Below are 115,343 nucleotides of genomic sequence, written 5' to 3' on the forward strand. Positions count from 1 at the left end.
CACGCGATCGTCGCCCGGCGCTCGGGCGACGCGGCGCTCGCCCACCGGTCGGCGGAACTCGCGCCGAGGGTCTACGAACTCTCCGAGTTCCTGGTGGACGTACTGGGCGTCACCGACGTGGGCGCCACGTTCCCGGGCACGGTGACGTACCACCCGACCTGCCATGCGCTGCGAATGCTCGGGACGGCCGACCGCCCCGTACAACTGCTGCGGGAAGTAAGGGGACTTCGCCTGGTGGAGCTTTTGGAGGCCACCGAATGCTGTGGTTTCGGGGGCACGTTCGCGATGAAGAACGCCGCGACCTCCGTCGCGATCGGCGAGGACAAGGTACGCAACGTCCTGGCGACGGGCGCTCAGGTGCTGGTGGCCGGCGACCGTTCCTGCCTGACCCATATCGGAGGGCTGCTGTCCCGGGCGCGGGCCGGGGTGCGCGTGATGCACCTGGCCGACGTGCTGGCCCGCACCGAGGCCGACCTGGAGGCCGCGTCATGACCGGCACGTTCCTGGGGATGCCGCCCTTCCCGGAGGCCGCGCGGCGCGCCCTCGAAGACGGCACGCTGCGCGCGAACCTCGACCACGCCACGTCGACCATCCGCGCCAAGCGGGACGCCGTGGTGGCGGAGGTCGAGGACTGGGAGGAACTGCGGCTGGCCGGCGCCGCGATCAAGGACGACGTCCTGCTGCGGCTCGACGAGCATCTGCTCACGCTGGAGACCTCCCTCCGAGCGGCGGGAGCGGTCGTGCACTGGGCGCGCGACGCCGACGAGGCCTGCCGCGTCGTCGCCGAGGTGGCGAAAGCCCACGGCGCCCACGAGGTGGTCAAGGTCAAGTCGATGGCGACCCAGGAGATCGGTCTCAACGAGGCACTCGCGGCCGAGGGGATCGACGCCTGGGAGACCGATCTGGCCGAACTGATCGTGCAGCTGGGCGACGATCTGCCGTCGCACATCCTGGTGCCCGCGATCCACCGGAACCGCTCCGAGGTCCGTGACCTGTTCCGTTCGGCCATGGGGGAGAGCGGCGTACCGGCTCCCGACGACCTCACCGACGATCCGGCACGACTGGCCGAGGCGGCCCGGCTGCATCTGCGCGAGAAGTTCCTGCGGGCCAAGGTGGCCGTCTCCGGTGCGAACTTCGCCGTCGCCGACACGGGCACGCTGGTCGTGGTCGAGTCCGAGGGCAACGGCCGGATGTGCCTCACCCTGCCCGAAGTGCTGGTCTCCGTCGTCGGCGTGGAGAAAGTCGTGCCGTCGTGGCAGGACCTGGAGGTCTTCTTCCAGTTGCTGCCGCGTTCGTCGACAGGGGAGCGGATGAACCCCTATACGTCGACATGGACCGGGATCCACACCGGTGACGGCCCGCAAGAGGTGCATGTGGTGCTCCTCGACAACGGCCGCACTAGGGCACTGGCCGACGAGGTCGGCAGGCAGGCGCTGCGTTGTATCCGCTGCTCGGCCTGCCTGAACGTCTGCCCGGTCTACGAACGCACCGGCGGGCACGCCTACGGCTCGGTCTACCCGGGCCCGATCGGCGCGATCCTCAATCCACTCCTGGTCGGCCCCGGCGCCGACCGGCAGGTCGACTCGCTGCCGTATGCGTCCACACTGTGCGGCGCCTGCTACGAGGCGTGCCCGGTGCGCATCGACATCCCGTCCGTTCTGGTCGACCTGCGGGCCCAGGTCGTCGACGCGCACCGGGGCGGCCTGCCCGGACCGGAGGCCGTGGCCATGAAGGCGGCGAGCCGCGTGCTCGCCTCGGGGCGGCTGCTGGCCCTGGCGGAGCGTCTGACGACGCCCGTGCTGCGGATCGCCCGGTACGTCGGTGCCTCCGCGTGGACCCGGGGCCGTGAACTGCCGGCGGCTCCGGCCGAGACGTTCCGTACCTGGTGGCGACGGAAGGAAGGCACGTCATGAGAGCACGCGAGATGAGTGCGCGCGAGGAGATTCTCGCCGGCGTACGCAGTGCCCTCTCGGGGGTGCCCGCACCGCCTCCCGTACCGCGCGGATACCGCCGCGTTCCGACGGGCACCGACCTTGTGGATCTCTTCGTCGAACGGGTGGAGGAGTACCGGGCCCGTACCGTCCGCTGCACCTCGGACGGCGTCGAGCGGGAACTCGTCCGCGTTCTGCCTCCCGGCGCCCGGGTCGTCGTCCCGGACGGATTCCCGTGGCAGGTGCCGGGGGCCGTCCCGGGCCGGGCACTCGACCCGCGGGCGCTCGACTCGCTCGACGCGGTGGTGACGACGGCGACGGTCGCCGTGGCCGAGACGGGGACGCTGGTTCTGACGCACGGCCCGGGACAGGGGCGCCGCGCGTTGTCCCTGATCCCCGATCTGCACGTGTGCGTCGTGCGCGGGCAGCAACTCGTCGCCGATGTACCGGCCGCCTTCGCCCTGCTTGACCCGGCCGACCCGACGACCTGGATCAGTGGTCCCTCCGCGACCAGCGACATCGAGCTGGAGCGGGTGGAGGGTGTGCACGGCCCGCGCGGACTGCACGTCCTGGTCGTGACGGACGCCTGACAGCAGTTGTCGACGGGCACCGAATCAGGACGTGGCCGAAAGCGGCTTGGCGATGTCCTCTAGGCCGCGCTGTTCGGCGGGCACCGCGAGGAAGGCGGCGACCAGGCCCGCCAGGGTCATCAGACCGGCGCCGAGCTGGAAGGCGAGCACCGTGTCCGCGACGTGGCCCGATTCGGTGAGCTCGGCGAAGACCAGCGGGCCCGTGATGCCGCCCGCGGCGGTGCCGATCGCGTAGAAGAAGGCGATCGCCATGGCCCTGGTCTCCATCGGGAAGATCTCGGAGACGGTCAGATACGCGCTGGAGGCTCCTGCCGAGGCGAAGAACAGGACCACGCACCAGCAGGCGGTCAGGCCCTGGGCGTCGAGGGAACCGAGGTCGAAGAGCCAGGCGGTGCCGAACAGCAGCAGGCCGGAGAGCACATAGGTACCGGAGATCATGATGCGGCGGCCGATGGTGTCGAAGAGTTTGCCCAGGACCAGCGGGCCGACGAAGTTTCCGGCCGCGATGATGGCGAAGTAGTAGCCGGTGCTGCCGGTGGGGACGTCGTAGAACGTGGTGAGGATGGCGCCGAAGCCGAAGGTGATCGCGTTGTAGAGGAAGGCCTGACCGATGAAGAGGGACAGGCACAGGACCGCTCGCCGGGGATAGCTGCGGAAGACCGTCCTGGCGATGATGACGAAGCCGATGCTCTTGCGCTGGTGGATGGTGATCGGCGCACCGGGCTCGGGAAGCGGACGGCCGTGCTCGCGTTCGGCCTCGGTCTCCACCGAGGCGACCAGTTCCTCCGCCTCCTCGCCCCGGCCGTGGAGGAACTGCCAGCGGGGGCTCTCCGGTACGTTGCGGCGTACCAGCAGGATGACCAGGCCGAGGACGACACCCATGGCGAAGGTGAGCCGCCAGCCGAGGTCCTTGGGGAAGATCGCCGTGTTCAGGGCGACTACGGACAGCAGGGAGCCGCCGACCGCGCCGAGCCAGTAGCTGCCGTTGATGATCAGGTCGACGCGGCCGCGGAACTTGGCCGGGATCAGTTCGTCGATCGCCGAGTTGATGGCCGCGTACTCACCGCCGATGCCGAAGCCGGTCAGAAACCGGAACAGAAAGAACCACCAGGCCTCGAAGGACAGGGCGGTGAGGGCGGTCGCGGCCAGATAGACCGCGAGCGTGATCATGAACAGCTTCTTGCGTCCGTACCGGTCGGTGAGCCAGGCGAAGAAGAGCGCGCCGGTACAGGCACCGGCGACGTAGAGGGCCGCGGCGAGGCCGGTGATCTGGGCCGAGGTGATGTCGAGCCCGCTGCCCTCCTCGGACAGCCGCCCCGCGATGTTGCCGACCGTGGTCACTTCCAGGCCGTCCAGGATCCATACGGTGCCCAGGCCCACGACGATCATCCAGTGCCAGTGCGACCAGGGCAGCCGGTCGAGGCGGGCCGGGACGGCGGTGGTGAAGGTGTCGTCCGGGGCGGGCTCGGCGCCGGACCGGCCGGACGAGCCGGAACCCGGTCCCGGCCCGGGACCGGGCGGTGGTGGGGTGGGCATCGGCTTCCCTCCCTGCGGTGCGGGGCCCGCGCGGTATAGGCACTCCCGCGCGCCGGACTGTGGTGGCTGGTGTCGCGTGCTGTCCTCAGCCTGCCGTCGGGAGGGGCGGCGAGCCCGCCGGAGAGCGATGGGTTGTGGCATCCGGGGCATGGGGGATGGGCGCCTCTTCGGGTGTCCGTCCGCTCGGTCCGCTGCCGGATCGAGCGCCGCCGGGCGGTGACTGCTCGGGCGGGCAGGACGGTTGTCGGCATGGTTGCGCTACGTAGAGGACCAGTGCTCATCATGTGATGGTCCTGTGTCAGGATGTGCGCATGATTCAGGGGTGGGGGCCTCGGGCGGAAGGTCCGGTGGCGAGAGTTGTTGGGTGCTCACATCGCGGCAGTGCGTGGCGAGTTGGGCGCGCGGCGAGCATGGGCGCGTGTGTGTTCGTGAGCGTCGCGCTCCTTGCGGGGTGCGGTGGCGGGGAGGCGGACGGGGGAGGTGCCTCCGGGCGTGACAAGGGGGCCGGGCCATCCGGCTCAACGGCCGTTGAGCCCGCCAAGAAGCGGAGGCAGGCGCTGTACGACGTGCGGACGGCGGTCGGCCTGATCGCCGAGGGCGTTCGCGTCGTACCGAAACCGGAGTGGAAGACCCCCTGCGAAGTGGAGGTCGTCGGATATGTGACAGAGGCTCCCGGACGTTCCGACTTCCAGCGGGTCGTCGACCGGTTGACCGAACTGGGGTGGCGATCCGGCAAGGTGGAGGCGATGGAGGAGCCCGGCCCGCAGAATCCCGCATACGTCAGCTTCGTGCGCAGCGGGAAGTGGAGTCTCATCGTGGGAAGCTCGCGCATCCCTCAGCAGCTCAAGGACAAGGTCCCTGGGTACGAGGGGTTCATCCGCATCTCCGGGAGCGCCGCGAGCTGTGATCTGTACACGCCGCCTGCTCGCCCGACTGGTAAGCCCCCTGAAAGGCCGAACCTCGACGGGTTGATGAGCGGCTGAGTGGTACGGGACGGCGGTCGCGCCGCGGGGTGTGGTGCACGGGCGCCACGCCCCGCGGCACTCTTCTTTCGCCGTCGAGTTTCGCCGTCGGCTCCGTGACCCGCGGGCACATCAACCGGCAGCCGCAGAAGACGTGCGGCGTCGCTCTTCTCCAAGCTCACAGCCGTCGCCACAATGTCTGCGGGCGCCGCGGAATTCTTCGTGCGCGACCCCTTGCGCGCCAACTTTCGACGTGTAACCTACGAGTCGTAGCTAACAGAGTGTGATGTTGAGGCCTTCGATATCTCTTACGAGTCGATGTCGGGGGCGGCGCGGAAACACGGTCGGTGCTCGTCACCTACGGGCTCGCCGGTTCCGCCGCTCGGCATCGGTTGGCCGTGCACTTCGGAGGCGTCAGGACGAGATGCCGATGAGGGCCGCCTCGGCAGTCAGGTGCCGTCTGCGGGGCGAGACGGCACGGACTGCCAAGTGTCGTACCGCGGCCCGGAGTTGTGAGAGCGGGCGTCGGCGACATTGTTCGTTTTCGGTCGTCGTGGTTCATGAATCCGGTCCCGCCGCGGGGACGTCGCACAGCCGCAGGGACGTCGCACAGAAGCGTGACCCGAGCCGAGCACGGTCCGCGACCGGTCGGTCCGGGGCAGGCGCTCTTCATTGACCTCGTACCGCCCGGTGCGGGACTCGAGACGGGACGAGCCATGATGATCTCGCCTGGGACACCCGGGTCGCCTGCTTCCGAGGCGCGCGCGGGCCGTGTGGGCAAGCGGGTGCGGATGCCGCGCCCGGAGCGCCAGCGGCAACTGCTCGACGTCGCGGAGGACTTGTTCACCACACGAGGCTTCGCGGGGACGTCCATCGAGGACATCGCACGGGCCGCGGGGGTGACGCGTCCCGTCGTGTACGACCTGCTCGGCGACAAGGACGCCGTGCTGCTTGCCTGTGTCGCCCGAGCCCGGCGGGACTTCGAGGATCGCTTCACTCAAGCGGTCACCGCGGTCTCCGACGGCGAGGTCGAGGACATCCTGCGCGCCGGTGGCGAGGTGTTCTTCACGATGCTGGAAGCCGACCAGCGGCGGTGGGCCGTGCTGTTCAGCAGTACGACCGCCACCTCCGGCTTCCTGGCCGAGCAGCTCACCGACCTGCGCGTCGCGACCGTACGCAAGATCGCGGAGCTGGCCCACGAGTTCCTGCCGGACGCGAACGAGGAGCAGGTGCACGCCTTGGCGCACACCATCTCCGGCGTGGGCGAGCAGCTGGGGCGATGGTGGCTGCGCGAACCGCACATCCCACGGGAACGGATCGTCGACTACTACCTGCAGTTCATCGCCGCCGGGGTGACCACGGTCGCCCCCGAGCAGTCGGGCGCCCGCAGTACTCCCTGAGGTGCCAAGACAGGCTCCCCAACGGGCCGAGCCGGGCGCCCACTTCATCACTCCGGGCACTATCCGCCGTCCGCCGTCGACCGCACAGTGGTGGGCGCCGGGCCAGGCGGCCCGCCAAACCCTGCGACTCGCCACCCCCCGACCACCACTCACCGACCCACCAATCCGACTCCCTGCGGAGGTCCCCATGAGCCTGGACAGCAGGCAACAGTCCCTGATCGAACGGCGTCCGCCCTCCGTCGCCCATCACTTCCTGAGCCGGATCGCGGAGACTCCCGACAGTGAGGCGTACCGGTTCCCCGTAGCCGTCGGAGACCAGGGCGCGGAGGAATGGCACACGCTCACCTGGGGGCAGACCGCACAGCGGGTGAAGGAGGTCGCGGCGGGGCTGATGACACTCGGCATCCAGGCGGAGGACCGGGTCGCCATCGCCTCGTCCACCCGGATCGACTGGGTCGTCGCCGACCTGGGGAACATGTGCGCGGGCGCCGCGACCACCACGGTCTACCCCAGCACCAACGCCGAGGAGACGGCGTTCATCCTGGCCGACTCGGGCAGCCGCGCGCTGTTCGCCGAGGACGCCGAACAACTGGCCAAGGTGCTGGCCCGCAAGGACGAGCTGCCGGAACTGTTCGCGGTCATCGTGTTCGACGCACCCGCCGAACTGTCCGATGCCGAGGGCCTGACCGTACTGACGATGGCGGAGCTGCGGGAGCGTGGCACCGCGTACCTGGCCGACCACCCGAAGGCCATCGAGGAGGCCGTCGAGGCGCTGGACAGGCACCAGCTCGCCACTCTGATCTACACCTCGGGCACCACGGGCCGCCCCAAGGGCGTGCGCCTCGTGCACGACTGCTGGGCGTACGAGGGCATCGCCCAGGAGCTGAGCGGGATGCTGCGCGCCGAGGACGTGCAGTTCATGTGGCTGCCGATGTCCCATGTCTTCGGCAAGACGATGCTCTGCGGGCAGATCGTCACCGGCCACTCGATGGCCGTGGACGGCCGGGTGGACCGCCTCGTCGAGAACCTGCCCATCGTCCGCCCGACCCTGATGGCGGCGGTGCCCCGCATCTTCGAGAAGGTCTACAACGGGATCGCGAGCAAGGCCCGTGCCAAGGGTGGCGTCAGCTACAAGATCTTCCGGTGGGCCGCCGGGGTCGCCCGCGAGTACGCGCGCACCACCCAGGCGAACGAGATCGCCACCGGCCGCCCCACGGCACCGCTCGGGCTCCGGCTGCAGCACGCCCTGGCCGACAAACTGGTCTTCGCCAAGGTGCGTGCGGCGTTCGGCGGCCGGATGCGCGGCGCGGTCTCCGGCAGCGCCGCGCTCGCCCCGGAGATCGGCTACTTCTTCGTCGGCGCGGGCCTGCCGGTCCTTGAGGGCTACGGCCTGACCGAGACGGCCGCCGGTTCGACGGTCAACCGCGAAGGTGCCGTACGAGTCGGCACCGTCGGCACCCCGCTGCCCGGAACGGAGGCGCGGATCGCCGAGGATGGCGAGATCCTGCTGCGCGGCCCCGGGGTCATGAGCGGCTACCACAACCTGCCCGAGCAGACCGCCGAAGTCCTCACCAGCGACGGCTGGTTCCACACCGGTGACATCGGTGAGCTGGACTCCGACGGATTCCTGCGGATCACCGACCGCAAGAAGGACATGTTCAAGACCTCGGGCGGCAAGTACGTCGCGCCCAGCGAGATCGAGGGCAAGTTCAAGGCGATCTGCCCGTTCGTCAGCAACATCCTGGTGATCGGCGCCCAACGCAACTACTGCACGGCGCTCATCGGCCTGGACACCACCGTGCTGATGCCCTGGGCCGCCGAGAACGGCATGGCGGACAAGTCCTACGCCGAGGTGGTCGCCGCCCCCGCGACCGTCGACCTCATCGACGGCTTCGTACGGAAGCTGAACGAGGAACTGCAACGCTGGCAGACGATCAAGAAGTTCACGCTGCTCCCGCGTGACCTCGACCTGGAGCACGGCGAGATCACCCCGAGCCTGAAGATCAAGCGCCCGGTCGTCGAGCGCGGCTACGCCGGCGCCATCGCCGAGATGTACGCGGGCGCCAACGAGGCCTGATTCCGGCGCTCCTGAACACCCGTCACACCCGTGACACCCATTGCCCCGGCCGCCACCAGGCCGGGGCAATGGCGTGAGTACGGAGTTCGCCGTACGGACGCGCACGCGTGCGGACGCCCACGAATACGGATGGCCACGACTACAGGCGTACGGTCAGCTCCACGGTCACCTCGTCCCCCGTCGAGAGGCGCTGCGGCTTGCGTACGGCGTTCTTGAGCGGCAGCAGATAGCCGCCGTCCTTCGGGAAGAGCGAGGTGGCGAAGGAGACCTCGCCGATCCGTGCCTCGACGGGAACGACGCCCCAGCCGTAGGTCGCCATCGACGCCACCTCCTGGATGTCGGCGGACTGCTCTTCGGGCACGGGAACGAAGTAGTACGGGGACGGCCCGCGCCATTCGATCACCTGTCCGGCGAAGACGATGTCCATTGAGTCAGTCCGTTCCTTGGAGCGGGTTGGTGCGCTGCTCCGGGTTGGGCGGCCGCACGATTCCGTGGGCGCGTGCGCTCGTCAGCCAGTGCGGGAACTCGTGCAGCAACCGGTCGTAGAGTTCGCCGTCGCCGAGGGCACGCGGGTCCTTCCCGGCGGGAAAGAAGCCGCTGTTGTCCACGGGACGCTTCGCCGGTACGGCCAGGTCGTCGAGCCTGTGCAGAAAGGCGAACTCGGTGTCGTCCGGGTCGCCGAAGCCGATGAACTGCCAGAACAGCGGCAGGTGAGCGGCCTTGCACAGGAAGCGTGCGGCGGCGGCCTTGCTGGTCGGCCCGCCGTCGGTCTGGAAGACGACGAGCGCCGGGGTGCCGCTGTCCCGGTCGAGGTAGTGGTCCAGGACGGCGTCCATGGCCCAGTGATAGTTGGTACGCCCCATGTGCCCCAAGGAGTCGTGGAGTTCGTTGATCCGGCCCGCGTAGGAATCGAGGTCGAGCTCGGTGCCACCGTCGACATCGGTGGAGAAGAACGTCACCGGCACCCGGGCGTCGTCGTCCAGATGCGCGGACAGCGACAGGACCTGTTCCGCCAGGTGCTGCACGGTGCCGTCCCGGTAGTAGGGACGCATCGACCCGGAGCGGTCGAGGACGAGGTAGACCGCGGCGCGCTCGTTCACCAACTCGTACTTGCGCAGGCTGACCGCCGCGCTCTTGTACAGGCTGACCAGGCCGGGCGCGCGTCGGCCAATCCCGGCCGCCGACAAGGCCGACGTGACGGACCCGGACCCGGACGCGGACCCGGACGCGGACACGGAGGGGGACGTGGACGCTATCGATGTCACGGCACTTCCTCAATGAACTCCATGTGCCGATCGTGACAGACGGATCTGACATCGAGGTCGCGGGCCAGTGCCGCGGCGACCCGTCCCCGCACCGGTGAACGCGCGTAAACGGGGGCGCCCCTGTGAGGCCCGAGGCCGTTCACTTAAACTCTTGTGCCGTTTCGATCATGAGTGAGAAGGAGTGCGGCCGTGAAGGCGCAAAGCAGTGCGAGGTTCACCGACGACAACGCCCCGATCTACGCCGAGTTGATCAGGGATCTCGGCGACGTGCCCGAGGACGTACGGCGTACCGCCGAGCAGGTTCTCCGGAAGGCGGACAGGGCGGTTGACTTCTCGCGGGCGGTGGCGGCCTGACCGCGAGCCCCTCCGGGGTGGTTGGGGTGGGGAGGGGTTCCGGTCGCTCGTCGTCAGGTCCGACGGCACCCGTGTCGTCACCGGTGGGATAACGGGCTGCCCGGCGGGCGCGCACCGGCTAGCATCCACCGGGACATCGCGTGTCGGTCACCGGCTGGGTGAGGCATGGAGGTGTCGGGAGATGCCCATGGAGGCATTCCTTGTCGGTCGAGTTGAACCACACGATCATTCACGCCCGGGACAACCGGGAATCCGCCGAGTTCTTCACGGACTTGCTGGGCCTTGAGATCACCACCGAGTGGGGCCCGTTCATCGCTGTCGAACTGAGCAACGGCGTCACACTGGACTTCGCCACGATCCCCGCGGACAAGATCACACCGCAGCACTACGCCTTCCTGATCTCCGAGGAGGAGTTCGACGCGGCGTACGCACGCATCACCGCACGCGGCATCGAGCACTACGCCGATCCGCACCGGCGCCGGCCCGGCGTGATCAACCACAACGACGGTGGCCGCGGCGTGTACTTCATGGACCCCGCGGGCCACGCCATGGAACTCATCACCGTGCCCTACGGCGGCTGGAAGGCGTAGAGCGCACGCGGGTCACACGTCTCTCGGGGGCCGCGCTCGTACGGGCGCGGCCCCCGGTACGTCGACCGCTTCGGAAGGCAGCGGTTCGGGCGGGAGCCGGGACGCGCGGGGATTCCGGTTCAGGTACGGCCGGGGGTCTGGTCGGCGTCCCGTGGGGTTCGCTGCATGGGGATCAGGGCCTCCGCGTAACGGGACCTGCCCTGCAGGGTGTGGCCGCGTAGCAGCGTCAGCGTGTCGCTGTCGATCCGCGCGGGCGCCCTACCACCCGGCTGCTCCTCGGTCACGGACAACTGCCTTGTTTCCAAGGGACTTTGAGAATCCTTCACACTGGCCACATGCAGATCTTGTAGGTGTCGGCGCGCATGGTCAATACCGGTCCGGGTAGCGGCGAGGACCCGCACGGGACGAGGTCCTTCATTCCCGGCGGACCCGTACGGAACCCGCCTTCCGGGACGAGGAGGCACCCAACGGCACGCGGTGCCCGTGGCATTCCGCTCGTGGTGGGTGCGGGGGCCGCGCCGTCGGCCGGTCGCCGTGCGCGCCTGCGCTGCGGCCTCACATCCGCGCCACATTCGCTTTTGCGGCGGAAAGCGTGACCCTGGAGTGAGGGCACCATCGGGAGCCCTTGTCGCTTCGGCGCGCAGTAGCGGTTCGCGGCGCGCATACCGCCCGTAGCGAGGGGCATGCGCGGAGCACCGGCACGGGGCTCCTCTCCGTGCGCTGTGCACGGTGGGTACGCGGGCGTGCGCGTATGCGAGCGGCCCGCGGAGACGGTACGAGTACGGAGCAGGGTCCGCGGGGGCCAGTACGGGGAAGGAAGGACGCCGCAGGATGGACAAGGACAGGGACAAGGGCGGAGCGACCACGGACAAGCCGGTTCCGCACGATCCGCAGGACCAGCAGGCCGACGCCGACACCGATATTCCGGACCCCTGGGAGGGCGACACCGCTGCCGCGGCCCGGGGCGAGCGGGGCGACGACGTACGGGACGCGGGCGAGGCGGGCACCGGACGCCCCGACGACGTCCCGGACACGGACGAGGCGGGCACCGGACGCCGCGGTGAGAGCCGGCAGACGTCCGCCGCCCACCCAGCACCGCAGGAGTCCTCGGGCTGAGCGTCCGCCTCCCGGCCGGGAGCCGTCCCGTGGAGCGCGCGGGGCAGCGGGCGGTCGGCACGGCCGGGCCCGGCCTCTGATCCGGTACAGCCCCGCTTCTTGGTCAGCATGCTCGTGAGAAGACCCATGGGCCCCGCACCTCCGGATGCCGGGTCGCGGGAAGGCTCAGACAAAGCTGTACGGCGGCAGGGGACCGGTGAGCGTGAACGCGTACGCGTCCCCGTGCCGGTCCGCCTCCGTCTGTACCGCCTCGACGAACTCCTCGCCGGCGTTCCTAGGCACGAGGAAGGCCACATTGAGGAAGTCGCCGGCGGTGGCCTCGGAGGGGAAGACGCGGGTCGCGGCGGGGGCGAGGGCGGTCAGCACCTCGATGGCCTCCGCGCTGTGGCGGGCCTCCACCTCCCGCGAGACCAGTTCGCCCAGGGCGACGCGGTCCTCGTGGGTGCCCGAGCCGTCGCGCGTGTGGTCGTTGAGCTGCCGGATCCGGTCGGACCGCGTCATGATCTCCCGCAGCAGATCGTCCTCGTCGCGGGCGGTCTTCAGGTTGTACTCGACCTGGCCGTCGAGGTCGGTGAGGCGCTCGCGGTAGTGCTGTTCCTCCCGGCCGAGTGCTTCGATGACCTGGTTGTCGTCGGAGGCGAGCAGGCCGAACCGCATCGGCAGTGTCGCCCCGTCGGCCATCAGTGCTTCGATCACCGTCTGATGGGCGAGCACGTCCCGGCGTTTGGCGCGCAGCCCGGTGGGCGCGTCGCTGACCACCGCGGTCAACTGCTCGGTCCGTACGGTGCGCAGCGGCAGGGGTGGATCACCGATTCCGGCCAGTCCCGCGAGCCGACGTAGTGGGTGGTCGGCGCGGGTCACGGCGTACACATAGGTCGACATCGTCACTCACTCCTCGCTGCGTTGCGTTGCGCTGGGCGGACTGGCGGCCGGCGGTCGCTTTCCGGGCCGGGCGCTCGCGCGGCGCCTCCCTGGTGGTTTCCCGTTCTTTTGTGCTCCTCGCGTTCTTCGTTCTTGCTCTGCAGCGAATCGGTGAATTCCTCGACCGCTCCGCGCAGCGCTCCAATTTGCTTTCCCTTCGCACGGCTCGCGGTCATGTCGCCGACGAGACCGGTGAGTTCGCGGAACGGCTCGAATTGCCGGTCGTATTGATTTGCTGAACGAGCGTCACGCTGAAACTCCTTCCGCTGACGGGCACGCCGGGGCCACGGCCCTTCGCGGGGTGCCACCGGCGGGCTCCGGGACTCAGCGGCGGTCGATCCGCCCGTTCGCGTAGCGTCGTACGCGCTCGTAGGCGAGCATTCGGCCCTGCGGATCGAGGGCGACGCGATAGGACGCCAGCACGCTCATCGGGTCCGGAACGCGTTCGAGTTCGACGATTTCCACCTCGGCCGACCAACCGTCGTCGGTCGCTTTGACCACGGACACGGAACCGGGCTCGCATCGGAGCAGTTCCGCGAGCTGATCGGCCGCGTACCGCATGGCGGTGGAAAGACCGATACGGTCTTCGCCGACATTGTCGCGTTCGTCTTCAGTGGTACTCATGATCCTGCCTGTCGCCCTTACCGGTCTCTTCGAGAATGTCGCTCCCGCACGTTGGGTGCTTCCTTTTCGCGTGCCCGTGCGATCCGCACATATGCGTTACTCCCGCTCATCAATTCCCCGGGGTGCTCGGGAGGAGGTCGTGGGGGATGACGGTCGGCCGGGTGATGTGGTGGAGGCTTCCCCGCCTTCCCGCCCCGCCGTCCTCGCTACGACTTCTGGCCCTGCTCGAAGTACGCCACCAACTCCGGGTCCAGCGGCGGTACTTCGCGCGGGCTGCCCCCGGCGCGCAGGGACTCCGTCGCGCGGACGCCCGCCGCCACCGCCATCCGGGCCGCGACGGGGGAGGTGTCGGTGAGTCCACCGTGGCGGGCGAAGCGGACGAACTCCTCGATCAGCAGGGGGTCCGCGCCGCCGTGGCCGCCCTCGTCCTCGGTGGCGGCCACGGCGTACTCGGCATCCGCGTCGAAACGGTGGCCGCTGCGCCGGGAGTTCCACACCTTGACCACCGCGCCGGGGCCGTCGCCGAAGTTCTCCAGGCGGCCGCGGTCGCCGATGACCGTGTAGTTGCGCCAGTAGTCGGGTGTGAAGTGGCACTGCTGGTAGGCGGCCAGTACACCGTTGTCCAGACGCATGTTGACCAGTGAGACGTCCTCGACGTCGATGACCGGGTTGAGTCCGCGCTGGGTGTGCGGGGGCCAGTGGCCGTCCCTGGTGTACCAGTCCTCGTGCTTGGGCTCGCCCTCCCGTCGGCGGTGCGGGATGTCGCCGTACACCATGAGGTCGCCCAGCGCCTGCACCCGGAAGGTCCAGCCGCCGGTGAGCCAGTGCAGGACGTCGATGTCGTGGGCGGCCTTCTGCAGCAGGAGTCCCGTGGTGCGGGCGCGTTCGGCGTGCCAGTCCTTGAAGTACCAGTCGCCGCCGTAGCCGACGAAGTGCCGTACCCAGACGGTCTTCACGGTGCCGATCTCGCCGCGCGTGATGATGTCCCGCATCAGCCGGATCACCGGCATATGGCGCATGTTGTGGCCGACGTACAGGCGCGTTCCTGTCTCCCGTGCGGTGTGCAGGAGTGCGTCGCAGGCCTCGACGGTGACCTCAAGCGGCTTCTCCACGAGCACCGGCTTGCCCGCGCGCAGGGCCTGGCAGCCGAGTTCGGCGTGGGTGTCGTCCGGGGTGAGCAGGAGCACCGCCTCGACCGCCGGGTCCACGAGAACCTCGCGGTGGTCCGCAACGGTGCGCACCCCGTCGATGTCCCGTGTGGCGCGGGCCCGCATCTCGGGGTCGGGGTCGGCGAGCACGGCGACACGGGAGCCGGAGCCGGGCCGGTGCGCGGTGCGGGCGAGGGAGCCGCGCAGGCCGTAGCCCAGTACACCGAGGGCGAGGTCGGGGGTGGAAGGCACGGTGATGTCGGTCCTTGTCCGGTCGGTGTGCGAGGTCAGCGGCGTTCTGCCGGACCCGGTGGGTCTGCTCGCGAAGGCGGTGCGTCATGCCTCACCGGGCGATCCAGTCCGGGTGGCCGGGCATCGGCGGATTGACCGGGCCGAAGAGCCAGTCGCGCAGGAAGCGGTCGATCGAGGTGTCACCGGTGGCGCGGACGGTGTGCCGGATGAAGTCCTCGCTGGTGACGTTGGAGTCCTTGTGGCGGCGCGGCCACTCGCCCATCAGCCGGTCGAAGCGTGCGGTGCCGACGCGGCGGCGCAGCGCGTACAGGACCAGCGCGCCGCCGTCGTAGATATTGGTGCCGCCGAGCGCCTTCGGCAGGCCGGGCGGGCCGTCCTTGGCGCGGACGGCGTCGAGTTCGCCGTAGACCTCGCGCATCTTCTCTGCGAGTACCGACCAGCCGCGTTCCTCGCTGTAGAGCCCGGCGTAGTAGACGGCGGGGCCCTCGTTGAGCCAGGCCTGCTGCCAGTCCAGCGGGGTGACCGAGTCGCCGAACCACTGGTGGGTCAGCTCGTGCACCATGGTCGACTCCCAGGACGGGTTGCCGTTCGGGTCCGGCTCGAACCAGTTGGTGCCCATCAGGGTCAGGGTCTGGTTCTCCAGCGCGTCGCCGTAACCGTCGTAGAGGTGCAGTCCGTAGACGGAGAACGGGTAGCGCCCGAACCGCGCCTCGGTCCACGCGAGATGGTCCGCGGTCCGGGCCACGATGGGCGCGTACGTGTCCTCCGCGCCCTGGGGGACCAGGTGCCGCAGCGGCGCCCGTGTGGCTGCTGCCGTACAGATACGTGCCCTTGACCACCGCGATGCCGCACAGCTCCGGCGCCATCGGCTCGCGGAGCGCGAAGTGCCAGACCGCCGAGCCGTCGGGGCGCCGGTCGCGTCGTACCAACTCGCCGTTGGCGGCGGCGACATAGCCCTTCGGTGCGGACAGGCGGAAGGTCCAGGTCGCCTTGTCGGACGGGGTGTCGTTGCAGGGGAAGAAGGTGTCGGCGCGGGAGGACTGGGCGGCGCAGGCGAAGCCGCCGTCCGAGCCGAACTTCCAGCCCGAAACGCTGGACCGCGGGTCCTTGCCGTTGCCGTGGAAGCGGACCTCGACACGGAAGGCGTGGCCCTCGTGCAGCGGCCGGTGCGGGGTCACGGTCAGTTCCTGCCCGGACGCCCCCGCCGACAGCGCCCACCGGGCCTCGCGTCCGTCCACCCGCACCCCGTCGATGGTGTGGCCGTCGGTGTCCAGATTGAACGCGGACAGATCGTGTACGGCGAGGGCGGAGAGCGTCACCGTGCCGGTGTAGTCGTAGGTGACCGGGGTGAAGTCGAAGGCGAGGTCGTAGTGGCTCACGCGGTAACCGCCGTTGCCGAGCGTCGGGTACAGCGGGTCGCCGACGCCGGGTGCGCCGGGGCGGGGATCGAAGCCGGGGGCGGGGGCGGCGAGTGCCCGCCCCGGGACGGCCAGCGCCAGCGCCGAGGCCGCGCCGAGGGCCAGCGCGCCCCGTCTGCCGGGCCGTGGGTGCGGGCGATGTGTGGCGCCGGAACCGGAACCGGTACGGAAATCGGGACCGGCGAGCGAACCGGTGCCCCACTCGGGACCGGCACCGGAATGGGAACGGGAACTGGACATCGTCACTTCTTCCTCCCTTGTCGCGTGCTCTGCTGAGCCGCTTCCTCGAATTCCCTGCGCGCCTTCTCACCGCCCGCGCCGAGGTAGTCGCGGCGCAGGTCGTCGAACCAGGACAGGGGTTTGCGGCCGGAGACCAGGTCCTTGATCCCGTCGCTCTCCAGCGTGAGGAGGCTCCCGGTTCCCTTGGAGTCCCAGGTCGGTGAGGAGTAGCGCAGGGTGGGGTCGGCGTCGATCATCGGCACCAGCCGGCGGTAGGCGTCGTGGACGTGCCGTACGCCCCGCGCCGAGTTGCTGCTGAACAGTGCGGGCACCGCGGAGCCGAAGAACTTCCAGGGCACCGCGGTGTCGGCGCCGCCCTTCTTGGTGAGGACGGGGTTGCCGCGCGCGTCCCGGTGGAAGTCGACACCCTCCACGCCGTAGTTGATGAGCGTGTACTCGACGGTGCCGAACGGCGAGGCCATGAAGTCGGCGAAGGCCAGGAGTTCGCGCACCCGCTCCTCGGAGGCCCTGGTGATGTGGACGTTCTGGAGGGCCACGTTGTCGAGCCAGGCGACGGCACGCTGTCCGACGGGGCGCATGGGCCGCGGGTCGAACCGCTTGTCGATGGCGGCCATCGCCTCGATGTAGCCGGTGCCCGGTGTCAGATAGGCCGGGATCCCGTCGTAGACGTAGGCGGCCTTGCCGTTCTTGAACATGTCCGTGTACTTGGCCTTCTGCGCACCGGACATCCCGATGGTGCCGGGGTAGTAGCAGCCCGCCTTGTACAGGCCGCGGGCGACCGCGATCGCCTCGCGGAACTCCTCGGTCTCCAGCCGGTGTACGAACCCGCCGCCCCCGGTCAGCCGCCAGTCCTTCGGGGCCCCGGCGCTCGCGGCGATCAGCGTGGTCGCCCCGGCCATGATCGCGTACTGGTCCTCGCGCGGCCGGGTCAGCTCCTTGCACAGCTCGACGAAGCGGTCCAGGTCGGCGATCTCGTCCAGATCGCCGACCCCGGCCGCGGCGAACAGGTCGTGCCGGTAGAAGCCCGCGCCGCCGGTGCCCATCCGCGAGATCGGGATGCCGTACAGGCCCTCGCCGAAGATCGCGCCCTGCCAGGCGGCGCGTGGGATCGCGGCCAGATTGGGGTACGCGGCGACGCGGTCCCCGGCGAGATGGGGAGCCAGGTCGGCGCAAGTGGCCGCGAAGAAGCCCGCCTTGTTGTCGACGCCGCCGGTCTCCGGGTACTGGAAGATGTCCGGCAGGTTCCCGCCCGCGACGGTGGTCGAGAACTTCGTCGCGTGATCGTCACTGGGTACGGCGATGACGTCCACCTCGGTACCGAGCAGCCGCTCGATGGCCTGCCAGGCCGCGTTGTCGCCGCGGCCGGGCGGTGGCGGCAGGAAGGTCTCGGCGGTCGCCTTGATCCTGTCGGCACCGGCCAGCGGGGTGCCCCGGGTGGCCCGTCGGGGCACGGCGGGATAGCGGAAGTAGCCGTCCGGCACACCGGCGGCGCTGCCGGGCAGGTCGGGGGTCAGCCCGCCGATCCTGCGCACGGTGGTCCTGGGCAGCAGGGCCGGGTCCTTGGCCCGGGGCACGGCGCGGACACCTCCGTCGCCGCAGGCCGAGAGCAGCGGAGCGGCGGCGGTCGCGGCGAGCGCGCCCGTGGTCAGGCGCAGGAGCGCTCTGCGGTCGAACTGGGTGGAGGACATACGGGGCTCCCGGGACGGGACGGGCAGGACGGGCAGGACTGGCAGCGCGGCCGGGCGGTGGACGCTGCCGGGCGAAGCGGCGGTCAGCCCTTGACGGCTCCGGTGAGCACTCCCTTGGTGAAGTAGCGCTGCAGGAAGGGGTACACGCACAGGATCGGGACGACCGCGATGACCAGAACGGCCATCTGCACCGCCTGCTGGGGCGCCACCGCCTCGCCGGTCGTCGCGCCGCTGAGGCTCTGGCCCTGGAGGACGTAGGTGCGCAGCACCATCGGCAGCGGCCACTTGGTCGAAGTGTCCAGATAGAGAAGGGCGTTGAAGAAGGCGTTCCAGTACGTCACCGCGTAGAAGAGGCTGATCACGGCGAGGACGGACTTCGACAGCGGCAGCACGATCCGGGTGAGGATGCGCAGATCCCCGGCGCCGTCCACACGTGCGGCGTCGTAGAGCTCCTCGGGCAGGTTCATGAAGAAGGCGCGCAGCACCACCAGGTTGAACGCGCTGACCAGGGTGGGCAGAACGAGCGCGGCGTAGGTGTCGTACATCCCGAGCCCCTTCACGAGAAGGAAGTTGGGGATGATGCCCGCGTTGAAGAGCATCGTGAACAGCGCCGTCATCAGCAGGAAGCGTGAGCCGGTGACCTCACGGCGGGAGAGGCCGTAGGCCATCCCGATGGTCACCAGGAGGCTGGCCAGGGTGCCGACCACCGTGATGCCGAGGCTGACGAACAGGGCGCGGGTGACCACGCCGCCGTCCAGGACGGTGCGGTACGCGTCGAGGCTCGGATGCTCGGGCCACAGGACCAGGCCCTTGCTCTTGATGATGTCGGTCTGCGAGGCGAAGCTCGTACCGATCACCCCGAGCAGCGGATAGACGACGGCGGCCACCACCAGCACGAGCACCACGCCCTTGGCCAACTGCCCAGCCCTGGAAGGCTTTTCCATCCAGGGCGGGCGGCCCTCCGGCTGTGTGCGGTGGCGCGCCCGTCCGCGTGTGGCGCCGTTCGTCGTCGTGCCGTCGGTCGTGGGATCAGCGGTCAGCACCGCGATACACCCCCTCGTGGCCCAGTCGGTGGGCGAACTTGTTGGCTCCCAGGACCAGGACCGTGCCGACGGCGGCCTTCACCAGGCCGACGGCCGCGGCGACTCCCCAGTCGTTGTCGCGGATGCCGTGGTAGTAGACGTAGGTGTCGAGGACTTCACCGGCGTCCGGGCCGACCGCGTCGCGCTGGAGCAGGATCTGCTCGAAGCCGACGGACAGGATCGTGCCGAGCTGAAGGATGAGCAGCAGCACGATCACCGGGGCGATGCCGGGCAGGGTGACGTGCCACAGCCGGCGCCGGCGGCCGGCGCCGTCCATCGCCGCCGACTCGTACAGGCCGCGGTCGATGCCGAGCAACGCGGCCAGGATGATGATCGTGCCCCAACCGGCGTCCTTCCAGACGAGTTGGAGGGTCAGCAGCCAGGGGAAGGCGTCCGGGTCCGACATCATGTCGTAGCGCGGCAGGCCCGCCGAGCCGAGCAGATCCGGCAGCACACCGGCGCCGCCGAGGATCTGCTGGAAGACCGAGACGATGATGACCCAGCCGATGAAGTGCGGCAGGTACACGACGCTCTGGACGAAGCGCCGCAGCCGGTCGCTGACGATGCTGTGCAGCAGCAGTGCGAGGGCGATCGGCACCGGGAAGAAGAAGACGAGCTGGACGAGCGCGATCTCCAGGGTGTTCCCGGTCGCGGTCCAGAACGCGGGCTGGGTGAAGGCGGTCGTGAAGTTGTCGAAGCCCGACCAGGCGCTGTGCATGAAACCCAGGTAGGGCTCGTAGTCCTGGAAGGCGATGACGTAGCCGAGCAGCGGCACCCAGTGGAAGACCACGAAGTACAGGAAACCGGGCAGCGTAAGGAGCAGCATGACCCGGTCGCGCTTGAGGCGGGCCGCCAGGGACCGGTGACGGGGCGTCGTACTCGGCGGTCGGGGTGGGCGCGCCGCCGGTTCGCCACGGGGGCGCGGCGAAACGTCTGTCGCGGTATCGGCCATGAGTGTTCCTGTTCGACGTGACGTGACGCCGGGTGCCCTCCCGGGAGGGGGACGGGGACGGCCAGCGGCGGTGAACCGGACTCGTTCTGAGGCGGCAACGTAGTAAGCGTTTACATAAACCGTCAATGAGTTGGCGGGAAACTTCTTCTTCGGGGTGGGGTGTGTGCCGTGGAGGAGAGGTGGTTTCCTCGGCTGTTCTCGCCTTCGTGTGCTGCTACTTGTGGCCCACGCTGTGCGCGGCGACGGCTTGACGGGCGACGTCGGCTCTCTCTACGGTGACCGCAACATTCGCTGTACACGCTTACATTCGGAGGTCAGGGTGTCCGTCACGGACGAGCCCCCGGCGCGCACGCCGCGACGGCCACGCACCCTCGTCGCCATGTCCCCCGAGGCGCTCGACGTTGTCCTCACGCCCGCGCTGCGCGAGCGGCTCGGGCGGACGGCGCGCCTTCAACTCCCTTACGCGGCAGACGGGTTCGGCTCTCCGGAGGTCCGGGCCGCACTTGCCTCGGCCGAGGTGCTGTTCACCGGCTGGGGTTGCCCGGCCGTCGACGAGAGTGTCCTCGCGGGCGCGCCCGCGCTGCGGGCGGTCATCCACTCGGCGGGCACCGTGAAGACCTTCCTCGGTCCCGAAGTCCTCGAGCGCGGCATCGCGATCTCCTCCGCGGCCGACGCGAACGCGGTGCCGGTCGCCGAGTACACCCTCGCCGCCGTCATCATGGGCGCCAAACGCGTCGTCCCACTGTCCCGGCTGTTCCGGGACCGCCGCACCCACCGCACCGCCGCCGACCTCACCCGCCAGCACTGGCTCGGCACCAACGGGCTGACCGTCGGCGTGGTCGGCGCCTCGCGCATCGGCCGCCGGGTGATCGACCTGCTGCACCGCACCCTCGACGTGGAGATCCTGCTCCACGACCCGTACGTCGGTGCCGAGGAGGCGGCCACGCTCGGCACACGCCCCTGCGACCTGGACACCCTGGTCGCCGACAGCGACGTGGTGACCCTCCACGCGCCCGCGACACCCGCGACCCGGCACCTCCTCGACGCCCGCCGTATCCGCCTGATGCGGCCGGGCACCCTGGTCGTGAACACCGCCCGCGGCGCGCTGATCGACCTCGCGGCGCTCACCCCCGAGCTGGCGAGCGGGCGCCTGGACGCCGTACTCGATGTCACCGACCCCGAACCGCTGCCGCCCGAGCACCCGTTGTGGGAGCTGCCGAACGTGATGCTCAGCCCGCATCTGGCCGGTGCCCAGGGCAACGAGGCGGCCCGGCTCGGCTCCCTCGCGCTGGCCGAACTCGACCGTTACGCGCGCGGTGAACCGCTGCGGCATCCGGTGCGGCCCTCCGAGTGGGAGCACACCGCGTGAGCGGCGGCGGGCAGGCCGTAAGCTCGGCGCACAACGCAGGAGGAGAGGCGGCGACATTGCGCAGGGCGAGGGCTTCGGACGGGGCGCGACGGCGGGCCACCGTGACGGACGTGGCCCGCGTCGCCGGGGTCTCGACGGCGACGGTGTCCCGGGTGATGAACGGATCCTCCCCGGTCGCGGCCGCCACCAGGGAACGCGTCCAGGCGGCGATGGCCGAACTCGGCTTCGTCGTCAACGCCCATGCCCGGGCCCTCGCCGGAGTGTCGAACCGTACCGTCGGCATCGTCGTCAACGACGTCGTCTCGCCCTTCTACGCCTACATCGCGCACGGTGTGGAACGCGAGGCCGCCCGCGGCGACCGGCTCTGCCTGGTCTGCTGCACCCAGGGCGATCCCCAGCGCGAACTGGCCTTCATCGATCTGCTGCACGAACGCCGCGCGGACGCCGTGATCCTCGTCGGCGGCAGCACCGACGACCGCGACTACCGGGACGAACTCCGGCGCCGCGCCCAGCGGTTGAGCCTCGACGGCACCCGGCTCGTGCTGTGCGGGCGGCCCGGCGTCGGCGACGACGCCCCCACCGTGGGCGTCGAGTACGACAACGAGGGCGGCTCCTTCGCGATCACCGACCACCTCCTGACCCAGGGCCACGAGCGGATCCTCTACCTCGGCGGACCGCCCGGCCTGTCCACCACCGTCGACCGGCTGGCGGGCCACCGCCGGGCGTTGACCCTGCGAGGTGTCGCGGCCGACCCCGAACTGGTCCAATTGGGCGCCTTCAGCCGGGCCTTCGGCTACCGCCGGATGACCGAACTCCTGCGGGAGCGGCTCCGGTTCACCGCCGTCTTCGCGGGCAACGACATCGTCGCGGCCGGTGCCGCCGAGGCGCTGGAGGAGGCGGGCGTACGCGTCCCCGACGAGGTCTCCCTGGTCGGCTTCGACGACGTTCCGGTGGCCCAGGAGATGCGTCCGCGTCTGACGACCGTGCACGTACCCCTGGAGGAGATGGGCCGCCAGTCGGTACGGATGGCCGTGGGCGACGCCGACGACGAGGACTGGCGCGCCGCACCCTCCGGCCTGGTGCGCCTGGGCACCCACATCGTCGTACGCGACTCCGTGGCACCGCCCGCCGCGCGCTGACCCCGCGCCCGCACGAGGCCACCGGGACACCGATCGCCCGGCCCCGCACATCGACCGCCCGCGTCTCCCTCCCAAGGAGCAGCCGTCATGTCCGTACCGCCCCACCTCCTCCTCCCGCCCCCGGACCGTGTCCTGTCCTCCCGCACCGGCTGGACCCGGGCGCATTGGGAGGCGCTGGCCGACCGGATGCTGGCGGGCGTCGCGCCGTACGCCACGCCGGGCGGCGCGCAGTACCGCCTGCCCGGGCGGCACAGTTGGTCCGGCGTACAGGTGGACGGCCTGGAGGGCTTCGCGCGGACGTTCCTGCTCGCGGCATGCCGTATCGCCGGTGCGGGTGAGTCGGCGGACGCGGCCCTCGTGGAACGCTACGCGCGGGGGCTTGCGGCCGGTACCGATGCCCGCAGCGGCGAGTCCTGGCCCCAACTCACGGACTGTTCCCAGCAGATGGTGGAGGCGGCGTCCCTCGCGGTGGCCCTGCACGAGACCCGCCCGTGGATCTGGGACCGGCTCGACTCCGCCGTCCAGGAGCGCGTCGCCGACTGGCTGTCCGGATTCCTCGGCGCCCGCACCTGGGACAACAACTGGCGCCTGTTCCAGGTGGTCTGCGAGCAGTTCCTCGCCTCGGTCGGCGCCCCGCACCGCGCCGAGGACATCGAGGGCGGCCTCGACCGGATCGAGGACTGGTACCGCGGCGACGGCTGGTACACCGACGGCGACGGCCGCAACTTCGACTACTACATCGGCTGGGCGCTGCACCTCTACCCCTTGCTGTGGGCGCGCATCGCGGGGGAGGGCAACGACGGCGGCCGCGCCGCGACGTACCGGGAGCGCCTGCGGCTCTTCCTCACCGACTACCCGCGCTTCTTCGGCGCGGACGGCGCCCCCGTGCACCAGGGCCGCTCCCTCACCTACCGGGTCGCCGCCCTGGCCCCCGTCTGGATGGGCGCCCTCGCCGACTGCACCCCGCTCGCCCCCGGCCTGACCCGCCGTCTCGCCTCGGGCACCGCACGCCACTTCGCCGAGCGCGGCGTCCCCGACACACGCGGACTGCTCACCCTCGGCTGGTACGAGGAGTTCCTGCCCACCACCCAGCCGTACTCCGGCCCCGCCTCGCCGTACTGGGCCAGCAAAGGCTTCCTCGGCCTGCTCCTGCCGGACACCCACCCCGTGTGGACCGAGCACGAACTCCCGTTGCCCATCGAGGAGTTGGACGAGGATGGCGAATCGCGTGGGCGCGCCAGGTGGCCGCGACAGTGCACCACGCTCACCGCCCCCGGCTGGCTGCTGCACGCGACTCGCCACGACGGCATCGTCCGGCTGCTCAACCACGGCAGCGACCACAACCCGCCGCAGCCGGACGGTGCGGACCCCGCCGACGGAACCGAGGACCCGCACTACACCAAGCTCGCCTACTCCTCGGCGACCGCCCCCGACAGCGCCCCGCACGCCCATGCCCGGGGCATCGACAACCACCTGGCGCTGCTCGCCGCGGACGGCACCCCCACCCGGCGCCGCCGCATCCACCCCCTGCGCTGCGCGGACGGCGTGGCCGCCTCCTGGTACGCGGCGCGACTGCCCGGCGAGGCGGAGGGCGACGGCGAGAACGGCGACCGCGCCGGGGCGACCTGCCGTATCGAGACGACGAGCGTGCCGCACGGGCCCTGGGAGATCCGCGTCCACCGTGTCGAGGCGCCCCAGGGGTACGAAGTACGCGAAGGCGGCTGGTCCGTGGCCGCTACCGAGACCCCCGTCGGCACCACCGGCCCCGGCTGGGCGACCGTCCGCACGGCCGACGGCCTGACCAGCACCCTGGTCGCCCTCCACGGCTGGGGCTCGCACCCCGACGCCCGGATCGCCCGGGACGTGGCGGCCAACGCGTTCGGCCCCCATTCGGCAGTGCCCTGCCTGCACAGGGACGCCCACCCCGGCGGCACCGCCGTCTACGTGAGCCTGGTGGCGCTGGGCCGGGAGCCGGTGCATCCGGGGGCGTTGGCGGAGGCGGTGCGGGTGTCGGTCACCGAAGTCGGGGCGGTCGGGCTGGAGTTCTTGGACGGGAGGGTCGTGACGGTCTGAGGAAGGCGGGCCGGGAGAGGGCAGGAAGAGGGCGGGACGGAGGAGGGTCCGCCTGGAGAAGGCCGGTCTACGGTGGGCAGCCCCGCGCGGCCGCGACAGCAATGTCCGTACGAGATCAATGCTCGTACGAGATCAATGCTCGTACGAGGAAAGCCGGTTGGGCGTCCTCACTCGAAGTCGTAGACCGTTGTGGCGATGTCGCGGGCGCACAAGGTCTTGTCGATGATCGGCTCGATGCGGCTCCATTTGCCACCGGCCAGGCCGCAGCCGATACGGGGCATGTGGACCGAGGCGTCGGTGGCGAGGGCGTGTGCGGCGACGGCGTCCAGGCACCGTTCGACGGCGTCGTAGCGGATGGGCGGGCCACTGCTGCCGGTCTTCATCCCGTGTTGCGCGACCATGTTCGCGATCTCGATGTCCGCCTGGACCGGGACGAGTTGAACCGCTCCGAGCGCGAAGTCGTTGGCCGCGCGCTCGCGGTGCCAGCGACGGTACTCGCGCTCGGGTTCGGGCCACCTACGGGAGATCGCCAGCACGAATCCCTTGCCCCAGCCGCCGAGGTCGTTGCAGACATGGGCGATGATCTTGCGGCCCTTGGCCTGCGGGCTGGTCGCGTCGCCCGCGATGATCGTCAACGGTTTCATGGCGTCATGGTGGCCCGGACCGTGAAACGAGTCCAGCGCATTCGGGATTATCGGTGAGCAGGGGGTGAGGCCGCCGCCGGTCAAGTGAGGGCTGGTGAGAAGACGCGCCGTGAGTCGCCCGGAGGGACCAACTCGCGGGAGCCACAAGCCAGTTCGTCGACCGTCCGAAGAACTGTCAGCGCCGTGACTATTCATGGGCGGGGAACGCCCATATGGTGTGCGACCTTCGAGCTCTGGGGGGTCTCGTGAAAGTACCGATGAGCGAGCGGCTGGGAGGCTGACCATGGCACGACGACTTCTCGTCGCGGCGCTCGCCGTCGCGATCACCCTCATTCCCTCGGCCGCGGCACAGACGCACATTCCCTCGGCTTCGGCACGCGCGCACGTTCCCCCGGCTGTGGCACACACGCAGTCCTGGCAACACGTTCCGGTCCCGGCGGAGGTGCGCCCGCAAGCCGGGCTGAACGAGGCCGTGGCGCTCGGGCCGGACCAGGCGTGGGCGGTGGGTGCCGAGGCCGTCGGCCGCGAGGCGCCGGGCTTCCCGATGGTGCTGCGCTGGGACGGAACCGCGTGGCAGCGCCAGAGCCTGACCGGGATCGGCTGGCAGGGCGAGTTGCTGTCCATCGGCGCGACCTCACCCACCGAGGTCTGGGCGGTCGGTCGCGACACGGCGGGCGGTTCCCACCTGCTCCGCTTCGACGGCACCGCCTGGACCGAGGACCTGCCGCCGAGCGATGTCGTACTGACCAAGGTCGTCACCGGCGGCGGCGAGACCTGGCTGATCGGTTCGCGGGGCGGCGCGCAGGCACTGCTGCGCCGCGACGGGAACAACTGGCGGGACGTGCCGGTGCCGCCGGGATCGGTGTACGGCCTGCACGTCCTGGCGGCCGACGACGTCTGGGCGGCGGGCGAGACCGGTAGCGGGGCGGCGGTGTCGCACTGGGACGGGCAGGCGTGGCAGCAGACGATCGTGGACGGGGCCCCGAGGTCGGCCGTGGGCAGCGTGGTGGCGGTCTCACCGACGGAGGTGTGGGCCGGTGGCACGGCCGGGTTCATCGGCGGCCCGCCCGGCCGCCCGATCCCGCCGCTCCTTGTCCGCTGGGACGGACAGACCTGGAGCAGGGTGAGCATGCCCACCGACTTCGGCGGCATCAACTCACTGACGCCCGGCCCGTCCGGCGGTCTCGGCTGGGTCTCGGTGACCCGCTCGCTGAAGTGGGACACCTCGGGCGGTACGTCCAAGCTCGTCCCCGGGCCGGACTTCCTCGCCTGGAACGGTCAGTCGTTCACCGAGCACAGTGAACCGGCGGTGCCCGGGGAGGGTGACTCCTCGCTGCTGCGGCTGGCGCCGGTGCCGGGCACCGAATCGGTGTGGTCGGTCGGCCGCGCCACCGTTCCCGACGGCACCTTCGCCCCGCGCATCCTGCGATTCGGCTGAGAGGACGGGAGGGCGGGAAGACGGGAGGACGAACGGTGACGCATGGGTTCCGTCTCAGCGGCGGACGGCGCCCAGCGTCCCGCGCGAAGCCTCGGCCGACGCCCCAACTCACGTAGTACGTACCGCACTTGGTGAGCTCGCAGCCGCGCGGGCCGGGATGTCCATCCCGTCACCGACCGGCAGCGACGTCCCCCGCGGCCAACGGCACCTCGCCTCGCACCACGAAGCCCCCCTCCGGCGTGGGACCGGCGCTCAGGTGGCCGCCAAGGAGGGCGGCGCGTTCGCGCAGGCCGAGGATGCCGTGGCCGCCTCCGGGCAGGTCGGGGCGGAGGGCGCCGGTGGCGGGGGCGTCGTTGTGGACCGTCATGCGGAGGGTGTCGGTGCCGACGTCGACGGTCACCGTGGAGGGCGCGCCCGGGGCGTGTTTGCGGGCGTTGGTGAGGGCTTCCTGGACGATGCGGTAGGCGGTGCGTTCGGCGGCCTCGGGGAGGCCGCGGCCGTTCGCGCCGGTGACCGTGAGGCGGGTGTCGGTGCCGGACTGGGCGACGAGTTCGGGCAGGTCGGCAAGGCGTGGCTGGGGTGCCAGGGCGGTCGGTCCGGCACCGGCCGCCCGCAGCACCACGATCATGCCGCGGAGTTCCTCCAGCGTCCCGGTGGCCAGGGTGCGCAGGGTGCCCGCGGTCTCCTTGACCCGCGGGTCGCGGGTGGTGACTTCGAGCGCCCCGGCCTGGACGGCCATCAGGCTCGCGCGGTGCGAGATCACGTCGTGCATCTCCCGGGCCAGCCGGGCGTGTTCGCGGGCCAGGACGGTACGGGCGTGGAGTTCGCGCTCGTGGTCGCGCAGGGTGGCGAGCTCGGCGACGCGTTCCGACAGGTCCTGCCGGGTCTGGGCGAGCAGGCCGACCACGGCCGGTCCGACGCCCAGCAGCAGCGAGTAGAGCAGCCATTGGGTGACGGTGCCCGGCGGCGTCTCGGCGAACTTGCTGAGCGGCCAGGGCACGAAGCTGCCCGCCACGACCAGGGCGACGGCGAGCTTGACCTGCCAGTCGAAGCGACGGTGGCGGGCCAGCGTGCCCAGCGCCACGATCGCGGCGAGCAGCGCGACTCCCGCGAACAGGCCGGGCAGTGTCAGGGCCAGGACCGGACGCGGGTACCGGCGGCGCAGCAGAAGCCCCGCGGCCGCGAGGAAGGAGAGCACGGTCTGCCACGGCTGCATCGAGGGCACCGAGAACGCGACATCGAGCGCGGCCAGGGCCGTGACGGCGAGGTCGCAGGGCCAGCCCCGCAGTCGGCGCGCGATCCGGCCGGTGCGCGACCAGTGCCGTACGGTCCCGTCGGCGGCAGTGCCGCTCATCCGGCGCCCTCGCGACGGTCGGCGGGCGGACACGGCACTTCGACGGGCGCGAGGAGCCCGGCCCGTTCGGCGATCACCGCGGCCTGCACCCGGTTGGCCACGCCGAGCTTGGTCAGGACGGCGCTGACGTCGTCCTTCGCGGTGGCGACGGAGAAGAACATACGGGCCGCGATCTCCACGTTGGACCGCCCGTGCCCGATGTGGGTGAGCACCTCGCGCTCGCGGCCGGTCAGCCGTCGTACCGCGTGCGCCGAGGGCGTCGGCTCCTCGGCGCCTGCGGGTCCGCCGTCGCGCAGCCGCCGCACCACCGAGGACGAGAGGCATCCGGCGCCGGTCGCGAGCGCCCGTACGGAACGGATCAGCCGGTCCGGGTCGGTGTCCTTGAGCAGGAAGCCGCCCGCGCCCAGGGCGAGCGCCTCGCCGAGGTACTCGTCGGTGTCGAAGGTGGTGAGCATGGCGACCTCGGGCGGCTCCGGCAGGCGGCGGATGCGGCGCAGCAGGGTCAGCCCGTCGACGTCGGGCATCCGGATGTCGAGGAGCACCACGTCCGGCCGGTGGTCCCGTACCGCCGCCAGAGCCCGGCCGCCCTCGCAGGAGGCGACCACGTCGATGTCCCCGGCGCTGCCCAGGATCATGGTGAGCCCCGACCGGATGAGGCCCTCGTCGTCGACGACGAGCACCCGCAGCGGCGGCGCGGATTGCGTGGTCGGGCGCACGGTGAGGTTCCTTCCGGCGCGGGGAGGCCTGAGCGGTACCGCGGGGATGAGCGCCGGGCACCGCGAGGGTGACCGAGGGACGCCGCGGTGATGACGGTTGGCGACCACATTGCGGGAGACCGGCCCTCTCGGGCCACACCCGGCAGTGGATCTGTCTGAGATCTCACATGTGCCCCGACCGGTGAACCTCCTGCCCTTTCTTTCCGTCCGACCCGCCCGTGACCTGCCGCTTCGGGCCGCCTCCAGCCTCTCTCGGCTCTCTCGGCCAGCCGTCCTCTAGTGGTTCGCATCCCGCCTGTCCACCCGCCGGTCGGCTGCTTTCCCCGCCGGTCGGGGGTGGCCGGGCAGCCCGCCGGGTGGACCTCGCCCCGCGAAGTCGGATTTGCCGGTGGAGATCTGTTGATTCCACGCCGCGGCCCGCAGGCTTCCCCTCACGAATTGCTCGCGATGTGCCACCCCCCACCGTGGCGCCAGGACTCAGGGAGCCTCCACGTGACCCGACGCAAGACCGCCCTCGCCACGGCGACAGCACTCGCCGCCGCCTCAGTCGTCGCGGGAGCCATAGCCGTGCCCTCCGCCATGGCCGAGCCGGCCGACGGCACCGCCGCCCGCCAGAGCGACACGGCCACCAAGGGTGTCCGTGGCGCGGCGGCGCGGGCGGCCAAGGAGGGCGTCAACTGGCAGGAGTGCCCGGCCGATTGGGGTCTGAAGGCGCCGGTGCAGTGCGGCTGGGTCACCGTCCCGGTCGACTACGCGGACCCGCGGGGCGACACCATCAAGCTGGCCGTCTCCCGGCTGCGCAGCAGCGGCGGCAAGGGCGAGCACCAGGGCTCCCTGCTCTACAACCCGGGCGGCCCCGGCGGCTCGGGTCTCGACTTCCCGCTCGGCGCCACCGACAAGGACGGCGTGTGGGCCAAGACCTCCCGCGCCTACGACTTCGTCGGCTTCGACCCGCGCGGCGTCGGCCACTCCGCCCCGATCTCCTGCGTCGACCCCAAGGAGTACGCCAAGTCGCCCAAGCCCGACCCGGTACCGGACGACGAGGCCGACAAGCAGGCCCAGCGCAAGCTGGCGCAGGAGTACGCCGAGGGCTGCGAGGAGCGCGGCGGCGCCCTGCTCCCGCACATGACCACCAAGAACACCGCACGCGACCTGGACGTCATCCGGGCGGCACTCGGCGAGAAGAAGCTCAACTACCTGGGGGTCTCCTACGGGACGTACCTGGGCGCGGTCTACGCCCACCTCTTCCCCGGTCACGTACGCCGGATGATCCTGGACAGCGTCGTCAACCCGGCCCCCGAGAAGATCTGGTACCAGGCCAACCTCGACCAGGACGTGGCCTTCGAGGGCCGCTGGAACGACTGGAAGAACTGGGTCGCCGAGCACAACGACGCCTACGGACTGGGCGACAGCGCCGACGACGTGCAGGCCGCCTGGGACGAACTGCGCACCACCGCCAAGGAGAAGCCGCTCGGCGGCAAGGTGGGCCCGGCCGAACTCCTCAGCTTCTTCCAGAAGGCCGCCTACGCGGACGCTGTCTGGCCCAAGGTGGCCGCGGCCCTCTCCGCGTACGCCCTGGGCGACGAGCAGCCGCTGGTGAAGGCCGCGGCCCCGGACATGTCCGATGCCGCGAAGCTCGCCTCGGACGAGAACGGCAACGCCGTCTACACCGCCGTGGAGTGCAACGACACCCAGTGGCCCGGCGACTGGCAGCAGTGGGACAAGGACTCCGAACGGCTGCACGCCGAGCACCCGTTCATGACCTGGTCCAACACCTGGATGAACCTGCCCTGCGCCAACTGGCCGCTCCAGCACGACAACAAGCCGCTCGACATCAAGCCCGGCAAGAAGCTCCCGGCCACCCTGATCCTGCAGGCCGAGCGCGACGCGGCCACCCCGTACGAGGGCGCCGTCGAACTCCACAAGCGTCTCAAGGGCTCCCGTCTGATCACCGAGAAGGACGCGGGCTCGCACGGCACCTCCGGCGGCACCAACTCCTGCATCAACGACCGGGTCGACGCCTACCTCCTCAAGGGCGAGACCGGCGCCGAGGACACCGTGTGCGAGCCGCACGAGCTGCCGGAGCCGGAGCAGGCGAAGTGACCGAAGCGCTCCGGCGACGGAAGTAGCGGGGCCGACGGCGCGGTGTCGCCGCCGCCGTGAGCGGTGCGGTGGCGGAGTCCGGGCCCGGGCCGAGCAGAGGGGCGTTCCTACGGGGGGACGCCCCTCTTGCTCAGCCGCCCCAGCTCGCCGTTGCCCGCGGACCGAAAGGACTCCTTCGAGCGGCAGGCCCCGCTCTTCGCCCGCCGCGCCCCGCTACGGTCACGGCGCGGGCGGCGTCCGCCGCTCCGTCAGCGAACCGCCCAACTCCCGTGCCCTGCGCACGAATGCCTCGTACAGGTCCTGCGCCGCCTGGGGTACGGACTCGGCCCTGCGGCGCTGCAACATCAGCAGCACCCGGGTCGTGTCGTTCTCGATCGGGCGGTACGTGAGGGTGCCGTGCCGTTCCAGCGGGTCGCCCACCACGCTGAAGTCGGGCAGGACCGTCGCTCCCAGGCCCTCGGCCACCATGAGCTTGCCCATCTCGGCGCCGTCGGTGGAGTACGAGAACGACGGGGTGCGGCCGTCGAGGAGCCGGTGCACATAGCGGTGCATGACGTATCCGGCGCGCATCGCGATCAGCGGCTGGGTGAGCAGGTCGGACACCGACACCGTCGGCCCGGCGGCGAGCGGGCTGTCGGGGCGCACGCACACCACCGGACGGCCGTGCAGCAACCGGGTCGACTCGAAGCCCGTGGGAGTGTCGTCCCCGTCCAGGTGGTTCACCAGGCCGAGGTCGAAGCCGCCCTCGGACAGGGCCCGCAGAATGTCCGTCTGCTGGGCGCCGACCACCTCGACCTGGGTGACCGGATGGCTGGTTCGGAACCGTCGTACCACCGGGACGAGAAGAGGTACCGTCGCCGCGTTCACCGTGCCGACGCGCACCATACGGCTGATCCGGTGCTGTTCGCCCGCCGCGGCCCGCAGCCGGTCCACCGCCTCCAGGACACGCACGATGTGCGGCAGGAGTTCGCGGCCCTCCGCGCTCATCGTGGCGCCGGAGCGCTTTCGCTCCAGGAGATCGACGCCCAGTTCGCGTTCCAGGTTGCGCACCGTCTCGCTCAACGCGGGCTGCGAAAGGCGCATTTCCTCGGCGGCGCGGCGCAGTGAACCGAGTCGTGTCACCGCGGCTATGTATTCCAGTTGTTCTGTCCGCACGACAGCACAATGCGCTTGATTCCGAAGGGCGTTCAAGGGTTTCCCTGTTACGCGTTCGTGAAAATCAATGATCCGTGATGTGAGACCGGTCGGGTTTTCCTTGACGTCTTTCGCCGACGACTGCGACCATCGAGAACATGCAGAAGCGACTGGACCTCACCCGGCGACGCCACGTCGACCTGGCACGTGTCTCCAGCGCCTCCTGTCGCACCGCGGCCTGACCCTCCCGGTCCTGCCCCCTCCCGGGCCCTGACCTTCCCGGTCCGCCGCGTTCCTCCGCTCTACGGCAGCCCTTTGCCGCAGAGCAGGTATCCCGTCGCCCGCGCAGTCCCCGGCATCGGACAGCGCCGCGCATTCCACCGTTTCCCCGGTCCTTTCGACGCGGGGCGTTCTCGCAATCCCCGAACCATTCGCCGCAGGAGTTCCACATGCCCGCAGCACCCCTGAAATTCGCCTACTGGGTCCCCAACGTTAGCGGGGGACTCGTCACCAGCACCATCGAGCAACGCACCGACTGGGGCTACGAATACAACCGCGAACTCGCTGTCCTCGCCGAGAACAACGGCTTCGAGTACGCGCTCAGCCAGGTCCGCTACATGGCCAGTTACGGTGCCGAGTACCAGCACGAGTCGACCAGCTTCAGCCTCGCCCTGCTGCTCGCCACCCAGCGGCTGAAGGTCATCGCCGCCGTCCATCCGGGCCTGTGGCACCCCGGCGCAGGACTCCACCTTCGAAGACCTCGTGCAGTACAACGACGGCTTCCGCACCGGCCTGATCGGCACTCCGGAGCAGATCGCCATGGGGGCACCGCCCAGGCATTCAGCGCTGGGGGAGCATCGTCGCCAACAAGAAGCTCGGCGTCGACCTGCTCCTCCTCGGCTTCCTGCACTACCACGAAGAGGTCGAGTACTTCGGGCGGCGCGTACTGCCGCTCGTACGCGAACTGGAGGCGCAACTCCCGGAAACGGGCCCGGAGGCAGACGTCGACGCCGACGCCGACGCGGAGAGGGGCGCGGCCTCGGGCGTGAGCGCGGCTTCCACGTCCGCCCACGTCTGAACCGGCTCGTTCCGTCCGCGCGACTCCTTCCGGGCGACTCCTTCCGCGCCGAGCACCGGCGGTTCGCCACCCAACCGCCGGCGCCGAGCCCCCGCCCCCGAACCACCCGACCCCACCCGGTACTTGAGACCGTCCCCGCCCCCGCGGCGGCTCCCGCGCGGAGCCGCCCTCCTCCCGAAAGAGGACCGCATGGCCACCGTCCTGTCCGTCTCCGGCAGTCCCTCCGCCTCCTCGCGTACCAACCGGCTGCTCCGGCATCTCGACCGGCGCCTGACCGCACAGGGCCACGAGGTCGTCCCGCTCGACGTCCGCACCATCCCGGCCGAGGCGCTGCTCGGCGCGGACTTCGGGCATCCGGCGATCGTCGAGGCGACCGAGCTCGTCGCCCGCGCCGACGGTGTCGTCGTCGGCACCCCCGTCTACAAGGCGTCGTACTCCGGAGTCCTCAAGGCGCTTCTCGACCTGCTGCCGCAGTACGCCCTCGCCGGAAAGACCGTGCTGCCGCTGGCCACCGGCGGCACCGTCGCCCACGTCCTCGCGATCGACTACGCCCTGCGCCCGGTGCTCGGCTCGATGGGCGCGGACCATGTGGTGCCGGGCTGGTTCACGCTCGACAAGGACATCACCGTGCACGAGGACGGGTCGCTGACCCTCGCGCCGGCCGCCGGTGAGGCCCTCGGGCAGGTCGTCGACCGGTTCTCGGCCGCCCTCGGGTACCGGCCCGTCCTGGCCGCGGCGGGCTGACCGTGACCGCCCATGTCATCGCCGACGAGGCCGAGGCCCTGACCGTGGCCGCCGCCCTCGCAGCGGAGTTCCGTGCCGAAGCGGGCCGACGGGACGCCGAACGCAGGCTGCCGCTCCGGGAGTTGGACCGGCTCTCCGCCTCCGGACTGCTCGCCGTCACCGTTCCCGCCGAGCACGGGGGAGCGGACGTGAGCGCCCTGACCCTGGCGGAGATCTTCCGGCTGCTCGCCTCGGCCGACAGCAGCATCGCCCAGATCCCCCAGAGCCACTTCGTCTACGTCAATGTGATCCGGCGCCAAGGCACCCCGGAGCAACGGAAGTTCTTCTTCGCCGAGCTGCTCGCGGGCCGCCGATTCGGCAACGCCCAGTCCGAGGCGGGCACCCGGCACGTCCAGGACATCCGCACCCGGCTGACGGCACGGCCGGACGGCTCGTACGTACTGGACGGGGTCAAGCACTACTCCACTGGTACCCTGTTCGCCGACTGGATCCCGGTGCTGGCCCGCACCGAGGACGAAGCGCTGCACGTCGCGTATGTGCCGCGCGACGCCCCCGGCGTCACCGTCGTCGACGACTGGGACGGCCTCGGCCAGCGGACGACCGCGAGCGGCACCGTCCGGCTGGACGCCGTCTCCGTACCGGCCGACCGTGTCCTGCCCCATCATCTCACCTTCGAAGGACCCCAACTCCACGGTGCGGTGGCCGAGTTGCTCCATGCCGCCATCGACGCCGGCATCGCAGGAGCGGCACTCGCCGAGGCGGCGGAGTTCGTCCGGACGAAGAGTCGTCCCTGGTTCGAGAGCGGCGTCGAAACGGCCGCCGAGGACCCCTTGTTGATCCAGCGGTTCGGTGAACTGGCCCTGGACACAAGGGCGTCGGAGGCGCTGCTGCGCGAGGCCGCCCGTGCGGTGGACGCGGCACAGGCTCACCTCACCGACGACTCGGCGGCCGAGGCATCGATCGCGGTGGCCGCCGCGAAGGTGGGGGCGGCCAGGGCCGCGGTGGAGGTGGCGAGCGCGCTCTTCGAAGTGTCCGGCACCCGTTCGGCGCGCAACGCCCTGAATCTGCACCGGTATTGGCGCGACGCCCGTACGCACACCCTGCACGACCCGGCCCGCTGGAAGATCCAGCACATCGGCCGGTACGTACTCAACGGCACCCGGCCGCCCCGCCACGGCCTGCTCTGAACCGAACAACCCCCGGACACTCCCGAACGGAGACCCTCGTGTCCCTCACCTTCCACTGGTTCCTGCCCACCAACGGCGACAGTCGGCACGTCGTCGGAGGCGGCCACGGCACGCACGTCACCGCCTCGGGACGGGACCGGCCGCCGACGGTCGCCTATCTGAGCCAGATCGCCCGCGCCGCCGAGGACCTCGGCTTCGTCGGGGCGCTCACTCCCACCGGTGCCTGGTGCGAGGACGCCTGGCTGACCACGGCCATGGTCAGCCAGCACACCGAGCGCCTGAAGTTCCTGGTCGCCTTCCGGCCCGGCTTCGTCTCGCCGACGCTCGCCGCGCAGATGGCCGACACCTTCCAGCGGCAGACCGGGGGACGGCTGCTCCTCAACGTCGTGACCGGCGGCGAGAGCCACGAGCAGCGCGCCTACGGCGACTTCCTGGACAAGGAAGCGCGCTACCGGCGCACCGGCGAATTCCTGAAGATCGTACGGGGGTTGTGGTCGGGCGGGACGGTCGATCTGGCCGGGGAGCACCTCCATGTGGAGGACGCCAGGCTGGCCCGGTTGCCCGACCCGGTGCCCGAGGTGTACTTCGGCGGCTCGTCGCCGATCGCGGGCGAGATCGCCGCGAAGCACGTCGACGTGTATCTCACCTGGGGCGAGCCGCCCGCCCAGGTGGCCGAGAAGATCGAGTGGATCCGTACCCTCGCCGAGAAGGAGGGCCGCACCGTCCGCTTCGGCGTACGGCTGCACGTCATCACCCGCGACACCGCGGCACAGGCCTGGGCGGAGGCGGACCGGCTGCTCGCGGGCTTCGACCCCGCGACCGTGAAGTCCGTACAGGAAGGCCTCGCCCGCAGCGAGTCCGAGGGCCAGCGGCGGATGCTGGCCCTGCACGGCGGCAGCCGGGACGGCCTGGAGATCCACCCCCACCTCTGGGCCGGGATCGGGCTGGTCCGCGGCGGCGCCGGGACCGCGCTGGTCGGCAGCCACAAGGAGGTCGCCGGTCTGATCAAGGAGTACGCGGCCGTCGGCATCGAGGAGTTCGTCCTCTCCGGCTATCCGCACCTGGAGGAGGCGTACTGGTTCGGCGAGGGCGTGCTGCCGAGGCTCGCCGCCGAGGGTCTGTGGCAGCACCCGTCCGGATCGCGGGCGGCCTCGGCGGCCCGGGTGCCCTTCGCGGGATGAACGGGCCCGCCGGTTCGGGGCTACGGTGACTCCGCTCCCCGAACCCCGCCCGGGCCACGCCCACACCCGTGTTCGCGGCCTCGGCGGGCCGAGCGGTCCCGACGGACCCGCTCAGCCGTCGAGCAGGCGCCAGGAGGTGAGGGCCAGCCGGGCCCTCATCAGCCCGGCGGGCTCGGTGAGTTCCATGCCCAGGGCCCTACCGATGTGGTCGAGGCGGCGGGCGACGCTGCTGTGGTGCAGATGCAGCAGTTCGGCGGCCCTGCGCAGCGAGCCCGTGACGCAATAGGCGTCCAGGGTGTCGAGATCGTCGGCTCCGGCGGCCAGGCGCCCGATGGCGGCCAGGTCCCTGTTCTCGCGGACGAGGTCCTCGGGCACCTCCGCGAGCAGCGCCAGCGCGCCCAAGTCGCCGTATCCGACGACCGGTTCGCGTGGGCTGGTGAAGCGCAAGGCGGTACGGGCCTCCCGCCAGGACAACTCGGGGCTGTGGCTGCTGCCGATCCCGGCGCGTACGTCCGCGGGGAACCGGGTCCGGTCCACGGTGGTGGCCAGGATGACCCCCACCTCGGCGAGGGGCGCCGCCTTCACCGGGCGGGCGGGGCAGATCAGGCTGCCCACCCGGTCGAGCGGAAGCGGCGAACGTACCGCGACGACATGGACCGGCAGGCCGACGGCGAAGCCCAACAGCCGCAGGGCGCGGGCCCGGGCCGCCTCGTCGCTCTCGGAGCTGACCGCCAGTTCGACGAGGGCGGGGTCCGCCATGGTGGTACGGGCGGGGCCGTACCGTTCGACGACTCCCGCCACCGCGAGGGCCAGCCGGTCCAGCAGCACCTCGTCGAGCGGACTGGGTCGGCCGGGCCGTTCCAGCCAGACGGTGCCGATCTCCTCCTCGTCCAGAGTGATCGGCACGGTGCTGGACGCGTCCCCGGGCGGCGCGGCCGCCTCGGTGCCGTCGGGACGCAGCCGCAGGACCCGCCCGGTGCTGTGCAGCCGGATCCCCGCCACGCACTCGGCCAGGCCCGCGGAGGCGCGGGCGAGCGCGGGCAGATCCACCCGTCGCCGCATCAGGGTGTCGTAGAACATCACGACGCGGATCGCGCCTTCGACTTGGGAATCCAGTCGGGAGAGTCGTTCGGCCAGGGCCTCCATGAGGGGAGGATAGGCGCCGCCCGGCGGACGCGGCGGGCGGGATACCCGACGGGCGTCGGATGATCCGCGCGGCCGCGGCACCGAGGATGGTCGCCATGGACCCCGAACTCGAAGCATTCGTCCCGCTGTTCCCTCGCGCCGACCTCACCGACCCCATCACCCAGCGCGACAACTTCGCCCAACTGGCCGCCTCCGTACCGTCACCCGACACCACCGGCCTGGACATCGAGGACCGTACGGTGCCCGCCGATCCCGAGGTGGCGGTAAGGATCTACCGTCCGCGCGAGTCGCCCGAACCGCGGGGTGCCCTCATATGGCTGCACGGCGGCGGATGGGTCATGGGCAACCTGGAGACCGAGCATCCGTGGGCGGCCCGGATCGCGACCGGCTCCGGCGCGGTGGTGATCTCGGTGAACTACCGCCTGGCGCCCGAGAATCCGTTCCCCGCGGCGCTGGACGACGCCTACGCCGTACTGAACTGGACCGCCGAGTACGCGGCCGAACTCGGGATCGACCCGGACCGGATCGCGGTCGGGGGCCACAGCGCGGGCGGCGGTCTCGCGGCCGGGGTGGCACTGCGGGCACGAGACGAGCAGGGCCCGGCGATCTGCTTCCAACTGCTCAACCAGCCGGGGCTCGACGACCGTCAACAGACGTGGTCGGTACGGAACTTCACGGACACGCCCTGGATGAACAGCGACAAGGTGGCCGCTGCGTGGCGGCACTACCTGGGCCCGGCCACCGCCACGCAGTACGCCGCCCCGGCCCGGGCCACCGATCTGTCCGGCCTGCCGCCCGCCTACATAGCCGCCGCGGAGTTCTGTCCGAACCGCGACGAGAACATCGCCTACGCGCAGCGCCTCCTCGAGGCGGGCGTTTCGGTGGAACTCCATCAGTGGGCCGGTACGTTTCACGGCTCGCAGGCGATCCTGACCGCTGAGGTGTCCCAGCGGCAGCACGCGGAGATCTACGCGGTGCTGCGCCGCGCCCTCGCCTAGTGCTCTCCGAATACCAGCGCGATGCCCAACGGCCGTTCACCCGCCGTCAGTCGACGACTCCCACCGGAGTCGAGGTCGACGACGGTGATGCCGTTCCAGTAGCCGTCGCGGGTGAAGCCTCCGGTCACATACGCGGTCGCGCCGTCCGGGCTGACGGCGACATCCTCATGCGGTCCCGTGAGGGGGATGACCTTCTCCTCGCCGCCCGGGGCGCGGACGGTCAGCGACGGCGACTCGTCCTCGGCCGGGTCGATGGGGCCCGTGCCCACCGCCAGCAGCGTGCCGTCCCCGGTGATCGTCACACCGTGCTGGTGTGTGTTGGCGGTCATCTCCTCGGTGTGGGACTCGCCTGTCAGCGGGTCCAGGACGACCAGCCGCTCCCCTTCGAAGGGCAGCAGCAGTTTCCCGTCCGCCGGGCGTACCGCGGCGTAGTGCGGCTTGAGCCAGGAGCCGAGGCCGCCTCGGGTGCCGTACGGGGCCACCTCGATGCGGCGGGTGTCCAGGGAATCGGTGGCCACGACCGTGACATCGAAGGAGTCGTGGCCGGTGGCGTACACCTCGCCGCCGTCCTCGGAGACATCCACGTCGAACGGGCGGCGGCCGACCTCGGCGGTGCCCGCGACCTTCAGCGTGCCGGTGTCGACGACTTCCAACGCGCCGTTTTTGCCCGGGTGGTTGACACCGACGTACGCCCGGCGGCCGTCGGGCCCGAGGGCGATGCCCATGCCGCCGCCCCGGTACTCGCCGTGCGTCGGCTCACCGATGCCCTCCGACTCGTACGGGACGACTGCGATGCGCTTGCGCGCGGACGTGTCGACGACGGCGACACCCTCGGCCGTGGCGACCCAGGCCCGGCCGTCCCGGCCGACGACGAGACCGTAGGGGGCGGTGCCGACCTTCACGGAGTCGAAGGCGCCCCGGTCGGGGGCGACGAACGTGACCGTGTCGGCGCCGAAGTCGGCCACCAGGAGGGTCCCTTCGGGCGACCTGCCCTCGGGGGTGGGGACGGGGGCGGTGGCCGACCTGGCCGGGGCGGGTGAGGCGTTGCCGTCCGCGCCGTCGGCCCGGGTGACGCAGCCTCCGGCGACGAGCGCCGCGGCTGCCACGAGCGTCGCCCGCGTCACCCGGCTCCGAGTCGGCCTCACCGCACGGCCCTCAGCAGGCCCGCGATCTCCGAAAAGCCGCGCCGCTCGGCGTGTTCCAGGGCGGTGACCCCGTCGCCGTCGGGGAGGTCCACGGTGGCTCCGGCCGTCAGGAGCAGTTCGACGATCTCCTGGTGGGGGAGGCCGCCGTCGCCGAGGATCACCGCCTCCAGGAGGGCCGTCCAGCCGAGGCGGTTGACATGGTCGACGTCCATGTCGGTTTCGCGGAGCACCGCCCGTACGTAGTCCACGTGGCCCCGCTCGGCCGCCGGGATCAGCGATACGCCTCCGAAGCGGTTGGTCACTGTCATGTCGGGGCTCGCGGGCAACAAGGCGCGCAGCATGGCGACACTGCCCGTGACGCCGGTGACCAGCCAGGCGCTGTCGCCGCGGTCGTCCTGGGCGTTCGGATCGGCACCGGCGGCGACGAGGAGTCCGGCCGCCGCGACATGGTCTCCGAGCGAGGTGAGCAGCAGCGGCGTGCGGCGGTGCGCGTCCCGCGCCTCCACCCCGCCACCGGCGTCGAGCGCGGCACGCACGGCTGGGGCGTCACCGGCGGCCGCGGCCTCCAGCAGGGCGGCATCGACAGTGTTCACGGCAGGTCACTCCTCGGGATCGGCGGCTATGGCCTGGACCAGCGGCACCCGGTACGGGAGAGGGGGAACGCGAATGCCGCCGGGACGTGGGGCCGGGAACGCCTCTCGGCGGCTCCCGGCGGGTGGTCACTTGGTCAGCGAGGCGACGCCCGCCTGCGCGAACTTCTCGTCCAGGTCGCCGGAGGGCGCACCCGCGACACCGATTCCGGCGATCGGCGCGCCCTCGGACGCGACCGGAGCGCCGCCGCCGAGGAAGAGCGTGCCCGGAATGTCCTTCAGTGTCGGGGCGTCGTCGAGGCGCTTGGTCAGCTCGGAGGTCGGGGCGTTCCAGGAGACGGCGGTGAACGCCTTCTCCTCGGCGGCCTCGTACGACTGCGGTCCCGCGCCGTCGCCGCGCAGGGTGACGATCGTATTGCCGTCGCGGTCGACCACGGCCACCGAGACGCGCTGGTTCTCCTTCGCCGCCGCGTTCATGGCGGCCCGGGCGGCGTCGGTGGCGGCGTCGATGGTCAGGCGGGTGCGCTCGGTGGTGTTCTCGTCCGCCGGCTTGGCGGGCGCGGCAGCGGCCGGAGCCGACTCGGGGCCGGCCGCGCTCGCGGACCAGGCGCCGACGCCACCGATCGCGAGGGCGGCGGCGAGGGTGCCGCCGGTGAGGACGCGGGCGCGCTTCGACAGCTTCTGCTGCATGGGTCAGCTCCATGGGATCGGGGCGTGGCAGGGGTGCCGGAGCGGGCGGATCACCCGTGGGTCGGTGGCTGGGCCGTCGCCGTCCCGCTCCGAGATCCATCCTGGCGGGACGAACCCGCCGCACCCCTCGTCGTACCGGACGGTCCCGGCGGCCCGGACGGGCGACGCCGGGGTCGTCCGATCGGACGACCCCATGGGCCGACCGAACCGGGAGAGTGGAACCCTGCATGGGGGCAACCGCCCGGACCCCCGCGAGGGGCGCGCGGCGACCCGCAGGGCGGCCGACAGGCCCGGGCCAATCGGGAGCGAAGGCGGTACGCGGTGGACGCGAGAGGGCAGCTGCCGACCGGCGACCCGGACGCCGGCAGGCTGGCGTACGTCGTCCACGCGACGTTCGTCGTGCTGCTCGCCGCCGCCACCGTGCGCTTCGTACAGCGGCACGGCAGCAACGCCAACCTGCCCGCGGTGATCGTCCTCGCCTTGCTCCTCGCCGTGCTGTACGTGGCCATCTCCCGGCTGCGACCCCTCACGGCCCCGCAGCTTCCGGTGTCCTGGCCGCCCGCCGGTCACCTGGCGGTCCTGGTCCCGCTGGTCGCGGTGTGGGCGGCGCTGGTGAGCCAGGCGCCGAGCTTCGCCTGGGTCGCGGTCCCGCTCATCTACGTCACGCTGCACACCCTGCCCCTGTCGGCCGCGTTCGCCCTGATCGCCGTCCTCACCCTCTTCGCGATCACCGCACAGCTCACCCTGGCCGGCCGCTTCGACCTGGACCTCGTGGTCGGCCCGGCCGCCGTCGTCGCCTTCGCCACGGCGGTCTTCGCCCGGCTCCAGCGGCTGGCCGTACGTCAGCGGTCACTGATCGACGACCTGATCCGCACCCGCCGGGAGCTCGCCGCCACCGAGCGACGGGCGGGCGTCCTCACCGAGCGGCAGCGCCTGTCCATGGAGATCCACGACACCCTCGCGCAGGGCCTGTCGAGCCAGCGGATGCTCCTGCAGGCCGCGACGCGCGTCTGGGACGCCGACCCGGTCAAGGCCCACGGCCACATCCGGACTGCCGCGACGATCGCCGATCACAACCTCGCCGAGGCCCGCCGCTTCGTCCACGACCTGGCCCCCGCCGACCTGGCCGAGGGCAGCGGCCTGCCCGAGGCTCTGCGCACCCTCGCCTCCCGGGAGAGCGACGCCGCGCTCACCGTCCGGGTCCACATCGACGACCACACCGGCGTCCCGCTGCCCGACCGGGTGCAGTCCGCCCTGCTGCGCATCGCCCAGGGCGCCCTGGCGAACGTACGTGAGCACGCGCAGGCGACGACCGCGACCCTCACCCTCACCACGCTGGAGGACGAGGCGGTCCTGGACGTCGCCGACGACGGCCGAGGCTTCGACCGGGCGGCCCGTCCCTCCACAGCCGTCCGCGGACACGGCATCCCGGCGATCAACGCCCGGCTCCGCCAGCTCGGCGGCACCCTCACCATCGACTCGGCGCCCGGCGAAGGCACCGTCCTGACCGCCGCGATCCCCCTGGAGCAGCCACAGTGAACGCCCCACCGGTACGAGTCCTGCTCTGCGACGACCACGTGATCGTGCGGGCCGGTCTGCTGGCCCTGCTGGACAGCGCTCCGGACGTCGACGTCGTCGCGGAGGCCGGCACCGGCGAGGAGGCGCTCGCGCTCGCCGCCAGGCACCACCCCGACGTGGTCCTGATGGACCTGCAACTCGGCCAGGGCATCGACGGTGTCGAGACCACGCGCCGCCTCGCCGCCGTCCCCGGCGAGGGTCCCCGTGTTCTCGTTCTCACCACGTACGACACCGACGCCGACGTCACCCGTGCCATCGAGGCGGGCGCCACCGGCTACCTCCTGAAGGCCGAACGCCCCGAGGAACTGTTCGCCGCCATTCACGCCGCCGCCGAGGGCCGCACCACCCTTTCCGCTCCGGTCGCGAGCCGCGTGATGGCCAACCTGCGCCGCCCCCGCCCCACCCTGACCGACCGCGAACTCGACATCCTCGCCCAGCTCGCCCAGGGCCTGAACAACCGCGACATCGCCAAGGCTCTCTTCATCGGCGAGACCACCGTCAAGACCCACCTGCGCCGTATCTACGAAAAACTCGGCGTCGACACCCGCACCGGCGCGGTGGCGGTGGCGAAGGAGCAACGGCTGCTGCCATGACTGTCCGGAAGCCGCAGGAGAGGGTTCGGGACCGGGAGCGGAGCGGGGACGAGGACCGGGACACCGCAGGGTCGCGGGGCCGGTCCGTCGCCGAACTGACAGTCGACTACAGGTCGTTCGCGACGATCGCCTCGATGTTCCGCTCGGCGAGTGCCGTGATCGTGACGAACGGGTTCACCGTGGTGTTGCCCGGAATGAGCGAGCCGTCGATGACGTACAGACCGGCGTAGCCGCGCAGGCGCCCGTAGTTGTCGGTGGCCCTGTTCAGGACGACGCCGCCCAGCGGGTGGTACGTGAGGTGGTCGCCCCAGGCCCCGCGCGCGCCGAAGAGGTCGTACCGGTAACCGGTGCCCTCCCGGGTGTTGATCCGGTCGTAGATGGTCCTGGCCAGCTCCACGGCGGGCCGTTTCCAGGCACGCCGCCAGTTCAGTTCGACCCGGCCCGACCTGGGGTTCCAGGAGAACTCGGCGCGATGCGGGTTCCGGGTGATCGACAGATAGAGCGAGGCGTGCGTCTCGATTCCGGTGGGCAGCGGCACCACCTCGCCGAAGGCGCCGCCCGCCGTCCAGTTGTCGATCCCGGTCGCCGGGATGGTGGACTGCAGTGTGCCCGTACGGGTCCACAGGTGATTGGCGCGGGCGCACATGATGTTTCCGTTGTCACCCCAGCCCCGGCCGACCTCGTCGCTCAGCCGGGGCAGCGCGCCGGTCGCCCTCAGCCGGGTCAGCAGCTTGCTCGTACCGACGCTCCCGGCGGCGAAGAACACCTTGTCCGCGGTCACGGTCTTGGTGGCCCTGACCACGCCGCCGGTGTCGGTGCGGTGGACGACGACCGTGTAACCGCCGTCGCGCGCGGGGGAGACCGAGACGACCTCGTGCAGCGGCGAGACGGTGACCCTGCCGGTCTCCCGGATCCTGGCGAGGTACGTCCGCTGCAAGGACTTCTTGCCGTGGTTGTTGCCGTAGAGGACCTCACCGGCGAGCGCCGAGCGGGGCGCGGTCCGCTCGGCCTCCCGCTCCATGTACTCCCAGTCGTACACGTTCGGCACGAAGACCGACCGCAGTCCCGCGCGCTCGGCCTGCTCCCGGCCGAGCCTGGCGTACCGGTAGCACTCCGCGGTCTCGAACCAGTCCCGGTCGACGGTGGCGACGCCCAGCGCGGCGTTGGCCCGGGGGTAGTAGCGGCGGTACATCTCCTCGGCGTCCACCGACGGCAGGACCGCGCCGAAGTTCTCGCGTGCGGGCGTGACCGCCATACCGCCGTTGACCAGCGAACCGCCGCCGAGTCCGCGCCCCTGGTAGACGGTGATCCCACCCATGTCCTCGGCGTCCAGGACACCGGTGTACCGGGGGACCGGCCGGTCGACGGGGAGGCCGAGGAAGCTGCTGACGGGCTGTCGGGTGCGGGTGCGCAGCCAGTACGAGCGGTGGTCCGGGTCCAGCGTTCCGCAGAAGATCCTGCCGTCGGGCCCCGGGGTGTCCCAGGACATGCCCTTCTCGATCAGGTGGACGTCGACCCCGGCCTGCGCCAGGCGCAGCGCGGCCACACACCCTCCGTATCCGCTGCCGATCACCAGTGCCGCAACGCGCGCGCCGTCCTCGACCGGGCCGCGCGCGGTTGCGGCCCGCGCCGGAGCCGTGGCGGTCCTGCCCGCCCAGGCCGCGGCTCCGGCCAGTGCGGAAGCGCCTGCGATGAACCGTCGACGCGATGTGCCGGTGGACCCGGAGCCCTCCGTGGTGGTGCCCTTCATGTGCTGTGCCTTCTCCTTCGACCCGCGGGATGTTTGTCCTATTGCTCGCATGTCGCGGGGGCGGCGGAGGGCGGGTCGGCAGGTGATTCACCCACCGGAACGGCGTTCGACGGGACGGGCGGGCCGAGTCGCGGGTCGAGGGTCAACTGCCTTTCGCGGGGCGGCACATGCACAGGGGCCGGGAGCGCTTCGGCCGTTCCTCGCCCCGGTACGACGCTCGCGGATCCGGGCACTCGGGCGGGCGGGCCGGGCGGCGTACGGTGGACGTATGTCGGTTATATGGATGATGCCTGGCTCTACGGGGATGTCCGAGACCGGTGGTGTCGAGGAGCGCCGGGACGACGGCGACACGGTGCAGTACATGTACGAGATCCACGGCAGCGGCACCCTGATCGTCTGGGCCAACCAGCACGGCGGGATGCCGGAGATCGAGGTGGCCTACGGGCCCGGGGCGTGGATCAAGGTCTCGGGGAAGGTGGCCCGCAGGTAGGGCAGAGGGGTCTGTTTGCCCCACGCGCCAAGACGGCTCCTCAGCCCGACGAGAACGTTGCGCCGGTACTGCCGAGGGCTTGCAAAGGGCTCCTGAACAGGGGGTTCAGCAAGATCGTGACGGCCGCGACAAGGAGTGCCTCTGGTCCGGCGTGGGGGATCACGATGCGTTCCGGGTCGTCGCAGACGTGCGAGTGACCGGTCGCGGCGGCCCGGATCTCCTCCAGGTACACCGGGTCGAGCAGGCTCGACTGTTCGGTGATCACCACCAGGTCGGGGTTGAACACATCGAGCAGCAGCCCCGTCGCTCGGCCCACCTCCCGGGCTCGTTCGCGCAGCAGCTCGTCCGCCCGCGGGTCACCGGCCTCCGCCGCGTCCACGAGCAGGGCGGCACTGGGCTCGGGCACGATGCCCCGCTCGGCGGCCCGCCGGCCGAGCCGGGTGTCGGACACGGTCGCCTCCAGGCAGCCCGTACGCCCGCACGCACAGGCGACGCCGCTGTCCAAAACCGGCAGATGGGCCACCTCACCGGCGCCCGCACCCGGCCCGCTGTGCACGACCTCGGCGATGGCGAGCGCCGCGTCCACCACATTGCCCACGAACAGATGCAGCAGGGAGCGCCGGGCGGCGGGCCTGCCGAAGAGCAGCTCGGACTGGGCGACGGCGCGCGCGTGGTTGTCGATACGGACCGGCAGCCCGGTGTGGCGACGCAGTTCGGCACCGAGCGGCTGGTGGTGCCAGCCGAGGGCGTCGTGCCGTACGACAGTGCCGGATTCGGGGTCGACCCAGCCGCCGATCGCCGCGCCGACCCCGAGGAGCCGGTCGCCGCCGGGTGCGTGCGCGGCGAGGAACGCGGCCAGCGCCCGGCCCACTTCGGCCGGAAGCGCGGCGGAGCCGATCCCCTCGTGCGGGAAGGTGTGCCGTGCCAGGACCCGGCCGCGCAGATCCGTCAGACAGAACGTCGACTGGGGCACCCCGATGTGCACGCCCGCGACCCGGGGTCCTTCACGCTGCCCGGTGTGCAGGTCCACCGGTATCTGCGGCCTGCCCACCCCGCCCGGGGCGACGAGTGAGGGCACCTCGCGCACCAGGCCGAGCCGGGCCAGTTCGGTGCACTGCCGGGAGACCGCGGCCGGGCTCAGCCCTGACAGCCGCGCGATACCGCTGCGGGCCACCGGCCCGTGGTCGAGCACGGTACGCAGTACGGAGGCGGCGTTGGTCTCCCGGCGGCCGTCACCGGACGTGCGGGCACCGGGCGCCCGCGTGTCCGGCGTGCCGGGCGGAAGCGCGGTGGGCATGGCATTCCTTCCTGCGCGGGGGAGGGCGACCGCGACGGGTGGTCGGGGCGCGGGGGTCCAACATGCCGTGCCCGCAGCGGATTTGGCGAGCAGGGTGGTGAGAACCACGGTGAATCTGTCGGGCGTGTTGCGGGGTCGTGAAACGGTCCGGGGCCCCCTTGACCGGCTCCCGTCCGACTGGCCATGCTCCACGACATGACCGCGACGACTCCTCTCGTGACGCGGCCCCACGTCGACCTGGGCCGTCTCGCCTCGGCCGCGTGTCCGCGCCGCTGACCGGCGGCGGCTCACTCGTACCCGGACACCACCACGACAGGCCCGTGCCGTCGCACGGCACCGGCAGTCGCCCCCTGCGGAACGCACGCACCCCGTAGGCACGACTCAACTGCCCCTCCTGGCCTGTTCGTTCCGCGCCCGCAGGACTCGGCTCGCCGCACACACGGCACGCAACACGGCCTCACCTGCACCGAATTGCTTCCGCTCCGACAGCAACTAACCACCCGCTGCACGTACATCACCCGTCTCACCTGCCACCCCGCGAAGGGATCCCGTCATGACCACCACCACGACCGCCACGCCCGCACCCGTCTCGGAGGCCCCGGACACCCTGGACACCTCGGCGACCCCGAACGCCCCGCTCACCGTGGAGAGGCTCGGCGGCCGCATCGGCGCCGTGATCTCCGGCGTGCGGCTCGGCGGGGACCTGGACAAGGCCACCGTCGCGGCGATCCGTGCCGCGGCGCTCGCGCACAAGGTCGTCTTCTTCCGCGACCAGCACCACCTGGACGGCCAGAGCCACGAGGCGTTCGGAAGGCTGCTCGGCGAGCCCGTCGCGCACCCCACCGTCCCCTCGGTGGACGGCCGTTACGCCCTCGGCATCGACAACGAGCACGGCGGCCGCGCCAACCAGTGGCACACCGATGTCACCTTCGTACCCGCCTACCCGGCCTTCTCCATCCTGCGCGCCGAGGTGATCCCGCCCTACGGCGGAAACACCCTCTGGTCCAACACGGCCGCCGCGTACGCCGGACTCCCCGAGCCGCTGCGGGTGCTCGCCGACAGCCTGCGCGCCGTACACACCAACGACTACGACTACGCGGCCACTCGCCCGGACGCCCCCACCGAGGCCCTGGAACAGCACCGCAAGGTGTTCACCGCGGTCAAGTTCCGCACCGAGCACCCGGTGGTGCGCGTACACCCCGAGACCGGTGAACGCGCCCTTGTACTCGGCAACTTCGTGCAGAAGCTCAGTGGCTTCAACGGCCGCGACTCGCGTGCGCTGATCGACGTCCTCCAGTCCCACGTCGAGCGCCCCGAGAACGTCGCCCGCTGGCAGTGGCGCGCGGGCGACGTGGCCATCTGGGACAACCGCGCCACCCAGCACTACGGCGTGGACGACTCCGACGACCACGAGCGCACCCTGCGCCGCGTCACTGTCGACGGTGACGTGCCCGTCGGCGTGGACGGCCGCCGCTCGGTGCTGCTCAGTCCGGAGTCGGTGCCCGAACCCGGGTACGGCATCGCCTCGGGCGCCTCCACCGACGGCACCGTCGCGGAGGGCTGAGCCACACCGCCACCGCCCGCCCGGCTGACGTCGCGGCGGGCGGTGGCAGCCAACTGGCCAGTGGGGCAGCGGTAGTTGAGGTGCGAGTTCCACCAGCGCCCGGTCGCGGCTTGCCCGGTCACCGGCACTCCGGAGAGGGTCGTGGCATGTCCAGCGACCGTCTCATGCGCATCCACAGTCCCGAGTTCCAGGCCATGGCCGAGAGAGTCCTGCGGGTCACCGAGCTCACCTCCCGCCTGAACGTCCTGCCCTTCGAGGACGAAGTGGGCAAGGCGGAACTGCTCGAACAGATCCTCGGTAAGCCGCTGCCGCCGAGAGTGACGATCTATCCGCCCTTCTACACCGACCACGGCCTCCATCTCGACCTTGCCGAGCGTGTGTTCATCAACCAGAACTGCACTTTCCTGGACTACGCGGGCATCCGGCTCGGTGAGCGGGTCATGGTCGGTCCGAAGGTCACGTTCATCACCAGCGGCCACCCGGTCGACCCCGAGGAGCGGAAGTTGTACCTCACCGGCGCGCCCATCGACGTGGCGGAGAACGTGTGGATCGGTGCCGGTGCCACGATCCTGCCCGGCGTCAGCATCGGCCGTGACGCCGTGGTCGCCGCCGGAGCGGTCGTGGCCGACGACGTTCCGCCGGCAAGCCTGGTGACCGGCACCAAAGCCACCGTGCACCGACGGTGGTGACACCCCCCGCAGGGCAGGGCAGGGCTGGGCAGGGGCGGGAGCGCCAGTCGATCAACTGCCGCTCCCGCCCGGCCCGTTACCGGGTCAGTTCCTGCCGAGGAGCCGGTTCATCTCGGCGATCTCGGCGGACTGGGAGGTGATGATGGCGCCCGCCATCTTCTGGGCGGCGGGGTAGGAGCCGTCGGCCTGCTCCGTCTTCGCCATCGACACCGCTCCCTCGTGATGCTTGATCATCAGCTCCATGAAGGCCGTGTCGAAGGCCGCGCCGGAGGCCTTCTCCAGCTTCGCCATCTCCTCGGGCGTCATCATTCCGCTCATGCCGCCCGGCCCGTCCGCCCCGCCGTGCGAGGAGTGGTCCATGGCGCCCTCCGCGGGCACCGGCTTGCCCCAGGACCTCAGCCATCCGGACAGCGTCCGGATCTCCGGTTCCTGCGCCTTCTTGATGTCCGCGGCCAACTGCTTCACCTCGGCGGACCGGGCGCGCGAGGGCGCGAGGGCGGCCATCTCCACGGCCTGACGGTGGTGCGGGATCATGCCGGTCGCGAAGGCGGCGTCGGCGTCGTTGTGCCGCCCCTTCGCCGCGGACGACGGTGCGGACGAGGCCGAGGACGAGGCGCTCGGCTTCGCGCCGTGGCCCTCGTGTCCGGCCGAGCCGTCGTCCTCGGAACCACAGGCGGCCAGTACGAGGACGGCCGCGCCCACGGCCATCGCCGCGGCGGACCTGCGGACGGCCACCGACCTGCGGGCGTTCACCGAACGACGGGCGGTCACGGACCTGCGTACACGGGAAATGTGCTGGTGCATGGTGATGCCAACTCCTTGCTGCGCAGCCCTGAATGGGCATGCGGAATCGCGGATGCGCGCAACGCGGCACATGCGGGAAACGCGAAACGCGAAACGCGGCGGATACGGGAAAGGGAACGCGCGGAGCACGGCCACCCTCGAACGCCCCGCAGCAGTCCGGCGGTACGCGGTACCGGGGTGCTGGGGCGGAGAAGCCGTGCGGGCGGTCCTATATCCGCAGGAGCTGGAGTTCCGAGAGATCGGGCGGCGCACGGCCGTGCTCGGCCGAGTCGGTGGCCCGGCCGGACGACGCGGACAGCGCGGGTACGCCGTCGCAGGAGGCCGCGAGCGCGGGCGGCGCATAGGACGTACCGACACCGGTGGCCGCGCACATGGCGTCGGCGTGGGCGAGGTGACCCGTACCGCCCTCGGTGTGCGAACAGTCCGCGTCGGCCCGCTGCGCGTCCACACCGGGACGCGCGTCCTGCGCGCCGGTGGGGGAGCCCGGGTCGGCCATCGCGTGGTGGGCGGCCCCCTGCGCGCCGTGCTGCCCGGCGGCGGCCGCGGGCGGCGTGGCCACCGGACCAGGTCCAGGTCCAGGTCCCAGGCCGTGCATGGCCAGCAGACCGGCCAGGACGGCGAGCACCAACAGCGTCAGGGAGCGCCCGCTCGGGCGGCCCTTCGACGGCTTCGGTGCACGCGACATACGGCCATCGTACGGTCCCTCGCCGGGGGCTCGGTCGGGCCGCCCGCTTGACGGTTCGGCCGGGGAAGATACCCGGCATCGCGTACTCTCGGCGGATGGCGAAGTATTTCGACGTGCACCCCGAGAACCCCCAGCAGCGCACCATCGGCACCGTGGCCGACAGCATCCGCTCGGGCGCGCTCATCGCGTATCCGACGGACTCGTGCTTCGCGCTCGGCTGCCAGCTCGGCAGCCGTGACGGCGTGAACCGGATCCGGACGATCCGGAACCTGGACGACCGCCACCACTTCACCCTGGTGTGCGAGAACTTCGCGCAACTCGGCCAGTTCGTGCAGATCGACAACGACGTGTTCCGCGCCATCAAGGCGGCCACGCCCGGCAGTTACACCTTCATCCTGCCCGCCACGAAGGAAGTGCCCCGCCAACTGCCGCACCCGAAGAAGAAGACGGTGGGCGTACGCATCCCCGACCACGTCGTGACCCAGGCGCTGCTCGCCGAGCTCGGGGAGCCGCTGGTGTCCAGCACTCTGTTGCTCCCCGGCGAGGACGAGCCGCTCACCCAGGGCTGGGAGATCAAGGAACGCCTCGACCACGTCGTGGACGCGGTGCTCGACTCGGGGGACTGCGGCGTCGAGCCGACCACCGTCATCGACTTCTCCGGCGGCGAGGCGGAGATCATCCGCCGAGGCGCGGGGGACACCTCGCGGTTCGAGTAGGGCGGGTAGACCGCCGGAGGGCAGGGCGGATCGACCAAGGGGACCAAGGCGACGGGCTCCCGGGCGACCGGCGCCCAGGAGCCCGCCTACATGTGCGTGCGCGTCTGCGGCTGCGTCAGTACTGGACCGTCGCGCGCAGCGAGGCGAGCGCGGTCGTGTACATCGTCTCCTTGATCCGGGCCCGGGTGTCCGTCGCCTTGACGGCGAGCGGGCGGGCCAGCTCGACGGCCTTCGCGAGCACCTCGTCCTCGGCGGCGACCGCGTCGACGATGTGGGCGGCCAGGGCCTGTTCGCCGCCGTAGCGGCGGCCGGTGGTCATCGCCTCGTGCGCGATGTGCGGAGCCAGCCGCGCCAGGAGCAGGTCGTTCATCCCGGGGATGAAGGCAAGACCCATGTCGACCTCGGGCAGACAGAAGTAGCCGCGGTCCGCGCGCATCACCCGGAAGTCGTGGGCGAGCGACCACATCGCACCGGCGGCGAAGGCGTGCCCGTTGACCGCCGCGACCGTGACCACCGGAGAGGCGAGCGTGCGGGCGAGCATGGCCTGCACACGCTCCAGGTACGCATTGGTCTGGTCGCCGTGGGCACCCACCCACTCCAGGTCGAGCCCGTTGCTCCAGAACTTGCCGCTGCCCACCGTGACGAGCGCGCGCGGTCCCGACTCCGCCTCGATCTCGTCGTAGACCGCCGTCACCTCGTCGAGGAAGTCCGGGTGGAAGCGGTTCTCGTCGTCGGGCTCGAGGTGCAGGATGAAAACTTCGCCGTCTCGTTCGAGCTTCGGCATGGTTTGTGCTCCTTGATATTCGCTCTCCGGCCCGGCGGCCGGTGTGGGTGCCGCGCTCATCCTTCCGCGCCCGGCGACCGATCTCCCGCGGAACGGGAGCCTCCGCCGGTACCACCTCCGTGGGTTCCGTCACACGACCGAACTTCCTTCCTGCCAGGGCCTGTTGGAGCGAGAACGCCGAGGTGGAGGCGTGGCGGAGAGGGACGGTGCGAGAGGGGGAACGAACCCGGATCCGAAGGGCTCGGCGGGGACCGGGAGGCGACCGCTCGGCCCCCGGCGATCAGCGCCCGGACCGGGTGACCGCCTGTTCGTGGAGCGCTTTGGCGAGCTGGGCGCGGGAGCGCAGATCCAGCTTCTGGTAGATACGGGTCAGCCGGGACTCGACGGTCTTGACGCTGATGAACAGGCGGGTGGCCGCTTCCTGATTGCTGGCGCCCTCGCTCACCAGCCGGGCCAGGCGCAGCTCGGCCGGGGTCAGCCCGATGGGTCCGCCGCGCTCGGTCGTGGCCGCGTCGGCGGGGCGCGGGGTCTGGGACAGGGCATGGCACAGATCGAGCCAGGGCCGGGCGCCGTTGCGCCGGAACAACTCGGCGGCCTGGCGCAGGGTTTCCTCCGCCGCCGAGCGACGTCTTCGGCGGCGTTCCACCCGGGTCAGCGCGAGGAGGGTACGGCCCTGCTCCAGGGGAAGTCCGAGCGCCTCGAAGTCGCCTGCCACCTGCCGCAGTTGCTCGGCCGCGGCAGCCGGTTCGCCTTCCGCCGTCAGGCACAGGGCCAGCGACCGGTCGTGCCCGGCGCGTACGGAGTTCGGTCCCGGCGGGGTGAGCGCGCGCAGCTCGGCCAGCACCTGACGGGCCTTGGCCGGGGCATCGTTCGCGGTGAGGGCTTCGGCCAGGTCCGCGTGCCAGAGCAGCCGGGACGGGTCGGCCACACCCTGGGCCTCCTCGAGCAGTCGTACGCGGCCGAGGGTGTGCACGGCGGCCGTCACCTGCCCGGTGAACAGTTCCGTCCGGCCGAGGGCGCACAGATTCCGTGACAGGAACACCTTGTCGCCCTGCTGCTCGCACAGCCGGGCGCCGTGCCCCGCGTACCGGGCGGCGCGGGCGAAGCTGCCCCCGGCGCTCTGGGCGAGGGCCGCCGCGTACCAGGTGGGCCCGGGCGTCAGATCCGTACGCAGGACCAGGGCCGCGGCGGCGTCGGCGTGCGCCAGGGCGACCGAGCAGCGCCCGGCCCGCGCCTCCAGTTCGGCCAGGGCGCGCAGTGTCTCGCAGGTCGCCGCGGCCGAGCCGAAACGTCGCAGTACCGGCAACAGGGCGAGCAGCCCCTCGCGCGCGTGCTGGATCCGGTCGTCGCGCAGATCGTGCCAAGCGGCCACCAGCTGGGGCCAGTTGGCGACCCGGGCCGGCGTCCCCGCACGGGTCGCGGCGAGCGCCGCGAGCAGTTGCGACTGCTCGTACCGGTTGCCGAGGACGCGTCCCGCACTGGCCCGCGCGGCCCTGGCGACCGCGAGCAGCGTGGTGTCGCCGCTCGCCTGGGCCGCCCGGCAGGCGGCCAGCGCGGCGGTCGCGGACCTGCGCGGCTCGCCGTCGCAGAGCAAATGTCTACGGGCCCGGCGCAGCGCGACGAGCGCTTCGAGCCGCGGTACGCCCTCGGCGTCGGCCACGGCGTGCGCATACGCCTCGGTCGGATCGGCGCGCTCCTCCTCGGCGGTGTCGAGCAGGGCCAGGCGGGCCCGTACACGATCCGTGGGCGTCGCGTCCAAGGCGAGCACGGCCCGCGCCGCGCGGCGTGCGAGGTCCGCGTGACCCGCCTCGGAGGCGTCCACGGCCGCTTCCGCCAGCCGGGCCACGCGCCGACCCGGCAGCGTGGCGGGAGTCAAGTCGGCGGCGAGCAGACCGAGTTCGGCGGCCAGTGCGCCGTCGCCCCGGGAGCGGGCCGCCGATACGGCCCGGACCAGCTCGCCCGCGAAGGACTCGCAGCGTTCGTCGGTCACCAGGGCGCGGTGCCGCAGCGACTCCAGCGGATCGTCGACGGCGGCGGCCAACTTCCGGTGCGCGTCGGTGAGTTCACGCCGGTCCGCATGGTCGACGAGTGCCCGCGCGAACAGGCCCGCCCGGAAGACCACCGCGCCGTTCTTCCGCACCTCGACCAGTCCGGCCGTGCGGGCGAGGGAGACCTCCGCGTCCGCGTCCGGCCGTCCCGCCCGCCGCAGCGTCCCGAGGGTCGACCCGTGCGCGAGTGCCGCCCGCAGCAGGGTGGCGCGTACGGCAGCGGGCAGGCGGCGCAGCATCCGCCACGCAGGGCGGCAGGCCTCGGCCGCGAGATGCGGCGGCTCGTCGCCGTCGTGCGTGGTGGGGCAGTACGCGTACGCGTGGGCGGCGGCGAGCGCAAGGCGGGGGTTGCCACCGCTGGCCCGGTACACCCGGCCGAGCAGCCGGGCAGGCAGTCCCTCCGCCTCCAGCAGCCCGGCGAGTTCGTCGACACCCAGCGGCGGAACCTCCACCGCCTCCGGCCCGCACGGACCCGCCGGGGTGACCAGGTCGCAGTGGTCTGGCGCGCGGTTGCCGCCTGCCGGTTCGGGCGGGCCGAGCGGCTCTGAACGGGCTGGTCCGGGCGGGTCGAGCGGGCCGGCACCGGCCGGTTCGGGTCGGCCGAGCGGGTCTGCCCCCGGAGACCGCCGGACCAACAGAACGCGTACAGCCCGGTCGGGCAGGGCGCGGGACGCCTGTTGGGAGAGGTGGACGTGGCGCAACAGGGCCGCGCTCTCGTCGTCCAGCCAGTGCGCGTTGTCGACGACGATCAGCAGCGGACCGTGCCGGGTCTCCTCCGCCGCCAGGGTCTGTACGGCCAGTCGCAGCGCCACACAGTCCCAGCCCGCGTCCGGCACCGGCACCTCTCGACGGGCCATCGCCAGCGCCCGCCGCCGAGGTTCGGGCAGTGCGGCGAGCCGGTCCTCGGGCACTTCGTTCAGCAGCAAGGAGGCGGCGGCGCAAGGGAGTTGGCGGTCGGCGGGGCTGAGCGCGGTGACCAGGGCCCGCTCGCCACGGGCACGGGTGCGCCGGACCAGCTCCGCACTCAAGGTCGACTTGCCGACGCCCTCGGCCCCGGTCAGGTTCACCCAGCCCTCGTCCGCGAGGACGGCGTCGAGCCGGTGCAGAAGTGCCTCTCTTCCGGTGGCCTCTCCCGCCCCGAGCGGAGCGGACGGACCGCCCCGGGCTCTCGCCGACGTCGTCATGGTGCCGCCTTCCGTGCCGGCGGTGTCACCGGTGGTGCAGAGGTCGTTCCGGCACGGCGCGGCAACGTGAGGCAGGCCGTGTCGGCCCCGTGACCTCGCCGAGGCCGGTGCGGCGCTTGCCGTACCGGCCTCGGCCGAAACTACGTGACGACCTGCGCCGTCGTGTTGCAGCTCACCGTCGATGCGGTTACAGCATCGGGGCGGGTGCCGCGTCCCGATGCTCCACGGGAAGGGTGCCCGCGGAGCAGCCAGGGTCAGCGGCGCGTGCTTGGGTCGGCAGCGCGTGCTCGGGTCAACGGCGCGCGGCCGGCTTCCCGTTGAGAGCGGCCTCCGCGTCGGCGAGCCCGGCGCCGCAGCCCTCGTCGCACTTGCCGGGAAGTGCCCGCGCCGAGTCCTTGATGGCCTGCTCGACCTGAGCCGGAGTCAGGTCGGGCTTGGCCTCCTTGAGGAGCGCCGCGAGACCGGCGATGTGCGGGGCGGCCATGCTCGTACCCTGGTACGGCTTGTAGATCTCGGCGCCCGGCGTGGACTTGCCGTCGTTCAGCGTGGACCAGATGCCGTTCTCCGGCGTGGTGACGGTGCCCGGGGTGTCGGTCTCCCGACGGGTCTCGCCGCCCGGCGCCGCGATGTCCACCGACTCGCCGAAGTTCGAGTAGAACGCCTTGTTGCCCTCGCGGCTGCTCGCGGCGACGTTGATGACGTTGCCGCAGCTGGCCGGGGTGAACTGCGAGGAGTCCTTGTCGGAGTTGCCCGCCGAGACCACCACGGTGGTGCCGCGCTTCACGGCGCCGTCGATGGCGCGCTGGTACGACTGGGAGCAGGAACCGGCGCCGCCCAGGCTCATGTTGATGACCTTGGCCGGGGTCGGGTTGGCGGGGACGCCCGCGACCTTGCCGCCGGAGGCCCAGGTGATCGCGTCGACGATGTCGGAGGTCGCGCCGCCGCACTTGCCGAGCACCCGCACCGGCTGCACCTTGGCGTTGTACGCGATGCCCGCGATGCCCTTGCCGTTGTTGGTCGACGCGGCGATGGTGCCCGCGACATGGGTGCCGTGCCAGGACGACCCGGAGCCCTTCTCCTCCTGGCACTCGCCGTCCTCGTACCAGTCGCCCTCGTCCGACGCGTCGTCGTCGCGGCCGTCCTGGTCCCGCGCAGCCTCGGCGTCGGAGATGAAGTCGTAGCCCTTGACGATGTTGCCGTCGAGGTCGGAGTGCTTGACGTAACCCGTGTCGATGACCGCGACGGTCACGTCCTTGCCGGTGTACTTGCTCCACACCGGCTCGACCTTCATACCGGCCGTGTCCTCGAAGAGGTCCCACTGACGCTGGTACTCGGTGTCGTCCGGCCCGGCGGTCGCGTAGGCGCGGCTGTCCAGCTCCGCGTAGGCGACGTCCGGGTTGGCGCGGAACTCCTCGAGCGCGGCGTCCAGTTGCGCCTTGGAGGTCTTCGCGCCGAGGTCGTAAAGCACGGCACCGGTGCCCAGGCGCCGCTCGAAACCGGGACGGTTGCTCTTCGCGCCGACGTCCGAACCGGCCACCGCGGCGGCCTTGTTGGACCGCGCCTCCGCGGCCTTGGACTTGTAGCCCACGATCAGGCGGGCGCCGGTGGGGGCGACGTCCGCGGACTCGGCGGCGACCTGCTCACGGTCGCCGCTCTCGGCCGGGTTCGCGGTGGCCGTGGAGTACAGAGCGGTACCGCCGAGCAGGGCGGCACTTGCCACGGCCACGGATATCAGCCGTCTTCTGGTCTTCATTTGGTCCCTTTACGGGTCGTGGTGGGGGGTCGGGCGGGCGGACACGTACACGTCCGCACCACACCGGTGGTGGAGACCACTGACCGGGGACAGTAGGCAAAAGGGGCAGCACTCCGGGACGGGGAAAACCCTTGTTTCTCGTCCGAAAATCGGTGAAGGCGGGAAAGCTCGCACGTCAAAGCGGTGTGGAGCGCTGCCTGTTGAGGGGGGTAGCACGGGGGTGTACGGGGACGCCGCGGTGGCGGTCGGGGCGGGGCGCGAACATACGTCGGCCCCGGCACCGGGGAAGTCTCGTGCCGGGGCGCGTACTTGGACTACGGGGCGGGGCTGCCTCTCAGTGCCCGATCGAGTCGATCAGTTCCCGCGCTCCCTGGCGCAGCAGCGCCACGGCTACCGAGGTGCCCAGGGTCGCCGGGTCGAGGGGCCCGGCCCACTCGTGTGCGTTCAGGACCCGCTTGCCGTCCGGGGTGAACACGCAGCCGCGCAGGGAGAGTTCGCCGCTGCGCTCGGCCTTCGCGTACCCGGCGATGGGGCTGTTGCAGTGGCCCTGCAACACGTGCAGGAACATCCGCTCCGCGGTGGCCTCACGATGGGCGTCGGGGTCGCCGAGGGAGCTGATGGTGTCGATGAGCGCGGTGTCGCCCTCACGGCACTGCAGGGCGAGGATCCCCGCGCCGATGGGCGGGCACATCACGTCCGTCGGGAGGATCTCGCTGACGACGTCCATGCGGTCGATGCGTTCGAGCCCGGACACGGCGAGCAGCAGCGCGTCGGCCTCGCCCGCCGCGAGCTTCTCCAGGCGGCGGTTGGCGTTGCCGCGCATCGGGACGCACCGCAGATGCGGGTACAGGGCGGCGAGCTGGGCGATCCGCCGTACCGAGGAGGTGCCGATCCGGGTCCCGGCCGGGAGCTGCTCCAGGGTGAGTCCCTCGGGGTGGATCAGAGCGTCGCGGATGTCGTCCCGCTCCAGGAACGCGGCGAAGGTCGTCCCCGCGGGCAGCGGCCGGTCGGCGGGAATGTCCTTGACGCAGTGCACCGCGAGATCGGCCTCACCGGCGAGCAGCGCGGCGTCGACCTCCTTGGTGAAGGCGCCCTTTCCGTCGACCTGGGAGAGATCACCCATCCACTTGTCCCCGGTCGTCTTGACCGGCACGACAGTGGTCTCGATACCCGGGTACTTGGCGGCCAGCTCGGCACGCACACGTTCCACCTGGGCCAGGGCCATGGGAGAGTCACGGGACACGATGCGGATCAGCTCGGCGGCGGACATGCGCACACGATAGTGCGTCCCGGCAGGGCCGGTGGACACCGCGCCCGGCGGTCAGCGGGGGTCTGTCACTCGTGAGTTGACGAGGGGACGGGTGGTGCGGGTCGGCGGTGTGCGGACCGGGTGACCCCGGTCACGGCCGAGGCGGCCGGTCCGGCCCGCTGATCCTGCTGTGGTTGGCCGAAACCCACCCTGTCCCACCCCTCCCAAGATGAGCGACATGACGGTCATTTCGGACATAAATCCAAGCGGTGAGTGAATGGTGAGTGAGGAGCGCCACTTTGCGCACATGTTTCGGCATGAGTCGGGAGCTTCGGGGGAGGGGGTCCTGTCGCTGGTTGAACCAGTGGCAACAAATGAGTAACCGGAAGGCAGAGTGACGTGTCGCCAATCGAGACCATTCACATAGACGGTGTTTGGGTCCCCGCCGTGTCCGGCGCGACGAGGGAGGTCCTCGATCCCGCCGACGCGACGGTGCTGCGGGTGGTGTCCGAGGCGGGGGCCGAGGACGTCGACGCCGCCGTGGCCGCGGCGCGGCGCGCGTTCGACGGTGGCGCGGGCGCCTGGCCCCGTACGCCCGTCACGCAGCGTGCGGCTCTGCTGCGGCGGGTCGCGGAGCTGTTGCAGCGCGACCGCGAGGAGATCGCCCTAGTCGAGAGCCGGGACACCGGCAAGACGCTGGAGGAGGGGCGGATCGACGTCGACGACGTGACGAACGCCTTCCGGTACTTCGCCGATCTGGTGAGGAACGAGAGTGGCGGGCGGGTGGTCGACGCGGGTAGCGCGGACGTGCACAGCGTCGTGGTCCACGAGCCGGTGGGCGTCTGCGCGATGATCACGCCCTGGAACTACCCGCTGCTGCAGGCCAGTTGGAAGATCGCGCCCGCCCTGGCGGCCGGCAACACCTTTGTGGTCAAGCCCAGCGAGGTCACCCCGCTGTCCACCGTGCACCTGGTCCGGCTGCTCGCGGAGGCCGGTCTCCCCGCCGGAGTCGCGAACCTCGTCACCGGCGCGGGGGTGCCGGTGGGGCAGCGCCTGGCCGAGCACCCCGACGTGGATCTCTTCTCCTTCACCGGCGGCCTGCTCAGCGGCACCAAGGCCGGGGCCGCGGCCGTCGCCGGAGCGAAGAAGATCGCGCTGGAGCTCGGTGGGAAGAACCCGAACGTCGTCTTCGCGGACGCCTGCGCCACGCCCGAGGGCTTCGACACGGCCGTCGACCAGGCGCTGAACGCCGCCTTCGTCCACAGCGGTCAGGTCTGCTCGGCCGGTGCCCGTCTGATCATCGAGGCCTCGGTGCGCGAACGCTTCGTCGCCGAACTCGCCCGCCGCGCCGAGCGGATCAAGCTCGGACGGGGGACCGCGGAGGGCGTGGAGTGCGGACCCCTGGTCTCGCAGCAGCAGTTGGAGAAGGTGGAGGCGTACGTGGACTCCGCGATCGCCGAGGGCGCCCGGCTGCGCTGCGGTGGCTCCCGCCCGAAGCCTTCCGAACTGAGGCCCGCCACCGGCTACTTCTACGCGCCGACCGTGCTCGACGAGTGCCACCGCGAGATGAAGGTGGTCCGTGAGGAGACCTTCGGGCCGATCCTGACGGTGGAGACCTTCGGCACCGAGGACGAGGCCGTCGCGCTGGCCAACGACACCGAGTACGGGCTCGCCGGGGCCGTCTGGTCCGCGGACTCAGCCCGCGCCCGCCGGGTCGCCGCCCGGCTGCGGCACGGCACCGTGTGGATCAACGACTACCACCCCTACCTCCCGCAGGCGGAGTGGGGCGGCTTCGGAAAGTCCGGCATCGGCCGTGAGCTCGGACCCACCGGCCTGGACGAGTACCGCGAGACCAAGCACGTCTACGAGAACCTCCGGCCGCAGCCCGTGAGGTGGTTCTCCGGCTGACCCGGCCCACCCCCTGCCACTTACGGCCGCCTCTGCCCGTACCACCGACGGCCGTGCTCGTCCTCCCACCCCCGCAGGGCCCGACCGCACCGCCCACCGGCACCGGTCGCGCCCACTCCCCAAGGAGCACCCACCCCCATGCCCCCCTCTTCCCCCAAGGCCGCGCCACGGCCGGAGCGCACGGTCCGGGCCGACTACGTCATCGTCGGCGGCGGCACCGCAGGCTGCGTGCTTGCCTCCCGACTGACCGAGGACCCCGAGGTCAGCGTGGTCGTCATCGAAGGCGGCCCCAGCGACGTCGACCGCGACGACGTGCTCACCCTGCGCCGCTGGCTCGGCCTGCTCGGCGGCGAACTGGACTACGAGTACACGACGACCGAGCAGCCGCGCGGCAACTCGCACATCCTGCACAGCCGCGCCAAGGTGCTCGGCGGCTGCTCCTCGCACAACACGCTGATCTCCTTCAAGCCGCTGCCCTCCGACTGGGACGAGTGGGAGGCCGCGGGCGCCACCGGCTGGGGCGCGCGGCGGATGGACCCGTACTTCGGCAAGCTGCGCAACAACATCGTGCGGGTGGCGAAGAAGGACCAGAACCGGATCGCCACGGACTGGATCGAGGCCACCAAGGCCGCGCTCGGAGTGCCCGAGGTCGTCGGCTTCAACGACCGGCCCTTCGAGGAGGGCGTCGGCTTCTTCGACCTCGCCTACCACCCCGAGAACAACAAACGTTCCTCCGCCTCCGTCGCCTACCTCCACCCGCACCTGGAGGCGGGCGACCGCCCGGGCCTCACGCTGATGCTGGAGACCTGGGCCCACCGCCTGGAGCTCTCGGACGGGCGCGCGGAGGGTGTGCGCGTACGCACGAAGGACGGCGAGGAGGTCCTCGTACGGGCGGAGCGCGAGGTGGTGGTCTGCGCCGGGGCCGTGGACACGCCGCGGCTGCTGCTGCACTCGGGCATCGGCCCGAAGGCGGACCTGGAAGCGCTGGGCATCGACTGCGTACTCGACCTGCCGGGCGTCGGCGAGAACCTGCTCGACCACCCCGAGTCGGTCATCGTCTGGGAGACGAACGGACCGATCCCGGAGAACTCCGCGATGGACTCCGACGCGGGCCTGTTCGTGAAGCGGGACCCGGAGCACAAGGGCCCCGACCTGATGTTCCACTTCTACCAGATCCCCTTCACCGACAATCCCGAGCGCCTGGGCTACGAACGGCCCGAGCACGGTGTGTCGATGACCCCGAACATCCCCAAGTCCCGTTCCCGCGGCCGCCTTTACCTGACCTCTGCCGACCCGGAGGTCAAACCCGCCCTGGACTTCCGCTACTTCGCCCTCGACGAGAACGGCGATGCGGCCGAGGACTACGACGGACAGACCCTCGTGGACGGGGTGAAGCTGGCCCGCCGGATCGCCGGTACCGAGCCCTTCGCCAAGTGGCTGAAGCGGGAGGTGTTCCCCGGCCCCGAGGTCACCGACGACGCGGAGATCGGCGAGCTCCTGCGCAAGGCCGCGCACACCGTCTACCACCCCGCCGGTACCTGCCGGATGGGTGCGAAGAACGACGCACTCGCGGTCGTCGACCCCGAGTTGAGGATCCGCGGCCTGGCCGGAATCCGGATCGCCGACGCCTCCGTGTTCCCGACGATGCCCGCGGTCAACCCGATGCTCGGCGTCCTGATGGTGGGGGAGAAGTGCGCCGATCTGATCCGGGAGACAGCTACCGAGGGAGGCGAGGCCTGATGGCCCGCGACCTTGCCGCCGACGCGGCCGACAGCACACCCGCCGACAAGGTGCCCACCGACAAGGTGCCAGGGACCAACGTGACCGCGGTGGACGACGGCAGACCCGTCTTCTCCGTACGCAACCTCTGGAAGGTCTTCGGCCCCAAGGCCGAGCGCATACCCGGCGACGCCTCGCTGAGTGACCTGTCCGCGGAGGAACTGCGCGAGCGCACCAGCTGCACCGCCGCGGTCCGCGACGTCTCCTTCGACGTCCGCAAGGGCGAGGCCTTCGTCGTCATGGGCCTGTCCGGCTCCGGAAAGTCCACCCTCGTACGGTGTCTGACCCGGCTGATCGAGCCCACCGGCGGCGCCCTGGAGATGGACGGCGAGGACGTCCGCGCCATGGACAGCGGCGCCCTGCGCGAACTGCGCCGCCACCGCGCCGCTATGGTCTTCCAGCACTTCGGCCTGCTGCCGCACCGCACCGTCCTGGACAACGTCGCGTACGGCCTGGAGATCCAGGGCGTGGGCCGGGCCGAACGCCGCGAGCGGGCAGCCGCGATGGTGGCGAAGGTCGGCCTCGCCGGTCTGGAGAAGCGGCGGCCCGGGCAGTTGTCCGGCGGTCAGCAGCAGCGTGTGGGGCTCGCCCGCGCGCTCGCCGTCGACCCCGAAGTCCTGCTGTTCGACGAGCCGTTCAGCGCCCTCGACCCGCTCATCCGGCGCGACATGCAGGAGGAGATCGTCCGCCTGCACCGCGAGGAGGGCCGGACGATGGTCTTCATCACGCACGACCTGTCCGAGGCCCTGCGGATCGGTGACCGGATCGCCCTGATGCGCGACGGCCGTATCGTCCAGCTCGGCACCCCCGAGGAGATCGTGGGTTCGCCCGCCGACGACTACGTACGCGACTTCGTCCGTGACGTGCCGCGCGAGCAGGTGCTCACCGTGCGCCGGGCGATGCGTCCGGCGCGCGACGGCGAGGCGGACGAGGGGCCGGCGCTCGGCCCGGACGCCCTGGTGCACGAGGCCGTCGAGGCCGTCGTACGCTCCGGCGGCACCGTCCGCGTGGTCGAACAGGGCCGCTGCCTGGGCGTCGTCGACCACGTCTGCCTGCTCAACGTGGTCGCGGGACTCGGCGGCCACGACCAGGACGAGGTGACGGCCCGATGATCACCCGTATCCGCGGCGTCATCCGCCCCCTCCCGGCCGGCACCCCGGCGGCCGCCCCGAAACGCGGGGGCCGCCGATGAGTACCGCCGCCCCCGCCTCGGCGCCGCCCGCACCCGGCCCCTCGGGCACGTCCGCCGGTGACCGCGTACGGGCCCTGCTGCACCGGCGCGGTCCGGTCAAGCTCCTGCTGCTCGTCCTCGCCGCCGCCGTACTGCTGCCGCTGGCCCGGGCCACCTGGTCCGGCGCGGCCTGGCCCGAGGGACTGACCGTCGACGTCTCCGGGCCGCTCGGCGACACCAGCGACTGGATCATCGACAACCGCGACCGGCACCCGCTCTTCACGTACTTCCTCGGCCATCTGAGCAACGCCGTGGTGCTCTCGGCACGCGCCCTGTACCTGCTGCTCCTCGCGCTCGGCTGGACCGGCGTCACTGCCGGAGCCACCCTGCTCGTCTGGCGTCTGGCGGGGCTGCGGACCGCCGCGACCACGCTGGTCTTCTTCCTGGCCAGCGGCCTGCTCGGCATGTGGGTGCCGACCATGCAGACCCTCGCGCTCATGATCGTCGCGGTGTTCGCCTCGGTCGTGACCGGCGGTGTACTGGGTCTCGGCGCCGGACTCTCGGACCGGGTGTTCCGGCTGCTGCGGCCCGTACTCGACACCATGCAGGCGCTGCCCGCCTTCGCGTATCTGCTGCCGGTGGTGATGGTCTTCGGTATCGGCGTGCCCGCCGCGCTGCTCGCCACCGTGGTCTACGCGGCGCCGCCGATGGCACGGCTGACCGCGCTCGGGCTGCGCCGCGCCGACCGCGGCGCCATGGAGGCCGCCGCCTCGCTCGGCGCGACCCGCACCCAGCTGCTGCTGACCGCCCGGCTCCCGCTGGCACGCAGGGAACTCCTGCTCGGCGTCAACCAGACGATCATGATGGCGCTGTCGATGGCCGTCATCGCCTCCATGATCGGCGCGGCTGGACTCGGCGACCGCGTCTACCAGGCCCTGGCCTCGGTCGACGTCGGCGGAGCCCTGGCCGCCGCCGTCCCGATCGTGATGCTCGCCGTGGTCATGGACCGCACCACGGCCGCCGTGGGCCGACGGCTCGGCGCGGGCGCGCCCGCCACCGGCGCCCGCGCGCTGCGCGGTCGGTGGGCCTGGCCCGCCCTCGCGCTCCTCACGGCCGCCCTCGCCGCCCTCGGACGCCTGTCCGGCGACCCGGTGTGGCCCACCGACTGGACCGTGCCCTTCGCGCAACCCGTCAACGACGTCAAGGAGTGGATGGTCGACCACCTCTACTCCGGCGTCCCCGTCGTCGGCGGCACCGCCGACTGGTCGGCCCACTTCACCGACTGGGTGCTCAACCCGCTGCGCGACGGCCTGACCGGCCTGCCCTGGTACGGCACCCTCTTCGTCGTCGCCGCACTCGCCTGGCTCATCGGCACCTGGCACACCGCCCTGACCGCCGTCCTCGCGATGGCCGTGATCGGTGTCCTCGGCGTGTGGAAGCCCTCCATGAACACGCTCTCCCAGGTGATCGCCGCACTCGCTCTCACCCTGGTGATCGGCGTCGGCATCGGCGTCCTCACCGCCGGGAGCAGACGGCTGGAGGCGCTCCTTCGGCCGGTGCTCGACGTCATGCAGACGATGCCCCAGTTCGTGTACCTGATCCCGGTGGTCGCCCTGTTCGCGGTCGGCCGCGCCCCGGCCGTCGCCGCGGCCGTGGTCTACGCGCTGCCCGCCGTCATCCGCATCACCGCCCAGGGGCTGCGCCAGGTCGACCCGGCCGCGGTGGAAGCCGCCCGCTCACTCGGCGCGACCCGCTGGCAGACGCTGCGCCAGGTCCAGCTGCCGCTGGCCCGGCCCGCCCTGCTGCTCGCCGTCAACCAGGGCGTGGTCCTGGTCCTCGCCGTGGTCGTCATCGGCGGCCTGGTCGGCGGCGGAGCGCTCGGCTACGACGTCGTCACCGGCCTGGCCACCGGAGACCTGGCCCTCGGCCTGGTCGCGGGGATCGCCATCGTCTGCCTCGGCCTGATGCTCGACCGGGTCACCCAGCCCACCGAACGCCGCACGGGGAAGGGAGCCTGACCATGTCCCGTACCCGCGTGAAAACGCTCGCGAAAGCCCGCACGACAGCCCGCACGAAGGTCCGTGCGCACCGGGTGAAATTCGGCGCACCGCTGCTCGCGGGCGTCACCCTGCTCGCCCTGTCCGGCTGCGGCAAGGCCGACATGACCAAGCAGGCCTCGCCCTTCGCCGCCGCGGAGGGCACCAAGTCGGTCACCCTGTCCGTACAGACCTGGGTGGGTGCCCAGGCCAACGTCGCGGTGGCCAAGCACATCCTCGAGGACAAGCTCGGCTACCGCGTCGACACCGTCCAGGTCGACGAGATCCCCGCCTGGGACGCCCTGAGCCAGGGCCGCGTCGACGCGATCCTGGAGGACTGGGGGCACCCCGAGCAGGAGGCCCGCTACGTCAAGGACAAGAAGACGATCACGGCGGGCGGTGACCTCGGGGTCACCGGCCACATCGGCTGGTACGTGCCCAAGTACTGGGCCGACAAGCACCCCGAGGTGACCCACTGGAAGAACCTCAACAAGTTCGCCGACCAGCTGCGTACGCCGGAGAGCGGTGACAAGGGCCAGCTCATGGACGGTTCGCCGTCCTACGTCACCAACGACAAGGCACTGGTGAAGAACCTCGGCCTGGACTACGAGGTCGTCTTCGCGGGCTCCGAGGCGGCGCAGATCACCCAGATCCAGCAGTTCGCCAAGGAGAAGAAGCCCTTCCTCACCTACTGGTACGAGCCGCAGTGGCTGTTCAACCAGGTCCCGATGGTCGAGGTCGAGCTCCCGAAGTACACCGACGCCTGCGGGGAGAAGGGCGCCGAGGACCCCACGACCGTGGACTGCGCCTATCCGCACACACCACTGCAGAAGTTCCTCAACACCGAGTTCGCCGAGAGCGGTGAGCCCGCCGCGCGGTTCCTGAAGTCCTTCAAGTGGACCAAGGAGGACCAGAACGAGGTGTCCGAGATGATCGCCTCCGAGGGCCTGTCGGCCGACGAGGCCGCCGAGCGCTGGGCCGAGCGGAACCCGCAGGTGTGGAAGCGCTGGCTGCCCCGGAAATGAGCGGCACCCGCCGGGACTGTTGAGCATTGCTCAGCAGTCCCGGCGGGCGGCGGAGCGCAGGTACGGGCACACTCGGTGGGTGAGGCTCCGACCTGCGACCGGGAGGCCAGTGCTGTGAACGGCGACGGCCGCGAGCGGGGGCTGATCAGACGTCTCGTCGGTCAGACCCCCTGGGCCGTCACGGGCGCCGTACGACGGCGTCTGCACGGACGCCGGATGCGCCGGTCCGAACAGTTCACCACCCTGGGCCGACTCGCCTGGCTGAACGAGGCCAGCACCAGGATCGGCACCCAGCTGGACCTCTACCGCACCTCGCAGGAGCTCGCCCAGTTCACCGTGCCCCGGTTCGCCGACGGCACCACGGTCGACCTCCTGGAGGCGGTGCTCCAGGGCGAGGAGGTCGACCGCACACCGGGCCTGAAGGCACCGCGCACCCGCGCCATGGCGGTCGCCGCCACCGACGCGCTCAGCGCGCTCCGCGCCACCCCGGTCGGCCAGATCAACGAGATCCCCAAAGAGGCCCTGGGCACCCTCATGAACACGCGCGTCCTCAAGGAACGCAGGACCGCGCTGCTCACCCACATGAAACGCCCGGACTTCAACCGCGTCGTCTACACCGACAAGGGCGCCCAGACCATGTACGGCCTCGGCGTGCACAGCTACATGGGTGTGCCCCTGATCGCCCGGGGCGTACTGCTCGGCACCATGGAGTTCGTCCGGGCCGGGGACAGCCCGCCCTTCACCGCGACCGACCGCGCCGTGGCCGAGCAACTCGCCTCCAGGGCAGCGGTGTTCATCGACAACGCCCGCCTGTACGGACGCGAGCGCGAACACGTCGTGACCCTCCAGCGCAGCCTGCTGCCCCGGGCCACACCGCACACCCCGGGCCTGAGGGTCCACGCCGACTACGCGCCCGCGGTCGACGCGCGCGGGGTCGGCGGCGACTGGTACGACGTGATGGAACTGCCGGGCGGACGTACCGCCCTGATGGTCGGCGACGTCATGGGCCACGGTCTGCCCGCCGCGGCCACCATGGGCCGCCTGCGTGCCGTCGCCCGCACCCTGATGACCCTCGACATGGCCCCCGACCGGGTGCTCGCCCGCCTCGACCTGGCCACCCGCGACCTGGAGGACGACCAGGTCGCCACCTGCCTGTGCGCGGTCTACGACCCCGCCGACGCCAGCTACACCCTGGCCAGCGCGGGCCACCCACCGCCGCTGCTCGTCGACAACACCGGCGCCGCCTCCTTCGTGGACGTCCCCGTCGGAGCCCCGCTCGGCGCCGGTGTCATCCCGTACGACTGCGTGCCGCTGAAGGAGACCCGGGGCGCCCGGCTCGTTCTGTACACCGACGGGCTGATCAAGACCAGGACGGACGACGTGGACGTCCAGCTCGACCGCCTGCGCCGGGCGGCGTCCGAACTGAGCCCGCAGAGCCTGGACGAGGGCGGCCTGCTCACCTCCCCCCTCGGCGACGACTCCCGCTTCGACGAGGCGGTCCTTCTGGTCGCCACGGACGCCCCGGGACGTGACCTGCGCGTCTGGGAGCTGCCGCAGGAGGGGGTGGCCGCGTCCAACGCCCGCAAGTACGTGACCGGCCAGCTCGCCGACTGGGGGCTGGCCGAGTTCGGCGAGATCACCGAACTCGTCGTGAGCGAACTGGTCGGCAACGCACTCCGCTACGGCAACGGCCCCGGCCAGCTCCGCCTGCTGCGCGGCGAGCGCCTCGTGGTGGAGGTCTCGGACACCGGTCCCGACCTGCCGCAGATCCAGCACGTCGACGTCAGCGACGAGGGCGGACGCGGGCTCCAGTTGATCAATATGATGTGCCGGCGGTGGGGGTCGTGCCGGACACCGGGCGGGAAGGTGGTGTGGGCGGAGCAGGACGTGGCGCCGTAAGGCCCCGCCGGGGAGTGGAACGGCGCCCGAACGCCGGGCGAGCGGGACGGGACAGCCGACTCGGCCGACGCCCGCCCCGCCCCCACTACGTCATCCCTTCGACTTCAACTCCCGCAGGTACTTCCCGAACTTCTCCAGACCGTCGATGTTGCGCGGCCCGCTGATCCCCTCGTTGTAGTTGAGGACGAAGAAGTTGTTCTTCTTCACGGCGGGCAGTTCCCGGGTCTTGGGGGACTTCTTCAGGAACGCGATCTTCTCGCGGGCGGGCTGGTCGCCGTAGTCGAGGATGACGACGACCTCGGGCTCGGCCTCGGTGACGGCCTCCCACCCGACCTGGGTCCAGCGCTGGTCGAGCTGGTCGAAGATGTTGCGGCCGCCCGCGCTCTTGATGATGTCGTTGGGCGGTACCTGGCTGCCCGCGGTGAACGGCTGATCGGTGCCCGAGTCGTACAGGAACACCGGGACCCGCTCGCCCTTGGGGGACTTCGCCTCGACGGCCGAGACACGCTTCTTGAGACCGGCCACGACCTCGGTGGCCTTCTTCTCGACGCGGAAGATCTTGCCGAGCCGTTCCAGGTCCGAGTACAGGGCCTTGAACGGGGTCATCCGCTGGGGGTGACCGGGGTAGTTGAAGCAGCTCTCGGTGTGCATGAAGCTCTGGACGCCGAGCTTGTCCAGGATCTTCGGGGTGATGCCGCGCTGGTCGCTGAACCCGGAGTTCCAGCCCGCCACGACGAAGTCCGACTTCGCCTGGACGACGAGTTCCTTGTTGAGGAGGTCGTCGCTGAGCATCTTGACCTTGGCGTACTCCGAGGCCCAAGGCGACTCGCTCACCGGCGGGTTGGCGGGCGGCATCACATAGCCGTGCACGTGCTTCGTCAGACCGAGGCTGAACAGCTTGTCCGCGCTGCCGCCCTCGTAGGCGACCGCGCGCTGCGGCACCTTGTACTTCACGGACTCCCCGCAGCGCTGCACGGTGACCTTGTCGGAGGCCTTGTCGTCCGAGTCGACCTCGGCGCCGCAACCGGCGAGCAGGACCGTCGTCGCGAGGGCCGTACCGACAGCGGCATAGGAGCGCGGAGAGCGGCGGAATCGGGTTCTGGACATGGGGTGTTGGTGCCTTTCACGGGGAAGCGGTGAGCGAGTCACGGCAAAGGGGCGAGGGAGCCGGAGGGAAGTTCTGAGCAGAGTTCGGAGGAGAGTTCAGAGGGAAGAGGTGAGCGAGTAGAGGAGCTGCGGGGCGCCCGACAGCGGGTGGGGGACGATGCTGGCCTTGACGCCGAAGATCTCGTTGACGAGTTCGGTGGTCAGCACCTCGTCGGGGGTGCCGGTGGTCACCAGGCGCCCCCCGGACAGCACGCCGAGGCGGTCGCAGGCGGCCGCCGCGAGGTTGAGGTCGTGCAGGACGACCAGGACCGTGGGGCCCGCGCCGCGCAGCAGCGAGAGCAGTTCGACCTGGTGGCGGATGTCCAGATGATTGGTCGGTTCGTCGAGTACCAGGATCCGCGGTTCCTGCACCAACGCCCGGGCCAGGAGCACCCGTTGGCGCTCACCGCCGGAGAGGGTGAGGATGCCGCGGCGGGCCAGGTGGGTGATGTCGAGCCGGTCCATGGCCCCTGCGCACAGCTCCCGTTCGCGGCGACCGAGCGCCTGGTTGCCCCGCAGATGAGGGGCGCGCCCCAGGGCGACGACCTCCTCGACCGTGAAGTCGAGGTCCACCGAGCCGTCCTGGGTCATCGCGGCGACGAGCTGCGCGCTACGGCGTATCGGCAGTCGGGACAGGTCGTCCTCGCCCACCCGGACGGTGCCCGCACTGGGGCGCAGCGCCCGGTACACACAGCGCAGCGCGGTGGACTTGCCACTGCCGTTGGGGCCCACGAGTCCGACCACCTGGCCGTCGGGGACGTCCAGCGACAGGTCGTGCACCAGGCTCTTGCCGTCGGCGACCACGGAGAGGTTTTCCAGCTTGAGATCCATCTCAACGGCCCCCGAACACATAGCCTTTGCGGCGCATCAGGCCGATGAACACGGGCACGCCCACCAGCGCGGTGATGACGCCGAGCGGAAGTTCGCGGGGCGCCACCAGGATCCGGGAGAGCAGATCCACCCAGACCATGAAGACGGCGCCGACGAGCGGGGCCACGGCGAGTACCCGGGCGTGCGTAGCCCCGACGACCATGCGCACCAGGTGCGGCATGACAAGGCCGACGAAGCTGATGGCGCCGCTGACGGCGACCATGACACCGGTCATCAGGGAGACGAGTACGAGCAGCGCCCTGCGGTGCCGGTCGGGGTCGATGCCGAGGCTCGCGGCTGTCTCGTCCCCGAGGGCCATGACGTCCAGCGCCCGGGAGCAGCGGTACAGGACGGCCAGGCCGAGCAGTACGGACACGGCCACGACCGGCAGTTGACCCCAGGTCGCGGCGCCGAAGCTGCCCATCGTCCAGTACAGGACCATGCTGGTCGCCTCGCTGTCCGGGGCGAAGTAGATGATCACGCTCATCACGGCCTGGAAGCCCAGCGACATGGCCACGCCGGTCAGGACCAGACGCAACGGGGACAGCGCGCCCCGGGTGACCGAGGCGACGTACACCAGGAAGGCGGCGATGACCGCGCCGAGGAAGGCGCCCGTGGCGACGGCGTAGACGCCGAGCGCCGCGAGGGAGCCGGTGACCGTGACTCCCACCGCGCCCACGGACGCGCCCGAGGAGACCCCGAGGACGAACGGGTCGGCGAGCGCGTTGCGCACCATGGCCTGGATGGCGACGCCGACCGCGCTCAGCCCGGCCCCCACCAGCGCGGCGAGCACCACACGCGGCGCCCGGATCTGCCAGATGATCTGATACGTCGTCACCTCGTCCGCGTCGATGTGCCCGCCGGTGAGCGCCGCCCAGAGATAACGGGCGGTGTCCGCGGGGCCGATCACCGCCGAGCCCAGACCGATGGCGACGACCACCGAGAGCAGCAGGACGACGAGGAGCACGGCGCAGGCCGTCACCAGCGCCATGGGGGAGTCGAGAGGCTTTCTCGGTTCCGGTTGGGCGCCGGAGGGTGGATCCGCTGTCTTGGCGGCGTCCGCGGTACCGGCTTCCGCGGTGCGTGAGGCCTCCGCGGTGCGGACGGTGCGCCTGGACAGGGCGGGCGGGGACATGGGGTCGGCCTTTCCGTATGAGTGCCGAAATCCGTTGCTGGACAGGGGAGTTGGGGCCGCCCGTCGGTGCGGGACGGACGGGACGGGGGGCCGTGCGGGGAGGGAAGCCGTTATGCGGCGGAGGCGTCGGCGTCCGGCCGGTCGGCGCTCTCCGCCGGGGGCGCCGAGCGCGCGACGAGGACCGAGGCCCCGAGCGCCAGGACGACCAGCGCCCCGAACACCAGCGCCGTACCCGGGTATCCGGCGAGGCCGAGGCCCGCACCGCCGAGGGCGGCGCCGAGGAAGACCCCGAGACTCATACCGGCCGAGTTGATGCTCAGCGCCGAGCCGCGCAGGGTGTCGCACCGGCGGACGATCAGGCTCACCACACACGCGGCCACGACGGCGTGGCTCGCCGCGTGCAGCGAGGTCAGCGCCAGGGCGAGCGGCAGCCAGTGCGTGAAGAAGAAGCCCACCACCGAGGCCAGTGCCGCCAACAGGCCGATGAACAGGAGCCGTTCGGTGGCGATACGGGGCTGCGCCGCGTTGGTGAGCCGACCCGTGAGGAGGTTGCTGACGAAGAACGAGGCGCCGCTGAGCGTCCAGACGAAGGCGAACAGCGCCGGATCGAGGTCGAAACGCTCGTCGTAGAAGGCCGCCAGATAGGCCAGGTACCCCATGAACACGGCGGTACGCAGCATCGCGATCAGCAGCAGCGGCACCACACCCGGCACCTTGCCAAGGGCCTTGAACGAGGCGAGATAGCCGAGGCGTTGAGCCTGTGCGGCGGTGTCGTCGTCCCGGTCGCGGCCGCGTGCCACGAACAGGACGGCGAGCAGCACACAGATCCCGGTGACCGCGACCAGGTCGCCCTCCCAGCCCCAGAACAGCGCGGGCAGCGCGACCACCGGCGCCGCCAGCATGGCCGTCATGGACTGCGTCGCGGTGACCAGGGTCGCCGCCCGGCCCGCCGCCTTGCCGCTGCCGAACCGGTCGGCGGCCGCCGCGGTGAGCGCCGGGTTGAGCACCGAGGTACTGGCGCCGACGAGCAGGCAGAACACGGCGAGCAGGACGAAGTCGCCGCTCGCGCCCAGTGCCGCGGAGGCGCCGAGCGCGAGCAGACCTCCGGCCGCCGCCCACTCCCGGGGCACCCGGTCGATCAGCGGAGCGAGCGCGGTGCCCACGAGCAGCGCCGAGAGTCCGCCGAGTCCGCGCAGTCCGCCCATCGCGGCGACACTGCTCCCGGCCTCGTCGGCGATCGGTACCAGATACGTACTGAAGATCGTGAACGGCAGCAGACTCACCGCCGAGGCCACCAGCACCGGCCCGAGGGCGCGCGCCATCTTCAGATCGCCGGGCAGCGCCTCGTCGGCGGCGTTCTCGGGGTCGTCCGTACGAGGCCGGTCGGCGTCGACGCTCACGCCGCCTCCCCTTCGCTGCTCGCGGCGGCGGCGGACCGGTAGCGGTACATCGGCGTCGCGTCGGCGCTGAACTGCGAGAAGGGGAACGGCTCCGCGTTGAGGGCGGAGACCCCGGCGGGCAGGAAGGCGCGGGCGACGGCACTGCCGGTCTGCGCGTACACGACCAGCGGGATGCCCTGCTCACGGCAGTGTTCGAGGATCAGGTCGAAGGTGCCGTTGCTCAGGGTCATACCGGTCGCCACCACGGCGTCGGCTGCCCCCAGGACCTCGGTCATGTCGTCGCTGACCTGCTCGCCCCACTGGGTCGTACGCAGGTTCAGGTCACACGGCAGGCAGACCCCGCCCCGGTCGCGTATCGCCGCGACAAGAGGGTTGACCACGCCGATCAGCGCGACCTTGGACCCGGGCTCGATGTCCAGGAGCCCGGCGATGGAGGCGTCGCGTGCCTGGGCGCGCTCCAGGGGAGTCCCGGTGGGCAGGGTTACCCGCTCGGCGTCCGTCGCGTCCCGGTGCGGCCGGACCTCGGCGAGGTAGGCGTCGAGCGCGGCCACCCGGACCGGCGTCGACTCGTCGCGCAGCAGCTTGTCCAGCGCGGTGCCCGAGACGTTCTCGCAGAAGTCGGGGGCCAGTTCACCGGCCTCGAAGGAACAGGCGCCGAAGGACCGTCCGACCCGCACCAGCAGATAGTGGTTGTGGTACGTGACCTGGCTCCCGGCGAGACGGGTGGTGTGGTAGAGCCAGAACGCGCTGGTGACGGAGAGGTCCTTGGGGTCGGGACCGTAGGCGCCCGCGAGTACGGCTTCGGTCAGTTCCGCGACGGTGTGCGGCTTTGGGGGGTGCGACATCTCGTGTTCTCTCGTTGTGGTGTGCGGTACTGCGGTCGGTGGGGCGCCCGGGAATTCCCAGCAGGCGTTCAGGCGTTCAGGCGCTCAGGTGCGCCCGGCTCCGGCGCCGAACTCCGCGTCGGCCGAGGCGAGTTCGGCCGATTCCGCGAGGTCGGGCCAGGCGGCCGTCGACCAGGGGTGCTTCAACTCGTCGAGTGAGCTCACCTCGTGCGGCTTGAGCGCGTCGATGTCCAGCGCCTCCGCATGGCGGGCGTAGGCGCTCTCGACATAGCGATGGCCGGTGTCGGCGGCGATGAAGACATGGGTACGGGAGTCCCCGCGGCCGAGCTCCCACCGTGCCGCCAGATGGGCCGCCCCGGTCGAGAGCCCCGCGAAGATGCCGCTGGTGCGCAGCAGGTCCACGGCGCCGGACAGCGCGTGGGTGAAGTTGACCCAGTGCACCCGGTCGTAGAGCCCGTGGCGGACGTTGCGGAAGGGGATGGCGCTGCCGATGCCCGCGATGATCATGTCCGGGTCGGACACGTGCTCCGAGCCGAAGGTGACACTGCCGAACGGCTGGACGCCGACCAGTGCGACGTCCTTGCCCCACTCGCGCAGATAGGAGGCGAGGGCCCCGGTCGAGGCGCCCGAACCCACGCCGCCCACCAAGGTCACCGGACCCTCGGGCAGTTCACGCGCGAGCGTCTCGGCGACCTCGCGGTAGCCGTAGTAGTGGATCTCGTCGTGGTACTGCCGCATCCAGTGGTACGTCGGGTTCGCCTCGAGGATCTCCGCGATCCGCCGGACCCGCAGCTCCTGGTCGAGTCGCAGGTTCTTGGACGGCCGTACCTGTTCCAGGGTGGCGCCGAGGATCTCCAGCTGCACGCGCAGGGTCCGGTCGACGGTGGTGGAGCCGACGATGTGGCACTTCATTCCGTAGCGGTGGCAGGCGAGCGCGAGGGCCTGCGCGTAGATGCCGCTGGAACTGTCGATGAGGGTGTCACCGGGCTTGACCGCGCCGGTTTCGAGGAGGTGGCGGACCGCTCCGAGGGCGGAGTGGATCTTCATCGTCTCGAACCGCAGACAGAGCAGGTCCGGGCGGAGCGCGACGAGATCGGGTCTCTTGATCGCTTCCGCTATGTGGGGCTGTACGTGCCCGTGCATGTCGTCCGTCTCCCTGTCAGGCGGCCGGTCGGCGGGCGGCGCCGGGGCGAGGGGCCCTGAGGTCCCCGGCGGTACGGACTTCCCCCGTCGCGGCGGTGCGGATGGGCGCGCCCATGGGCTGCTCCTCGTCAATGTCGGAAGTATGGGACGTGCGAAGCGCGGTCGGAACCGGATGCCGCCAACGGGCCTGTGGGCTCTTGGCGTTGGCGCCGCGAGCGGTCGGCGGCGAGGCGGGACGAACGGCGGCTCCGGACGCCGAGTGAGAACTTCACACTAACTGAAAATGATTGTCAAGTCCGACTGGGTGGGGGTGGGCGTGATCCCCGTCTTGCGATGGGGTTCGATTGCCGGGAATGCCAAGCTCGGCTTGCCTGGGGGGGGTTGATGAGTTAAAACGATAATCACTTTCAATAGCCCTGTGCGGCGCCATCGGTGCCGCTCCGGAGAGGAATTCTGTGAAGCTGTCCCGCGAGGCCCCGCCGAGGCCGCCTGCCCTGCGTCCGGGACGCACCGGGGTGGGCACGGCCTTCGGCACGTTCGGCGAGCTCCTCCAGGGCGTACTGCCGGAGGACGACGGGGACTTCCTCGTCACACTGCCGGTGGCCAGATGGGCCATGGTGACCTTCCGGCAGGACCCCGGGCAGCGCGAACTGGTGGTACGGCCGCGGCACAAGACCAAGTCCCTTCGCCTGGCCCGCATGATCGCGCGCGAGGCGGGCAGGCCCGAGGCGGGTCTGCTCACCGTCAGCAGCGTGATCCCGGAGGGCAAGGGGCTCGCCAGTTCCTCGGCGGACCTGGTCGCGACCGCACGGGCCGTCGGACAGGCGCTCGGCGTCGAGATGCCGCCCACCCGGATCGAGCGGCTGCTCGCCCGTATCGAACCCACGGACGGGGTCCTTTACCCGGGCATCGTCGCCTTCCACCACCGCAGCGTCCGGCTGCGTGCCGTGCTTGGCTCCCTCCCCTCGATGGCGGTGGTCGGCGTCGACGAGGGCGGCGCGGTGGACACCGTCGACTTCAACCGCATCCCCAAGCCCTTCACGGCCGCCGATCGCCGCGAGTACGCACACCTCTTGGACCGGCTCACCGAGGCGGTCCGCCGTCGCGATCTCGCCGAGGTCGGCCAAGTCGCCACCCGCAGCGCCCTGATGAACCAGTCGCTGCGCCCCAAGGCACTCCTCGACCCCATGCGGGAGATCTGTCGCAGCACCGGGGGACTCGGCGTGGCCGTCGGGCACAGCGGCACGACGCTCGGTGTGCTGTTCGACACGGGCGACCCCGCGTACACCCACCGTGTGAGCGCGGCGGCCCGGGCGTGCGGGGAACTCGCGGGCAACGCGGCGGTCTACCGGACCCTCAGTTTCCCCAACACTCTGTACGCGGGGCCGAACCTGCCCGCCCCGGTCTGACCGTTACGGCAGCGCGAACGGCAGCGACAGCCCGTCCAGGGCCCGAGCCGCGGGGGAGTGGGCCGCCTCGGCGTCCTCGGGCAGCAGGGCGACGGCGTCCAGGACGACACGGCGCAGCCGCTCGGTGTTCTGTGCGAAGACCTCGAACACCTCCTCCTGCGCCACGCTCTCCTGCGCGTCGATGCCCGCGTCCAGATCCGTGACGATCGCCAACGCCGCATATCCCAGGGCGAGTTCACGAGCGAGTACCGCCTCGGGGTGACCGGTCATGTTCACCAGCGAACAGCCCGCGGCCGCCAGCCACCGCGACTCCGCACGGGTGGAGAAGCGCGGCCCCTCGACCACCACCATGGTGCCGCCGTCGACCGCCTCGATCCCCGACGCGGCCGCGGCCCTGAGCAGCGCCGTGCGGCCGTGCTCGCAGTAGGGGTCGGCGAAGGACACATGCACCGCGCCCTCGTCGTAGAAGGTCTGTATCCGGCCATGCGTACGGTCCACCAACTGGTCCGGCACGACGAAGGTGCCGGGTCCCCAGTCCCGCCGGAGCGAGCCCACCGCACAGGGGGCGAGGATCTGGCGTACCCCGAGCGAGCGCAGCGCCCAGATGTTCGCGCGGTAGTTGATCCGGTGCGGCGGCAGCCGGTGGCCGCGTCCGTGCCGGGGCAGGAACGCCACCGGGCGCCCCGCGACCGATCCGACGGCCACCGGGTCGGAGGGCGGGCCGTAGGGGGTGGTGACCTCGAACTCCTGGGTGTCGTTGAGGAGTTCGTACAGTCCGCTGCCTCCGATGACCCCGATACGGGCCACCGGCTCACTGCTGGTGGGAGTCATGTGCGTCCGTTCTGCTGCGGTTGGTGCTTGTGCTTGCGCTTGAGCGGGTTGCCCGGGGCGCCGTAGAGAGGGGCGGGGGAGGGCGGGTCGGTCGGTTCACGGAGTGGGCAGGTGCAGGTCCAGGCCTGTGAGGTCCCGGAGGGTGGGGTGTCCCGGGACGGTGCTGCCGCGCGGGTCGCCGGGGCGTCGTACGGCGACGGTCTGCCAGTCGGCGCTCGCGGCGGCGTCGAGTTCCTCGCGTACGTCGCTGGCGAAGAGCGTGTGGCGGGGCGGGACTCGCAGGGTGCGGGAGATCGTCCGGTACGCGTCCGGGTCCCGTTTTCCGCCCGCGTTCTCCAGGTCGAAGTAGCGGGTCAGGTAGCGGCTGAGGTCGCCGCGCCCGCTGTGCCGGAACCAGTTGAGCTGGGCCGCGGCCGACCCCGAGGAGTAGATGTGGCACTCGACGCCCGCGGCCCGCCAGCGCCGTAGCGCCGCAGGCACGTCCGGGTAGACATGCCCGCTGAGGGTGCCCGCTGCGTAGCCCTCGGCCCAGATGAGTCCCTGGATCCGTTTCAGCGGGGGCGCCTTGACGTCCTGGTCGGACCAGGCGGCGAGAGTCGCACGTACGCCGTGCTCGTCCAACTCCCGGTTACTGGCGAGGACTTGGGTCTCGTGCAGGATCTCGCGCCAGGCCGGTTCGTCCCGGTGCGCCACCAGCCAGTCGGCGAGACGTGCCCTCGCATAGGGGAAGAGGACCTCGTGGACGTGGTCGGCGGAACCGGTGGTGCCCTCGATGTCCAGGACCACTGCCCGCACGCCGGCCTCGATCATTTCGTGGCGTCCGTGGCGTCCGTGGCGTCCGTGGCGAGCAGGGCGTCGAGGCGAGGGAAGCGTCCGGCGATCGGATCGCCGGTGAAGTCGCCGACCCAGCCGTCCTCGCGCTCGAAGAACCGGATGGCGGTGAACTCCGGGCGCGGGCCCATGTCGAACCAGTGCCGGGTGCCCGCCGGTACGGAGAGCAGGTCGCCCGCCTCGCAGACCACCGCGTGGATGCGGGCGTCGAGGTGCAGGTAGAAGCAGCCGGTGCCGTGCGCGAAGAAGCGCACTTCGTCCTCGGCGTGCCGGTGTTCCTCCAGGAAGGCCTTACGCGCCGTGGCCGCGCGCGTGGCCCACTCGGCGCCCGGCTCGGGGTGGAGCTGTGCCACGTCCACCAGCGCCAGCCCTTCCCGGGCGCACAGGTCGTCGATCTCGGGGCGGTAGCGCGCCAGTACGTCCCCGGCGGTGGTGCCGGCGGCGATGCTTCCGCGCAGGGGCCAGTGGCGCAGGGCCACCGAGCAGTCCGCGAGGGATGTGGCGATGCGCTCGGGTTCACGGGTGCGCAGCAGGATCCGGGTGGGATCGTCCTCGGGCATGACCTGGAGCAGTGTCACGGGTACAACTTCCCTTTCACAGCGGGTGGTTGGCGGGTGCCCCGGACCCGGCGAGCAGGATCAGCCGACTGAGGGCCTCCACGCATTCGAGCCGGTTGCGGGCCTGTGGCAGGTCGCGGCCCCAGGCGGTGACGCCGTGGTCGGTGATGAGCAGGGCGGCCGGTGCGGCGGGGTCGGCGGCCAGGTGCCGGGCGACGTCCTCGGCGATGCGCGGTACCTCCGACCAGTTGGGGAAGACCGGGAGGCGGGTGTGGCTCGGATCGGCGAGTCCGAGGCCCTTCAGGAGCTCGTAGCGCTCGATGCGCAGAGGGACGGTGCGGGCGGTGTCCCCGGTGCGGGAGGCGAGAGCCGTGGCGTACGGCGAGTGCACATGGATCACGGCCCCCGCGTCCGTACTCCGGTAGACGGCGGCGTGGATCGAGGTCTCGGCCGAGGCCCGCAGCCGACCGGCGGACGGGTGGACCGTCCGGCAGTCGTCGACCTCGCGCCCCGTGTCCGCGTCCACCGTGACCATGTCCCGCTCGGTGAGCGCACCCTTGTCGCGTCCGCTGGCGGTGATCAGAGCGGCCCTGTCCGGCAACCGTGCCGACAGATTGCCCGCAGTGCCGGGCATCCAGCCCCGCTCGTACAGAACCCTTGAGAACAGGGCGAGTTGGCGGCCGAGCGCGTCACGCGTCTCGTCGTCGGTGACGGCGCTCATCGGGCCGTCCCGCCGAGGCCGGTCGGCTCGCTCGCGGCTGCCGGTGCCCCGGCCACCGCTGCCTGCGACGCCCGGAAGACCTGCTCCTCCGACACGATGGCGGTGATCAACTCGGCCGGTGTGACGTCGAACGCGGGGTTGTAGACGCGGGCCCCGGGCGGGGCTGCCGTTGCCCCGGCGAACGTCGTGACCTCTCGCGCGTCCCGCTCCTCGATCACGATCCGGGTGCCGTCGTCGAGCTCGCGGTCCCAGGTGGATTCCGGGGCCACCACCACGAACGGAACCCGGTGCCGTGCCGCGGCCACCGCGATGCCGTACGTGCCGATCTTGTTCGCCACGTCACCGTTCGCGGCGATCCGGTCGGCGCCGACCAGGACGCAGTCCACCATTCCCCGGGACATCGCCGAGGCCGCGGCGGAGTCGACGCACAGCCGGTACGGCACCCCCGCCTCGCCCAGCTCCCAGGCGGTCAGCCGGGAACCCTGGAGCAGCGGCCGGGTCTCGCCCACCAGGACCTCGGCGACACGGGCCCGCCGGTCCAGTTCCAGAATCACGCCAAGTGCCGTGCCCACGGCGGCTGTTGCGAGGCGGCCGGTGTTGCAGTGGGTGAGGATCCGCAGGGGCCGGTCCGGGGTGAGCGCGCGTACGAGGTCGGCGGCGCGGTGCACGGCGGCCCGGTTGACCGCCGCGTCCTCGTCGATCATGGCCAGCGCCTCGGCCAGTACGGCGTCGGCGCCGTCGGCGACATGGGCCGCGGCGCGGCGTACCGCCCAGGCCAGATTGACCGCGGTGGGCCGGGCGGCCGCGATCCGTGCGGCGTCGGCCCGTACCGCCGCGACCCCGCCCGGTCCCGCGGCGAGGTGGCGCCGGGCGGAGAGCGCCACTCCCAGCGCACCGGCGAGTCCGATGGCGGGCGCCCCGCGCACGGCCAGCGAGCCGATCGCCTCGATCACCGCGTCGACCGTGGTCAGCCGCAGGGTCCGGTACTCACCGGGCAGGGCGCGCTGGTCGATCGTGACGACGGCTCCGTCGTCCCATGACAGCGATGGACGCGCGTTCGGCGGCGGTTTCACTCGGTTCTCCTGTCACGTCTGCAACGCTCGGAAGCGTATATGAAAATGAAAACCACTTCAATGCGCCATCGTGGCGCCCACTCTTCGCGTCCGGTCGGGCGGTGACCGAAAAGGATCCCTGGCGCCTGGCATCTCGCTGTGCAAACGAAAACGAAAACCGTTGCTGTGTATATTGTCGAGGCGGTTCGTGCCCGGGGGTGGCGGGTCCGGGGGGTGCAACTGCCGTGTGAACAGGGCGAGTCGAGGTGCAGGAAAGGGAGAGGAGATGCGAAGTGAACCCGTCGGTGCGGAGTTTCGCCCGCAGCTCGCGGACGCGCGGGCCGAACTGACCGCGGAGTCCGGTCCGGACTGCGTACCGCGTTTCACCCGACAGCAGGAGATCGTGCTCCAGGCGCTGCACGATATGGGTGTCTTCGCCAGTGCACAGGAGCTGCTCCGCTTCCTGTCCGGGCAGGGTCTGCGGGTGAGCCTCAGCACCGTGTACCGGACCATCGGCACCCTGGAGCGGCTCCGGCTCGTCGACGTGGTGCGCGACGACCGCGGTGAGCGCTGGTACCGGCCGCGCAGCGGCGAGGGGCATCGGCACTATCTGATGTGCCGGGAGTGCGGGCACGGGGTGCCGATCCCCGCCGAGTCGTTCGAGGAGTGGCTGGCGGTCATTGAGCGGCAGCACGGATTCGCCGAGGTGCGGCACACCTTCGACCTCGTGGGGCTGTGCGGCTCTTGCTCGGGGACGAGGACGAGCGCGTCCTAGCCGGTGTCCGGTTCTTCGGTTCAGCGAGCGGTCAGGACCAGCGCGGGCAGGAGTGCCAAGGCGGCCGGAACCGCTGCTCTGTGTCTCATGCTTCGGAGGCGACCGCGAACCGAATTCGGTTTCCTCTAGGGGGAGTTCGTGCATGCGAGAGTTCTACGGCACCTCTTCCAGGCGAGAATCGGCCCGCGACGCCTGATGCCCTGGCCGGGGCGACCGGTCAGGGCATCAGGGGCTGGGCTGCTCGGTCACCTGCGAACGGCCGAGAGGACCTCCACCTCTGCCAGCGACAGGGGTGCGGTGGTGGAGGTGAGTTGCACTCTCACGTACCGCCCCTTGGTGTCGGCGGGGATGCGAGTCGGGCTGCCGGCACCCTTCTCCTGGAAGTACGCCTTCACGCCCGGCTGGGCGAGGGTGTCCTTGACCGATCCACTGGTGAACGGGGTGTCGGAGACGAACACGTAGTAGTTGCTCGTCCGGTCGCCGCAGCAGTCCTTGCGGTTCCACACCGCGATGTCGGCGATGTCGCGACTACTGCCGAGGTCTGTCTGCCACCAGGCCTCCGACTCGGGCTCCTTGGTGTGGGTGACCGAGCCGTGTCCCCACACGCCGTCCGTGTTGCCGTCGACGGCCCGGGCTGGTACGCCTCCGTGCGCTTCGCTCTTCTGGGTGGCCGTCGTCGACTTGGCGACGTTCTCGAAGTGGTCGACCCCGCCCCACATGGTCTGGGAGCTCTCGTAGTGAGCCCGTCCGAACGCGGCCCTCGCGGTGAGCCGGTACCGCTTGGGGTCGATGTCCTGCGGTGCCTGCACCGTGAACTTGACCGTCCGGGAAGCGTGTGGGGCCAGTCCCTCTACGGTCACCTTGTCCGGCTTCACCGTCCAGCCCTGCGGCACGTCGAGCGTGACCCGCCCGTCCGGCGAGGGCCGGTCGGAGGGGTTGGAGACGGTCACGCTCGCGGTGACGGGCTCGCCGGTCTCGGCGGCGGGCAGGGACAGTTTGGTCCGCTGGAGCTGGTTGACGCCCGGCGTGGTGATCTTGAAGGTGTAGGCGTCGCGGCCGGCGGTCGCGGAAGCGCCCTGGGCCGGCATGGTGATGTCCACCTTGCCGTCGGTGCGCTTGAAGGGCAGTTTGGCGCCGTCCGAACCGAGAAGCTTGATCGTGCTGTTGTCGGCGAGCGGCAGGTCGCCGGAGAGGGTGAGCTTCTCGCCCGGCCACTTCAGGGCGGTGACGTACAGGGCGCCGTTCTTCATGGTGTAGCGCACGGGGACGTTGCTGTTGTCGTCCTCGGCGTGGTTCCAGTAGGTGCTTCCGTAGATTGCCTCGCCGTTGATCTTCAGCCAGGCACCCAGGTCACGTACCCGCTCCGCCTGCATCTCGGGGATGGAACCGTCGGCCTTGGGGCCGAGGTTGAGGAGCAGGTTGCCGTTCTTGCTGACGATGTCCACGAAGCTGTCGATGAGCTCGTCGGAGGAGAGCAGATCCTCGGGCTGCTCCTCCGCGTTGTAACCGAACGATCCGCCCAGGCCGCGGGTGGCTTCCCACTTCTCCGGGTTGATGTCGGGCTCGACGGTGTACTCGGGGGTGTCGAAGTCCCCGATCCAGTTGCCGCAGCGGTCGTTGACGGCGACGTCCTTGGGCTTCGGGCGGTCCTTGGCCTGGTTGTAGTACTCGGCCATGAACTGGTTGGCGTTGTTGGGCCCGTTGCTGTCGCACCAGACGATGTCCGGGTCGAATTCGCTGACCAGTTCCTTCATCTGCGGATACTGATGGTCCATCACGTAGTCGTCGACGGGCTTGTATCCGGTGTACGGGATGTCCTTGCCGGTGTACGGGTTCACCATCCCCTTACGTATCTGGCCGCCCACGGGGTGGTACCACTCGATCATCGAGTAGTAGAGGCCTCGCTTGAGGGGCGAGTCCTTGGCCGCGTCCATCAGCTCCTTGACCAGGTCGCGGCGCGGGCCGAGGGCCGCTGTCGAGCGGTCGGTGGTCCCGGTGTCCCACAGAGCCACGCCGTCGTGGTGCTTGGTCACCAGGTTGAAGTACTTTCCGCCGCCCTGCTCGAACAGCTTCAACCACTCCTCGGGCTTGAACTTGTCGGGCTTCCACTCCTTGATGAACCGGTCGTAGTCGAAGTCCTCGCCGTAGACCTGGCGGTGGCGTTTGTTCGTGTCGCTGCCGGTCTCGTTCATGAGCCGGACGTAGTGCTCCGCGTACGACGCCTCGCCGTGCTTGTTCGGGGCGTAGGCCGGCACGGAATAGGGGCCCCAGTGGATGAAGAAGCCCAGCTTGGCGTCGTCGAACCACCCGGGGGACTTGTGCTTGTTCAGGGACTCGGGTGTCGGCTCGTAGTCGTCCGCCGCCTGATCTTGTGCCACTTGGGCCGTTGCCGCGGGACTCAGGACCGGTACCGCGGCGGCCAGGATGCCGACGACCCCCAGGCCTGCCCACCATCTCTTGCGCCTCATCGATGTCCTCTCCATGCCCTGTCTGTCTGCCTGCCTGCTTGTGGGTGGGGTGCGCTGCCGCAAAGTCCTTGTCACGTCGGCGGGGCGAAGACCTGGACCTCCGCCAGGGTCAGCGGGTCAGTGGTGGACGTGAGCTGGACGCGTACATAGCGGCCCGCGGTGTCGACGGGGAGCTGGGTCGGACTGCCCACCGCGTCCTCCCGGTAGTACGCCTTCACACCGGGCTGGGCGAGGGTGTCCTTGACCGATCCACTGGTGAACGGGGTGTCGGAGACGAACACGTAGTAGCGGGAGAGGCGTTGCGAGCAGCAGTCGTTGCGGTTCCACAGCGAGATGTCGCTGATCTTTGTGCTGCTGCCGAGGTCGGTCTGCCACCAGGCCTCCGATTCGGCCTCCTTCGTGTGGGTGACCGAGCCCTCGAAGAACTTGCCGTTGGTGTTCCCGTCGACGGCCCGTGCGGCGACGGCGTCCCCTCGGGTGCTCTTCTGCGTGGCCGCTGATCCCTTGGCGACGTTGTCGAGGGAGGTGACCCCCGGCCACAGTTGCTGCGAGGCGCTGTAGTGGGCGCGGCCGAAGGTCGCCGAGGTGCTGAGGGCGTAGCGGGCGGGCGACACGTCCCGCGGCGCGGTGACGGTGACCTCCACGGTCTTCGAGCTGTGTGCCGGCAGTGAGTCGACGCGTGTCTCCTGCTCGCGCACCGCCCATCCCTGCGGGACGTTGACAGCGACGCGTCCGCCCGGGGCACGGTGGCCGGAGGGATTGGTGACCGTGACCTTGGCGGTGAAGGGCACTCCGCCCTTGGCGAGGTACGGCTCGCCCGGGCCCTGGCCGGAGGGCAGCTTCAGGTCCGTGCGCAGGATCTGCCGCACGCCCGGCGTGGTGATCTTGAAGGTGTAGGCGTCGCGGCCGGCGGTCGCGGAAGCGCCCTTGGCCGGCATGGTGATGTCCACCTTGCCGTCGGTGCGCTTGAAGGGCAGTTGGGTGCCGTCCGAACCGAGGAGCTTGATCGTGCTGTTGTCGGCGAGCGGCATGTCGTCGGTGAGAGTGAGCTTCTCGCCAGGCCACTTCAGGGCGGTGACATACAGCGCTCCGTCCTTGACCGTGTACCGCACGGGAACGTTGCTGTTCTTGTCCTCGGCGTGGCTCCAGTAGGTGGTCCCGTAGATCGCCTCGCCGTTGATCTTCAGCCAGGCGCCCAGGTCACGTACCCGCTCGGCCTGGATCTCGGGGATGGAGCCGTCGGCCTTGGGCCCGATGTTGAGGAGCAGGTTGCCGTTCTTGCTGACGATGTCCGCGAAGCTGTCGATGAGTGCGTCCGACGTCAGATAGTCCTCCACCCCTTCCTGCTGGTTGTAGCCGAAGGAGTGGCCGATGCCGCGGGTGGCCTCCCACTTCGCCGGGTTGATCTCGGGCTCGACCGCGTACTCGGGGGTGGTGAAGTCCGAAATCCCGTTGCCGCAGCGGTTGTTGACCGTCACCTCCTTGGGGCTCGGACGGTTCTTGGCCTGGTTGAAGTAGCGCGCCATGAACTCGTTGCTGTTGTTATTGCCGCCGATGTCGCACCAGATGATGTCCGGGTCGAACCGGTCCACCAACTCCAGCATCTGCGGATACTGATGGTCCATCACGTAGTCCTTGACCGGCTTGTAGCCCGTGTACGGGATGTCCTTGCCGGTGTAGGGATTGACGGGCCCGTTGCGGGTCCAGCCCCCGGCGGGGTGGAACCACTCGGGCATCGAGAAGTAGAGGCCTTTCTTGAGCGGCGAGTCCTGGGCCGCGTCCATCAACTCCTTGACGAAGTCGCGGTGCGGACCCATCTTGACCGTGGAGCGGTCGGTGGTCTTCGTGTCCCACAGCGCCACGCCGTCATGGTGCTTGGACACCAGGTTGAAGTACTTCGCGCCGCCGTCCTCGAAGAGCTTCAGCCACTCCTCGGGGTTGAACTTGTCGGGCCTCCACTGCTCGATGAACCGGTCGTAGTCAAAGTCCTCGCCGTAAGTCTTGCGGTGGTGCTCATACGTCGAACTGCCCTTTTCGCTCAGGCTCTTCCAGTACCACTCCGCGTACGACTGCTTGGGTGCCCAGGCAGGTACGGAGTAGGGGCCCCAGTGGACGAAGAAGCCCAGCTTGGCGTCGTCGAACCACTGCGGTGAGGTGTGCTTCTTCAGCGACTCCGGTGTCGGCTCGTAGTCGTCGCTCCCGGCCGGGGTCGGTTCACGCGCCGGGGCAGCGGCCACCGGGCCCGCCCCCGTCGCGAGGGCGGTCATCGCGGCCATGGCGGCCACCACGGTCATCGCGTTCACTGTTTGCTGCTTCTTGTTTCTCATCTGCGGTCCTCTGCTTTCGCTGTGCCGGACGCGGGAGGCGGGGCGCGGGACGCTGTGCGTGACGGCGAGGAGAAGCTGAGTCGTCCGATGCCTTCACTGTGAGAGCGATGCCTTCACCGTGGGAGCAATACATCGGATGAAAGTCTCCATGTGGGGGCTGGAGTCGCGGATTCACGCGCTCGCCGCCATCTGCCTGTGCGGGAATTACTAGCAGTTTGAGGTGAGTTGCCCACGGGCCTTCACGCTTCCACTGCTTTGAAGCTTCGGGTGCGGCTCACCCGTCCGTCTTTATAGGTCGGATCTCTGACCGAGAGGCTAGAGGTGGAGAGAGGCGCCGACAAGCCTTCGAGTGTGGTTCGTTTTCGTCGGTTGCGCGGAGTGGGTGCGCGGTCCGGCTGAGGGCACAGCAAGGGGCCGGACGTCGTGTCCGGCTGAGTGGAGCCCGAAGGGGAAGCAGACGTCGACGGCCCCGCGACACCGCCTGCCGACGGCGCCGTGAGGGCGCGGGGCGTCGATCAGTGAGCGGCCGGAACCTCGATCAGTGTCGGGTCCTGGAAGACGGCGTCGAGCGCGAACTGGGCTGCGCCGAACGCGGCGGCGGAGAAGCCGAGCCGGGACCGGGTGACCTCGGTCTGCGGGAAGGAGGCCAGCATCTTGCGGCTTCCGAGGCGCTCCTCGACTGCCGGGACGAAGTAGTCGCCGAAGTAGGCGAAGTAGCCGCCCAGAGCGATGACTTGTGGGTTGAGGATGTCGGCGAGAACGCTGACGCCGTGGGCCAGGCTCAGGGCGATGTCGTCCAGGGCGCCGAGCGTGCGGGCGTCACCGTCCTGTGCCCGCCGCATCACCTCGGCCATCCGCTCCTCCACATCGCGGGAGGCGTCACGGACGGGATCGTCGGCGTCGGCGACACGGCGAAGCAGCGCGCCTAGGCCGACCATCGTCTCCCAGCAGCCCTTGCGCCCGCAGGGGCACGGTTCGTCCGACGGGCCGAGCGCGGCGTGCCCGATCTCCCCGGCGAGGCCCGCGTGGCCGCGCAGCAGTTTGCCGTTGGTGATGACGCCGCCGGCGACTCCGGCCTCTCCGGTCAGAAGCAGCAGGTCGGTGACTCCCTGGGAGGCCAACTGGGCGTGCTCGGCGACGGTGGCGAGCCGCGCGTCGTTGTCGACCTCCACCTCGGGCACCCCAGGGCCGAGCCGCTCGCGCAGCCATGCCCGGACCGGCACGTCGCGCCAGCCGATGTTGGGAGCGAAGACGACGGTCCCCTTCCCGGCGTCGACGACGCCGGGTGTGGCGAGGCATATTCCGACGGCCCGGACACCGTGCGCTTCGACGGCGGCGAGCCCGTCGCGGATGACGTTCGCGACCGTGCCGAGGGCGGTCTCGGCGCTCAACCCCCTGATGTCCAGGGCCACTCGGCCACGGTGGATCTCCGTGCCCTGGAGGTCGAGTGCGAGGACGCCGATGTAGTCGGCGTCGATTTCCAGGCCCAGGGCGCAGATGGTGGTGCCGTCGAGCCCGACCGTCTGTCCCGGCCGCCCCACGCCCTTGCTGCGGTCCGCCTCGCCCTCGCGGACGAGGCCGCGTTCGACCAGCTCGCCGATGAGGCTCGACACGGTGGCCTTGGGCAGGCCGCTCTCGGTGGCGATCGTGCTGCGCGAACGGGCTCCGTGGTCGCGCAGCAGTTGCAGGAGCAGGCCCAGGTTGGTGCGTCGCACGGTGGCAACTTTGCTCGCACCGATTGACACGGTGCCCGCGGGCCTGTTGGTCTTCATCTGCATCCCCCTTGGGTGATTTGTGCCGGTACTTCTGTCGAGGCGGTCGCCTCGGCGTTCTTTGCCTCGGACGGATTGCGCCGCTCTGGCCTATTGACATCCAGCCTTGTTAGTTCGCACACTGCACGAACTAACTTCGTTCAGACTTTAGTCGAACTAAATCAAGGCGCCAAGTCGCTCTCCGATCGGCCCAAAGGTGATCACCATGTCATCCGTACTCCGCTCACGCCGAATCACCGCTCTGTTCGCGGGGACGGGCGCCCTCTGCCTTCTCGCGGCGTGCAACGCGCCCGGCTCCGAGCCGGGAGGCGGGAAGCCGGGCTCCACTCTCGTCTACTGGTCGATGTGGAAGGAGGGGGAACCGCAGCAGAAGGTACTGCAGGCGTCCCTCGACGAGTTCACCAAGAAGACCGGTATCAAGGTCAAGGTCCAGTGGGCGGGGCGTCAGGTCCTCCAGCAGGTCGTACCGCGGCTCAACTCGGGCAACCCACCGGACCTTACCGACCAGGACGGCAGCTCCCTTCGCGCCGTGCTGGGCGAGGGTGCACTCGGACTCCAGGACGTCTACGACGCACAGATCACGGGGGAGACGCAGAAGGTCTCCGACATCGTCCCCGCCGCGCTCGTCGCCTCGGCGAAGAACGAGGACGGGGAGCCGATGGTGGTCCCGTACGAGGTCGTCGGCTCGACGCTGTGGTTCAACGGCAAGCAGCACCCGGACCTGGACGGCAAGGATCAGCTGGGCTGGTCCGAATTCACCGGAAAGCTGGACGAGCTCAAGCAGAAGGGTCGTACGCCGCTCGCTCTCGACGGTGACATCTCCGGGTACGACGCGTACTGGATGACCTGGAGTGTGGTCCGGCATGGGGGTGTGGGGCTGCTGAACAAGGCGTGTCAGGACAAGAAGGGCGCCACCTGGGACGACCCGGCATTCCTGGCCGCTGCCAAGGACATCGGGGAGCTGATCGACAAGGGGTACTTCCCCAAGGACTTCAACGCGACGAAGTTCCCGGCCCAGCAGACCGCGTGGGCGACCGGCACCAGTAAGACGGATTTCCTGCTGATGGGTACCTGGGCCCCGAGTGAGACCGGTGCGGCGCTGGAGAAGTCCGGCAAGGACGTCGACTCCGTCATCACCTATCGGTCCATGCCGTACCCGGAGGTCGACGGCGGCAAGGGCAACAACGCCACCCAGGCCGGTGTCATCGGTTTCGCGGTCCCGGCGAAGGCACGCAACGCGGAGGCCGCGAAGAAGTTCATCCAGTTCTTCCTCGCCAAGGACCAGCTCACACCGATCAGCACCCAGGCCGACAACCTCACCCCTCGCAAGGACATCCCCGCGCCCAGCACGCTCCGCGACTTCGCGAAGGAGTACGCGGGCGCCGACCGCCAGTACTTCCAGCCCAACGACGACTGCGGTGGAGTTGCCGCACAGTGGGTCACCGACGTGTGGGAGCCCACCCTCGTCGACTTCTTCAACGGCAAGATCAAGAGCGCCGAAAGCTTCGTGGAGACCATCAAGGACAAGAGCGTCGCCCACCACAAGAACAGCGGCTGACCGCCGATGTCCGTCCACACCGCGCTCACGCGCAGACGACAGCGGCCCAACCACCGCGACGACGGTGCCCTCGGCCGTCAGCAGCGCCGTATCTTCCTGCCGTTCGTCGCACCCGCGCTCCTCGTCTATCTCGCCCTGTTCATCGCTCCCGCCACCGTCAGTGTCTATGTCAGCTTTCAGCGGTGGCGGGGTGCGGGGGACCGGATGGAGCCCGCGGGTCTCGACAACTACCGGCGTCTGCTGCACGACGACGTCTTCCAGACCGCCTTTGCCAACACACTCAAGATCGTGTTCCTGTGCGGCATCGGCATCTTCGTCCTGGCCTTCGCCATCACCGTCCTGCTGCGGCACACCAGGGGCAGGAAGACGCTCCGAACCCTGCTGTTCTTCCCGCACATCATCTCGCCGATCGCCATCGGCGTGGCCCTGGGGCTGCTGCTCGCCCCGGACGGCTTCGTCAACGCCTCGCTGCGCGCCGTCGGACTGGACGCGCTGGCGACCAACTGGCTGAGTCCGGACAACATCTTCCGGACCATCATGATCGGCATCGTCTGGGTCACCACCGGCTTCTACGTCATCCTCCTGATGGCCGGTGTGGACCGCATCCCGCCGTACTTCTACGAGGACAGCGAGCTGGCGGGCGCCAACGAGTTCCAGAAGTTCTGGTACGTCACCCTGCCGCTGACCTGGGACGTCGTCTCGGTGGCCGCGGTCCTCTGGGTGATCAACTCGATCAAGATCTTCGAGTTCATCTATGCCTTCACCGGGACCGGTGACGCACCCCCGGTGAGCTCCCGGACCCTGACCATCCAGCAGTTCCTGGTCTCCACCGGCGGCCGCAACCCGTCCTACGAGCTGGGCTACGCCTGCGCCATGGGCGTGGTGATGGTCGTCCTCATCGTGCTGCTCGTGGCCCTGCTGCGCCGGGCCATGCGCCGCGACGCGATCCAGTTCTGAGGAACGCCATGACGATAAAACTGCCGGACTCGCCGATCACCGACTCCGAGGATGCGGCGGCACGCGCCACGCCTCCCCCGCACGGGCCGACCCGGTCCCGGTGCGGCCGTCGCTCCTCGGGCCCCTTCCGGATGCTCGGGGTCCCCCTCACCTGGATCTGGGCCTGCTTCAACGTCTTCCTGCTCCTGTGGGTGATCCTGACCGCCTTCAGGAACGGCTCCGAGATCTTCACCGACCCCTTCCAGCTGCCCCGTTCACTGGACCCGAAGAACTTCACCGACGCGTGGAACTCCTCGGACCTCGGCAGCGGATTCATGAACTCCGTCGTCATCGTCGCCGCCGCGGCGACAACCGTCATCGCGCTGAGTGCCCCGGCCGCCTACGTCCTGTCCCGCGGCCAGCGACGCTCCTCGGAACTGATCACCATGGCGTTCGTGGCCGGTATGGGCATCCCGATGCAGGCCGTCATCATCCCGGTCTTCGTATGGATGCAGAACATCAGCACCTACATGTACGACACCTTCGGCTGGTGGGACGAACGCATCAGCCTCTACCTCATCTACGTCGCCTCGTCCCTGCCCTTCACCGTCTACCTGCTCACCGGCTTCTTCCGCTCACTGCCACGAGAACTGGAAGAAGCAGCCGCCCTGGACGGCTGCTCCAGCTTCCGCACCTTCCGCGTGGTCATGCTGCCCCTGGCCCGCCCCGGCATCGTCACCGCGACGATCCTGCTCGTCATCTCCCTGTGGAACGAGACACTCCTGGCCCTGGTCCTGATCACCGAGACCGACAAATACACGCTTCCCCAAGCCCTCCTCGGGCTCTACGGAACCATGCAGTACACCTCGAACTGGGGCGGACTGTTCGCGGGGATCGTCATCGTCGTCCTGCCCATCATCGCCGTCTACATCTGGCTCGGCCGCCGCATCGTCGAAGGCCTGACCCTCGGCGCCGGCAAGTAGCCCGCCATCCGCCCGTTCCCCGTAACTCCCTTCACCCGTCACGAAGTTGGAGCCACCGCTCATGTCGAACTCCTTGTCCCGTAGGTCCCTGTTCGCCGGTGGGGTCTCGATCGGCGCAGCCGGTCTCCTCGGCACCGGCGTCCTTTCCGGCCCCGCCCACGCCGGCCCCGCCGCGCGAGCTGCGCTGCTCGCCGACACGACGCCCAAGGTCGTCTTCACCACGTCGTTCGAGGACTCCGACCGCGAGTGGCTCAACGGCTTCACCCACTACGACCGGGCCGTCCACCGCGAAGGCACCCAGTCGCTGCGCTACACCCGCCCCGACGAGTCGACCTATGTCTTCGCCACGAAGAAGATCCCGCACGCCGCCGAGGACTACGTGCCCGTCAGCGTGTCCGCCTGGGTCAAGACGGAGGGCCTGAAGAACGGCGGTGCCTCCATCGCCGTCGAGTGGTACGCCAAGGACGACTGTTACCTCGGCGGCGGCTACGCCGGTGCCACCACGAGCGCCGACTGGGTGCAGTTGACCTGCGGACCTCAGGCGGCCCCCGCAGGCGCCGCGTACATGAAGGCGATCTTCTACCTTCAGCGTCAGACCACCGGATCCGCCTGGATCGACGAGCTGGTCGTCACCCGGCACGAGCCGAAGCTGCTGCGCGCCAAGCTCGCGGCGCCCGCCTACCGCGGACTGCTCATCCCGGGTGAGAACCGGGAGATCGACCTCCGGATCGGCCTCTACCCGCCGACCGGCTCGGACGCCTCCGACTACAAGGTGAACGTCGAACTGGCCGACGCCGACGGCCACAAGGTGCACACCCGCACCTACTCCGGAGCCTCCCGGCTGAAGTACACCCACCCGGTGTCACGGCTGGCCCATGGGGAGTACGAGCTGCGCGTCAGCGCGGTCGACTCGAAGGGCCGGACGGTCGAGGACAAGACGATCGAGCTGCGCAAGCTGCGCGACAGCGAAGTGCCGACCACGTACTTCGACGCACACGGGCGCACCCGGCACAACGGAGAACTGTTCTTCCCGCTGGGCGCCTACAACGGGCCGACCACCTCCAAGAACCTCGAGGACCTGCAGTACGCCTCGTTCAACACCGTCGTCTCGTACCACGTGCCGACCGTCCCGATCCTGGACGAGACACACCGGCGCGGCATGAAGACCCTCTTCACGCACCGCAACACGGACGCCGGCGAAGTGCAGAAGTACAAGGGCCACCCCTCGCTGCTCGGCTGGTACATCAACGACGAGACCCCGCCCGACACCGAAGGACCTGTCGTCCGCCCCCGGTACGCCTCGGTCGTCGAGAACGACTTCGACCACCCGGCGTACTCCGTGGACTACCGCGTCTGGCCCGGAGACCTCACCCAGGAGGTCACCGACGCCTACGGCACGGACAACTACCCGATCAAGGGAGAGCCGACGGACGGCCCCCACCACGTCTACACCTCGACGGCCGCGGCGGTCCGCGAGCGGCCGGGCAGCGCCGTCTGGACAGTGATCCAGCTCCACAACCTGGGCAACTACGGCCACTTCGGGGTGCGCGCGCCGAACCTCGCCGAGGTCCGCAGCATGTCCTGGCAGGCCATCGTCGCCGGGGCGAACGGGCTCATCTACTACTCCCGGTTCGACATGGAGCGCGACGCCGCGGGTGAGTCGTACCGGACGCTGCTCGACCGGGCCAAGGCCGTCGTCTCCCAGATCAGCACCCTGTCCCCGGTCATCCTGTCCGCCGACCGGGCCGAGTCCGTGAGGGTCGCCCACAGCGACGACCTCGAGTGGACGACACGCGCCCACGAAGGCCACGACTACCTCTTCGTCGTCAACCGGTCCGGCGCAGCACGGACCGTCTCGTTCACGGGACGCGGCAACGACAAGGCCGAAGTCCTCTTCGAGGGCCGTGAACTCGCCAAGAAGGGAGGCCGCTTCACAGATCGGCTCGAAGGCCTCGGTGTAGGCCTGTACCGACTCTCTCAATGATGAGGAGAAACCATGTCCGACCGCCGTATCCGCGTCATCCTGCCGCTGTTCGGTCTGACCTGCGCGGCCCTGATCGCCGCGCCCTCCGCCGGCGCCGCCCTGGTCGCCGCCCCTGCTCCGGAGTCCGATTCCCGCTCGTCGCTGGTGGACACCAAGACACCCCACAACGCCAAGCCGCTGGCCCGCGGCAAGGTCAAGGCTCTGGTGTTCAGTGACGAGTTCAACGGAACGTCACTCGACACCAGCAAGTGGACGGCACGTGACTGGGCCCGCTCCGGCACCGTGCCCCCCGACACCTGGAGCTACGACCCGGCCAACGTCTCCCTCAACGGTGCGGGCAGCCTGGAGATCAAAGTACGCAACCCCGCCGCGAACACGTACACGGGCGGCCTGATCGACAGCCAGGGCAAGTTCGACTTCACCCACGGCACACTCGAAGCACGCATCAAGGTCCCGCCCACCAACGGGCACTTGGGCGCCGTGTGGCTGCTGCCCACCGGTGGCCTCGCCCCCGGCGGCGTGTACGACGGCACGGCACGCGACGGCGCCGAGATGGACATCGTCGAGTCCAACTTCAAGGCCGACCAGTACTCGGCCACCCTGCACTGGGACAGCTTCAACCCCCCGCAGCACCAGCAGTCGGGAGCCGTGGCCACCGCACCCGGTCTGCATTCCGGCTACCACACGGTCGGCCTCAAATGGTCTGCCACCAAACTGGAGTTCACCTATGACGGCAGTGTGGTGCGCACCGTCACCGACCCGAAGCTGATCAGTCAGGTCAAGGAGTACCCGCTGCTCTCGCACGAGATCCTCGACCAATGGGCCGACGGGTCCATCCACGACGAGGTGTTCGACTCGTCCTCCAGCTTCTACGTGGACTACATCCGCGTCTGGCAATAGGAGAACGGGCGCCCGTGGATTCACCTCGTCGTGGACGGACGGATCCGTTCACGACGAGGTGCTCGACTCGTTCCCCGGATTCCCCCCGGATTCCCCTGGATTACCTCCGCGTTCGGCACGAAGTGTAAGGATGCCCGTGGATTCACCTCAGTTCCCTCCGCTCCCTCGGCGCAGACTGCTCGGCTATGGCGCCGCCGCCACCGGAGCCCTGACGCTGCCCTTCCTGGGCGCCACAGCCCGCACCGATGCCGCGTACGCCGCCGAAGGCGCGGCAGCGGCACCCCTCAACCCGCTGGAAGAACGCGCCCTGGCCCTCAGGCCGCCCGCGTTCCTGCTCGAAAGCGCCGTCCCGCCGCAGTTCACGGCGAGCGGCGGGAACCGCCTGTCCATCAGCGGCCACACCTCGGTGTGCGGAAAGAACTCGCTGCGCTGGGACCACGGGCCGCACTCCGTCATCACCGTCGACGGCGATCTGGCGTGGGTCCCGGACCCGTACGAGACCAAGCCCCTCGCCGACCAGGCGTGGCAGGGCACGGTCGACACGTTCTCCGTGTGGATCCACAACGAGGACGCCGTCGATGACGTCCTCCGCTTCGAGTTCGGACGAGGTGAACGCACCGACTGCTGGTTCGAGTTCGGCCTCGGCTTCACCGGCTGGCGCACGGCCTGGGTGCGCTACGCCTACGACATGAACGGCCGCCCGCGCCCCGGCATGGACACCCTGCGGATCATCGCCCCGCGCCGCTCCGGCACCCTCTGGATCGATCAGCTCCTGCCCAACGTCGCCCTGCGCCCCGACGCCCCGTGCCGAGACACCCAGGTGCCGACGATCGGCATCGAGGGCGACGAATGGGACCAGCAGCACTGGCAGGCCCTCTACCGCTTCGACCGGCTGCTCACCCAGGCGGTGATCGACAGCCCCCGGCCTTCGGCCACCGAACTCGACGCTCTGAAGGGGGTGGTGACCCGCTACCACGACGACTACGCGGCGACCCCGGTCCGGGTCGACGACGCCCATGTCACGGCGCTCACCGCCCAGGCCGCACCCCTGCTCGACGGGCGGCCCGTCTTCTCCTACCAGTCGCAGATCTATCCGCCGCCGATCAGCGCCGACCTCAAGAGCTTCGTCAACGCCGCCAGCCTGACCGACGCCACCGCCCACATGAGGCGTGTGGCCCAGGCATACGACGCCGCGGGCGCCGCTCACCGGCCCGCGCTCGCGGATCTCTATCTGCGGTTCGTACGACGGCTGCGCGATCAGGGCTGGGCCTACGGGAGTTGTCTGGGCACCATCCATCACTCCGGCTACGCGCTGACCGGCTACTACGACTCGCTGTACCTCATGCGGGACGTGCTGCGCGAGGCCGGGCTTCTGGAGGCCGTGCGCGCCGACCTGACCTGGCTGTGCGGGTTCGGCCGGATCTTCCGCGGCTTCGACTTCCGCAACGGACACGGCTCGACCGCCGACATCATCAACACCACCGTCCGCGGCATGCTCACGGTCGCACTCCTCCAGGACGGAGAGGCGCGCCAGGTCGCGTACCTCAAGCTGCTGCGCGACTGGCTCGACCGCTATCTGCTGCCCACCGACGGCATCCAGGACGGCCTGAAGCGCGACGGCACCACCTTCCACCACGTCGGCTTCTTCCCCGACTACGCACGCGACGCGTTCAACGGCGTCTCACCGATGCTGTACGTCCTCGCGGGCGGCGTCTTCCGGGTCTCCAATGAGGCACACGAGGCGGTCAAACGGGCTGTCCTGACGCTTCGCGTCGTCGGCAACACCCTGCACTGGCCCCTCTCGCTCAGCGGCCGCAACCCGAGCGGCACCACCGGGATGTCCATTGGTGCCCTCCAGTGGCTCACCGTCGCCGGCACCCCCGACGGCGGCAGCGCCCTCGATCCCGAGGCCGGGGCAGCCTTCCTGCGCCTGCTGCCCACCGCACCGGACGCCGCCCAGAAGCAGATCGCCTCGCGCTTGGCCGCGGCGGGCATCAGCGCGGAGGCATCACCGTCCGGCGCCTGGGCGTACAACTACGCGGCACTCGCCGTACAGCGGCGTGACAACTGGCAGGTCACCGTGCGCGGCCACAACCGCTACCTGTGGTCCACGGAGATCTACGAGGGGGCGAACTGGTACGGCCGCTACAACACCTACGGCCAGATCCAGGTACTGCACCGCGGCAGCCCCCAGGTCACCAACCTGGACAGCGGTTACCGCCCCGACGGCTACGACTGGAACCGCCGGCCGGGCACCACGACGCTCCACAAGCCGTGGCCCCTGCTCAAGGCGGACCTGACCGGCACCATCGAGGAGATGCTGCTGTCCGAGGAGGCGTTCGCCGGCGGGCACACCCTCGACGGCCGCAACGGCATGTTCGCGATGCGGCTGCGCGAACACCCCAAGTACGAGGGCAGCCACCGCGCCCGCAAGTCCGTCTTCCTCTTCGACAACCGGGTCGTCGCGCTCGGCACCGGCATCGGCAACGACGACGCCCGTCACGAGACGGAGACGACCCTCTTCCAGACCCGGCTGGCCGCCACTTCCGCACCGACCTGGTGCGACGGCGCGACGCCGGTGACCTCCTTCCCGTACCGGAGCGACCGGCAACTCGAAAGGGGCGCCTGGCTGTTGGACGACAAGGGCATCGGCTATCACGTGCCCGCCGGTCAGCGCCTGGCCCTCACCCGGGGCACCCAGGTCTCCCGCCACCAGGGCACGGACGCCGAGACACGAGGGGACTTCGCCACCGCGTGGCTGCGGCACGGGAAGTCGCCGAAGCGAGGAACGTACGAGTACGCGATGGTGGTGGGCGCCACCGCCGAGTCGATGGCCGCGTTCACGGCCTCGGCCGCGGACCCGGAGCACGCGCCGTACACCGTGCGCCGCGCCGACGACACGGCGCACATCGTCACCGACCGGGCCACCGGCATCACGGGCTACGCCGTGTTCGAACCCGCTGCGCGGCTCTCCGATCCGCTCGTTCGCGGCGTGGACACCCCGTCGATGCTGCTCACCCGCGACGACGGGCTGGACACACTGGTGCTCTCCGTGTGCGACCCCGATCTGCGACTCCACGAAGGCCGCGACCCCGACCAGTACGAGAAGGGGCGGTACACCGGGCACTGGACGGCGTACTCGCGGCCCTGGCTGCGGAGTCCCAGTGCCCCGCACACGATGAAGGTCACCCTGGAAGGACACTGGGAAGCGGGCCCGGACGAGGAGTGCGCGACCGGACGCCAAGGAGGGCGGACCGTGGTTTCCTTCCGAACCGTCGACGGACGGCCGGTACAGGTACGGCTGAGGCGGGCGAGCGGGGCGCGATGACCCCTGTTGAGCTGTGTCTCGGCGCGCCACCTCGGGTGGTGAACCTCGGCGTGGGTGTGCACGGTGTCACCTCGGACCGTGACGTGTTCCGGCTGCCCGACCTGTGGCAGCTCCACGTCTACGGCTACGTGGCGGACCTGACCGTCGACGCGGCCGGGTACGCCGTGCGGCCCGGGCGGGTCAGCGTGATCCCGCCCGGGCGGCGCGTCGAGTACCACTACCGGGGCCGCTCGGAGCATCTGTACGCCCACTTCGCGCTCGCCGACGACGGTGAGCCGACCCGTGTCCCGCTCATACAGGACATGGGCGCGGAGGCTCCCGTGCTGACCGACCTCGTCAACCGGGCCGTTGCCGCCGCGCCCCACAGTCCGGCGCGGGTGAGCGCCGAGGTGTGGGCCGCACTGTGGCGGGTCGCGGACCTCGGCCGCCGAGGCACGGCCGGACAGCCGCACGCATGCGTCGAGGCGGCCGTGGCCCACATCGAGTGCCGGCTCCATGAAGTCCTCACCGTCCCCGAGGTGGCACGGGCCGCCGGTGTCTCGCACAACCACCTCATCAGGCTGTTCCACGCCCACTTCGACACCACGGTGGTCGCGTACATCAGGTCGCGTCGCATGGCCCGGGCCCGGCACCTGCTGCGCGAGTCGACGCTCTCCATCTCGGCGATCGCCGCCGCCGTGGGAATGGCCGACCTGCAGGCCTTCAACAAGGCGTGCAGACGGGAACTTGGGGCATCGCCGCGCGCGGTTCGCGCCGGTGATCCTCACGACGGTGGGGAGTTGGGGGCGCGGACCTCGTAGCGGTGACGTACGGGAGCACGGCCCGTGGTGCGTGACCATGAGGGCACGCCAGGGTCGGCGTCCGAGGGGCGCGCGACCACCCATCAGTGCTCCGTACTCCCTCGGCGTGGGCGCTGTCGAAGGTGCGGTGTCACGGCCGAGCAGCGCGCGGGGGATCCTTGTCGGACGAAGTTAGTTCGACTAAAGTCCGAACTAATTCTGTCGAGCCCATGGGAAGTCCTGGATGAGCACACTGCATATCACCGACCTGACGATGCCCACCGCGGACCTCGGGCCGGTGAATCCGCTGCCACCCCTGTTCTCCGGGCTGGACACCCACGATGTGGCAGGGGTCGACGAAGCCGACGACGAGATGCGCCGCAACATCGCCTACGGCCGTGTCCGTACCGTCCTTCCCCACCTCAGGCAGGACGGCTACGACCGGAGGCGCCACGCGCGTTCCCACCGCGTCGCCGTGCTGGAGAACGAGACCCTGCGCGCCACCTTCCTCCTCGATGTCGGAGGGAGGCTGTGGTCGCTGGTCCACCGTCCCAGCGGCCGGGAGCTGCTGTTCCGCAACACCGTCTTCCAGCCCGGCAACCTCGCGCTGCGCGATGCCTGGGTCGCCGGCGGCGTGGAGTGGAACTTCGGCACCATCGGGCACTCCACCACCACGTCCTCGCCCCTGCACGCCGTACGCGCACAGCGCCCGGACGGCACACCCGTCCTTCGGATGTACGAGTACGAACGCATCCGGCAGGCCGTGTTCCAGATCGACGCCTACCTGCCCGACGGCTCGGAGGCGCTGCTCGTGCACGTCAGCATCGTGAACCCCAACGACCATGAGGTGCCGGTGTATTGGTGGTCCAATATCGCCGTCCCGGAGACGGCCGACACCCGGGTCGTCGCCCCGGCGGACCAGGCATGGCACTTCGCCTACGACCGGCGGCTGCGCCGCGTTCCCGTGCCCCGGTACGCGGGGCGGGACCTCACCTACACCACCCGGGCCCCGGCCTCCGCCGACTACTTCTTCGAGCTCGACCGGGAGCGCAGACCCTGGATAGCGGCCCTAGACGGCGCAGGCCGGGGACTCGCGCAGGCGTCGACACCGCGCCTGTCCGGCCGCAAGCTCTTCCACTGGGGAAAGCACCGGGGCGGGAACCGGTGGCAGGAGTGGCTCTCGGAGCCGGGCACGCCCTACCTGGAGATCCAGGCGGGACTTGCCCGTACCCAGCTGGAACACCTCGCGCTGCCCGGCGGGGCCACCTGGTCCTGGCTGGAGGCGTACGGCCACGTGGACGCCGATGCCGCCGCCGTCCACGGCGGCGACTGGGAGCGGGCACGCTCCGCCGCCGAAGCGGGTGTCGATGAGCTGATCACCGCCGAACGGCTCGAAGAAGAGCTGCGAGAGGCGTGCCTGTGGACCCGCGAGGAACCCGCTGAAGTCCTGCACCCCGGGTCCGGCTGGGGTGCCCTGGAGCGCCACCGGCGCGCCAAGTCCGGCGACGACTCGCTGAATCTGCCCGCCACACCCTTCCCGGACACCGGGCTCGGCCCGGAACAGGAGCCGTGGCTCGCCCTGCTCAACAGCGGCCGACTGCCGGAGCTCGCTCCCACCGAGGCTCCGGCCTCCTACGAGATCTCCCCGGACTGGGCGCCGCTCCTCGATCAGGCGGACGGATGGCTCTCCCTCCTGTGCCTCGGGGTCCTCCGGGCCGCCGGGGGAGACCTCGACGGTGCCGAGGAGGCCTGGACCCGGTCGGTTGAGGACACTCCCAACGCATGGGCCTGGCGCAACCTCGGGGCGCTCGCGGCGCACGACGGCCGGCTGACGGACGCCGCGGACGCCTACCTGCGCGCCCACGACCTGGCTCCCGCCCTCCTTTCGCTCACGCACGAGCTCGTCGACGTCCTGCTGCGCGCCGGCCGCGCCGACCTGGCGCTCGAACTCATCGACGGCCGTCCGGGCGGGCAGCCGGTCGAAGGCCGTCTGCGGATGCTGGAGGCGAGGGCGGCGCTGGAAGCGGGTGACGTCGGTCGGTGCCGCCGCATACTCGAGGAAGGCGTCGACGTCCCCAACATGCGTGAGGGCGAGACCTCGCTGAGCGACCTGTGGCACGCCTGTCAGCGGCATCACGCCGCCACCGGGTCCGGCCCCGAGCCGTCCTCGGCCCGGGCACTGCCTTACCGGTACGACTTCGTCATGCAGCCGGAAGGTTCTTAAGCGGCCCCCGCGGTCATCGCACCGTCCCCCGGTAAGTCAGCGTCAGATGGCCGAGGTTGTCCTTCCCGACCTCGGCGTCCATCTCGAAAACCTCGGCGAGGTGGGCGGGGGTGAGTACCTCCTCAGGCCTGCCCGAGGCGACGGCCGCGCCGTGGTGCATGAGGACGAGCCGGTCGCAGAATCGGGCGGCGAGGGGGAGGTCGTGCAGGGCGACCAGGACGGTCTGGTCGGTGGTCGCCAACAGGTCCATCAGTTCCCACTGGTGCTTCACGTCGAGGTGGTTGGTCGGCTCGTCCAACAGGATGCCCCAGGGCTGCTGGGCGAGCGCCCGTGCCAGCTGGGCGCGCTGCCGCTCACCACCGGACAGGCTCTGCCAGCCGCGTTCGCCGAGGCCCGAAAGGCCGGTTCGGGCGAGGGCGGCGTCGATGACCGTCAGGTCCGCACCGTCGAGGTCGCGCCAACGGTCCCGGAAGGGTGTCCGGCCCAGCGCCACCACATCGGCCAGACGCAGATCGCTCTCGGCTTCGGCCGCCTGCTCGACGAACGCGATCTGCCGGGCCAGGCGCCGTGCGCTCCAGGAGCGGATGTCCGCGCCGTCGTAGCGCACCGCACCGGCGGCCAAAGTACGCAGTCCCGCCGCGCAGCGCAGGAGCGAGGACTTGCCCGAACCGTTGGGGCCGATCAGTCCCACGGTCTCGCCGGGACCCACGTGCAGCGAGACGTCTCGTACGACGGTCCGGCCGCCCACCGCCCAGCTCACCCCGTCGAGGTCGATCCTCACAACTCGCCCCGCTTCCGCAGCACCAGGAGGAACAACGGGACCCCGAGCAGGGCGGTGAACACCCCGACGGGGACCTCCTGCGGTGCGAAGGCGACCCGGGACAGAGCGTCGGTCCACACCAGGAACACCGCCCCGGCCAGTGCGGTGAAGGGCAGCAGAACGCGGTGTCGCGGGCCGACGAGGAAGCGGACGCCGTGCGGAACGATCAGGCCGACGAATCCGATCGCGCCGACCGAGGCGACGGCGACGGAGGTCATCAGAGCCGTGACGACGAGCAGGACGGCCCGGGTCGCGCGTACGCCGATGCCGAGCGAAGCCGCGGTGTCCGTACCGAAGGCGAAACCGTCGAGCGCCGCCGCGCACAGCCACAGCACAAGCAGCCCGATCGCGGTGACGGCCGCGCAGATGACCACCCCCTCCCAGCGGGCGGAGGCCATCGAGCCGAGCAGCCAGTACGTGATCGCCCGTGTGGTGTCGGCGTCGCCCGCCGCGATGAGCACAAGTGAGGTGAGCGCGCTGAAGAGTTGGCCGACCACCACTCCGGTGAGCACGATTCTGGTCGAGTCGAGGCCGCTGCGGTGCAGGAGCAGCATGAGCAGAGCGAACGAGAGCAGGGCACCGGTGAAGGCCCCGCCGGTGACGCCGAGCGTCCCGGCGCCGAAGCCGAGCAGGACCACGACCACGGCGCCCGCCGACGCCCCGGAGGAGACCCCGAGCAGATAGGGGTCGGCGAGGGCGTTGCGGGTCACCGACTGGAGTACGGCGCCGCACACCGCGAGTGCGGCACCCACCACCGCGGCGAGCAGCACCCGAGGCGCACGCAAATCCCAGATCAGCGAGTCGAGCAGCCGGGGCAGCGGCTCCACCGGCAGCCCGAGGTGGCTGCCCACCGAGCGCCAGATCTCGCCGTAGCCGACCTCGGAGGTGCCGATGCGGACCGAGGCGGCGAGCGAGGCGAGGAGTACGAGGACGGCGAGCAGGTACAGCGCCGTACGCGACAGCGGGGAACCGTGCGCGGTGGGCAGTGCCCCAGGGGCGGTCTTCGACGGGGACTCCTTGCCGCGGGCCGTGGGATGCAGCGGCGAGTCCCTGAAGTCGCCCTGGCGGTACGGCTCTTCGGCGAGCGGCGGTGCTGTGGGGTCAGCGGTCACGGCCGAAGTCCCGCAGACCGTCGACGACCTCCTGCAGTGCGTGGACACTGCGTACCGAGGGATCGAGTTCGACGCCCGGGACCGTGATGAAGCGGTTCTCGCGCACCGCCTTCAGCTGCGAGACCACGGGATGTTTGCGCATCATGGCGATCTTCTCCTCGGCACTGTCACCCGGCACGCCCCGCTCGGAGAGGTCCCCGACGACGATCACCTCCGGATCGCGCTCGGCGAACTCCTCCCAGGACACCTCCGGCCACTCCTCGCGCACGTCGTCGAAGACGTTCTCCGCCCCGACGAGCCTGCTCATGTCGCTGGGTATGCCGCTGCTCCCGGCCACGTAGGGGACGCCGTTGTACACCGAGTACACCCAGGCGACGGAGGGCCGGTGCTTCGTCCGTTCCCCGGTCTTCTCCGCCCGGGAGACCACCTCGCGCTGTTTGGCCACGAGCGCGGCAGCCCGGTCGCGGACGCCGAAGACGCGCCCCAGCTCCTCGTAGTCCTTGAACAGCCGGTCGAACGCGGTGCGCCGGGACTTGTCGGCCCCCGGGCACTCGACCGAACTCAGGAACGCGGGCAGGTCGAGCCCGCCCAGCTCCTCCCGGGTTCCCACCCGGTCCTTGGTGTACAGGTCACGGAAGGAGGAGATGACGAAGTCGGGTGCGGCCGCCCGGAGTTGCTCACCGGTGAGGATCTTGGGGTTGAGTACGGGCACCTTCTCGTACGCGGCGCGGTACTTCGGGGCGATCTTCGTGACCAGGTTCGAGGTGCCGGCCATACGGTCCTGCAGGCCCAGTTCGAGCAGGGTCTCGGTGGCGGCCTGGTCGAGGGTGACGGCACGCTCCGGCGGGCTCGCGAAGGCCAGTTGCCGACCGCAGCTCGACACCCGCACGGTGTCGGGGCCGTCCGGAGCCCCCGAGCTCGACGAGCCCTCGGGGCCCTGAGAACAGCCGGCCGTCGACAGGGCGACGGCCAGGGCCAGGGCGGCACCGAAGCGGGCGCGGGGGGACATGGGCCTCCTTGAGGGGTGGGGAACCGAGGGGCGGCCCCGATTCTGCAATCGGAAACCATTTTCATTAGAGTATCCGAGTACCTGCACATGTTGTGCAACAAGCATGCCCTGAGGTGTTCGTTCCCTGGTCAGCGCGGTCCGGCTGCCGCGGGCCGGGAGTGTCCACCTCCGGGTCGAAAGGATCGGTCCCATGCCCGCGACGTCCACAACTCGGCAGTCCGTACCGGGAGTTGTCCCGCAGCGCGTCGGTCCCGGGCGGGGCGAGGCCGCCGCCCGCTGTCTCGGCCGTGACGGCGCCGTGGTCCTCACCGGTTACGAACCGGACGCCGACTCGCTCGTGGTCGCGGCGGCGACCGTGCTCGGTGACCGCCTCCGGCAGCTCTTCCCGCAGCGGCTGCGGCGGTCGCACGACGGGCGGCCGGTGCCGCTGCACGCCGACGGATTCGACCTCGTCGTGGAGATCGCGGGTGTGCCCCACCGGCGGCGCGACCCCGACGAGGATCACGTCCTCGTTCAGTGCGTGCGGGGTGCCGCGTCGGGAGGGGAGTCGTTCGTGGCCGACGCCTACCGCTTCGTCGACGAGTGCGAGGCCGCGGACCCGGAGCTCTGGGAGTTCCTCACCCGTACCGACGTCGACCTCTACGGAGCGTGGGCGGGACTGCGCGGACTCCCGGCGGAGCCCCGCGTGGGCAGGCATGTCGAGTACACGCGTACCGGCCGTCGCCTCGTCCGCCGCACCGACGGGGCAGCGCCCCTGCACCGGGATCCTCAGGCCGAGTACGTGCAGGCCATGCTGGAGCGGCTGAAGAGCGCGGTGGCGGAGACGGAGCAGGGACTGGAGCGGTTCCGGCTCGCGGAGGGCGAGATCCTCGTACTCGACAACTACCGCTGCTGGCACGGGCGCGACGCGCACACCGGCGAACGGGCGGTCCGCATCCTCACGCTGCGCACCTCGGACGCGCGCTGAGGCGGTGCGCCGGGCCCCGTCCGAGGCGGCGAAGCCCGGCCGTCCCTACGAGGTGAGAAGGCCGACCCCCGCCTGACCTTGCGCGAAGGTGACGCAAGTGGCTATAAACCAAACAGTTTCAGTCAGAGTCTGGGTTGGTTTACCAGAGCCATGGGTGCGGGGACTGCCGGTGCGGGGTGTGCGCGCATCGTTTCCGGGCCGGGAAGCGGGGATACGGGATGAGTGTCATTGCCCTGGACGTGAGCGCGAACCGGATCAGCGGTGAGGTCTTCGCGGGCAGAGGCCGCGTACTGGCGTCGTTGCGGGAGCCGGTGCGGAACGACTACGGACCCGACGACGTGCTCGACGCGGTCCTGGACTGCGCGGACCGGCTGGCGGCCGAGGCCCGGCGGGAGGGATCGCCCGCGGTCGCGGCGGGCATCGTGGTGCCCGGGCTGGTCGACGAGGAACACGGCATCTCCTGTTACGCGGCCCACCTCGGCTGGCGTGAACTGCCGGTGGGCGAATGGCTCGCCGAGCATCTCGGGCTGCCGGTGGCCGTCGGACACGACGTCCGCGCCGCGGCCAAGGCGGAGAGCAGGCTGGGAGCGGGGCGCGGCTGCGACGGCTTCGCCTATGTGCCCGTCGGTACGGGTGTGGCGGCGGCGGTGGTCCTCGGCGGCAGTCCGCTCGCCTCGGGTGGCGGCGGGGTCGGCGAAATCGGTCACCTCATCGTGCGGCCGGGCGGCGCGGAGTGCGTCTGCGGGAGTCAGGGCTGCCTGGAGACCATGGCCTCCGCCTCGGCCATCGCCGGGCGCTACATGCGGGTCACGGGGGAGCGCGGCATCACCGCTCAGGAGGTGCACCGGCGGGCGTCGGCCGGGGACACGGAAGCCGCGGAGGTCTGGCAGGAGGCGCTCGAAGCGCTCGCCGACGGGCTTGCCGCGCTGACCCGGGTACTCGACTTCGACCGCATCGTGCTCGGCGGTGAACTCCTGGAAGCGGGCTCGTCGTTCTTCGCCCCGCTGCGGGGCGCGCTCGCCGAACGTCTCACCTTCCGGCGGCCGCCCAAGCTCACGGCGGCCCGGCTCGGCGAGCGCGCGGGCTGCCTGGGCGCGGCACTGCTCGCGGAGGAACTCGTCGCCGTGGCCTGACCCGGAGTCGTACCGGCGTGGCATCCTTTTTCGGCCAAGATCCTCGGGGGTGCCTTTCGGCGCGGTGGCGGGGCTGTGGTCCCCATTCCGTCGAAACCACAAGGGAGATGACCCCGTGCGGGGCCATCTCCCTTGTGTGTCACGGCACTTGGGGCCTTGGCCGGGGCTCCGCCGTCACGTCGTCCACGTCCACGTCCATGTCACCGTCCCCCGGCCGCGACCGCTACGTCATCTTGCGCATGCGCTGGATCTCGCTCGTCTGCTGGGCGATGACGTCGTTGGCCATTTCCTCGATCTGTACGTTGTTGCCGTCGGACAGCACCTCGGTGGCCATGGTGACCGCGCCCGCGTGGTGAGTGATCATCAGCCGGAGGAACAGGGCGTCGAAGTTCGCGCCGCGGGCGGCGCGCAGCTTCTTCAGCTGGGCCTGGGTGGCCATCCCCGGCATCGCGTCGTGGTCATGATCCTGGCCCGTGCCGGGACTCGCGCTGTGTGCGTGACCGCCGTCGTCGCCGTGCGCGCCGCCGCCGTCTTCGTGCTCGTGGCCGTGCTCGTGTCCCTTGGTGTGCTCGTCCGCCTCGTGGTTCTTCAACCAGCCCTCCATCGCCCGGATTTCGGGCTTCTGCGCGGAGGTGATGCGCTGCGCGAGACGGCGCAGTTTCGCCGTACCCGCGCGGGAGGGGGCCAGTGCGGTCATCTCCAGAGCCTGCCGGTGGTGGGTGATCATCATCCGCGCGTAGGTGAAATCGGCCGAGTTGGGGCTGTCGTTCGGCCGCCTGCTCTCGGCCTCCTCGGCGGACAGCGTCTCGGCGGCTTCGCCGGGCTTGCCGGGGGCGATGACCGAAGGGCCCGTCGCGTGCGCATGGCCGGATGTGTCCTGGTCGGCCGAGTCGCAGCCACTCAGCAGGAGTACTCCGGCGGTGAGCATGGCGACCGTCGCCGCGGGCAGCGGCGAACGGCGCGTACGGGCGGGGGAGCGGTGGGACACGGGCGACCTCCTGTGACTCATGGGGGAGTTGGAGAGCATCAGGCTGGCCGGAAATCGCCGGTCGGCGCGGCCGGTTCAGCGGATGGATCACACGACGAAGACGTTCTCACCTGTTCATCTGGACGTGGACACGACGATACTGCCGGTGTCCAAGAAGCGTTCCACCCGAAACGGTGAGTAGGGAGAATGCAGTGACCCTGTGGAAAACCCTTGGCCCACGCCACAGACGGTCGGCCACCCTGGCCGCGGCCGTGGGACTTCTCGCGGCGATGCTGGCGGCCGGGCCCGCCACCGCCGTCCCCGACCCCGGCGACAGCCCGAAGGCCCCGGCGCCGGTGTCGAAGGACGACGCGGCGAAGACCCGTGCCGCCATCGAGCGCGGTGACATCCCGGCGCCCGGCGAGATCGTCCACTCCGACAACATCGAGCACCTGGCGAACATCCCCAAGGACGTGCTGCCGGGCAACAATTCGGACCTGGCCTTCCAGGGCGACTACGCCTTCGCGGGCAACTACGACGGATTCCGCGTCCTCGACATCAGTCGTCCCGAGAAGCCGCGCACGGTCGCCCAGGTGCTCTGCCCCGGCTCGCAGAACGACATCTCGGTCTCCGGCGACCTGCTGTTCCTGTCCACGGACGCCTCGCGCAGCGACAACTCCTGCGCCAGCACCTCCCAGCCCGCGACCGAGAAGTCCTCCTGGGAGGGCATGAAGATCTTCGACATCAGCGACAAGGCGAACCCCAAGTACGTCGCCGCCGTCGAGACCTCCTGCGGCTCCCACACCCACACGCTGGTGCCGAAGCGCAAGAACGTCTATGTCTACGTCTCCTCCTACGCCCCGAGTGCGACCTTCCCCGACTGCCAGCCGCCGCACGACGGCATCTCCGTCATCAAGGTGCCGCGCAAGGCGCCCCAGAAGGCGGCCGTGGTGGACTTCCCGGTCCTGTTCCCCGGCAGTGGTCCGGACGGCGGCGGCAACCCGGGTTCCCCGACCAACCCGGGCGTCTCCAAGACCACGGGCTGCCACGACATCACCGTCCTGCCCTCCAAGGACCTGGCGGCCGGGGCCTGCATGGGCGACGGCATCCTGATGGACATAGCGGATCCCGAGCACCCGAGGATCCTCGACCAGGTGCAGGACAACGTGAACTTCGCGTTCTGGCACTCGGCCACCTTCAACCAGCGTGCGAACAAGGTGGTGTTCACCGACGAACTCGGCGGCGGCGGCGCGCCCACCTGCAACGACGAGGTGGGTCCCGACCGCGGCGCGGACGGCATCTACGAGATCACCGGCAAGGGCGATCACCGCAAGCTCGTCTTCCGCGGCTACTACAAGATCCCCCGGAACCAGGCGGACACCGAGAACTGCGTGGCCCACAACGGCTCGCTGATCCCGGTCAAGGGCAAGGACCTCATGGTCCAGGCCTGGTACCAGGGCGGCGTCTCGGTATGGGACTTCACCGACTCGTCGAAGCCCAAGGAGATCGGCTACTTCGAGCGCGGCCCGCTGTCCGCGGACACCCTCCGCACCGGCGGCTCCTGGTCGGCGTACTACTACAACGGCCACATCTACTCCAACGACATGGCCATGGGCTTCGACGTACTGAAGCTCCGGGACCCGCGCACCGATCCGGCAGCGAAGGTCCGGATGAAGGAACTCAACGTCCAGACCCAGCCCGACTACTTCGACTGAGCCGGGCGGCAGGGCCGTCCGTCCCCGCTACCGGAATCCGGTCACGGGGGCGGACCGGCCACCTGGTGCCGGCCGGTCCCGGCCCGCTCGGCCAACTGCGGGAAGATCTCGGGGAAACTCTCTCCACACCGCCTGACCTGGAGTGGCGTGCCCCCGAGGGCCTGGATAGGGTCCATGCCCGGCACAGCAGTGCACGTGACGGGTATGAGGCGTGCCCCTGGCGGGCATGACTGGTATCCGGAGCTCGGGAACAGGGGGTTCTGGTGGGCGTGGAGAGCACGAGGGCGCGGGGAGCGCTCAGCGGCGATCATGTGCGCGCAGCGGGAGACACCGGGAGCGTCGACGAACTGCTCGCCGCACTGGCTCCGTACGGACCGAGAAGCGCGAACACACGGGCCGGTGAACGATGTTGGCCGACGGCTCGATGACCGCGGGCGCCGCTCCCGTCACGGCGCATCAGGACGGGACACCGTCGCCCGGAGCGCGGCCGTCCGCCGCCCGGCGCGACGCGGGCGCGTACGACGCGGGCGAGTTCGGCCCGGACGAGTACCGCGTGAAGGCGTACGGGGTCGTCCTGGTGGAGCCCCATGTGGTGACCCGGATGGGCGTGCTGCGGATGCTGGAGCAGGCGATGCCCGGTGCCGCGGTCCTCGCGGTGTCCGCGCCCGAGGAGGTGTCCGACGCCGAACTGGCCCTGCCCGCCACCGTGGTGCTGTCCTCGGGTGTCCTCGGGCGCAGTCTGCGGGGTCTGGAAAACCTCATCGGCGGAGCCGAGACACGTCTGGTGATCCTTGCCCGGGGCCTGGACCGGCGCCGGTGGATGGCGGCGGCCCGGCTCCCCGTGGACGCGATCCTGCGCGAGGAGGACCTCTCGGTGTCCTCGCTGGCCGACGCGCTCGGCGCGATCGGCCGCGGAACGGTCGCCGTCTCCCGTGACACCATGCGCGAGTTGCTGTCCTTCGCGGCCGAGGCGGGCGGCGACACCGCGCCCCCGCGGCCCACGCTCACGGCACGTGAACTCGACACCCTGCGCCTGATGTCCAGTGGTCTGAGCAATCGTCAGATCGCCAAGGGCATGCAGATCACCGAGCACGGGGTGAAACGACACGTCGCCAACGTACTGGCGAAACTCGGCTGCCAGAACCGCACCATGGCCGTCGCGGCTGCCATGCGCCGCGGCCTGGTGGAGATCGATTCCGAGACGCCGGGCTGAACCGGCCCCGGCACAGGGCGAGTTGGCGGCAGGAGCACGAGGGTCTCGGCGGCGCACACAAACCTCCTCGGGCGTCGGGCGGGCAGGGGTCAGTTCGGGGCGGTCAGCGCCTTGACGAGCGCTTCGCCGAATGCCGCCGGGTCCTCCAACGGGAAGAAGTGGCCGCCCGGCAGGGTGGCGTGGTGGAAGTCCGCACGGGTCTCCTCGCCCCAGGCCGCCATGTCCGCACCGCGTGCCTCGGGATCGTCCTGCCCGGAGAAGGCGTGGACGGGGCAGCCCAGGGGCGGCCCGGGGCGGCGTACGTAGGTCTCGAAGACCGCGAAGTCCGCCCGCAGGGTGGGCAGCAGTAGTGCCCGCAGTCCCGCGTCGCCGAGCACTTCTGCGGGAATCCCGTTCAACTCGGCTGCGCTGGACCACAGTTGGTCGTCGTCCATCAGGCTGCGTTGCGGAAGTGCCGCCCGGGCAGGGGACGTCGGTGCCGGGCAGCCCGAGACGATCAGGGCCTCGGCGCGCAGCCCGAACCGGGCCTCCAGGAGCCGCGCGAGCTCGAACGCGAGGTACCCGCCCATGCTGTGACCCCACAGCGCGAACCGGCCCCGCAGTTGGGGCACCAGAGCCGGCACGAGCGCCCGTACGACCGCCGTCGCCTCGGGCAGCGCCGCCTCACCGACCCGCGACTCCCGGCCGGGCAGACGCACCGGCCGCAGCGCGACACGGGGCAGCAGGAGCCGGGCGAGGGGCCGGTAGCCGCCCGGACCGGCGCCCGCGTGCGGCAGGCAGATCAGCGTGACGGCGTCGGCCACGGCCCCCGGCGGGGCGGGCGGCAACCAGTCGGCCACGGGTGTGGCGGCCATGGGTACTCCTCTCCGAGCGGTCGGCGACGCGGGCTCAGCGCACGGTGTGCAGGACGTCGAGGCCACCGCCCCGGTACAGCTCACGGGTGGCCTGGCGTTGCCGTTTGCCGGACGAAGTCCTCGGCAGCGTGCCGGGTTTGATGAACACCACCTCGTAGGGGGCGTGGTCCAGCTCGCCGCCGAGGGCCTCGATCACCCGGCGGCCGACGCCCTCCAGGTCCGCGGCCCGGCTCTCGGCCACCACGACCATGCGTTCCTGCCCGGGCAGCGAGAACGCGGCGACCTGGCCCTCCCGTACACCGCTGACCCGCTCTGCGGCGAACTCGTAGTCCTCCGGATAGAGATTGCGCCCGCCCGCGATGATCATGTCCTTGATGCGGCCGCAGACCACCAGTTCACCGGCGTCCAGGAAACCGAGATCGCCGGTGGCCAGCCAGCCCTCCCGCACCGGGTCGCCCGCGCGCAGGCCCTCCGCGGCCGTCCAGTAACCGGGCACCACGCCCGGCCCGCGCACCTTGATCTCACCGACCGCGCCCTCCGGCAGCGGCTCGCCCGCCGCGTTCTCGACGCGTACCTCGGTGCCCGGCAGCGGGCGCCCGCAGCTCACCAGGGGGCGGTCCGGGCGGTGTTCACCGGCCACCCCGGTCAGGTCGCGCGGCTCGACGACCCGGACCGGTTCGTCGTGTGCGCTGCCGGTGACGCCCAGGGTCGCCTCGGCGAGCCCGTACGTGGGGCACATCGCGTTCTCACGGAGCCCGTAGGGGGCGAGGGTCTTCCGCAAGTGCCGCACGGTGTGGACGTCGACGGCCTCGGCGCCGTTCGCCGCGATGCGCAGGCTCGACAGATTGAGCTGGGCCGGGCTGAGGCTCTGCAGCCTGGCCGCGAGGCTGTAGGCGAAGTCGGGGGCGGCCGTGAAGGTGCCGCCGTAGTCGCTGATCGTGCGCAGCCAGCAGCCCGGGCGCTCCCGGAAGGTCTCCGTGGCCAGGGCGACGACATCGGCGCCGCCCGCCGCGAATCCGGCCAGGGTGACCATGCCCATGTCGTGATACAGCGGCAGCCAGGTCACGTACACATCGTCGGGACCGAAACCGATCCGCTCGCCCAACGCCGCGATATTGCCCACCAGTTGCTCCTGGGTGACGGCCACCGCGCGGGAGGCGGCGGTGGTGCCCGAGGTGAACTGCACCAGACCGATGCTCTGCGGGGAGGGCATCGCGGGCGGCGGTCCCGGCGGGAGGGAGCGCCGCAGTTCGCCCAGGCTCACCACCGGCAGCGGAAGGCGGCCCGTGAACAAGGGGGCCAGCTCGTCCGTGGTCACGAACAGGGCTGCCCCGGCCGCCTCCACCCGGCGCCGGATCTCGGCCACGGCCCGCTCGGTCCCGCGCCGCGGCGGACGCGGCAGCACCACCGGCGCGGCACCGAGCCGCCAGGCGCCGAACAGCGTGATCAGTGTCGCGACATCGGTCGGCGCGAGCAGACACACCCGGTCGCCCGGCGAGACGCCGCGGGCGCGCAGCGCGCGGGCCGCCTCCTCGGCGTGCCCGGCCAGCTCCCGGCAGCCCAGGCGCCGGGGAGCCAAGTCCCCGTCGAGGACGGTGAGTCCGGCGCCGGGACGGGACCGCAGCAGACCCTCCACGATCGAGTGGCCGCGCACCTCCTCGGAACGGAAGGTCCGGTGCTCGGCGGGAAGCAGGGTCACGGATACCTCCGCTGCGAAGGACGGGTGCTCGGGCCCGCCGTCCGGATCGCGCCGCGGAACCTCTGCCCGCACCGGCCCGATCCGTACGCAGGCCCCGGGCGGCCGGGCAACGGCGCGCCGTCACCGACCGTAGACCCGGCCCCGGCCTGCGGGGACGACGCGATCGACCCGCCGTACGGGCCATCACGGCAGTGCCCGTCGGGGGTAGCCGGTCGGGCACTGCCCGATGGCCGTACTCCGACGGGTGTTGCCGATGCGTGGCCTGGCGGGGAACGTCGGCACGCGCGCCCGTGCGGGGCGCGCACCCGATCGAGCGTTGCCGAGGAGCCCCGCCATGAACGCTGCCTTCGAACCCTCGCCCGGCCCGTCCTCCGTCCGCCACCCCCTGACCGACCCGAACCTTGCCGAGGCCCTGGCCGCCCGGTCGGCGGACGACGAGCGGGTGGAGTTTCTCACCGGGGCGCTGGCGGACTTCCTCGCCGAGTACGGGGCACTCGACCGGGCGGCGGGCCCCGGGGCGGAGATCGTCCTGGAGTCGCTGCTCGCGGTGACCCTGAACAGCGTGGTCGAGGCGCGCCTCGGCGTACGGCTCGGCATGGAACTGCTCCGCGGCCCCGTGACCCCGGCCGGGCTCGCGGCCGCCCTGGTGACCGCACTGCCCACCGCCGTCCCTGCCGCCGAACCCACGGACACCGGCCACGACGCCGCGCACCGCCACGAGCCCTACGCGCTCACCGACCTGCAACAGGCCTACCTCCTCGGCCGCGGCGGCTTCTTCGCGCTGGGCAACGTACCGGCCGGGTTCTACACCGAGTTCGAAGCCACCGGCGCCGATCTGCCCGCCCTGGAGAGCGCCTGGAACGAGGTGGTGCACCGGCACGACGTGCTGCGCACCGTCTTCCCCGACGACGGCCGCCAGCGCGTACTCGCCGAGGTTCCCACCGTCGGCTTCGCCCGGCACGATCTGCGCCAACTGGCCCCGGAACAGGCCGAGTCGGAGCTGACGGCGGTACGTGAGGCGATGTCGGCACGGGTACGGGACGCGGCGGCCTGGCCGCTCTTCGAGATCGGCGTCAGCGAGTACGGACAGGGGTCCCTCCGGGTCCACTTCGCCGTCGACATGCTCGTCGTCGACGGCCCGAGCATCCGGCGGCTCCTCGGCGAGTGGCTGGGCCTCGCGGCGGGGCACGACCTCGGCCCGCGCCCCGGCCTGTGGTTCCGGGACTACGTCCAGGCCCTCGCGGGAGCGGAGGAGACGCCCGCGTACGCCGTGGCGCGCGACCACTGGCGCGCGCGGATGGCCGCCCTGCCCGCCGCGCCCCAACTCCCGCTCGCCGTCTCCCCGGAGCAGGTCCCCACCGCCCGTTTCACGTCCCGCGCCCACACCCTCGACGGCGAACGCTGGCAGCGGCTGCGGCAGCGCTCGATGCGCGGTGGCCTCACTCCGTCGATGGTGCTGTGCTGGGCGTACGCGGCGGTCCTGCGGACCCGTTCGGCGACCGACGACTTCACCCTCAACGTGACGACCAACGAGCGTGTCCCGGTGCACCCGGACGTCGACCGCCTCCTCGGCGTCTTCACCTCGCACCTGCTGCTCGAATTCTCGGTGGACTCCTCGGCCACCGTGCGCGAACAGATCACCGGACTCCAGGATCGGTTCTGGGCCGACTTCGAGCACCGTGCCTTCAGCGGCGTCGCGGTACTGCGCGAAATGCTCAGGAACGAGGGCGGCAACCGTACAACGATGCCGTACGTCTTCGATGCCGTCCTCGGCCAGGACCTCGACCGGGACACTCTGCCCGCATGGTTCGACGGCCTCGGGTACTTCTGCGCCACCGCTCCCCAAGTGGCCCTGGAATGCCAGGTGTTGGAGATGGGCGGCGTGCTGCGGGTGAACTGGGCCGCGGTCGACGAACTGTTCCCCGCCGGGCTCGTCGACTCCGCCTTCGACGCGTTCTGCCGCTTGCTCGAACGTCTCGCCGACGAGGCCGACATCTGGGACCTGCCCGGACAGGAAACCTCGGACGGGGTCTCGGGCCTGGGCTTGGTGGGCCCGGGCGAGCTGGCGACTCGCACGGCGGCGAATGCCACGTCGGTGACCCTGGAGGAGGGGCGGCTGCTGCACGAACTCGGCGGGCCGCTGAGGGAACGCGGTGACGCGCCCGCGGTGGTGTCCGGCGAAGTGGTGCTGAGCTATACGGAGGTGGACCGACGGGCCGCACAAGTCGGCCGGACGCTACGGGAGTTGGGATGCGGCCGGGGCTCCCTGGTCGGCGTCGTGATGGAGAAGGGGTGGGAGCAGGTCGTAGCCGTGGTCGGCGTGCTGCAGGCGGGCGCCGGATACGTGCCCGTCGACGCGGCATGGCCCGCCGAGCGCGTGAACCGGGTGCTGGGCGTTGCCGGTTGTGAGGTGGTGCTGACGCAGTCGTCGGTCGCGGGGCGAGTGGTGTGGCCGGAGGGTGTGACAGTGCTGGTGGTCGACGACGAGGAAGTGTGGCGGGAGGTCGACGACTCGGCGCTGGTGGGTCAGGGCGCGCGGCCCGACGACGTGGCGTACGTGATTTTCACCTCCGGTTCCACGGGTGCGCCGAAGGGCGTCGTCGTGGACCACCAGGCCGCGGCGAACACGATTCTGGACGTCAACAGCCGCTTTGGCGTGGGGAGTTCGGACCGGGTCCTCGGACTGTCCGCGCTCAGTTTCGACCTGTCGGTGTACGACGTGTTCGGCGTACTCGCGGCGGGCGGCTGCCTGGTGTTGCCGGGAGTGGGCGACTCGCGGGATCCGGCCGCCTGGGGGGAGTTGATCGAGCGGCACGGGGTGACGGTGTGGAACTCCGTTCCCGCGCTCATGGAGATGCTGGTCGAGTACGGCGAGTCGGTGCGGGCGCGCTGGGAGACACCACGCGTCGTGCTGCTCAGCGGGGACTGGATTCCGGTCTCCCTGCCGGACCGGGTGCGGGGCGTGTGCCCGGGGGCGGAGGTCGTGAGCCTCGGTGGTGCGACGGAGGCGGCCATCTGGTCGATCTTCCATCGGATCGGTGCGGTGGATCCGACGTGGCGGAGCATTCCGTACGGAAAGCCGTTGGGCAATCAGTGGTTCGCGGTGCTCGACGCGCACCTGGGCGCGGCTCCGGTGTGGGTGCCGGGCGAACTGTTCATCGGGGGCGCGGGTGTCGCACAGGGGTACTGGGCGGACCCGGAGCGGACGGCCGAGCGGTTCGTCACGGACCCGGTTACGGGTGAACGGATGTACCGGACCGGCGACTTGGGCCGGTACCTCCCGGACGGCACCATCGAGTTCCTGGGCCGCAACGACTTCCAGGTGAAGATCAACGGGTACCGGATCGAACTGGGGGAGATCGAGTCCCAGCTCGTACGGCACACCGGGGTGCGCGACGCGGTCGTCACGGCCACCGGCAACCGGCTCACGGCGTACGTGGTGCCCCAGGGCGGGGCCGCGAACCCGGAGACGGCCGAGAGCAGGAGTCCGCAGGCACCCGAAGTCGCGGACGTGGGCGGGCAGTTGGGTGTGGCAGCAGCCGAAGCCGCCGCTGTACTGCCGGACCTGGACCACCTCGTGCAACGACTCCGCGCGCACCTGGCCGACGTCCTTCCCACCTACATGGCCCCCGAGCGCTACCTCCTGATCGACCGGCTGCCGCTCTCGGCCAACGGCAAGGTCGACCGTGGCCGACTGCCCGCGCCCGGCCCCGCCGCCGACCCGACGACCGAGGACAGCACGCCGCCGCGCAACCGGACCGAAGAGCAACTGGCCCGTATCTGGCGGGCGTTGATCGGCTCCGACGACTTCGGAGTGCACAGCGACTTCTTCCGCGTGGGCGGCGACAGCCTCCTCGCGGTCCGGCTCGCCGCCGCGGCCGCCGCCGAGGGGCTGGCCCTGAACACGGCGGACCTCTTCGGCCACCCGACGATCGCGGGCCAGGGCGAAGTGCTCGACAGCCGCGAGGGCGGAGTCGCGGCGGAACCGACGCTGCCCGTCCTG

The 115,343-nt window shown here is 70.8% G+C and carries 94 protein-coding genes and 3 pseudogenes (2 of these 97 running past the window's edge); 49 read left to right on the plus strand and 48 right to left on the minus strand.

Features of this window, described 5'->3' with window-relative positions:
• The 3 genes in view from HUT18_RS32155 to HUT18_RS32165 are tightly spaced (at most 11 nt apart) and all read left to right on the plus strand, a layout consistent with a single transcriptional unit that may run on beyond the window.
• Window positions 1-492, plus strand: the 3' portion of a protein-coding gene (locus HUT18_RS32155) for a (Fe-S)-binding protein (protein ID WP_176104020.1). 258 nt of this gene lie to the left of the window's left edge; the window shows 492 of its 750 coding nt (coding positions 259-750); its start codon lies off the left edge, out of view; its stop codon occupies window positions 490-492.
• Window positions 489-1,913, plus strand: coding sequence for a lactate utilization protein B (locus HUT18_RS32160; protein ID WP_176104021.1), 1,425 nt, complete (start codon window positions 489-491; stop codon window positions 1,911-1,913). Before HUT18_RS32155 ends, HUT18_RS32160 begins: the two co-directional genes overlap by 4 nt.
• 11 nt (window positions 1,914-1,924) lie before the next feature.
• Window positions 1,925-2,521: an LUD domain-containing protein gene (locus tag HUT18_RS32165; RefSeq protein WP_176104933.1), complete on the plus strand. Its 597-nt coding sequence runs from the start codon at window positions 1,925-1,927 to the stop codon at window positions 2,519-2,521.
• 24 nt (window positions 2,522-2,545) lie between these two features.
• Here HUT18_RS32165 and HUT18_RS32170 read toward each other — a convergent pair whose 3' ends face one another.
• The gene (locus tag HUT18_RS32170) at window positions 2,546-4,057 is read right to left on the minus strand and encodes an MFS transporter (RefSeq protein ID WP_176104022.1); all 1,512 of its coding nucleotides are present in this window, start codon (window positions 4,055-4,057) and stop codon (window positions 2,546-2,548) included.
• A gap of 428 nt (window positions 4,058-4,485) precedes the next feature.
• Here HUT18_RS32170 and HUT18_RS32175 point away from each other — a divergent pair, with 428 nt between their 5' ends.
• The 3 genes from HUT18_RS32175 (at window position 4,486) to HUT18_RS32185 (ending at window position 8,496) form a co-directional block, all read left to right on the plus strand.
• A complete protein-coding gene (locus tag HUT18_RS32175) occupies window positions 4,486-5,040 on the plus strand; it encodes a hypothetical protein (RefSeq protein WP_176104023.1) in 555 nt (184 codons plus the stop codon).
• 695 nt (window positions 5,041-5,735) lie between these two features.
• Complete coding sequence (locus HUT18_RS32180; RefSeq protein WP_176104024.1) at window positions 5,736-6,419, plus strand: TetR/AcrR family transcriptional regulator; 684 nt, start codon at window positions 5,736-5,738, stop codon at window positions 6,417-6,419.
• A gap of 187 nt (window positions 6,420-6,606) precedes the next feature.
• Window positions 6,607-8,496 carry a long-chain fatty acid--CoA ligase gene (locus tag HUT18_RS32185; protein WP_176104025.1) on the plus strand — a complete coding sequence of 630 codons (1,890 nt, stop codon included), beginning with the start codon at window positions 6,607-6,609 and terminating at the stop codon, window positions 8,494-8,496.
• A 139-nt stretch (window positions 8,497-8,635) separates the two neighbouring features.
• Here the strand turns inward: HUT18_RS32185 and HUT18_RS32190 are convergent, their stop codons facing one another.
• Together HUT18_RS32190 and HUT18_RS32195 are read right to left on the minus strand one after the other, a co-directional pair.
• Window positions 8,636-8,923, minus strand: coding sequence for a DUF1905 domain-containing protein (locus HUT18_RS32190; RefSeq protein WP_176104026.1), 288 nt, complete (start codon window positions 8,921-8,923; stop codon window positions 8,636-8,638).
• A 4-nt stretch (window positions 8,924-8,927) separates the two neighbouring features.
• A complete protein-coding gene (locus HUT18_RS32195; RefSeq protein ID WP_254879128.1) occupies window positions 8,928-9,683 on the minus strand; it encodes a VWA domain-containing protein in 756 nt (251 codons plus the stop codon).
• 267 nt (window positions 9,684-9,950) lie between these two features.
• Between HUT18_RS32195 and HUT18_RS32200 the strand changes: the two genes are divergently transcribed.
• Window positions 9,951-10,115, plus strand: a complete 165-nt coding sequence (locus tag HUT18_RS32200; RefSeq protein WP_176104027.1) for a hypothetical protein — start codon at window positions 9,951-9,953, stop codon at window positions 10,113-10,115.
• A 200-nt stretch (window positions 10,116-10,315) separates the two neighbouring features.
• Window positions 10,316-10,705 (plus strand): VOC family protein, encoded by a 390-nt coding sequence (locus HUT18_RS32205; RefSeq protein WP_176104028.1) that lies wholly within the window; start codon window positions 10,316-10,318, stop codon window positions 10,703-10,705.
• A gap of 119 nt (window positions 10,706-10,824) precedes the next feature.
• On the opposite strand, the gene HUT18_RS32210 is transcribed toward HUT18_RS32205, so the two are convergent.
• The gene (locus tag HUT18_RS32210; RefSeq protein ID WP_176104029.1) at window positions 10,825-10,989 is read right to left on the minus strand and encodes a hypothetical protein; all 165 of its coding nucleotides are present in this window, start codon (window positions 10,987-10,989) and stop codon (window positions 10,825-10,827) included.
• A 547-nt stretch (window positions 10,990-11,536) separates the two neighbouring features.
• On the opposite strand from HUT18_RS32210, the gene HUT18_RS32215 reads away from it, so the two are divergent.
• Entirely contained in the window at window positions 11,537-11,821 is a 285-nt protein-coding gene (locus HUT18_RS32215) for a hypothetical protein (protein WP_176104030.1), read from the plus strand.
• A 165-nt stretch (window positions 11,822-11,986) separates the two neighbouring features.
• On the opposite strand, the gene HUT18_RS32220 is transcribed toward HUT18_RS32215, so the two are convergent.
• Window positions 11,987-12,703, minus strand: a complete 717-nt coding sequence (locus tag HUT18_RS32220; RefSeq protein ID WP_176104031.1) for a GvpL/GvpF family gas vesicle protein — start codon at window positions 12,701-12,703, stop codon at window positions 11,987-11,989.
• Between the two features lie 26 nt (window positions 12,704-12,729).
• Here HUT18_RS32220 and HUT18_RS32225 point away from each other — a divergent pair, with 26 nt between their 5' ends.
• Entirely contained in the window at window positions 12,730-12,981 is a 252-nt protein-coding gene (locus HUT18_RS32225; protein ID WP_176104032.1) for a hypothetical protein, read from the plus strand.
• Between the two features lie 85 nt (window positions 12,982-13,066).
• On the opposite strand, the gene HUT18_RS32230 is transcribed toward HUT18_RS32225, so the two are convergent.
• The 7 genes and pseudogenes from HUT18_RS32230 to HUT18_RS32255 form a co-directional block, all read right to left on the minus strand.
• The gene (locus HUT18_RS32230; protein ID WP_176104033.1) at window positions 13,067-13,366 is read right to left on the minus strand and encodes a gas vesicle protein; all 300 of its coding nucleotides are present in this window, start codon (window positions 13,364-13,366) and stop codon (window positions 13,067-13,069) included.
• A gap of 206 nt (window positions 13,367-13,572) precedes the next feature.
• Window positions 13,573-14,766 (minus strand): Gfo/Idh/MocA family protein, encoded by a 1,194-nt coding sequence (locus HUT18_RS32235; protein WP_176104034.1) that lies wholly within the window; start codon window positions 14,764-14,766, stop codon window positions 13,573-13,575.
• A gap of 91 nt (window positions 14,767-14,857) precedes the next feature.
• Entirely contained in the window at window positions 14,858-15,511 is a 654-nt protein-coding gene (locus tag HUT18_RS34085; RefSeq protein WP_254878899.1) for a M1 family aminopeptidase, read from the minus strand.
• Window positions 15,512-15,689: 178 nt separating this feature from the next.
• Window positions 15,690-16,424: pseudogene (locus tag HUT18_RS34090) on the minus strand (hypothetical protein); the annotation flags it as partial.
• A gap of 2 nt (window positions 16,425-16,426) precedes the next feature.
• Window positions 16,427-18,112, minus strand: coding sequence for an extracellular solute-binding protein (locus HUT18_RS32245; protein WP_176104035.1), 1,686 nt, complete (start codon window positions 18,110-18,112; stop codon window positions 16,427-16,429).
• A gap of 83 nt (window positions 18,113-18,195) precedes the next feature.
• Window positions 18,196-19,056 (minus strand): carbohydrate ABC transporter permease, encoded by an 861-nt coding sequence (locus HUT18_RS32250; protein WP_176104935.1) that lies wholly within the window; start codon window positions 19,054-19,056, stop codon window positions 18,196-18,198.
• An 85-nt stretch (window positions 19,057-19,141) separates the two neighbouring features.
• A complete protein-coding gene (locus tag HUT18_RS32255; RefSeq protein WP_254878900.1) occupies window positions 19,142-20,146 on the minus strand; it encodes a sugar ABC transporter permease in 1,005 nt (334 codons plus the stop codon).
• A gap of 379 nt (window positions 20,147-20,525) precedes the next feature.
• Between HUT18_RS32255 and HUT18_RS32260 the strand changes: the two genes are divergently transcribed.
• From HUT18_RS32260 to HUT18_RS32270, 3 genes are all read left to right on the plus strand, one after another.
• Window positions 20,526-21,515 carry a hydroxyacid dehydrogenase gene (locus HUT18_RS32260; protein WP_176104037.1) on the plus strand — a complete coding sequence of 330 codons (990 nt, stop codon included), beginning with the start codon at window positions 20,526-20,528 and terminating at the stop codon, window positions 21,513-21,515.
• A gap of 56 nt (window positions 21,516-21,571) precedes the next feature.
• Window positions 21,572-22,654, plus strand: coding sequence for a LacI family DNA-binding transcriptional regulator (locus HUT18_RS32265; protein ID WP_217710539.1), 1,083 nt, complete (start codon window positions 21,572-21,574; stop codon window positions 22,652-22,654).
• Window positions 22,655-22,741: 87 nt separating this feature from the next.
• Entirely contained in the window at window positions 22,742-24,727 is a 1,986-nt protein-coding gene (locus tag HUT18_RS32270; RefSeq protein ID WP_176104038.1) for a DUF2264 domain-containing protein, read from the plus strand.
• A 167-nt stretch (window positions 24,728-24,894) separates the two neighbouring features.
• On the opposite strand, the gene HUT18_RS32275 is transcribed toward HUT18_RS32270, so the two are convergent.
• Window positions 24,895-25,371: a macro domain-containing protein gene (locus HUT18_RS32275; RefSeq protein WP_176104039.1), complete on the minus strand. Its 477-nt coding sequence runs from the start codon at window positions 25,369-25,371 to the stop codon at window positions 24,895-24,897.
• A 283-nt stretch (window positions 25,372-25,654) separates the two neighbouring features.
• On the opposite strand from HUT18_RS32275, the gene HUT18_RS32280 reads away from it, so the two are divergent.
• A complete protein-coding gene (locus HUT18_RS32280; protein WP_176104040.1) occupies window positions 25,655-26,809 on the plus strand; it encodes a hypothetical protein in 1,155 nt (384 codons plus the stop codon).
• Between the two features lie 169 nt (window positions 26,810-26,978).
• Here the strand turns inward: HUT18_RS32280 and HUT18_RS32285 are convergent, their stop codons facing one another.
• Complete coding sequence (locus HUT18_RS32285) at window positions 26,979-28,163, minus strand: sensor histidine kinase (protein ID WP_176104041.1); 1,185 nt, start codon at window positions 28,161-28,163, stop codon at window positions 26,979-26,981.
• A complete protein-coding gene (locus HUT18_RS32290; RefSeq protein ID WP_303246568.1) occupies window positions 28,160-28,879 on the minus strand; it encodes a response regulator transcription factor in 720 nt (239 codons plus the stop codon). Before HUT18_RS32290 ends, HUT18_RS32285 begins: the two co-directional genes overlap by 4 nt.
• 492 nt (window positions 28,880-29,371) lie before the next feature.
• Here HUT18_RS32290 and HUT18_RS32295 point away from each other — a divergent pair, with 492 nt between their 5' ends.
• Window positions 29,372-30,982 (plus strand): alpha/beta hydrolase, encoded by a 1,611-nt coding sequence (locus HUT18_RS32295; protein ID WP_254878901.1) that lies wholly within the window; start codon window positions 29,372-29,374, stop codon window positions 30,980-30,982.
• A gap of 219 nt (window positions 30,983-31,201) precedes the next feature.
• Here the strand turns inward: HUT18_RS32295 and HUT18_RS32300 are convergent, their stop codons facing one another.
• Complete coding sequence (locus tag HUT18_RS32300; RefSeq protein WP_176104043.1) at window positions 31,202-32,137, minus strand: LysR family transcriptional regulator; 936 nt, start codon at window positions 32,135-32,137, stop codon at window positions 31,202-31,204.
• 137 nt (window positions 32,138-32,274) lie between these two features.
• Between HUT18_RS32300 and HUT18_RS34390 the strand changes: the two genes are divergently transcribed.
• From HUT18_RS34390 to HUT18_RS32320, 5 genes and pseudogenes are all read left to right on the plus strand, one after another.
• Complete coding sequence (locus HUT18_RS34390; RefSeq protein ID WP_368661577.1) at window positions 32,275-32,358, plus strand: putative leader peptide; 84 nt, start codon at window positions 32,275-32,277, stop codon at window positions 32,356-32,358.
• Window positions 32,359-32,565: 207 nt separating this feature from the next.
• A pseudogene (locus tag HUT18_RS32305) lies at window positions 32,566-33,101 on the plus strand (LLM class flavin-dependent oxidoreductase); the annotation flags it as partial.
• 282 nt (window positions 33,102-33,383) lie between these two features.
• On the plus strand, window positions 33,384-33,938 hold the full coding sequence (gene ssuE / locus HUT18_RS32310) for an NADPH-dependent FMN reductase (protein WP_176104044.1): 555 nt from the start codon (window positions 33,384-33,386) through the stop codon (window positions 33,936-33,938).
• Between the two features lie 2 nt (window positions 33,939-33,940).
• The gene (locus tag HUT18_RS32315; RefSeq protein ID WP_176104045.1) at window positions 33,941-35,125 is read left to right on the plus strand and encodes an SfnB family sulfur acquisition oxidoreductase; all 1,185 of its coding nucleotides are present in this window, start codon (window positions 33,941-33,943) and stop codon (window positions 35,123-35,125) included.
• A gap of 38 nt (window positions 35,126-35,163) precedes the next feature.
• Complete coding sequence (locus HUT18_RS32320; RefSeq protein WP_176104046.1) at window positions 35,164-36,306, plus strand: LLM class flavin-dependent oxidoreductase; 1,143 nt, start codon at window positions 35,164-35,166, stop codon at window positions 36,304-36,306.
• 111 nt (window positions 36,307-36,417) lie between these two features.
• Here HUT18_RS32320 and HUT18_RS32325 read toward each other — a convergent pair whose 3' ends face one another.
• On the minus strand, window positions 36,418-37,452 hold the full coding sequence (locus tag HUT18_RS32325; protein ID WP_176104047.1) for a helix-turn-helix domain-containing protein: 1,035 nt from the start codon (window positions 37,450-37,452) through the stop codon (window positions 36,418-36,420).
• 95 nt (window positions 37,453-37,547) lie between these two features.
• Here HUT18_RS32325 and HUT18_RS32330 point away from each other — a divergent pair, with 95 nt between their 5' ends.
• Window positions 37,548-38,450 (plus strand): alpha/beta hydrolase, encoded by a 903-nt coding sequence (locus HUT18_RS32330; RefSeq protein ID WP_176104048.1) that lies wholly within the window; start codon window positions 37,548-37,550, stop codon window positions 38,448-38,450.
• Here the strand turns inward: HUT18_RS32330 and HUT18_RS32335 are convergent.
• From HUT18_RS32335 to HUT18_RS32345, 3 genes are all read right to left on the minus strand, one after another.
• On the minus strand, window positions 38,447-39,574 hold the full coding sequence (locus HUT18_RS32335; RefSeq protein WP_176104049.1) for a YncE family protein: 1,128 nt from the start codon (window positions 39,572-39,574) through the stop codon (window positions 38,447-38,449). The genes HUT18_RS32330 and HUT18_RS32335 overlap by 4 nt on opposite strands.
• Window positions 39,575-39,591: 17 nt before the next feature.
• Complete coding sequence (locus tag HUT18_RS32340) at window positions 39,592-40,188, minus strand: ankyrin repeat domain-containing protein (RefSeq protein ID WP_176104050.1); 597 nt, start codon at window positions 40,186-40,188, stop codon at window positions 39,592-39,594.
• Between the two features lie 126 nt (window positions 40,189-40,314).
• Window positions 40,315-40,875, minus strand: coding sequence for a heme-binding protein (locus HUT18_RS32345; protein WP_176104051.1), 561 nt, complete (start codon window positions 40,873-40,875; stop codon window positions 40,315-40,317).
• Between the two features lie 321 nt (window positions 40,876-41,196).
• Here HUT18_RS32345 and HUT18_RS32350 point away from each other — a divergent pair, with 321 nt between their 5' ends.
• Window positions 41,197-42,414, plus strand: coding sequence for a sensor histidine kinase (locus tag HUT18_RS32350; protein ID WP_176104052.1), 1,218 nt, complete (start codon window positions 41,197-41,199; stop codon window positions 42,412-42,414).
• A complete protein-coding gene (locus tag HUT18_RS32355; RefSeq protein WP_176104053.1) occupies window positions 42,411-43,046 on the plus strand; it encodes a response regulator transcription factor in 636 nt (211 codons plus the stop codon). Before HUT18_RS32350 ends, HUT18_RS32355 begins: the two co-directional genes overlap by 4 nt.
• Window positions 43,047-43,152: 106 nt before the next feature.
• Here the strand turns inward: HUT18_RS32355 and HUT18_RS32360 are convergent, their stop codons facing one another.
• Entirely contained in the window at window positions 43,153-44,796 is a 1,644-nt protein-coding gene (locus tag HUT18_RS32360) for a GMC oxidoreductase (RefSeq protein WP_176104054.1), read from the minus strand.
• Window positions 44,797-45,100: 304 nt separating this feature from the next.
• Between HUT18_RS32360 and HUT18_RS32365 the strand changes: the two genes are divergently transcribed.
• The gene (locus HUT18_RS32365; RefSeq protein ID WP_176104055.1) at window positions 45,101-45,286 is read left to right on the plus strand and encodes a hypothetical protein; all 186 of its coding nucleotides are present in this window, start codon (window positions 45,101-45,103) and stop codon (window positions 45,284-45,286) included.
• 40 nt (window positions 45,287-45,326) lie between these two features.
• Here the strand turns inward: HUT18_RS32365 and HUT18_RS32370 are convergent, their stop codons facing one another.
• The gene (locus HUT18_RS32370) at window positions 45,327-46,583 is read right to left on the minus strand and encodes an ROK family transcriptional regulator (protein ID WP_176104056.1); all 1,257 of its coding nucleotides are present in this window, start codon (window positions 46,581-46,583) and stop codon (window positions 45,327-45,329) included.
• Between the two features lie 195 nt (window positions 46,584-46,778).
• Between HUT18_RS32370 and HUT18_RS34395 the strand changes: the two genes are divergently transcribed.
• The 3 genes from HUT18_RS34395 (at window position 46,779) to HUT18_RS32380 (ending at window position 48,836) form a co-directional block, all read left to right on the plus strand.
• Window positions 46,779-46,859: a putative leader peptide gene (locus HUT18_RS34395; protein WP_368661578.1), complete on the plus strand. Its 81-nt coding sequence runs from the start codon at window positions 46,779-46,781 to the stop codon at window positions 46,857-46,859.
• Between the two features lie 277 nt (window positions 46,860-47,136).
• Entirely contained in the window at window positions 47,137-48,147 is a 1,011-nt protein-coding gene (locus HUT18_RS32375; protein ID WP_176104057.1) for a TauD/TfdA family dioxygenase, read from the plus strand.
• 146 nt (window positions 48,148-48,293) lie between these two features.
• Window positions 48,294-48,836 (plus strand): DapH/DapD/GlmU-related protein, encoded by a 543-nt coding sequence (locus HUT18_RS32380; RefSeq protein WP_176104058.1) that lies wholly within the window; start codon window positions 48,294-48,296, stop codon window positions 48,834-48,836.
• A gap of 84 nt (window positions 48,837-48,920) precedes the next feature.
• Here HUT18_RS32380 and HUT18_RS32385 read toward each other — a convergent pair whose 3' ends face one another.
• Both HUT18_RS32385 and HUT18_RS32390 read right to left on the minus strand, forming a co-directional pair.
• Complete coding sequence (locus HUT18_RS32385) at window positions 48,921-49,544, minus strand: DUF305 domain-containing protein (RefSeq protein WP_254879129.1); 624 nt, start codon at window positions 49,542-49,544, stop codon at window positions 48,921-48,923.
• 304 nt (window positions 49,545-49,848) lie between these two features.
• Window positions 49,849-50,325: a DUF6153 family protein gene (locus HUT18_RS32390; protein WP_176104060.1), complete on the minus strand. Its 477-nt coding sequence runs from the start codon at window positions 50,323-50,325 to the stop codon at window positions 49,849-49,851.
• A gap of 95 nt (window positions 50,326-50,420) precedes the next feature.
• Between HUT18_RS32390 and HUT18_RS32395 the strand changes: the two genes are divergently transcribed.
• Window positions 50,421-51,041, plus strand: coding sequence for an L-threonylcarbamoyladenylate synthase (locus tag HUT18_RS32395; protein WP_176104061.1), 621 nt, complete (start codon window positions 50,421-50,423; stop codon window positions 51,039-51,041).
• A 115-nt stretch (window positions 51,042-51,156) separates the two neighbouring features.
• On the opposite strand, the gene HUT18_RS32400 is transcribed toward HUT18_RS32395, so the two are convergent.
• The 4 genes and pseudogenes from HUT18_RS32400 to hemC form a co-directional block, all read right to left on the minus strand.
• On the minus strand, window positions 51,157-51,825 hold the full coding sequence (locus HUT18_RS32400; protein WP_176104062.1) for an enoyl-CoA hydratase/isomerase family protein: 669 nt from the start codon (window positions 51,823-51,825) through the stop codon (window positions 51,157-51,159).
• Window positions 51,826-52,105: 280 nt separating this feature from the next.
• Complete coding sequence (locus HUT18_RS32405) at window positions 52,106-55,057, minus strand: LuxR family transcriptional regulator (protein WP_176104063.1); 2,952 nt, start codon at window positions 55,055-55,057, stop codon at window positions 52,106-52,108.
• 331 nt (window positions 55,058-55,388) lie between these two features.
• A pseudogene (locus HUT18_RS32410) lies at window positions 55,389-56,810 on the minus strand (S8 family peptidase); the annotation flags it as partial.
• 334 nt (window positions 56,811-57,144) lie between these two features.
• Entirely contained in the window at window positions 57,145-58,086 is a 942-nt protein-coding gene (gene hemC, locus HUT18_RS32415; RefSeq protein WP_176104065.1) for a hydroxymethylbilane synthase, read from the minus strand.
• A 372-nt stretch (window positions 58,087-58,458) separates the two neighbouring features.
• On the opposite strand from hemC, the gene HUT18_RS32420 reads away from it, so the two are divergent.
• From HUT18_RS32420 to HUT18_RS32445, 6 genes are all read left to right on the plus strand, one after another.
• Window positions 58,459-59,967: an aldehyde dehydrogenase family protein gene (locus HUT18_RS32420; RefSeq protein ID WP_176104066.1), complete on the plus strand. Its 1,509-nt coding sequence runs from the start codon at window positions 58,459-58,461 to the stop codon at window positions 59,965-59,967.
• Window positions 59,968-60,105: 138 nt separating this feature from the next.
• Window positions 60,106-61,707, plus strand: a complete 1,602-nt coding sequence (locus HUT18_RS32425; RefSeq protein WP_176104067.1) for a GMC family oxidoreductase — start codon at window positions 60,106-60,108, stop codon at window positions 61,705-61,707.
• Window positions 61,707-62,858 carry a glycine betaine/L-proline ABC transporter ATP-binding protein gene (locus HUT18_RS32430; RefSeq protein ID WP_176104068.1) on the plus strand — a complete coding sequence of 384 codons (1,152 nt, stop codon included), beginning with the start codon at window positions 61,707-61,709 and terminating at the stop codon, window positions 62,856-62,858. Before HUT18_RS32425 ends, HUT18_RS32430 begins: the two co-directional genes overlap by 1 nt.
• A gap of 76 nt (window positions 62,859-62,934) precedes the next feature.
• Window positions 62,935-64,935, plus strand: coding sequence for a proline/glycine betaine ABC transporter permease (locus HUT18_RS32435; protein WP_176104069.1), 2,001 nt, complete (start codon window positions 62,935-62,937; stop codon window positions 64,933-64,935).
• Window positions 64,936-64,937: 2 nt separating this feature from the next.
• On the plus strand, window positions 64,938-65,978 hold the full coding sequence (locus HUT18_RS32440; protein WP_176104070.1) for an ABC transporter substrate-binding protein: 1,041 nt from the start codon (window positions 64,938-64,940) through the stop codon (window positions 65,976-65,978).
• A 216-nt stretch (window positions 65,979-66,194) separates the two neighbouring features.
• Window positions 66,195-67,877: a SpoIIE family protein phosphatase gene (locus HUT18_RS32445; protein ID WP_176104937.1), complete on the plus strand. Its 1,683-nt coding sequence runs from the start codon at window positions 66,195-66,197 to the stop codon at window positions 67,875-67,877.
• Between the two features lie 90 nt (window positions 67,878-67,967).
• On the opposite strand, the gene HUT18_RS32450 is transcribed toward HUT18_RS32445, so the two are convergent.
• The 6 genes from HUT18_RS32450 to HUT18_RS32475 all read right to left on the minus strand — a co-directional run bounded on the left by HUT18_RS32450 (window position 67,968) and on the right by HUT18_RS32475 (window position 74,416).
• Window positions 67,968-68,984 (minus strand): ABC transporter substrate-binding protein, encoded by a 1,017-nt coding sequence (locus HUT18_RS32450; protein WP_176104071.1) that lies wholly within the window; start codon window positions 68,982-68,984, stop codon window positions 67,968-67,970.
• Window positions 68,985-69,080: 96 nt separating this feature from the next.
• On the minus strand, window positions 69,081-69,854 hold the full coding sequence (locus tag HUT18_RS32455; protein WP_176104072.1) for an ABC transporter ATP-binding protein: 774 nt from the start codon (window positions 69,852-69,854) through the stop codon (window positions 69,081-69,083).
• Between the two features lies 1 nt (window position 69,855).
• Complete coding sequence (locus HUT18_RS32460) at window positions 69,856-70,875, minus strand: FecCD family ABC transporter permease (RefSeq protein WP_368661579.1); 1,020 nt, start codon at window positions 70,873-70,875, stop codon at window positions 69,856-69,858.
• Window positions 70,876-71,138: 263 nt separating this feature from the next.
• Window positions 71,139-72,428: an MFS transporter gene (locus HUT18_RS32465; RefSeq protein ID WP_254878902.1), complete on the minus strand. Its 1,290-nt coding sequence runs from the start codon at window positions 72,426-72,428 to the stop codon at window positions 71,139-71,141.
• On the minus strand, window positions 72,425-73,273 hold the full coding sequence (locus HUT18_RS32470; protein WP_176104074.1) for a DUF364 domain-containing protein: 849 nt from the start codon (window positions 73,271-73,273) through the stop codon (window positions 72,425-72,427). Before HUT18_RS32470 ends, HUT18_RS32465 begins: the two co-directional genes overlap by 4 nt.
• 84 nt (window positions 73,274-73,357) lie before the next feature.
• Entirely contained in the window at window positions 73,358-74,416 is a 1,059-nt protein-coding gene (locus HUT18_RS32475; RefSeq protein WP_176104075.1) for a pyridoxal-phosphate dependent enzyme, read from the minus strand.
• 455 nt (window positions 74,417-74,871) lie between these two features.
• Here HUT18_RS32475 and HUT18_RS32480 point away from each other — a divergent pair, with 455 nt between their 5' ends.
• Window positions 74,872-75,825 carry a kinase gene (locus HUT18_RS32480; RefSeq protein ID WP_254878903.1) on the plus strand — a complete coding sequence of 318 codons (954 nt, stop codon included), beginning with the start codon at window positions 74,872-74,874 and terminating at the stop codon, window positions 75,823-75,825.
• Window positions 75,826-75,828: 3 nt separating this feature from the next.
• Here the strand turns inward: HUT18_RS32480 and HUT18_RS32485 are convergent, their stop codons facing one another.
• The 5 genes from HUT18_RS32485 to mtnA all read right to left on the minus strand — a co-directional run bounded on the left by HUT18_RS32485 (window position 75,829) and on the right by mtnA (window position 79,838).
• Window positions 75,829-76,656 carry an S-methyl-5'-thioadenosine phosphorylase gene (locus HUT18_RS32485; protein WP_176104076.1) on the minus strand — a complete coding sequence of 276 codons (828 nt, stop codon included), beginning with the start codon at window positions 76,654-76,656 and terminating at the stop codon, window positions 75,829-75,831.
• A 96-nt stretch (window positions 76,657-76,752) separates the two neighbouring features.
• The gene (gene mtnC, locus HUT18_RS32490; RefSeq protein ID WP_176104077.1) at window positions 76,753-77,466 is read right to left on the minus strand and encodes an acireductone synthase; all 714 of its coding nucleotides are present in this window, start codon (window positions 77,464-77,466) and stop codon (window positions 76,753-76,755) included.
• Entirely contained in the window at window positions 77,463-78,065 is a 603-nt protein-coding gene (locus HUT18_RS32495) for an acireductone dioxygenase (protein ID WP_176104078.1), read from the minus strand. Before HUT18_RS32495 ends, mtnC begins: the two co-directional genes overlap by 4 nt.
• A gap of 16 nt (window positions 78,066-78,081) precedes the next feature.
• Window positions 78,082-78,765 (minus strand): methylthioribulose 1-phosphate dehydratase, encoded by a 684-nt coding sequence (mtnB, locus tag HUT18_RS34095; protein WP_176104079.1) that lies wholly within the window; start codon window positions 78,763-78,765, stop codon window positions 78,082-78,084.
• Entirely contained in the window at window positions 78,762-79,838 is a 1,077-nt protein-coding gene (gene mtnA, locus HUT18_RS34100) for an S-methyl-5-thioribose-1-phosphate isomerase (protein WP_176104080.1), read from the minus strand. Before mtnA ends, mtnB begins: the two co-directional genes overlap by 4 nt.
• Window positions 79,839-80,103: 265 nt before the next feature.
• Between mtnA and HUT18_RS32510 the strand changes: the two genes are divergently transcribed.
• The gene (locus HUT18_RS32510; RefSeq protein ID WP_176104081.1) at window positions 80,104-80,592 is read left to right on the plus strand and encodes a Fur family transcriptional regulator; all 489 of its coding nucleotides are present in this window, start codon (window positions 80,104-80,106) and stop codon (window positions 80,590-80,592) included.
• Window positions 80,593-80,837: 245 nt separating this feature from the next.
• On the opposite strand, the gene HUT18_RS32515 is transcribed toward HUT18_RS32510, so the two are convergent.
• From HUT18_RS32515 to HUT18_RS32525, 3 genes are all read right to left on the minus strand, one after another.
• Window positions 80,838-83,060, minus strand: a complete 2,223-nt coding sequence (locus HUT18_RS32515; RefSeq protein WP_176104082.1) for an alpha-L-fucosidase — start codon at window positions 83,058-83,060, stop codon at window positions 80,838-80,840.
• A gap of 71 nt (window positions 83,061-83,131) precedes the next feature.
• Window positions 83,132-85,387 carry an alpha-L-fucosidase gene (locus tag HUT18_RS32520; RefSeq protein ID WP_176104083.1) on the minus strand — a complete coding sequence of 752 codons (2,256 nt, stop codon included), beginning with the start codon at window positions 85,385-85,387 and terminating at the stop codon, window positions 83,132-83,134.
• 515 nt (window positions 85,388-85,902) lie between these two features.
• The gene (locus HUT18_RS32525; RefSeq protein ID WP_217710540.1) at window positions 85,903-87,102 is read right to left on the minus strand and encodes an ROK family transcriptional regulator; all 1,200 of its coding nucleotides are present in this window, start codon (window positions 87,100-87,102) and stop codon (window positions 85,903-85,905) included.
• A gap of 262 nt (window positions 87,103-87,364) precedes the next feature.
• Here HUT18_RS32525 and HUT18_RS32530 point away from each other — a divergent pair, with 262 nt between their 5' ends.
• From HUT18_RS32530 to HUT18_RS32565, 8 genes are all read left to right on the plus strand, one after another.
• Window positions 87,365-88,717 (plus strand): ABC transporter substrate-binding protein, encoded by a 1,353-nt coding sequence (locus tag HUT18_RS32530; protein ID WP_176104085.1) that lies wholly within the window; start codon window positions 87,365-87,367, stop codon window positions 88,715-88,717.
• A gap of 6 nt (window positions 88,718-88,723) precedes the next feature.
• Window positions 88,724-89,674: a carbohydrate ABC transporter permease gene (locus tag HUT18_RS32535; protein WP_176104086.1), complete on the plus strand. Its 951-nt coding sequence runs from the start codon at window positions 88,724-88,726 to the stop codon at window positions 89,672-89,674.
• Between the two features lie 8 nt (window positions 89,675-89,682).
• A complete protein-coding gene (locus tag HUT18_RS32540) occupies window positions 89,683-90,636 on the plus strand; it encodes a carbohydrate ABC transporter permease (protein WP_176104087.1) in 954 nt (317 codons plus the stop codon).
• Window positions 90,637-90,697: 61 nt separating this feature from the next.
• Window positions 90,698-92,620 carry a hypothetical protein gene (locus tag HUT18_RS32545; protein WP_176104088.1) on the plus strand — a complete coding sequence of 641 codons (1,923 nt, stop codon included), beginning with the start codon at window positions 90,698-90,700 and terminating at the stop codon, window positions 92,618-92,620.
• A gap of 12 nt (window positions 92,621-92,632) precedes the next feature.
• Window positions 92,633-93,520, plus strand: a complete 888-nt coding sequence (locus HUT18_RS32550) for a family 16 glycosylhydrolase (RefSeq protein WP_176104089.1) — start codon at window positions 92,633-92,635, stop codon at window positions 93,518-93,520.
• Between the two features lie 136 nt (window positions 93,521-93,656).
• Window positions 93,657-96,848 (plus strand): chondroitinase family polysaccharide lyase, encoded by a 3,192-nt coding sequence (locus tag HUT18_RS32555; RefSeq protein WP_176104090.1) that lies wholly within the window; start codon window positions 93,657-93,659, stop codon window positions 96,846-96,848.
• Window positions 96,845-97,648, plus strand: coding sequence for an AraC family transcriptional regulator (locus HUT18_RS32560; protein WP_176104091.1), 804 nt, complete (start codon window positions 96,845-96,847; stop codon window positions 97,646-97,648). The genes HUT18_RS32555 and HUT18_RS32560 overlap by 4 nt, the downstream gene beginning before the upstream one ends.
• A 223-nt stretch (window positions 97,649-97,871) precedes the next feature.
• A complete protein-coding gene (locus tag HUT18_RS32565) occupies window positions 97,872-99,851 on the plus strand; it encodes a DUF5107 domain-containing protein (RefSeq protein ID WP_176104092.1) in 1,980 nt (659 codons plus the stop codon).
• Between the two features lie 13 nt (window positions 99,852-99,864).
• On the opposite strand, the gene HUT18_RS32570 is transcribed toward HUT18_RS32565, so the two are convergent.
• Genes HUT18_RS32570 through HUT18_RS32580 form a run of 3 tightly spaced genes read right to left on the minus strand, consistent with a single transcriptional unit; the run spans window position 99,865 to window position 102,792 of the window.
• Window positions 99,865-100,632: an ABC transporter ATP-binding protein gene (locus tag HUT18_RS32570; protein WP_176104093.1), complete on the minus strand. Its 768-nt coding sequence runs from the start codon at window positions 100,630-100,632 to the stop codon at window positions 99,865-99,867.
• On the minus strand, window positions 100,629-101,783 hold the full coding sequence (locus HUT18_RS32575) for an iron ABC transporter permease (RefSeq protein WP_254878904.1): 1,155 nt from the start codon (window positions 101,781-101,783) through the stop codon (window positions 100,629-100,631). Before HUT18_RS32575 ends, HUT18_RS32570 begins: the two co-directional genes overlap by 4 nt.
• Window positions 101,773-102,792, minus strand: a complete 1,020-nt coding sequence (locus tag HUT18_RS32580) for an ABC transporter substrate-binding protein (protein WP_176104094.1) — start codon at window positions 102,790-102,792, stop codon at window positions 101,773-101,775. Before HUT18_RS32580 ends, HUT18_RS32575 begins: the two co-directional genes overlap by 11 nt.
• A gap of 190 nt (window positions 102,793-102,982) precedes the next feature.
• Here HUT18_RS32580 and HUT18_RS32585 point away from each other — a divergent pair, with 190 nt between their 5' ends.
• Together HUT18_RS32585 and HUT18_RS32590 are read left to right on the plus strand one after the other, a co-directional pair.
• Window positions 102,983-103,759, plus strand: a complete 777-nt coding sequence (locus tag HUT18_RS32585; RefSeq protein WP_176104095.1) for a TauD/TfdA family dioxygenase — start codon at window positions 102,983-102,985, stop codon at window positions 103,757-103,759.
• A 218-nt stretch (window positions 103,760-103,977) separates the two neighbouring features.
• Window positions 103,978-104,892 (plus strand): ROK family protein, encoded by a 915-nt coding sequence (locus HUT18_RS32590; protein WP_176104096.1) that lies wholly within the window; start codon window positions 103,978-103,980, stop codon window positions 104,890-104,892.
• A 223-nt stretch (window positions 104,893-105,115) separates the two neighbouring features.
• Here HUT18_RS32590 and HUT18_RS32595 read toward each other — a convergent pair whose 3' ends face one another.
• Window positions 105,116-105,820, minus strand: coding sequence for a DUF305 domain-containing protein (locus tag HUT18_RS32595; RefSeq protein WP_254879130.1), 705 nt, complete (start codon window positions 105,818-105,820; stop codon window positions 105,116-105,118).
• A gap of 329 nt (window positions 105,821-106,149) precedes the next feature.
• Between HUT18_RS32595 and HUT18_RS32600 the strand changes: the two genes are divergently transcribed.
• The gene (locus HUT18_RS32600) at window positions 106,150-107,574 is read left to right on the plus strand and encodes an LVIVD repeat-containing protein (protein ID WP_254879131.1); all 1,425 of its coding nucleotides are present in this window, start codon (window positions 106,150-106,152) and stop codon (window positions 107,572-107,574) included.
• Window positions 107,575-107,980: 406 nt separating this feature from the next.
• Window positions 107,981-108,787, plus strand: coding sequence for a response regulator transcription factor (locus HUT18_RS32605; RefSeq protein ID WP_176104099.1), 807 nt, complete (start codon window positions 107,981-107,983; stop codon window positions 108,785-108,787).
• Window positions 108,788-108,876: 89 nt separating this feature from the next.
• Here the strand turns inward: HUT18_RS32605 and HUT18_RS32610 are convergent, their stop codons facing one another.
• Together HUT18_RS32610 and HUT18_RS32615 are read right to left on the minus strand one after the other, a co-directional pair.
• Window positions 108,877-109,641, minus strand: coding sequence for a thioesterase II family protein (locus HUT18_RS32610; protein WP_176104100.1), 765 nt, complete (start codon window positions 109,639-109,641; stop codon window positions 108,877-108,879).
• A gap of 34 nt (window positions 109,642-109,675) precedes the next feature.
• Window positions 109,676-111,340, minus strand: coding sequence for an AMP-binding protein (locus tag HUT18_RS32615; RefSeq protein ID WP_176104101.1), 1,665 nt, complete (start codon window positions 111,338-111,340; stop codon window positions 109,676-109,678).
• Between the two features lie 334 nt (window positions 111,341-111,674).
• On the opposite strand from HUT18_RS32615, the gene HUT18_RS32620 reads away from it, so the two are divergent.
• Window positions 111,675-115,343, plus strand: the 5' portion of a protein-coding gene (locus HUT18_RS32620) for a non-ribosomal peptide synthetase (protein ID WP_176104102.1). The gene runs 3,150 nt beyond the window's last position; 3,669 of the gene's 6,819 nt are visible here — the first part of the coding sequence; it begins with the start codon at window positions 111,675-111,677; the stop codon falls past the right edge of the window.

Source organism: Streptomyces sp. NA04227 (assembly GCF_013364195.1).
Lineage (GTDB): Bacteria > Actinomycetota > Actinomycetes > Streptomycetales > Streptomycetaceae > Streptomyces.

Coding starts and splice junctions, on each gene's coding strand:
- HUT18_RS32160 (WP_176104021.1), top strand. CDS start 489: ATGACCGGCACGTTCCTGGGGATGCCGCCCTTCCCGGAGGCCGCGCGG.
- HUT18_RS32165 (WP_176104933.1), top strand. CDS start 1,925: ATGAGTGCGCGCGAGGAGATTCTCGCCGGCGTACGCAGTGCCCTCTCG.
- HUT18_RS32170 (WP_176104022.1), bottom strand. CDS start 4,057: ATGCCCACCCCACCACCGCCCGGTCCCGGGCCGGGACCGGGTTCCGGC.
- HUT18_RS32180 (WP_176104024.1), top strand. CDS start 5,736: ATGATGATCTCGCCTGGGACACCCGGGTCGCCTGCTTCCGAGGCGCGC.
- HUT18_RS32185 (WP_176104025.1), top strand. CDS start 6,607: ATGAGCCTGGACAGCAGGCAACAGTCCCTGATCGAACGGCGTCCGCCC.
- HUT18_RS32190 (WP_176104026.1), bottom strand. CDS start 8,923: ATGGACATCGTCTTCGCCGGACAGGTGATCGAATGGCGCGGGCCGTCC.
- HUT18_RS32215 (WP_176104030.1), top strand. CDS start 11,537: ATGGACAAGGACAGGGACAAGGGCGGAGCGACCACGGACAAGCCGGTT.
- HUT18_RS32220 (WP_176104031.1), bottom strand. CDS start 12,703: ATGTCGACCTATGTGTACGCCGTGACCCGCGCCGACCACCCACTACGT.
- HUT18_RS32230 (WP_176104033.1), bottom strand. CDS start 13,366: ATGAGTACCACTGAAGACGAACGCGACAATGTCGGCGAAGACCGTATC.
- HUT18_RS32245 (WP_176104035.1), bottom strand. CDS start 18,112: ATGTCCTCCACCCAGTTCGACCGCAGAGCGCTCCTGCGCCTGACCACG.
- HUT18_RS32250 (WP_176104935.1), bottom strand. CDS start 19,056: ATGGAAAAGCCTTCCAGGGCTGGGCAGTTGGCCAAGGGCGTGGTGCTC.
- HUT18_RS32255 (WP_254878900.1), bottom strand. CDS start 20,146: ATGGCCGATACCGCGACAGACGTTTCGCCGCGCCCCCGTGGCGAACCG.
- HUT18_RS32260 (WP_176104037.1), top strand. CDS start 20,526: ATGTCCCCCGAGGCGCTCGACGTTGTCCTCACGCCCGCGCTGCGCGAG.
- HUT18_RS32270 (WP_176104038.1), top strand. CDS start 22,742: ATGTCCGTACCGCCCCACCTCCTCCTCCCGCCCCCGGACCGTGTCCTG.
- HUT18_RS32275 (WP_176104039.1), bottom strand. CDS start 25,371: ATGAAACCGTTGACGATCATCGCGGGCGACGCGACCAGCCCGCAGGCC.
- HUT18_RS32280 (WP_176104040.1), top strand. CDS start 25,655: ATGGCACGACGACTTCTCGTCGCGGCGCTCGCCGTCGCGATCACCCTC.
- HUT18_RS32285 (WP_176104041.1), bottom strand. CDS start 28,163: ATGAGCGGCACTGCCGCCGACGGGACCGTACGGCACTGGTCGCGCACC.
- HUT18_RS34390 (WP_368661577.1), top strand. CDS start 32,275: ATGCAGAAGCGACTGGACCTCACCCGGCGACGCCACGTCGACCTGGCA.
- ssuE (WP_176104044.1), top strand. CDS start 33,384: ATGGCCACCGTCCTGTCCGTCTCCGGCAGTCCCTCCGCCTCCTCGCGT.
- HUT18_RS32325 (WP_176104047.1), bottom strand. CDS start 37,452: ATGGAGGCCCTGGCCGAACGACTCTCCCGACTGGATTCCCAAGTCGAA.
- HUT18_RS32330 (WP_176104048.1), top strand. CDS start 37,548: ATGGACCCCGAACTCGAAGCATTCGTCCCGCTGTTCCCTCGCGCCGAC.
- HUT18_RS32345 (WP_176104051.1), bottom strand. CDS start 40,875: ATGCAGCAGAAGCTGTCGAAGCGCGCCCGCGTCCTCACCGGCGGCACC.
- HUT18_RS32360 (WP_176104054.1), bottom strand. CDS start 44,796: ATGAAGGGCACCACCACGGAGGGCTCCGGGTCCACCGGCACATCGCGT.
- HUT18_RS32365 (WP_176104055.1), top strand. CDS start 45,101: ATGTCCGAGACCGGTGGTGTCGAGGAGCGCCGGGACGACGGCGACACG.
- HUT18_RS32370 (WP_176104056.1), bottom strand. CDS start 46,583: ATGCCCACCGCGCTTCCGCCCGGCACGCCGGACACGCGGGCGCCCGGT.
- HUT18_RS34395 (WP_368661578.1), top strand. CDS start 46,779: ATGACCGCGACGACTCCTCTCGTGACGCGGCCCCACGTCGACCTGGGC.
- HUT18_RS32375 (WP_176104057.1), top strand. CDS start 47,137: ATGACCACCACCACGACCGCCACGCCCGCACCCGTCTCGGAGGCCCCG.
- HUT18_RS32380 (WP_176104058.1), top strand. CDS start 48,294: ATGTCCAGCGACCGTCTCATGCGCATCCACAGTCCCGAGTTCCAGGCC.
- HUT18_RS32385 (WP_254879129.1), bottom strand. CDS start 49,544: ATGGCCGTGGGCGCGGCCGTCCTCGTACTGGCCGCCTGTGGTTCCGAG.
- HUT18_RS32390 (WP_176104060.1), bottom strand. CDS start 50,325: ATGTCGCGTGCACCGAAGCCGTCGAAGGGCCGCCCGAGCGGGCGCTCC.
- HUT18_RS32395 (WP_176104061.1), top strand. CDS start 50,421: ATGGCGAAGTATTTCGACGTGCACCCCGAGAACCCCCAGCAGCGCACC.
- HUT18_RS32400 (WP_176104062.1), bottom strand. CDS start 51,825: ATGCCGAAGCTCGAACGAGACGGCGAAGTTTTCATCCTGCACCTCGAG.
- HUT18_RS32405 (WP_176104063.1), bottom strand. CDS start 55,057: ATGACGACGTCGGCGAGAGCCCGGGGCGGTCCGTCCGCTCCGCTCGGG.
- HUT18_RS32425 (WP_176104067.1), top strand. CDS start 60,106: ATGCCCCCCTCTTCCCCCAAGGCCGCGCCACGGCCGGAGCGCACGGTC.
- HUT18_RS32430 (WP_176104068.1), top strand. CDS start 61,707: ATGGCCCGCGACCTTGCCGCCGACGCGGCCGACAGCACACCCGCCGAC.
- HUT18_RS32435 (WP_176104069.1), top strand. CDS start 62,935: ATGAGTACCGCCGCCCCCGCCTCGGCGCCGCCCGCACCCGGCCCCTCG.
- HUT18_RS32440 (WP_176104070.1), top strand. CDS start 64,938: ATGTCCCGTACCCGCGTGAAAACGCTCGCGAAAGCCCGCACGACAGCC.
- HUT18_RS32445 (WP_176104937.1), top strand. CDS start 66,195: ATGCGCCGGTCCGAACAGTTCACCACCCTGGGCCGACTCGCCTGGCTG.
- HUT18_RS32450 (WP_176104071.1), bottom strand. CDS start 68,984: ATGTCCAGAACCCGATTCCGCCGCTCTCCGCGCTCCTATGCCGCTGTC.
- HUT18_RS32455 (WP_176104072.1), bottom strand. CDS start 69,854: ATGGATCTCAAGCTGGAAAACCTCTCCGTGGTCGCCGACGGCAAGAGC.
- HUT18_RS32470 (WP_176104074.1), bottom strand. CDS start 73,273: ATGTCGCACCCCCCAAAGCCGCACACCGTCGCGGAACTGACCGAAGCC.
- HUT18_RS32475 (WP_176104075.1), bottom strand. CDS start 74,416: ATGCACGGGCACGTACAGCCCCACATAGCGGAAGCGATCAAGAGACCC.
- HUT18_RS32485 (WP_176104076.1), bottom strand. CDS start 76,656: ATGACTCCCACCAGCAGTGAGCCGGTGGCCCGTATCGGGGTCATCGGA.
- mtnC (WP_176104077.1), bottom strand. CDS start 77,466: ATGATCGAGGCCGGCGTGCGGGCAGTGGTCCTGGACATCGAGGGCACC.
- mtnB (WP_176104079.1), bottom strand. CDS start 78,765: ATGAGCGCCGTCACCGACGACGAGACGCGTGACGCGCTCGGCCGCCAA.
- HUT18_RS32510 (WP_176104081.1), top strand. CDS start 80,104: ATGCGAAGTGAACCCGTCGGTGCGGAGTTTCGCCCGCAGCTCGCGGAC.
- HUT18_RS32515 (WP_176104082.1), bottom strand. CDS start 83,060: ATGAGGCGCAAGAGATGGTGGGCAGGCCTGGGGGTCGTCGGCATCCTG.
- HUT18_RS32520 (WP_176104083.1), bottom strand. CDS start 85,387: ATGAGAAACAAGAAGCAGCAAACAGTGAACGCGATGACCGTGGTGGCC.
- HUT18_RS32530 (WP_176104085.1), top strand. CDS start 87,365: ATGTCATCCGTACTCCGCTCACGCCGAATCACCGCTCTGTTCGCGGGG.
- HUT18_RS32535 (WP_176104086.1), top strand. CDS start 88,724: ATGTCCGTCCACACCGCGCTCACGCGCAGACGACAGCGGCCCAACCAC.
- HUT18_RS32540 (WP_176104087.1), top strand. CDS start 89,683: ATGACGATAAAACTGCCGGACTCGCCGATCACCGACTCCGAGGATGCG.
- HUT18_RS32545 (WP_176104088.1), top strand. CDS start 90,698: ATGTCGAACTCCTTGTCCCGTAGGTCCCTGTTCGCCGGTGGGGTCTCG.
- HUT18_RS32550 (WP_176104089.1), top strand. CDS start 92,633: ATGTCCGACCGCCGTATCCGCGTCATCCTGCCGCTGTTCGGTCTGACC.
- HUT18_RS32560 (WP_176104091.1), top strand. CDS start 96,845: ATGACCCCTGTTGAGCTGTGTCTCGGCGCGCCACCTCGGGTGGTGAAC.
- HUT18_RS32565 (WP_176104092.1), top strand. CDS start 97,872: ATGAGCACACTGCATATCACCGACCTGACGATGCCCACCGCGGACCTC.
- HUT18_RS32580 (WP_176104094.1), bottom strand. CDS start 102,792: ATGTCCCCCCGCGCCCGCTTCGGTGCCGCCCTGGCCCTGGCCGTCGCC.
- HUT18_RS32585 (WP_176104095.1), top strand. CDS start 102,983: ATGCCCGCGACGTCCACAACTCGGCAGTCCGTACCGGGAGTTGTCCCG.
- HUT18_RS32590 (WP_176104096.1), top strand. CDS start 103,978: ATGAGTGTCATTGCCCTGGACGTGAGCGCGAACCGGATCAGCGGTGAG.
- HUT18_RS32595 (WP_254879130.1), bottom strand. CDS start 105,820: ATGCTCACCGCCGGAGTACTCCTGCTGAGTGGCTGCGACTCGGCCGAC.
- HUT18_RS32600 (WP_254879131.1), top strand. CDS start 106,150: ATGCTGGCGGCCGGGCCCGCCACCGCCGTCCCCGACCCCGGCGACAGC.
- HUT18_RS32605 (WP_176104099.1), top strand. CDS start 107,981: ATGTTGGCCGACGGCTCGATGACCGCGGGCGCCGCTCCCGTCACGGCG.
- HUT18_RS32610 (WP_176104100.1), bottom strand. CDS start 109,641: ATGGCCGCCACACCCGTGGCCGACTGGTTGCCGCCCGCCCCGCCGGGG.